The sequence below is a fragment of the Providencia sp. PROV130 genome, assembly GCF_028482225.1.
GTDB lineage: Bacteria > Pseudomonadota > Gammaproteobacteria > Enterobacterales > Enterobacteriaceae > Providencia > Providencia rettgeri.
Genome location: NZ_JAMPQC010000025.1, coordinates 1 through 109,421 on the forward strand (window position 1 = coordinate 1; position 109,421 = coordinate 109,421).

A 109,421-nucleotide genomic window follows, 5' to 3' on the forward strand; every position below is an offset into this window, starting at 1 on the left:
AGAGCCTTTATCAAAGGCTCTTTTTTTTGCCTTAAAACGCCCTCAATCTGCTGGCCTTTTAATTTCGTCAGTCAGTACCCCAGGGTTAACCTGTTTGCAATACAAGCACAGGGGGCACCATGTCCAAATTTAGAGGCAACATTACACCCGGCACCGAGTACAGCGAGTCACTCTCACGTTTCCTTGAGCAGGAAGCGAGGTCGGGTCATATCTCGCTTGAGGGTATGCGCCGTGTCACCATAAAACGTAATCTGGCAGCCACGACTGCATTGATGACGGGAATGGCGATGGTCAGCGCTGGGGCCAGTTTTATGGCTACGGGTGGCGCAATGCCATTGTTAACCCTAATAGGCGCAGCATCTGCCATGATGGTCTCTATGTCAGCATTGGCGCGTTGTCCTGGCGGGCTGTTTTACCAGATTTCCGCGATTGAAACGCCGTTCACGCACGCTGCCTTGCTTCGATTCGCCGCCTGTGGTGCGCCAGAAGATGTCACGCGTGAGCTCATTTCTCTGCTGAACAAGCAAGAACGCGTCTCTTATGCGCAAGTTCATGATGTGGCCTGGTTCTGTGGTCGCCAAGCCAGTGGAATTGCAGAAAGTCATCTTTTCCAGGACCGGTACACACTGATCCGCAATCGCCTGGCATTGGAAACGCGGAGGGTAGGGTGATGCGGAACTTGTTCATTCTCCCGTTTACGGAGCTTCAGCACATTGCGTTATGCGCGCTGCGTTATCCGCTTATCTCTCGACGCAGTCTTTTCTGTTGCCTGGGTGTGATGGCCGTTTTCTGTCTCTGCTGGTTCTCTTTGACCGGGTTTGAGGAAGCCTCGGTGACACAGTCATCACTATTGGGTGTCGGCTATATCTGTGGGGCAACATCCGCGATCGGCTGGGGTCTGAAAACCTCAGAGATGTCACGCAATGCACTGCGCATTGGCTTTGGCATTTTCGCGCTCGTTATCCTCTCGCTGAACATTTCGGATAACGGGTTTATTCGCGCCGTGCAGCTGCTTGCGGAAGGCCAGTTTCATACAGAGACCAACCGAGTTTCGATGATGATGTCGCTGCGGGATATGTTGCTGATTAACGCCGTTGCCAGCCTGTGCCCGTATGTATTCTGGATTGGGTTGATGTGGATTGAGTTTCGCAACTTTCGCCATAACCCGACCTTTCGCAAAAATGCGCTTTTTCGCATGGTTGCCAACGTTAAATTGGTGCTTTATCAGATTTTCATTGTGGCAGGGGCGTCGTTAAGTCTGCTCCTGCTGACCGCCTGGACGGCACTGCCGTTCATACTCTCGCCACTCATGACGGTCTGGGTTGCGCTGTTTGTCTTCTTATCCATCTATCGCATTGAAAACGGATCGCCTCCCGAGTTTATCTTGCACGGCATTGCCACTGTAGGGCGGGTGAACCGATGAAGCTGTCTTCGCCGTTCTGCGCGCGCCTGCGTGTTTTCCTTCAACTCGGTGAAACGATCTGCACGAAAGGAGTGCTGAATATCATGTTTGATTCTCATTCATTTTTACCAATGGCGGATGACGCCAATCCTAATCCAATTCCTGCTATAAGCGATCACTGGCATCCCGTGGGAACCCGAGGAGAAGGGTTACCTACAACCCCCGGTGTGTACCGCTTTCGTGTTCCGATGGAATCCCGACCGGAGGAAACCGTTGAATTTCTGGCACAGTTACGCTGGCGTAAACACGGTGTGCATCAGGTTTTGATGCCAACCTTTGAATACGTGCTGGACGATGAATTCATCACGTTGCCAGAAGGTACCTATTGGCGTGAGCGCGTGCCGGGTGATCCTGAAACGTTAGGTGCAACACAATTCCCGATAGCGCCGGAAATGGCACACGGCGCGACAGAGTGTCCGTTTTGCCACCAGCAACCTGTCATTAACGGAGAGAAAATCAAAGAGGATGATGGCGATCGGTATTACACCCACATTCCCTACAAATTTAACCGTTTTTGGTTCAGCTGCTGCGAGTGGATAGGTAAAGCCCCGCGACCAAGCATTTCTGCCCTAAAGCACGACTGGAGCCAACGCTAAGATGAAGTACGCCAACCTGTACCTGGATAAGCGCGTGCGCCCTCACTGGGATTCCGCCTCGCTCTCACAAAAAGCCTATCTGGCGCTTTTCATTCTATGGTTCAAAATCATGATGGCGCGCAATGGGGCGAAGCAGAAATACAAAAAACGTGCGTTCCTTCCGGTGGTACTCTGGGTCAGTGCCGTGGGATGTATTGTCCGGATCATCACCACGGATGTTGGCAGTTGGCACTCACTAGCCGCGCTGTTCCTGTCGTGCATGATGTTAAGCCTGATTGCATTCGCCACGCTCTGGACGCTGTTCACCGCTTTTATTGTTCTTTTCAATTACGCGCTCAGCTGGTGGGCAGATCAGGTTTATCCCACCAGCCATACCGAAGCCTTCACCACGGTTGCTTTGGTGGAAGACGATATCGCTCGCGCCGCTGCTCAGGCTTACATCATGGCGTTTAGCCACCGTACAGTCACCCAGGTTACGATCGCGTTATCCATGATGTTTGCGGCAGATCAGGAGACGAAAGCGCAATGAGTCACTATGCTGACCACATGATTGAACACAACCGACGTTTCGGCACGCATGATGGTGTGGAAGGTAGCTTCACCACGTACCTGCCTCACCAGCCTGAGTTCGCTTCGCCAGATAGCAACGATATGACGGAGGCGGAAATTGCCGCTTGCGTTGAGGCCTGGCTGAAGTGGTTACATTGGGAGGTCTATCCCGAAGTGCAGCTAAAACACCACAGCAAGCGTCCTGATTTTGTTGCCACTAAAGGTGCGTTAGTGCAGGTAATCGAGTGCAAAAAAGCGATTGGCTTACCGGTGCTGGAACAGGCCATGTCCTGGTTCTATCCATACCGCAGTAAAAAAGCAGGCCTTCCACATCTCATTTATGTGGCCTGTAAGAAGTCATCTGCCCGCCGTGACTTTCCGTTATTACTCATGCGTCAGTGGGGGATCGGCTTGCTGGAAGTTGAGAAGTCACCTTCACGAAAACTGCGTTATGACGGTGTCACCGAAAAGGTCAGTGAAGCCCATTACACCCTCAGGGTTCAACTCGAACCTCGCTTGGTCCCTGGATCTCGTCATCAAGGGAAGGTCTTGCGGGCTCAGCTTAACGCCGATATGCGGATCGCCGTTGCTGGTACCACAGGCACGGGGCAATTCATGACCGACTGGAAACGCACTATGATCCGCATTGAAACGTTGATGGGGGACGGTAAACAAAGGCATGTTGCTGAAATTGTTGACTGGTTAAATGTTAACGGTGGATATCACTGGGCGAGCCGGAGCAGTGCTATCAGCGGCATCAACACGTCTTTGACGCGTCAAGGCTACGAATGTGAAGCCTATGGTTTTGAAGGCCGAGGTCATCGTTGGAAATACGTCGAGGGTGTGACGAAAAAGGTTTTGAAAATTTCGTCAGCCGAATGACCCGTGGTTAACTTTACGCATACAAACAGAAACTACCGATGAGGGTATCTCATGAAATTTTGGCTGCTTACCATTGTCACGCTGCTGGTGCAATTTAGCTGGATCGGCATCTTTCCAGAGAGTTACCGTGAGTGGGCATATATTCCCTGGTGCGTGGCAGATTTTGGCATTGTGGCGGTATACTTTTTTCTTCCCCGTTCTGTGGACGTTTAATACTGAGCATCCCTCTTAATTTTTGTATTCTTCGTCCGGCTATCTGAGAGGTTTCTGTTTTGCTTACGTTCATTGCCGCATTGCTGTCCATTACTTGTTTGGTGTTTTTGGGGCTGTCTCTTATGCCTTATTTTTGCTGCCGTGCGGATGGCGCTGTCATGCTAAAGAGCGAAAAAGGATGGTCAGTTGTCTGCGGTTTGGTTGCGTTGCTATTAGGAACAGGGGCCTACAAGTTGGCTACTTGCGTCTTGATGATCGGTTAGTTCTTTTTTAAGGGGGTTATGGTGGTTTGGATTTGGGTAGGGCTGGGCGCGCTGTTCGGCATTATTGAGTTGTTCACCTCGACATTTTTTGGGTTATGGATGGCAATCGCGGCAATTATCCCTGCGGCCATCGTGCTGGTGGCACCTGGCATTGATTTGTTGTGGCAGATCGGCATCTGGTGCATCGCAACAGTGTGCTGCGCAATTCTCTGGGTGAAATACTCGCGTAACAAACCTACGCGTTACGTGGAAGAGCCGCTGATCGGTGAAGTAGGCCATCTGGCGTTTGCTTTGCCGGAAGGTGGGGAAAGTGTGATTTTGCTGTCCAAGCCGGTTCAGGGTAACCAGCAGTGGCCGTGCAAATCGCAAGAGGTGCTGCCACGCGATGCGCGCGTCAAGATCGTGAGTGTTGCTAGTGGTGTAGTTTTAGTCTCCGCAGTGACTGCGGAATAACGTGGATTGAATAGGAAAAAAACATGATTGGACTTATCGGGCTTGCTGTTGTTGTGGTCTTTCTCGGTATCACGTTGTACCAGTGCGTGCGCATCGTTCCGCAGGCTGATCAGTGGGTGGTGGAGCGTCTGGGTAAATACCACACGACGTTAAATCCCGGCCTGAACATCCTGATCCCATTTTTGGACAACATCGCCTACCGAATGTCGGCTAAAGATCAGATGATCGAAGTGAAGGGCATTGAAGCCATCACGAAAGACAACGCCATGACGCAGGTTAATGCGATTTGTTTTATTCGTGTCGCGGATCCGAAGAAAGCCGCCTACGGGGTTGATAATTTCAACACTGCCGTGCGCAACCTGGTTATGACCACGATCCGTAACGCCGTTGGCGGGATGGAGCTCGATGAGACGCTGACCAACCGCGACGAACTGGCTGCGCGCTTACGCCAAAGCATGGACGTGCAAATGGTGGATTGGGGCTTGAGCCTGCGTACTGTTGATATTCAGGACATTACGCCATCCGACTCAATGCTCAAGTCGATGGAGAAGCAGGCCGCTGCGGTTCGTGAGCGTAAAGCCACGGAAGAACTCGCTGCCGGTAATAAAAATGCAGCCATCATGGAAGCGCAAGGCAAGAAGGAAGCCATGATCCTGGATGCAGAAGCCAAGCAAGAGTCTGCTATCCGCGAAGCGACGGCGCTGGAAACGCTGGCAAATGGACAGTTCAAAGCCTCGTCCAAGCTGGCTGAAGCACTCAGCATTGAGGGTGGGCGTGAGGCCATGAGCTTCCAGTTGGCGAACAACTATATTCAGACGCTCTCTGACTTGGCGACCAGCCCTAACGCAAAAGTGGTGGCTATGCCTGCCGATCTGGCGCAAAGCGTTGGCGGTCTCATCAATGCCGGTTCCCTGATGTCGGTCGGTTCTGCTGTGTCCAAATAATCGCAATCGGCCATCGTTACGGTGGCCTTTTGTAAAATGAGAACCAGATCCGGGCTCTGAAAATTGGCAAAACGAAATCCATACTCTGGCTGTGAAAATGGCATAACCATATGAATAAATTAATTATTTTACCTCTGACGTTTTTTCTGGCAGGATGTTCGTCCTCGCTCGGGTTATTGTTGGATGAACGCTACCAAGCAGCCTATCAAGAGGTGGTTACGGATCCCAGCGCTGACAACATGACCCGTTATATGCAGCTGAGCAAAGAGGTCGCCGAGCGCGACATGCGCAAAGCAACAGAGGCTGCTGAATCAGCAACGCGTGAAAGCGATAAAGGCTTCACTGAATATTTCAAACAATACGGAAGCGAAAGCTTCAAACGACAAAAAAGATAAGGACTCCCTATGACTACACTAACCTCAACTGAATTCGCTGCTGGCGCACTGTGGGCTGCTAATATTCTGATGTCCACGACCCGCGATACCGCCAGTGCGGCGGAAATCTTATGTCGCATTCCAAACCTGCATTCCCTGGCAATGCAAACCGCCGAGAAAGATCTTGCTGCGTTGCGTGAATTTGTCCTCAACGAATTGCCTCTGGGCACAGATCACGGCTTTACTCGCATCGCATACGGTGCCGAAGGTGTCGGTAACGAAATCATTGAGCTTCCGGCGAGTGGGGATGTCGATGAGTTGGTTGCAGCGCCTGGCGATACACTGTTATGGGTGGTGTACGGTGTTAACGCTGACGGCGATAAGCATCCGCTCATTGCATCCATCGACAATCCCGATATTGCAGCAAAATATGCGACGGAATTGGCATCCCAACTAGCCTAACGATTGCGTCTCACCAGGGATTGCAATAAAGTGTGACTGATCCACTTTTAATGATAAAAAAGGTGTTTTACTTCGTTAGTCATAACGATCACCATGCCCGGTTTCCGGGCTTTTTTTTGCGTTTTCTTCCCCCGAGAATCTTTTTGGAAAAAGCACCCCATTTTGTCCACCTTAAAGGTTTGTCATCTGCCACTCATCCGTAAAATAAAGGTGGTAAGTCAATCAACCATCAATATCAAAAGGATAGTCGTATGGCGCAACGTGGCGTTAACAAAGTCATTATTGTCGGAAATCTCGGGCAAGACCCCGAAGTCCGAGCAATGCCAAACGGTGGCTCCGTTGCCACTATTTCCATCGCAACGTCTGAAACCTGGCGTGACAAGCAGACAGGTGAACAACGTGAGAAAACAGAGTGGCATCGCGTTGTCTTCTTTGGCAAATTAGCCGACGTTGTCGGTGAATACCTGCATAAAGGCTCACAAATCTATATCGAAGGACAACTCTCAACGCGTAAATGGCAAGACCAAAGCGGCGCGGATCGCCACACAACTGAAATCGTGGTCAATCCGGCCTCCGGTGGCACCATGCAAATGCTTGGTTCCGCACCCAATAACGGGCAGCAAAACTCGCGACAAGCCAACAGCCAGCAAAACAATGCATCCAGCAGCCAACAAGGCGGTTGGGGTGCTCCGCAACAAAGTTCTCAACAGCACAGCCAAGGCGGCTGGGGAGCACCCAATCACGATGATCCACCATTCTAACACCTGCTATCGTTCCGCCATGCAGCCTTAATGGCTGCATTAATGTTTCTATCTCTCGGAGTCTGACATGAACGAAATACAGGCATCATTGAATGCCATTCTCAATAACGGCAGTATCGGCCAGGCGCTCAGCTATGCAGGGATCGCGGTGGCTGGTTTCGCGGTTGCGTCATTATTGTTTCGTAGCTTGATGATGGTCATGCTGGGTGCGGTAGCGACATTTTATGTGTTTTTCCTGAATACACCTGAGACCGCACTGGATAAAGCCACTACCGCTTCCACGCAGTTGGTCACTCAGCTATCACAGGCAAGCGAATGTGCGGCCGCGAAGGTTGAACATATTCGCAACATTGGTGTGGTGATCCGTAACGGTGACGTGCTGACTATCGCCGAAGAATGTGGACTATTGCCTAAGTAACGCATTTCGTGAGCGGTAAACTCGGTGGTAGCATTCTTGTGTTACCACTTTTCACATGCAGATATCACTGATTAAGAACAAAATTCTGCCGTAAATCGGAGAGGCCAAAATTGAAAGCGTTCTTCAAAAAATTAATTTCTTCGTTTTCCTGGGGAAATAAAAACAACAACACGATGGATGCCAAGCAGCACCGCGATACCCTGTACCATATGCGTCATGGTCGCGCACCGGTGCATACACATCCCGCTGAAATGGAAAACCAGCATGATTGATCCCAAAATAACAAAAGCCTTAAACGAACTCGCAATGGGCGCACAGCACCACGAGCATACCCTCCTGTCTGAAAACAGTCATTTAATGGAGGTGTTTACCTATCTTACTCACTTGAAATCAACTTCAGATGGTATCTATTTAGGTGAGCAGCGGATCCCCTGGAGAGAGGCTTTACCAAGCTCGTTTGGTATCCCAAGTTTGGAGGCGACCAAACGAGAAGGGGAGCGCTTCTTGGCTTGCGTGAGTGAGACTTGGGCAACACGGTATAACGCCAAAGCCCAAGAAACGCTGGCAAAAAAAATCGCCGACAACAGCACGACTGAGAATGACAACCTTTATTTGCTAACAATGTTCTATGCGCTGCGTAGTCTGCTGGATAACCTTTTGCCGTTCATTGACTTACAAAACTACCAACAATTTGAGCCAGAAGGCGCATTGGCACTTAACGAAATCGTTAATGGATTTGAGGCCGTCACTAATGGTGTTATCACCACAGAAAAGGTGAAGGAAGATGTGTTCTGTGCAGGTGTTGAAAATGCCATTATGGCGTTGAATGAGCAAAAGCATATCCTTGCCAGTAAAGGGCAGGACACCAGTGGCATTGAGCAATCCATAGCGATTATCAGAGCATCACAGCGTGAGGATAGCCCGGCCATAACGCCAGGCCAGCGCATCAACTAGCCCTCAGGGCTCAATAGGTGGAGAAACGACATGAAAAACGGACAGTCTACGCACTCAATGACGACTAAAAAACTACGCCGGAAGCTGTCCGGATATGGTCTTCGTGGTCAATTACTGAACCAACGGGTTCGCGATATCGTGGCTGGGCCGCAAACTGGCCGCAATGGTGAGCGTGAGTATGCGTTTGGATGGCAGCGCGATCAAATGGACAGATACATGCGTCGGGCACTGATAGGGAAGGGTGATCGCGTAGAAGGTCAAACCGGTCCTGAAGGCCGAGTAATTACCCCGCAAGGTACTACCCATCCAGTTCGCCGCCGTAGTGTTATTTCCATTAGCCGTCGTTACTTGGGGTAACTTACATTAACACGAACGTTTCCTGAAATTATTGGTCATCTAATTATATCCGGCGGTTCTGTGCCTAAGGCGAATCTGTATAGGTTCAGAAACAACTCAATATAGCGATCAATTTACGACGACTATTTAATTAGTAATTTATAGATGTAGTTTTGAAAAATCATGGAATATATTAATTTATATACATGTTTATTTGATATAATTATCTGTATCACACAGCAACAATCGAGGGAGTTGTAAATGGCAGTACATAAAATATCTGAGCAATTTCATTGCGACCTGAATATCGACTGGCCTTGCCCCCGCTGCCATCAAAAGACTCTACAAATTATAAAAGATAGTTTTATCGTGGAAAAATCGGCCGAGACTCGCAAGTACGAAAACGAAGACTGGTTCGAGGTGGAAATGAACAGATTAGTATTCACCTGCATGGCTGAATGCACAAAACCACAGTGTAATGAAGTTGTGGCTTGCTCTGGTATTGGTGGTGCAAATACTTTCTGGGATACTGAATACGGAGAACATCAAAAAAAATGGTATCGCCCAAAATCATTCACACCAGCACTTCATCCTTTCAGGATACCTGAGCAATGTATGGAAGAGATAAGTAAACCTCTGACTGCTTCCTTCTATATTTACCTCAGCCAGCCAGGGTCCGCAGCTAATCTGATCAGAATTACCGTTGAAAGGATGCTTACGGCCATTGGCATTCCTGAGTTAAATAACAAAAGAAGAATCCCGCTTCATAATCGCATCAACGGTCTTGAAGGACAATATGTGTCCTATAAAGATTACCTGATGGCCATTAAATTCTTGGGCAATGCCGGTAGTCATACCTATGACGAAGTAGAAATTGGTGATATAGAAGTTGCATTCGAGATTATGGAATTTGTACTGAATGACCTTTTCTCTGCAAAGAAAGCGTCTATTGATGAACTCTCTAAGCATCTCCAAGAAAAGTTTGAAAAAAAGAAAATTGAATAGCTTCTTCTTTATAAATCACCACCCATTGTAAGTAATTTCTATCTTCTATTTTTCGCGGCAGATCGTGAAAGTTGGTTTTGTACTATTCACAAAACCTATAAGCTTTAGTTCGAGAAGATACAGCCGGGTTAGTATCCGGCATGATTGTTCCGGTTTTCTTTACTCTTCCTCTCGCTCTTTGCGGATGCTCTCAGCCAATTCAATTCCAGTTTCGCTTAACGTGTACGCGACTTTCAGCGTGCGTGGATCACGGTATTTAAGCAACAGCCTACGGTCCACCAGCGTGCGACATGAAATGCGCAGATTAGGGCGCTCAACCTCACGGGAGCGACCTTTGTTTAAGATCGTGAAAATGGCGGTGAAAGGAATGGGATTGCTGTTTCGGGCCCTGATCTTAAGCAACACGTACAGGACGTCTTGTTGTAACGATGAATTCCGATGTTGAGTGATGTTTTCCATGTTTGAGCCTATTCATATGCGATATGAATAAGCTATCGTTGGCCTGATTGTATGTCATCGTTTTTAGTCCTCGTTTTGTAGCCCTTTTCGGGGGAGCAGAAATCCTGTCCGTAGTAGGATCGAGTTACCCGTCGAGGTGAACATTAACAAGGTGAAAACATGTTTAAACGTATCCGTAGCGTACCATTACTGGCTGGGGCCATTGCCGCATTGTGCCTGACCAGTGCCTATGCCGAAATCCCTACCAATGCCAGTGGCCGACCCGTTGCCGGGAAGTCGGTGGCAGAATTCGAATCCTACAAAGCCAACTGCCCTGAGTGCTTACAGGTCGCTCAGGACATTATCAAAATGCGCACCCAGTATTGCCAGCAAGCCGGTAATTTGGATCAGACCATCTTGCAGGACCCGATCTATCCCTACCTCAACGGCATCCGCGTCATGCTTGCTAACCGTGGAGGCTACAACAGCCCCATGTACACCTCGGCACGCCAGGTATTCGAAGCTAACGTGAACTGTGAAAACAGCAGCGATTGGGTCGAACGCAGCCAAAAGGTTATAGAAAACACCTTTACCGGTCCTCAGTAATCCTGCCTGACCTTCAACCCGCTATACCGGCGGGTTTTCTTTGCCAAAATTTCGTGGGCAGCATCACCCACGTTACGCTACATGAAATCTTCCAGAAGGACACACCATGAAAGACCCATGCTTATTGAACCTACGGCAGTTGTTCATACAGGATTTGCAATCACGCTTAAACATCAATCACGCCACGGCCACTGAGCTAGTTGCCGCAGGCTTTGTTGATGATGATGACTCTGAGCGCATCGACCTGAACGTGGAATGGAATGCCTGGGTCCGCTGCCACCATGCGCGCCTGAAACAACCGGCATCGCAATTGCTGACACCCGAAACGCATTCTGCTATCGCCACGATGCGTGCGCTGGCTGACGAGTTTCGTGAGCACTTCGAAGAGCATGGCGAGCATCACCATACCGTCATCGCCCTGTATGACAGGGCAGACAGTGATTTCGGCTATGAGAATGTCACGCACCTAATTGCGGCGCTGGATCGTCTGGTGGAGCACATCAACCAGCCCGTCGATTTGTCTTCTGGCAGGGTCTATACCGCCCAGGTCGCGGGGGCAATCGCAGCCTATCGTCAAACCGTTATCGCCGCATTGGAAGCCGTGGGTAAACCCTGGAAAGCATAATGCTCGCGTAAATGCGTGTTCTTTAATTCAACATCAACAACCGGAGAGGTGCATCATGAACCTGAAGTCGTTATTGAACCAAACAGTAGAAACGCTGAAAGAAAAAGGGATCTGTGCTGACAATTTGCGAAAAGTTACGGCACCCTCCGAGCTCATCACTCAGCTGATCTCGGCGCTGGCTAACCTGTCCGGGGATTACAAGGGCAGCTATTCCCCGGCTTCTGACTATCAAGGCTTATTGCGTCAGTTCAATGCGCTCCAACAACTGAATGTCTCGTTCGGCAAGCAGCTGGCTATCTACCGCGAAAAAGCCAAGCAAACCGGTGACGGTCCAGCGGAAATCAAGCGCCTTCAAAATGAAGTCAACTCTGAGCGTGGGGCCAACGAGCAGCTGACCGTTGAAAACGAACGCCTTCGTGCTGAACGGCTGGAAGTGGATGCAGAAACAGAAAGGCTCAAGGCGTTGGTGCTGACACTTGGGGGTAACCCTGAGGTATGGGAAGGGAAAGCGCCATGACCGTTAACTCTGTGGCCGATCTGGCGGTCGCATTGGGTATTAATGAAGCTGAAGCAACGCAGTTTGCGGTTACAACCTGCAATTTGATGTTGCAGCACCCAGAATTGCTGGCCGGGGATATCCAGCATTTTGCGCAGCATGGAACCTGGCCGGAGATTACCGATAAGCCCCTGGTCAAAGGTGACCCCGGCACGGAAAGTGTGCTGATGGGAATGCGCGTCCTGATCTACAAATTGGGTAAGCACGAAGGGCCTAACGGTAAAGCCCGCCAGATGTACGACATGATGCGGCGGCTTGGTTATTTTACTATGACGGATTGTTTGCGTTAACTGCAATTTCTGGGGCGAACAGCCCCTTTTTTTTCATCCCCCATAAAACATAACTTATCCTAAATATTTTGCCGTTTAGCTATTCGTCAGCAGTTTGGGTCGGGGTAGTCTAATTATGACTACTTACTCAACTTTAGGGGCACGACATGACCACGACTCTGAATCAGCAAGCGGTACCGAAGAAGCGCACCTTTAAAGATCTGCCAGGCTTCGACATCTCTGCAACTGACATGCTGCGCATCATTGATGCCCCGTGCATGATCATCAAACGTGGTAACGTCCAGTTCAAGGTTTTGGAAATGCTGACCTTGACGCTGGTGGGTGACAACCTGAGCGCGCTCGGTGTTGACTACAATACTGGACAAGTGATCTCCCGTGGTGTGGTTCAAAAGTCAAACGGTGACATGGTCGCCTCTGTGCCAGCAACCCACATCAGCACCTTATTCCGTAATATGAAAGGCGAAGAAATCGTGAATGTGCGATGCGACCAAGAGCGCAATCGTCTCATCATTCGTACCGGCAAGAACGCCTACAACATCCCGCTGTGCATGGAAACCATCCCAGTCGTGGACGAGTCCGACCTGACGGCCAAATACAGCATAACATTCCCGGCAAACATGCTTAACCGTACCTTGCAACGTGTCATGCACTCTGCGGGCAAGAACGACGTGCGTCATTACATGAACGGTGTCTTCCTGAGCCTAGACAAGAATGCATTCAACGCAGTCGCCACCGATGGGCACCGGATGTCGGTTATGACTGAAGACGTCCTGTTTACGGATGAGTTACAGGACGATATCACAGCACCAGTCGCCCCCGCGTCTCTGTCTGGTACTTCATCCGGGGTTATTCTGCCTATAGAGGTGTGTCCTATTCTCATGAAGTTGCTGGCCGCAAACAAAGGCAGCTTCCGGATGGACTACAGCGAAAGCTACCTGACCTTTAACCTGGGTGATGTCACCGTTATCTCGAATCTGTTGAGCGGCAATTATCCCGATTGGCGTCGTGTGGCGGGTGTTGTTAAGCACAACACGGAGAAGTTCAGCATTAATGCCTTGATGCTTCGCGACGCATTAAGCCGCGCGCTGCCGCTCATCAATGCAGGCGCAGTCAATAAAAATGCGAACAGTACCGGCCTATTCGTATTCAAAAACAATGCGCTGATGATTAAGTCCCCAAACCAGAACCTTATCGAGTGCAAGGAAGTGCTGGAGATTGAAAAGGTGGCCGGAGAGCTGGAAGACAAGATTGAAATCGGTTTGAACTGCGAATACCTGCTGCGTTCGCTGAACAGTTTAATCGCGCATTCCGGTGAAGAAACTGACATCACTTTCGCCCTGAAAGATACTGTCACTGGGCTGGAAATTGGATTCGGTGATGACTGTTGCGACATCATCATGCCGGTACGTTTTTAATAATTCATTGTAACTGTCTGTTTTGTTGACCAAAGGCAATGGAGTGCCGAGCGTGCTCCGTCGATGATACCTCCCACTGAAAAACATCGACAAATTGCCCGCCTTTTCAAAGGGAATACGACACGTCAACAGGTATTATGGATTCACTTTCCCTGCACAGTAATGCTTGGTTTCGGCTGAAAATTTCTGTGCTCCACCAGCAATATCGAACATAAGGATTTTACGTGGAACTGAAACAATACCATGAAGAAGCCCTGCGCACCGAATCGGTGATCCCGCACGTCAGCGGCGTAAGTGCGCCTCACCTTTATCTGCTGCTGTCAGCGGCTCACTCGTTGGGTGAAATGTTGGATCAGTTTAAAAAAGGTATTTTTTACCGTAAGCCGATCGATATTAATCGCTTTAAAAAAGGCCTGGCCGACCTGCAAGACCTGGTGGGCACGCTTTCGCCTGAGTCCATCACCGCAGAAGAGCTGCACGATGATACCAAAACCATGCTGATGAACGGTTATGACGGTCAAACGCACAATATCGGACTGGCGTCCTTGGACGCTATCGACACGCGCATTCTGCACGCCTCGCTGGGCGTGTTCACTGAATCCGCTGAAATCTGTAAAGCGTTGGTGAACACGATTGAAGGTCAACCTCTGGATCTGGTGAACCTGTCTGAAGAGTTCGGCGATCTGAGCTGGTATGGCCTGGGCATTTTCCCGTCTGCCTCCGGAATCCATTATGGCCGTATTCTGGAAACCAATATCGTCAAGCTGGCCGTCCGCTACCCGGAAAAGTTTGAAGCGTTCCTGGCCCACGATGATAACCGTAATCTCGTGGAAGAGCGCAAGGCATTGGCAAACGGCATCAAGTAAGCCTTATCCATTCATGCGGGCAACGTGGGGTTGTCCGCTTTCTATGGTGCAATTATGAATACTGTTCTGAAGTGGGTTGGGGGTAAGCAGGGTGTCATGGCTCAGCTGAAGTTGGCACTGCCAAAGGGTACCCGCCTGATCGAGCCTTTCTGTGGTTCGGGTGCGGTGATGATGAACACAGCGTATTCAAGCTACGTGCTGGCCGACATCAACGCCGACGTCATCAACACCTACGACACCATCCGTAACGCGGCTGAAAACGTCATTGCTGCACTGACTGAGCTCTACGAAACGTGCCGTACTCGCGAACACTACGACGCGATCCGTAAAGAATTTAATGCCCGCACCGCTGACTCTGTCCGCATGGCTGCGATGTTCATTTACATGAACCGACACGGATATCGCGGCCTATGCCGATACAACAAGCGTAAAGGGGAATTTAACGTTCCCTGGGGGGATTACCGCAAACCGTACCTGCCTGAGAAAGAGATCCGCTACATGGCAGACCGCCTTGTGCATGCGGATTTGCTGTGTGCAGGCTTTGAAGAAACGCTGAAGCTGGCGGGTGAGGGCGATGTGGTCTACTGCGATCCGCCTTATGTCAATCCTGGTAAGTTTACGGGTTATCACGCCAGTGGTTTCACTGAAGCTCAGCAACGCGCGCTGGTGGACATTCTGAATACCCTGCCAGAGAAAGGGGTGCATGTAGTGGCCTCCAGCCACGATGCTGAAAACATCCGCCAGATGTATACCGGCTTTACGGTTAAGGGCTTCTCTGCTCCGCGTAGCGTGTACAACGGGACTGGTGAAGGGAAGCAGGCGAAAGAAATCATCGCTATCCGTCAAGCGGTCTCTTCAGGCAAGACCTCAGCATGACCGTGCCGGTGTTTGAAGTTCTACCGCTGAAGGATCCGCTAACTGAGCGATTCTGCGACGAGATTGCCGTCATTCACCGCTATGACCCAGCTGAAGCCAGTCGCCAGTACCTGGAATTTATCAAAGAGAACAATGTGGTGTATTGGGTGCAATTGGCTATTCGCGACCGCATCCAGTACCTGTCAAAACAAAAATCAAAGGGCAAGCCCCTTCTGATTAAAAATCATAGTGAGGGAGCTATGCCTCTTTTTCGTCCTAAAAGTGTCGTGGTGTACCGCATCACCCGACAAATTGACTTCAGTAACATTGAAGAGCAGATGAAGGCCTTTACGTTTAAACCCTGCGGCCCTCAAGACATGGCGCGCACCGGATGGATCAGCCCTCTTGGGGAAGAGTACGAAGAGCTGACTCACCAGGCAAATGGTCTCATCCTGCTGACGCAGCGTAACGAAAGCAAAATTATTCCTCCGGCTACGGTGAAAGAGCTCGTTCGCCAGCGCGTAACCAAGCTGGAAAAAGAGCAGAGTCGTCGCCTGAAGCGAACAGAAATTTCAGCCATTAACGATCTGGTGTTGGGGGAGTTGCTGCCTAAAGCCCTAAGTAAGTACGCCAACATGAACATGTGGATTGACCCAAAATCCCGTCTGATCATTGTGGACACCACCAGCTTTAAAAGGGCAGAAGACGCGACGGCTCTTCTGCGTAAGACGCTTGGTTCGCTGCCAATTATTCCGTTCACGCTGGAAACGCCAGTTGAGCTCAAGCTAACGGAATGGGTACGCTCTTCCGAGCTACCTCCTGGCCTGGCATTGTGCGACGAAGCGACACTTGAGGCCATTTTGGAAGACGGTGGCGTGGTGACAACCAAACGCCAAGATTTAGTTTGCGATGAAATTGCCAATCACATCGAAGCGGGCAAGTTAGTCACTAAGCTTTCGATGAACTGGATGGAGCAACTCAACTTCGTCATTAACGATAGCTTTGTCATTTCCCGATTGAACTTTGCCGACGCGCTGATTGAGCAGAACGACGATATCGATCGCGAAGATGAAGTGCAGCGGTTTGATGCGGACTTCGTTTTGTTTACCAGCGTCATTATGGAACTGCTGGATCAGTTAATTGCAGCTTTCGGCGGGGAAGCGAAATCATCTTCTGAGAGCAAAGAGGAAGGTGGGGACGCGACTGATAATGGCGGTCAGGGTGACGACGAGTAACGCGTAACCATAGCGGGTATGAATTAGGTAACCAAAAGCGAGGGTTTGGCTTAATGCTTCGTTGGACTGAAGAGCAGCAACGCGAATATGAGCAACGAATGGGGCGAAGCGCGGGGGGCAAATCAGCACCGAAAAATGACACTCAGCCTGTCACCCCCCTCCAACCAGCCATTGAGTCAGCACCTGCTGAGCTGACGGCAAAGCAACGTACCCAAGCGCTGGGGCGGTTACGAACGGGCACGATGAATAAAACCGAAGCACGCTACGCCGAACACCTGAAATGGCGTATGCATGCTGGTGAAGTCGCCTGGTTTAAGTTTGAATCCATCAAACTACGACTTGCTGACAAAACAACGTATACAGCGGACTTCTTCGTCATGCTGACCTCGGGTGATCTGGAGGTGCATGAAGTGAAGGGGCATTGGGAAGAGGATGCGCGAGTCAAAATAAAGCTTGCCGCTGAACTCTATCCCTTCCGTTTTCTGGCCGTGAAATGGCTCAAAGATGAGGGGGAGTGGAACTTTGAAGACTTCTCCCCGTGGTACAACAAGGAAAATCCATGAGCGTGACTGACAGCCTGGTAAAGCAATTTTTTGACACCTGGTTCTTATCAACGGAGCGCAAAAAGCGTAATGACGATACTTGGCGTCCCCCAGTTGAGGGGCAAGATGATCCTACGCTATATCACGTTCGTAGAGATGCAGCCTATGAAGCTTGGTTTGCCCGCAGCGATTACCCGTTGTTGAGTGCCAAAGCTATGACAATGCACGATGAGATGTACCGCTATTTGCATAACGTTCGCAAAGCGCGTGAAGCTGAAATTAACAAAGAGCGGCCGCCTGCGGTACTGCGGGATTTGGGCGTTTCTTCACTCAGGGACCTGGCAGACTATCTGATCCGTAACGATATTGCGGGCAGGCTGGTATAACAGGGGTAACTCACCAAGACAGGCACGGGGGTGCGTCATGTCTTTCAAGATGATTGGATTGGCCGTATTTATTGCGGGTGTATTGGGGCTGGCCTACTTACTGTTTTATTCTGGGAAACCGGTGAAAAAATCAAACGGCGAAAAGGTAGCGCGGAAGCCGACTCTCGACGAATTGTTTCCCATTGATGAAGAAACAGGGGAGAAAATTTATCAAAGGGAAGAGCACGATGGTGTGATAACCAGTGATAATGAACTGACTCCGGCCATTTATGTTGGGTACAAGCGGCATAAATTTATTCTCCCACGCGATGCCAGCAATCTATACTCGCGCCTGATTGAAATATTTGCCGATCAGTATGCTGTAGCACCTCAGGTCAGAGTGACTGACATCATTCAGGCAGAAGAAAAGGATATTGACAACCAGAGTCTGGACGTCAAAAGTGCCATGCAGTTTATGTCCCGAATGAACTTTAACTTTGTCCTCAGCGACATACACAGCGGTGAAATTGTGCTGGTGATGCTGACTGAAGAACGACTGGCCGACTCCGGTAACAGTGCGTTTCTGATTGGCCTGCTCAGCCACCTGAATATCCCGTTATATCGTTACGAGCGCCTGGCCGATATCAGCGATAACGATCTGGCGATTGATATTGCAGAGACGATCTCTGGCGGTCAATTCGAGTAAACAAAATGAAAGCCCGACATCGTTCGGGCTTTGTCGATTCTTAACAGCTGTTATGATGAATTTGTGAGATCACTTACAGGGGGCAAAATGTCTCATTCCAACGGGTATTGGACAGGTGATTTGTATGCGGGCTCTACGGTGTTCATCAGGCGCCAGGATGGTCACCTTTCAAAATGCAAGGTCATCAACGTTGCCAATCACTGGTTCAATGTCGCTGGCATTTCTTCTTCCTTTGATAAATTCACGGCGACCAGCCAGGAAGGCGTTGTTGCGCTACCTGATGCATATGATGTTCGGGAGCGTTATAGCATTCAGCAGCAGCGGGATTATCTGGCGCGTCTGGATATCTCGGCGCTTTCATCTCTCCAGATCAATCATCTTTATGCGGGCTTGCATCTCGCTAAACGTGCTGGTGGAGGTGCATTGCCAGGGATGCCGATCGCTGAAACCCCAGAAGGGATACGCAGCTATATACAGGAAATGAACCTGAGCACCTTGAGTGAAATTCAGGTTATGTATATGTTAACTGGCTTAAAAATTGCCACGAAAAATTAAATAGAGGTTTTTATGTCTACTACTGAGCGGTCTCCAAAAAAGGCTCCGCGCCGTAAAAAAAGCACACGCAAAAAGCAAAAACACTGGTCTTACACCATAACGTCCAGGGAATACCTGATTGCTTTTCTTTTAGTGTTACTGGTGGCCGTATTATCCGTGATTTATTACTGGCGTTCGACAACCTTGGTCACTACCTGGGATGTTGGTGCGGTTACCCAGCCGGGTATTCGATCCTCTGACGAAACCGGCGCTGACTGGAAAACGGATTTCCAAACCACGAAAGGGCAATTTACCGTTCATCTACAAATTTTCCCTAATCCTGGGCTGCCACTTGAGTTGCGCCAGTACCATCGTGGAAATTACAAGCTTTGCTACTTGATGGGGGATTACGAATATCAGACTGGAAATGCTCTGTGCTTTGACATTCCGACAAGCGATGGCCTAGCCATCAGCAGCAAATTGTAGATCTTGAAAATTCGGTCGGCGGACTAGAGCAAAGTAAAATCGGCATAACCTACATTCCTGAGGAAGTGAAAATGAGCCAACCATCAATAGGGCAACGCATTCATACCCAATTACCACCAAGCTCGGTTGAGGGGGCTATTCAGGCGCTTGAGAATACGGCTTTACTATCAGGTTCTGACGTGTTGTCGGTGAGTATCATGCGCAACACGATTTACGCGAAGCTGGAAGAATACAGCGATGTGCTATCCATTTCGCCGGAGCGGGTTCTTCAGTCTCTGGAGGACATTCGAGGTCATGAGTCGCCTGTACAGTTCTACAGCGAACAGCGCCTGCCGGAAATTTGCGATGCTTACACCTGGCCGACCGCTGAAGAATTTCGCAAGTGCCTCAATGAAGGCGGTTCAGCCCCAACGTACCTTTGCCCAAACTGCAATCAGGAGTCAGACCACGAAAGTAAATGCACCGCGCAAATCACAGATCGGCACGGTGTAAAGAAAAATTGCGGCTGGATTTTAAACCCGACCTCGGATATTCTACGTAATAGTATAAAAATACTCATTCAAGCTGAGTTTTTGAACAATCTCCAGATCCATCATCTGTTTCGCCCTAAGGGAGTCGCTCTCCCACAGCGGGTTTGTTTTGATGAGTTTGGTGAAGACCTTGAAGATGACGGTTGTTGAGAGATAAGAAAGTAGTACCTCATTTAATAGATGCCTCGTTTAGGACGGGGCTTTTTTTTTGCCTTTCTCCCTTCGTCAGCGGTTAGACCCACCGGATAATAATTCTATTTTCCAGTGAGGTACCCATGATCAATTTAGCAATCTACGAGCCCAATCGCGCAGCTGAGTTTCAACCAATACTTCCTCTGTATCAAGCTGAGGATAGTAATCATGCTGGCCTAACCCCACACGAGGGGTTTCGTATGTTCAACGCACTTACGCAGCTTCTCGCTGAATACCGTGATGCACGTAGCGAAATTGACTCATTACACCTCGCCGTTATGGGCAAGCGCCATAGTCAGGCATTTCACTATTTCACTGACGGATGCAACAATTCGATAGGGACAACACTGGCCGTTGATTGCCTGTTTGATCTCCAGCGCGCCACCTGTTCACTTGACGAGTCCTTCTGGCAAAAGGTGCTTGACCTTACAGGCGTGCGTAATTTTATGCCCACTGCGCGTAAAGACGAGTGGTACAACACACTTCGGCAGTGGCGCAAAGCTTCTCCCGATCGACTTGCCACGGTGCGGCCCGTCGCCTTCACGGAAGAGAACGTATTCGCCACGGCTAAAAGCCTAACGACCGAGAAAAAAGATTATTTCGCAGAAATGGTCGAAGGCGTATTCAAAAATCTGTCAGTGTTTCACAAAACCAACAAAGCACAGGGATTTAGTCCGAAGATGGTGATCACCAACTGCCTACCATGTCGTGACTACAAGCGAGGTTATGACAATATGGATTACCTCAGCGACCTACGTAAAATTATCGGCCTAATGCAAGGCCGTCCCGGCGCAGAGATCGTCAATAAATGGGCGCTAGAGCAATCCCTCAGTAACAATACGGGGGAGTGGATATCGGTAGACGGTGGCGCGCTGACCTGCAAAGGCTTCCTGAATGGCAATGTACATATTCAGGTATCAGAGGCTGTGTGCGATGACCTCAATACAGTATTGGCTTACCGGATGCCAGGCCTCATCCCTCAGTTCAAAGAGCGAGGGAAAAGTAGCAAAGCGACGCGCAACACGCAGTACACGGGCGATTTAATTGACTACCGGATTGCATTCCCAACCTGCACTGAACTCGCTGAAATGGCGCGCAACAACCAACATAGCGCGAAGCAATATGGTGCGGGACCATTTACTATCGTGATGCCTCGGAGATACCATTACGCTGAACTGGTGAAACAGGAGCTTGATAGCATCTTCCGTATCCTGGGCGCGGTAGAGGTTAAGCCAGAGGTCTACGAATTTGAATTCTGGCCGATGGAAGCGTTTAAAGCGATCGCCATCAGTGGCACCTTACCTGACCAAAAAACACACCAGTTCTACCCGACAACCGGCGACCTCCAAAAAGCGGCGATGGACGAATGTGACCCGAGTGAGGGCGATACCTTGCTTGAACCTAGCATCGGTTTTGGTGCGCTTCTGCGTAACTTGCCTGAGGGGGTCAAAGTGACGGGAGTCGAGACAAATCATGTTGCAGCCATCTGTTCACGCTTGCGTTGGGATACTCACCAGCAAGATTTCCTTACCACTACGGTAAAACAACTCGGTCAGTACGATCGCGTGTTAATGAACCCGCCATACTCAGACGGTCGCTGGAAGCATCACCTACAGCATGCTCGTCAATTCGTGAAACCTGGCGGCCGTATCGTTGCAGTTCTTCCCGGCAGTGCGACAGAAGAGAGTGTGCAATCTCTAATGAACGATGATTGTAGTGTCCACCAATGCGGACAATATGAAAACGCCTTTGATAAGACAAGCGTTAACGTTAAACTATTCGTCATTGATTTTTATTAATATTCTTGCCGTAGCATACTCGATATGCTACGGCGTTAACGGTAATTTCATGGGCAAAACAGACTACATACTCCGTGCGTTATCAAAAATTTCGCATAAACGCTGGGAGCACTACATTATCAATCGTGTCATCCATACGCTAGATGACCCAGATATTGAGTTCGTTTGCCAACAGTGCATTCGAAAAGAAGACAGCTTGGGGAAAATATATCTCGCTGATCTCCTGTTTCCACAGCTGAGCCTCTATCTTGAGATTGATGAGGCTCATCATGATAGTGATGACGCTAGAAAAGCTGACGCCGTGCGCCGATTAGATATCGTTGAAGCAACCGGATTCCAGGAGGAACGGATCCCTGCTAGTAACATAACCCTCAGCGAAGTAAATAAACTGGTTGATGAATTTGTCCGTTTAGTGAAAAACAAAAAAGAAGATCTCGAAAAGCAAGGCCTATTTTTTCGCTGGGACTATGACGAACGATACTCAGCAAAAAAACATATACATACTGGCTACATGGCAGTGGGCCCTAACTCGGTTTTCCGCTATCACAGAGATGCTTTGCAATGTTTTGGGTACCGCAGAGAGGGGCATCATCAATCAGGTGGCTGGACCCTGCCTGCTGAGGTCGTTCGGTCCATCGGATTAACAGGCCGCGTAATGGTTTGGTTTCCTCGTTTGTATGAGGCTGGAGAGTGGAAAAATGGACTCTCGGAAGACGGCAAGCAGATAATCGAAGAAAGCCTTAATGCAACAAGAAACTATCAGGAAACGTGGGATTACCGCATTGTTATGGCACATTCCCGTGATGAACTAAACCGCACGCTGTATCGCTTTCTAGGTGTTTTTGCTATCGACAGCAACCAATCATCCGATGAAGTCAAAGTGTTCAAGCGTACTCACACCCAAGTCAACGTTTACCCCCCTAAAATTTAGCCGACGTTTTGTCGGCTATTATCCTTCGTCACCGTATCCCGTCAGCGTAAAATAGCGACCTCAAAAAGTTTGCTAACCCTATAGCAGGTTTCATTCTGCTGTGGTTTGCATTATCAGCGAATTTATAAATTCAGGACAACAGAGTGACTCAGTTTGTTAATTTGCGCGGTAAGCGACTGGCATTTTCCGCCAAAGAATCATCCTCTATCCCCCCTGGCGCTTCAGGCCTCATCTATCCCAAAGATGCTGGATTTATCATTACCGATGAGCAAAGTGTGGAAAGACTCTTCATAGAGCATGACAAGGCCACTGGCATTTCCTGGTTTTTGAAAGTCGGTCGTCGCGGTCTCCGGCGATGGTTCGAGCCAACTAACGATGAAACGCTAAAAGCATTCGGATTAGACATCCTCGACTACAACGCCTCAATCTTACTGGCTGGGCGTATCCACCAGCAATGTAGAAAGTACCTTTCATCTGCTTCCGGACATTAAATCGTTAGTCGGGAGCCTCAGACTCACCACAAAAAAGGAGGTCATTTCGATCTCCTTTGCGTTCTTTGTCAGCAGTAGTTGCATGAGACAATTAACCCATTCGAAACCGTTTGGGAAGAGTCATGAACAACTTTAAATACTGGTTAAAGCTGATGGTTTACCGTTTTACATTGAGCAACGACGATCTGGAAAAGTGCCTGGCAGATCGTCGGAGCATGGACGAGTTTCGCCGAAAGGCCGCAGATATTAAGCAGCGTATGAAACTGCATGAGCTCGCCGGTGGCTGTTGTAATGAAGATGGCGGGGAAGGGATCCCGTTAACATTCCAGGGGGTTAGCCTGAAGGCCTATCGTCCTGCTGAAGTGGTAGATTCACTTTCCAAATCTTCTGTTTCCAATGTTGTTGACCTTTGCTCCCGTCGAAAGCGCCGTGACCTGGTCAATGTCATTTCACATCCGTCGCCCCAAAAGCATTGCGGCCAATAACCAACATTTAAATTAGGGATTTTCAATGTCTACCATGCGACATGCAAAAGTTAGCACCCATTCGATTAAGTCCATTTTCACCGAAACGTGCAAGTCATTTGTGAGCATTTATGGGGTGCTCATGCTGATAGTCCCAATCTTGGTTGGCGGAGGATTGCTTGCGTTACTGATGCAACGTCTTTCTATGGCCGATATCGGTTTTTTCATCCTGCAACCTGTTTTCATCGCCTCGCTGGTCATGATGACAATGACTCAGCAAAAAATCACAGGCAAAAGACTCCCCATAAAAAACCACATCCGAAACCTGCTTGTGGTTTTGTTTACCGGTGTTATTGCCACATTCTTGCTGGTATTTGCGCTATGGTGCTTCAGCCTTTATATGCCAACAGCCAGTGCAGCCACTGGTGCCACGCAGGTTCCCGCTCCATTAATAATGGAACCTTCTACTCAGCCGCAAGAGTTCCTGTCATTGCTCCCAATCTATTTCAACATGTACAGCCTGGTGACGTTCACTGTTTTGCTCGTTCTGCCAATGATGATCATGTTCATCGGAGCGATAGTGTGCTGTGAAGGGGCGTTATTCCGTAACTTCAAATCAGTCATCCTGGCCGTGTTCCGCAACGTCAGCATCATGATTGTCATCGCAATGCTATCCCTGGCCGTGTTTGCATTGTGGTCATACACATCACTCAATAGTGACTGGCTGGTTTATACCGCTGTCGTACCCATCGCACTGATCACCGCTGTTATCCACCGTATCGCAGTGCTGTCTTTGCCTGTCGAAATCAAACCATGAGGTTAACCATGAAACCCCTTATCGCTCTATTCATCATAGCGCTATCTCTGGGCTGCGCCTCCGCACAATCCGCGCCTTTGCCTAACGAAGCTATCGGCGAAATCGCCGGTTCCCACGGTGCTGTTATGGCCTCAGTTGCTCAATGCAGAGCGTACATAGAAAGTCCCAGTTCGCGCAGCAAAGAAGTTGCCCGCCAAATGCAAAAGGCATTACATAATGCGATCGGTGCTGAAGATGGCTCCGATGACAGAGCTCAGGCCATGACAGAGAAAATGCAGGAAACCGTTGAGCAATATACCGAACAGCTGACAGCGCAGTTTAACGATGTCGGGGCTGACCCCGATTTTCGACGTGAGAAATGTGAGCAGCTGATTGCAGGGAGTATTGCGCGAGCGAAACAAGTAGACAGCAAGTACGGGGTGGAATAATGGTGTACGCGCTGCTCGCGGTTATCTTGTTATTGGTCCGTTTTCTGTATGTTCAGGACAACAATAATCGTGCATACCAACGGAAAGTGACCAATGAAATGCTTATCATTAATGACTCTCTTCATATCGTGACATCACCAAATCATATTGGTGCGATGCCAGTATTGCTCAGAGCATTACTAAGAAGCCTTGAACATAACCGTTCAGCTGTCACCGCACTGCTACAACTCAACATTCCAAACAGTCCTGAAGCAAATACCGTCGCATCCGAACTCCGATACGCACAGGCCAGTGCCAAGCAAGCCCTGTGCCGCGTGGTGCTATTACTGGTTGAGTTGGAACAGAAAGGGCAAAAGATTCGTCGGCTGGTGGATGATTTTCGTCTCACGGATATGGATGCCGATGAAGTATTCACCGCTTTGAACGAACGTTATCCCTCAGATGGAGCGCACGCACCACTTTTACGTGTCAGCGATGTGATCCCAGGACACTGGAAAATAGGTAGACAACAATGAACAAGTTTCGCATTACCCATACTTACGCCATTCGAAAAGATGATTTTTACGCAATAGAAACGACGATGAACTTGCGCCAGGTGAATATGGCCGTTGCTTACCTTCAATTCATGTACTTCAATTTGCCGACCTTCAACTTCCTCAATGACGGATTGTGTGAACTGGACGTCGTCGTGTTAATGCACCGGATCTACGGCGCGCATATCATTACCGACCGCACAGCAATCGAGGCGGAGGTTGACCTTTATGTGAACTGGGAATATCAGTTAAGCCGCATTCAAAGAATACTCCCTGAGATACATGCGATAGCAAGGCCTGGCGTAAATGAAAGTATCCTGTTCCACCTGTGGGAAATGGGTAATCGGATCCTACCGATGCTTAAGCAGACTAACCCCGCACAGCATGACGAAGCTCAGCTTCAACTGCCACGCATTGAGAGGGTGCTCAAAGGTGCTCCAGTAGACTCCGCCTGGGGATGGGAATCATTCGATGGTGAACCTTGCTATGGTAATATCTATACCAAACAATCAACCCCTGATTTTCTCGTGAGGATTTTCTGATGAATCGACTCGGTGATCTACCCGAAGGTACTATTTGGCCGCATTTGCTTGACGCTATTCGAAATGATGTTTATGCCCAATTCGGTGCTGTATTGTCCGCGCGACGGGATGAAATCGCACGCGGTGTTTCAACGCCTGAGCTGGCCGCTACGCTATTAAGTGAGTACGCCTCAGGTCTTTGTATGTCGCTCAATATTGTCGGCGTACCACACGATTTACAGCGCATGGCGGATGAGGCTGTGCGTGGTATCGACCCAAACTTTATTATCAATATGGCTAACCGCTGGAAAGGGGCGTCCATCATTTACACGGAAAAAGAAGCGTGAACATTCAAAAACTGTTTGCCGTTAAAAAACCCTGTGCGAATTGCCCATTCAAAAAGGCGGGAGGGATCCCGCTAGCAGAAGGGCGTTTGGACAACATTAAACGGACGTTGCTTTCTTCCGATCAGGAAGTCTTCTTCTGCCACAAGACAACTTACCAGGGCGGAGCTGAAGACAAAGAGGAAGGCCAGTACCAGTCCTCTGGTCGCGAATCCTATTGCATGGGGGCAATGGCCTGGCTCTATGCGAATGGCCGACTCAATCTGGCAACCCGATTAGGCATTCTTCTAGACGGTATTGCCATTGAGGAACTAAACATAGCGACAAAGGCCATCAATACCACCGCACCATAAAAGAGTGTTGCAAAAGAAAACTACCCTGTTGTGTAGGTTAAACCTGTAAGAATAGGCTATATGCTTTGAGCGTCCTAGCCTAAACAACATCTCACAGGTTTAACGATGAATTTTTTGCATCACGCATCTTCCTCACTGCTATGTAACAGCATTCAGCATGTCTTAGACTCTCTAAATATGCATCACCGGGTTGTTCATATGAATGATTCCAACGGTGTTTCATCATTATTTAGTGGGCACCCCATATCGAAAAATATCATTTACCACTCCCTTGGGGAGTGTTCTAACCCCGAGTCTGCATACTTAAAACTTGCTGCTCAATTTCTTGAGCTTGAACGGGCTGGGAAAACCGTTCTGAGCCTTATTAAGTCGGACAATCTACCAACTGTGGCCGCAGCGCTGAAGTTAGGGCTTGTCCCCTGCGGATTGATCACGTCTAAAGATCCCGGCGGCACTGATGTAGATGTTGTTGTGCTGAATTATTCCAGCACAGAGCCTGGTCCCGTGTCGTTCACTCCATTCCCACAAAAAGGCCTCTCCGATGGTATGTTAACGCTGCGCATTTCAACCCGACCTGATGGTGCTCGTATGTTCCAAGACCACTACGATTCTGTGACTCGTTTTTGGTCTATCTATCCTGACATTCCATTCTCACAGTTCGATAAAGACTGCCGTTTGGCAAACTTATATTGGTTGCTGGGTAAAAAAATGATGCTCTCTATTTTCGAAAATAAGACGCAGGAATTAATAGGGCGGATCAGCCTTCGACCTGTGGTCCCTCCCAGAGTTGGTGATGTTGGCTACGGCGTTTTTTCAGGGTTCCGAGGGAAGGGGTATGCATCTCAGGCTCTAAAAATGCTGTCTGGTTGGCTAATGACTGATGGTGGATTCAATCGACTTGAACTAGGGGTTAAACCAGAAAACATAGCTTCTAAAAAGGTCGCGCTCAAGGCTGGCTATGTCCTTGAAGGAATCAGTAAGAGCAGACTGATTAATCAAGATGGTACTTTCAGTGATCAACTCAGTTACGTCAAAACTAATCCTTGAAACAACAACTGTTCAACATAAGAGAATGCCATGAAAGAAGATTTCCTTAGCTATATCGAATCTCGTGTAGATGGTGAGTGCGTTGTCAGAGCTAAACGCCTGCCAGATAACGTCAGTGCTTTTCGACGTAAAAAAATTAAAGGCATTCTCCGGCCGAACTCACTCATTGACCTACAGCAAATAGTGATTGGCGCAAGTGAGTTTCCTAATACCCGGCTACATCCTGTCAGTATTGGATACAACTGGGGGCTGGGTTCTAGGGAAGATATTGCAGATGGTAGCTACCTTGTTGAATTGCAGAAATTAAATGCAATACGGAAAATTGATACAGACCAAGGCTGGGCAATTATTGAGCCTGGGGTGACCCAAGGAGATCTGTCTGAGCTGTTAATTGGCACCCAAAAAATGTTGAACATAACAGCTTCTTCTGCTCATTCTAGCTTCCTCGGTAATGCGTTGGATCGAGGGGTGGGACTTCGTCATCAGCGAACTGAAGACCTTGTCGGTATTGAGGTTCTATTACCGACGGGAAAAACCATCCGTGTTGGCTGGTGGCCTAGCCATGTTGAAACGCCTATATATCCACATGGTGTAGGCCCCTCATTGGTACAATTTTTTACGCAATCTAGTTTTGGGATTGTCACGGCAGGGGTAATAAAGCTAGCTACCCGCCCTGAAAGTACAAGTGTAGTCCGGTTTAACTTCAGTCGAAAGCTACTTTCACCAGCAATACAAACATTGAAAAAATGGGTGACAAATGGTCTGAGTAGCGGTGTATTGAAAATATACGATACCACGGCCAACACAACCTATGGCGGTAGTGACGGTTTATATACTGTTCACTTATGTGTGGATGGTCTATCTGATGATGTCGCACAACGAGTCGATTTGATTAAAAAAATGTGCGAGTCTTCGCAGTTATTTACAAATGTGACATCGAATTCGGTAACTGAAGGTAATTATCCTGGGCCTGATGTGATCGCAAATTTGGTTGAAGCTGCCCACGTTGGCGATTCCTCACTAAATGACACTTTGCTTCGGAAAACGCTGGGGGTTCGGCACGATAGAGTTGATACCGGAAGCACTGGCTGGATCTTTTTCCTTCCGTTAATTCCTTTTACTGCTGATGCGTTAGAAATGGCCTATCAGCTTATTGATGAGGTTCACAATGAAACCGGGGTTCTTTGTGGGGCCACGATCAACGCCCTTAGTGGTGATGTGATTGACCTGGTTGTATCTATCGCTTTCAAAAAAAGCGAAAGAGAGTCAGCTAATGCGTTAACTGCTTTAAGTAAATTGCATGAAAAATTTACGGCAAAAGGTTTTATCCCTTACCGACTGGGCGTTGAGCATGCCAATTGGGCGCATCTCATCACTCCCGGCGAAGGAGAAAGAGGCTTTGTTCGTGAATTAAAACAATTTATTGATCCTAATAACATTATCAGTAATGACAGATACTTATAGGTGAGCGAAATGCACGTAATCTCATTCGAATCATTGTTATTTGATGCAAAAAAGCTGGCAAAAGAAGTTGCAACAGAAGGTCGATCGCTCGAAGAGCAGCGCCGATTACCTACCTATATTGTTAACAGGCTAAAGGAGATCGGCGTATTCAGGATGAATTTTCCATTGGAATGGGGAGGTCTGGAATTGACCTCACCTCAGCAAACTCAGGTTATCGAGCAACTTGCTATTGGTGATGCTGCTGTGGCTTGGTGTGCAATGATTGGCAGTGACTCTGGCATCTATTCAGGCTTTATAGATGAGCCTGTAGCGCGTGAAATGTTTACCGTTGATTCCATAACGGCAGGCTGGATTCATCCTCAGGGTAAAGCAGAAATTGTACCTGGTGGGTATCGTGTTTCCGGCCGCTGGCGGTTTGGTAGTGGCTTAAGTCATTGCGATATACTCAGTGCTGGATGTTTCGTTTATCAGGACGGTAACAAGGTCGTTGATCGCAACGGAAATCCAATTTGGCGGGTTATGATGGCGAAACCTGAAGAGTACGACTTGCAGGATAATTGGCACACGACGGGCCTTGCCGGAAGTGGAAGTCGTGATTATTGCGCCAACAACATGTTCGTTCCTTACGAGCACAGCTTTAGTTTCAATGAGCCTTATCGAAAAGGGCCTTTACACGATGTTCCTGATGCCATCCTGCGTAATATGGCAGGAATACCACTCGGTATGGCCCGTGCTGCTCTGGACTATGCGATCAGTCTTGCTGAGCATAAATACGATCGCTCACTGTCTGTTTCCTGGAAGCAAAGTCCGCGAGTGCAGGCGATTCTTGCACGGTGTGAAATTGAGCTCTATAGCGCACGATGTGCCGTTTATTCATCTCTGGGTGAGCAATGGGATGGTCTAGTAGGTAAAGAGCCTCTGACCGACATGCACCGCATTGCAGTTGCCCTGGCAAGGCAGCAAGCTTTCAAGGTTTCCCGCCAAATTATCTCAGCTATTTATGATCTAGTGGGTGGCGCGTCGATATATAAAAACGAAACTCCGTTGGATAAATGGCTACGTGATAGCTACACCATTAATCAGCACGCAGTCGCTGGCGAGTCTATTGTTCAGCAGTGCGGGCAATATCTTCTCAACAATCAATCAAGCAATTTGTTCATTTGATGCGTATAGGCTGGGTGATTCCCCAGCCTATAACGTGAGGCAAAGATGGTCATGGCTACAGTATCTAGTATGAGTTCCTTAAACTCTCATATAAGTCGAGTGGTAATACGACTCGAATCAGAGATGAATTATAGGTCAGGTCAATATGTCCAGGTCATTTTAAAATGCGGTCGATCAGGGTATTTTTCGATAGCATCTCCGGAAAAAACAGGCAGAATGATCGAGTTGCATATCGCTGACACTAGGAAGCCGAATGGTTTTCTTAAGAAATTAAAGGTCAGTGATAGCGTCGCTGTTGTTGGGCCTATGGGGGAGGCGTGGCTTCGTTCAGACAACTCTAAGTCTGTCATTGTTCTTGCCTTTGGCTCTGGTTATTCATATGCTCGTTCCATTTTGCTCACTGAAGCAAATAGAAATTCGGATAGAAGGGTGAGCTTTTATTGGGCGGTTAGGTCTGAAAATGACTTTTATGAAAGAGATATTCTGGAATCGCTTCCGAAACGCATTTCAATCAATTTACACCTATTAAATCAAGAGTCAAACTCCCTAAGTGGCATTGGTGCTTTGCTGACGAAATTATCCTATACACACACTTGTTTGGCCGATCATGACGTTTATTTGGTTGGTAAGCGAGATGTTTGCTTGTTTATTAGGCGCGAGATTTGTGAAAAGCTCGGAGCAAAATCTGAGCGAGTGTATAGTGATTCTTTCTGAACTCATTTATCCATTTAGAGAACACTCAGAAGTCTTTTCTTAACGCAACAATGGCTTGCCTCATGTTACTAGAATTCAATTTAGTTAGGATATTCTTTACGTGAAATTTGATCGTGTTCTCGGAAATTGATAGATTATGTGCGATCTCTCTATAGGTTTTTCCGCTTTCGTACAGGAACAGCACCTGTAATTCTCTAGTGCTAAGAATGTGTAATTCTGAGTCAGCCACTTTGTTTTTGTTGTTCAGCACCATCCCGTGTAGATTGATGATTTTACGATATATATCATCACTCATTGGGTGGTAAGGTTTACGGGATGAGCTGTCACTCCAGACACTGAAGGCAACTACATTATCCATGTGGTCATGTAAAGGTATCGTGTATCCATTCAGCACACCAGGGATCGTATGGTCGGATATCTGAATATTTCTGACATCTTGGTATGGTTTGCTGCCAGCATCAGCCCAGTGAAAAGGCTGCATGCTTTTTTTTGCGCAGGTCATGATTGGGTCTATGTGATGAAATGATAGCTTTTCGTATCGGGTTTGCCAGTGTTGTGGGAAGTTCGAGACGATTATAGAGTCACCTTTTTTGCTTTTAGGCTGAACGGCATAGGAAAAGCCTTTGCATCCTAGTAGTTCTGAAATTCCCTGAATTTGCTCAACAATTTCAACGTTGTCTATGCTAAGTAATCGTTTCACCGTAACCTCAGAGCTCACATTGCCATGACTCCCTTAGAATACCTGTCGTTCGTTCAAAAATCATCACGAACCATGACAATGAAATAGCCCATTACTTCTGAAAATTGATTTTATTAGAATATTCCATTCTAATAAAATGCTACTAAAAATATTTAGTTAGGTTAAAATGCTGCGAGAATTTCAAGTATGAATAAAAATAAGTTTCAACTCAGTGATATTTCAGACCAGATCCTGTCCTCATTAAACGCCAAACCTCCACGTAGAATCAGCCTAACCCAACAAGTTGAAAATCGTCTGAAGTGCGCCTTAATTCTTGGGTTTCTTGCGCCAGGGCAAAAAATGGTCACCAAAGACATTGCACTCTCTTTAAATATGAGTATTACCCCTGTAAGAGAAGCGCTGGTAAGACTTTCGTCATACGGGGCGTTAGACGTCTCTCCTTCCCACGCCTTTTTGGTGCCGGATATTCGTCCTGACCGGCTTATTGAATTGATGGGTATACGGAAATTACTGGAGTTGCCTGCCATCACTCGATCAATAAATAGCATGTCCGACGACGCACTGAATTCGCTGGTGGAATTGACTCGCGATCTCGAAGTGGCTCACTTGTCGGGGGATATTAAAACTGCCGTGCAATTACATTGGGTATTACGATTGCGGATGTTTACACATTCTGACTCCCCTGAGCTTATGGCGTTAATTACGCAACTCTGGGTCAATGTTGGGCCTAGCTTCCACTTTCTGTATGAATCCACTTCCTTGGAGGAATGGCCTAAATACTATTTCCCTTTGCGTGATGCCCTTATCAACAGAAATTCGGATCTTATCATTAAGATATTTACAAATTCCATCGACAGTGGTTTAAAATTGTATATGGATGTTCACGGGAAAGGTTGAGAGGATGCGGCTATTCGAATTCATTAGTTACTTATACCGAAGCCAACAAATTAAGTTGTTCATCGCAATATTTATTGTGGCTTTAATCGCAGTCCGGATCGTAACTGAAGGTGTTAATACAATTACACTTCTTGGCTTCCTGCTAGGCTTAGCATTTTTAATGCTGATGGATAGAGGCAAGATCATAAGAACGTTAGTTATATTGGTTGGTGTGCCGTGTATCATGCTCGCTATTATCACTGGATATCCTCCTTCGGAAGGGTATCAAAATAGCATTACAGGCTTTGTCGCTGGTGGGTGCATAATGCTTTTGTATCGTGAGTATGTTCATTATCGGAATAACATCACAAAATAGCCACTAGACAATTATTCGCCCCTGAATAATAATACTGTACATAATCACAGTATCTAAAGAAGGTGGCGTTATGCATTTTTCATTATGTGAATTACCGACGGGGATAAAACTGCCTTTTTTTGAAACGCTAATCCCCGCAGGCTTTCCATCCCCCGCGTCTGATTACGCCAAAAAAAACATAGATTTGAATGAATTATTAATAACACATCCGGCAGGAACTTATTTTTTGAGAGTGTCAGGCACATCAATGATTGATGCCAATATTAGCGATGGGGATATCGTTATCGTTGACAGTAGCCTTCAGGCTCATGACGGTAGCATTATCATCGCATCCATAGATGGTGAGTTTACAATCAAAAAACTTCAAAAAACGCCTTTTCCTGCACTTCTCCCGATGAACCCAAGTTTTTCTCCAATCCCTATATCCGATTGGGCCGAGTTCACCGTCTTTGGTGTCGTGACCTACGTTATTCACAAAACGTTATGATGTTTGCACACTGCGATATTAACAGCTTCTATTGTTCGTGCGAGTCCGCTTTTAACCCGCGCCTGCGAGGTATGCCTATTGTTGTCCTAGCAAATAACGATCATATCGTAATCTCGCGTTCAAAGGAGGCGAAGGCGCTGGGTATTAAAATGGGTGCGCTGTACTTTGAAAATGTAAATTACTTTAAAAAAAACAACGTTCAAGTCTTCTCTTCAAATTACACCTTGTACCAGGACATATCAGACAGGACTATGTCTGTGTTATCCACTTTTTCGGATGTTATAGAAATATACTCAATTGATGAGGCGTTTCTAATTATCTCTGAAATCAAAGGGTTGGGTGGATATGAGGAATTTGGTCGAACCATTCAAAAAGACATTTTACAGATAGCCCATGTCCCTATTGGTGTTGGTTTTGGACCGACAAAAACACTCGCCAAGCTGGCTAATCATGCAGCAAAGTCTTGGAGCAAAACCGGGGGTGTTGTGGAATTAAGCCAAAAATCCAGACAAAGAAAATTGATGTCATTATTACCGGTAGATGAAGTTTGGGGGATTGGGCGTCGCATTTCCGCCAAACTGCATATGATGGGCATTAACACCGCATTAGATTTGGCCGATGCCAATATCGCTACGATCCGTAAAACCTTCGGTGTTGTCGTCGAAAGAACGGTTCGCGAGCTCAACGGCGAGTCGTGTATAGAAATAGAAGAAGTGCGGAAAGTAAAAGAACAAATTATTACTTCAAAATCGTTTGGCAAAAAAGTTCAGTGCTATGACGAAATGCATCAGGCTATTTGTTCCTATGCTGAGAGGGCTAGTGAAAAGTTGAGGGCAGAGAAACAGCTATGTGGGGTTGTCAGCGTGTTTCTTGGCACAAGCCATTACTCGCCAGGCCCTTTGTATAGCAATCGGGCTACTGAGCGACTGGTGTACGCTAGTGCAGATACGAGGGATATCATCAATGCGGCAGTGAAAGCCTTGAAGGTAATTTGGCGGGAAGGGTATCAATACCATCGAGCGGGTGTGATGTTATCTGATTTCTCTAGCTCAAGTATTACTCAATTCGATCTTTTTTCTACCTCTAAACCTTTTAAAAGAAGTGAAGAGTTGATGGCACTAATGGATAACATGAATCGCTCTGGGAAATTCAATATTGGCTTTGCTGGAAAAGGATGTGACACTTCCTGGGGAATGAGGCGCAGCATGCTGTCACCGGAATATACAACAAACATCAATGACATTCCTATTGCTAAATTATAAGGATAATCATGAGATTAACTAAATTTCCTATCCAACTATTGGGCCAGGTATGCCATGTAACAACATACAGCCGATTTGAAACTATTAAGAATGTCGGTTTCATTAAGGTCAACCCAGACATACCTGACCAAGATAGAACTGGTAATGGTAAGAAGGATAAATATCCGATTGTTAGAACGATCAATGGAATTAGTGTTTTTGATTTTAGGTTTGTTACTGAAAGATTTCTAAATAATAGAAATCACCGAAATAAGTGGAATTGGGTATTTAATTGGAGGTATTTCGGACATGAAGATCTTGTATGGATATCTATCAACATTGAAGATTTTAAGGAATGCTTTTTGTCAGTTGAGGAAGTCACAAAAAAAGGTGTGGAGGGCCGTAGGAATTTTATACCTAAATTGGAGGGGGCGATTCTTTCTGATATCCCACTCCGCTCATTTAATTCGATTTCAGTATATTCACGTAAGGATGATAAGTGGTTGGACCATATTAAAATAATTGATTAAATTTGATCTTGCTGTCTCTAAGGGTTAATGACTCATAAATTTGATTGATAGCACAACTAGCCTTCATTGCAGTAAATGGCTGTTCTTTGCAATCTTGTAGAACTAATTCATTATAAGGTATATAAACGGCCATTATATTAGTCCTATCTTTAGGGGATAATTCACAAGCTAAGGATTTTGCATGCTCGAAAGCACCTATCGCTCCCATTTGACTAATGCGCAAGTTAATTTTATCTGAATCGATCATGTCATACTCCTTAATTATTTCCTCCTTTTGTTAAAGGAGGCAGAATCAAATTGTCACGTTTGGGTCTGCCTCGAATTATTGTCATATATAATTCGGGGCTTTCGTCTTTCTGGGACTTGCAAATGCTCGAACCAGAATGATTCAAGCACCCACGACAATAATACCAAAATTTCACTTCTCACAAACACCTGATTTCATTAATTATCTGTATGATGAATGTCATCCCTGCCTACATATTCACTGGAGGGGATATATAAATCTGAATTAATGATGCGGCGGTCTAATTCAGGCTCTATCTCTGGGGTTTTACTTGTAGTGGCTATGACTATATTTTCAGGTAAAAGTGGATGCTTTGTAGATATGTATCTCTTTGCAAATTCGACGATTTCAGGATGGTAATCTAGCCCAAATCCAGAGAAATTATCAGCCAAAAAATTTGCCCACGGCTTGCCTAAGCCTGGTAGTTCTTTGGATTGTTGAGAATTAAATCTACTCGAACCATCTTGAAGGGAGTAAACAAAATGGGCTGGTAAAGCAAACGAACCAACTGAGCGTGCCGGGCATTCATCATTGGTACTTGAGGTAAGGCTTACATCGTAAAGTAATATGTTAGTATAGTTTGAGTGCCATAATATCCTGTGCAATTGATTGTAGTCAAAAGCTGAGTATCCTGTAGGTTCTAATCTTTCATTTAGATACATTTTTTTTGCTTCGTAGTAAATTACCCCCTCGAGGGTCACCTCATTAGATAAGATTACATTAATAAAAAAAAGCACGTCCCCTGAATCTGTCTCAGCCTTGCCTTTTTGCTTATATGACTCCCAAACAGTAGATTGGTTTTGCGATTCCCATTTCAAATTCTTCCCTAACCTACCAATAGCATTCAATGCGTTCGTTGTTATCTGATTTTCATCCCAAGAACCATTTTTCATGTTTTGTAGTGCATTAGCTAAGACATTCTTAATAGAGTTATCAGCTTCAATGATCCAGTCGTTTTTGTTTAATTCCGTCATTTAATATCCATATAAAAGTAGGTTAAAAGTGTAAGTTCCAGCGCTATGCCTTGCTGTCCGGCGTTGCGTAATAGCCCGCACCAGGTAGTGTCTCGGAAAACTTGCGGTAATACTCTAATCTCTCTCGAAAGTATTCTCTGAGGTGTTCTGGTTGCTCTTGTTCCACCTGCACATCAAGTACCGATTTGTTCAGCCTTTCTTTATAAGCAACGCCTGAAGCGATGAGGTCAATATTAACCTTATCCATTTCTTCTTTTGATAATTCTGCCAGATTATGCCCCATGCACCATTCCTTTCACTAATACATTAATACTCCAATCATAATGTGGCTGAAGAATAAATCCATGCATATTGAAGATATTCGAGTTGTGCTGATTATTATTTTTCAGATTCGAATGCTATTTCTGCCACTTTAAGGCTCAAATGCACACGAATGAGCTAAATGTTAAATTTGTTAACGCGATACATATAATAAAGATTATGTTAAACGATGAGTTGATATCCCTTTAATATCAATATGTTAAATGGTGTGTATGCCCTTCTCTATCGTTTTCCAGTAGGTGCAAACCAAGTCCAGTCATTGTACGTCATTCCAAAAAAAGAGCACAACCGAGTGCTCTTTTTTACTGTCAAGTGGCGTTCAGGTTAATTAAACCACTCAGGATTCCTGGCGTTATCCATCTCGAAAATCTGTTCAGTGCTCTGCATGACATCGTTTGGTGTAAGCATCAACTCTTCATGGCGAATGATGAATGGACGCAGTCTCACAAGGCCGTTTTTCTGGCTATAGATATTCATGACTGCGTGCATGCGTTCGCCAGGCGAAATCAACGTGAGCCACTGCCGATAAGCGCCGGTATTTTTGATGTAATTCACTAATGCAAAGCTGAGCGCGCCAGCATGCTTTTTCGATAATGCCTTTTTGTTGCTTTTTTTAATGAGTTGAGCAATCGCCTCCACATGAGCACCAATGGGCACATCGAGGTTTGTGCGTGCTGAATTAAAGTCCTGCTGCCCAATAGTCACCAAATGCACTTGATTATCACGATAGTCTCGTAGATAAAAAACATGGGAAGTAAAAGGTGTTGAGTGAATGTGATCTCCCAACTGCCAACCGAAGGCGTTTAAGTTAGCGGCAGAAATCTGTTTATCAATTGCATTGCTCATGGTGAATTCCTTTAGTCCGATAATGAGAAAATGGTAAGCCATACCCAAAATCTGACGAAGTGACTTAACCTAAATCGCGCGTAAAAATTCAAGAAACAATGTCTGGGTTTAGAAATACCTAGTTTGCTAGGGAGGCGACCTATTCCAAAGGAGATTGCCAATTTTGGTCCAGCGATAGGATGAGGAAGCTACTATGGTTGGTGCATTATGGCGGTGTTAAATTTCAACTGAATTGTTAAAAAAAGCTCGATTTATGACCACATTTTACATAGGTAAATCGTAATGCAAAAATGCGACCCAAGGTCGTAAAAATGCAAATTATGTCGAGCAAATATATACTTGCGGTAAGCGATGGAAAAATCATGGGAATTTTACTACACTTTTTTTAATCAAATTCTCATTCGCGAATTATGCATTTTTTGACTAAAAAAAGACTTTCATCTAATTTTTAAAAATGTATGATTTAAATCAATGCATGCGAATGAAAAGCATTGTATGTCTGGGTGGGGATCCAGTGCGAGGGGTGGCTTTTAACGAGTCACCCCTTTTTTATGCTCTAAATGCCATCTCCATTCAGTCAACTTTAATGCATAATTATTCAGTTGTTAACGTAGTGTTAGCTTTGCAGAAAAGGTCAGCAATGCGAAGCCCTTTTCCGTTGACCCTGCTTTGTCAAAATCTATACCCTACAGCGATTGATAAGGACCTGATTGACCGGAAAAATAATGAGCGTGAACAACGAAGCAAAAGGTTACAAGCATATCCAATTAATGCAGCGCATTACTGGAATGTCCACGGCTGAAAACTGGGATAATGCCCGTGCCGAGTGGTCGTTGCAGCAAGTTTTTCGGGCTCAGGTAGCTGACCAGTGTTTGTGCGGACACCAGCCAATTATCAAGATTTGCGTTATTAAAAATAAAACGAACAATAAGACTGCCCGCGTCGGGAATTGCTGCGTCAATAAATTCATGTTGTTAGGTTCGGATAGTATTTTCAATGCTATAGACAGGATATCTAAAGACGGTACGAAAGCGGCTAGTCGAAAATTACTTGAAATGGCGCTGGCTCAATCCGTGATCACGCCCTGGGAATTTGAGTTTTACCTGAGCAACATCGACAAGCGGAAGTTAACCCAGAAACAGCGTCAAACGCGTGAAACTATCAATGCCAAACTAGCCGAAATGGGCGAGGAAAACCGCGCATTGGTCTACGGTGCAAGTCACATTCAAACCGCGTTCGAACAGAATGTAATCAATCAGTGGGAAAAGGACTTCGCATTGCGGACCTTTCCCATGAAAAAAATATCGGTCAAACAACACGCTATTAGAGCAAACATCCAAACAAAAATGATGAACGCTGGAATTTCCAAGTCGCTACCAGAAATCTCCGCTGAAGCGCTGGCGCTTGGAGAGGTTAGTTCTACTCGTATCTCTGTTATTTCAGACCCTGATCAGTTAGCTGTCAAATTAGCTGAGGCGCAGGAGAAGGGGTATATATCCGCCAGGGAAAAAGATATTTTTGAGCGTAAGCATAACACCAAAGGATTCAGTTCAATCACTGAACGCGCAACTATCCTGCGTGTCAGAGCTTCCATTCAACGCCTGTTGAGTGAGGGGTGATCCGTGACCCCTCACCACCTAAATATTCCTCTCGCATCACCTTCATTGGTAGAGATTGCTCGGAAAGCACGGTTCATTCTAGACGGGTTACTGGCTCGTTGCGAAGTCACTTCTACAAAGGGAACCTGCCTCTATGCCAGTTTGATGCTGGCTACAATGTTGAATCGAGGTGGCTATCCAACACGGATCCGTGGTGGGGATGGTGACACCGATGGTGGCTTGTTTACATCGTCTTCCCGACATGGTCATTATTGGTGTGAAGCAACAGCGGATAATACTGATTTTGTTGTTGACCTCACTGCTGATCAGTTTGGATTTGATGCGGTGATTATAAAACAGGCAAATGCAACTGATTGGCCGAGGTATGTTCCAGGTTGCCAAGATACCGTTGACCTGCACGTCAGCTTAAAACTGGAAAGCTAATGATGCCTGTAAATTTTAAATCAAGTTTTTTAGTCGTCATTTTATCCACAAATTCTGTACATAACTCTGTGTAAAATAGGTCGTGAAATTTCGATAATGACTTTGCCTCGGTTAAAATATCAGCACTGTAGTAATCAACTAGGATCTCAACATGACCCAAGAGAACATCGCGTGGTCGATTACTGACGAACTCAAGCTTGTGAAGGGGCTGAAGGATAACTACTCTTTTACAGCCTTATCGTCAGTTATCGGTAAGGACGTAGAAGAAATTCAACGCAAGTGTATTGCAATGGATTTGTATATTGCCGTTTGTGAAAACATTGATGACCTCAGCCAGATAACATTGGTGCCGAATCACCAGGTCGGTATTGCTTGCCTGGGAAAAACGATGACAGGCATTTATCGTAACCTGACCGAAATGGGATGGGCCCCACAGGTATGGCGTGGTGAGCAATCATTGCGGTCGCCTGAGTGGTGGACATCACGCCCTGCTCTCGCGTTTCGTTATAACGATGATGCTAACGCGCCTACCCGACGCACTGTCCACCTACTGAATAACGGTAAGCCTTGGACGCCGGAAGATGTGGGCATGATGCTGGCTGCGCTATCACAGCGGCCAAGTAAAGAAGCATTGACCCAAGTTCTCATGCGCAGTATGTCCAACATTATACAGCAACTTTCAATCATGGGGCTGGTACGCGTCGGGACCGCAGAAGACTCCGGAGAAGCCAAGGTCTGGATGTGTGCGACTATTCAGCCGCGAGTGCTGTCGAAGATGCGTTATTTTGATGTGCTGCCTATGTTGCATAATGGCTGGCTCATTGATGGTCTGCAATTAACCGCGCCAACCTGGTGGTCTGACGCAACCCAGATCACTGATCTGGTGCCAGGTTCATGGCCGCTGAAGGTTTCATCCACAGAAACGAAAGCCCCGGTCCACAGTAATGATAACTTGCTGGCCGCAGCCAGTTTGTTGAAGGCCGTTAATGCCAAACGACAGGCCATTGAGGCTGCCGAGCCGCAAGCTGCCCCTTTGGCAGAAAAACCCGTCGAGAACGCCGCTTCAACACCGCCAAACGCCAGTCAAAAACGTCAACCCGCACCTGCGCGTGAAAAAACGCGCAACGGTAAATTATGGTTCTCCGGCAACTACAAATTTTTGTTCACGTTGCTTGGGGAGCATCATTCACCAGACGTAATCGCTAAAAAGATGGATCGAACGGCAGGCGCAATCTGCTCACGCATTCAACTTATCGGCCTCTCGCGTTACATTAAAAGTGACGTTGAGGGCGAAAAAGGCAAAGTCTGCATTGTCAATGAGGTCTCCATTGACACGCTGCGCAGACAGCCTGATTTTGTCAAAGATCAACTGATCGGGGCTGGCTGGACGGAAAAAGGAAACTTCCTGCATTCACCCGATTGGTGGCTCAAATATCCTCACCCACTGGGATGACCCAAAAGAAAAGGCAACCTCTTGGTTGCCTCAGACTGCTGACAAAGTCCTCGCTTTTTATTGAGGACTTTGATCTAATAAGGTTAGTGCAAATAATGAGCTAACCGATATGCTAAAAGAACCTTCTCCTCAACAATATCAGTTCGAAACTGTCACTCTTGATGAACTCGTTCCTGAAGACCATCTCGTTCGCAAAGTCGATGCTATTATGGACTTCGAATTTATTCGTGATGCCGTTGCCCACCTTTATTGCCCGAATAATGGCCGTCCCGCGATTGATCCTGTCCGCCTGATTAAAATGATGTTGTTAGGCTATCTGTTTGGTGTCCCATCAGAGCGTAAGTTAGTGAAAGAAATCCAAGTCAACATGGCTTATCGCTGGTTTCTTCGTATGGGATTAACGGAAAAAGTCCCCGATGCGTCAACTCTTAGCCAAAATCGTATTCGTCGTTTCAATGACAGTGAGATTTTCCAACAGATTTTTGACCGTGTTGTTGAGCAGGCCATTAGTGGTGGCATGGCGAATGGACGAGTCCTTTACACCGACAGTACTCACTTAAAAGCGGATGCAAACCCGCGCAAAGCCATTAACGAAGAGCGTCCCATTGCACCAAGTGAATATATTGAACAGCTCAATGCTGCCGTCGAAAAAGACCGGAAAAACCATGCAAAAAAGCCGTTACCCGACGCAAAAAAATCCAACGGAAACAGCGCCGTCAAAAACACTAAAGTGAGCACGACGGATCCTGAAAGTGGTTTTATGCATCGGGATAACAAGCCCAAAGGCTTCTTTTACCTCGACCATCGTACCGTGGATGGCAAACATGGCATCATCATGGATACCCACGTTACAGCGGGCAATGTCCATGATAGCCAACCTTATATTGGTCGATTGCAACGACAAATTGCCCGCTTTAACCTGAATACCGTGGCAGCAGGCGTCGATGCTGGTTACTTTACCGCCCCTGTTTGTCACCTTGCGAAAGAAATGAGTATCGCTCTCGTGCCTGGTTATCGACGCCCCAATAAAGGCCAAAATACGTATCAAAAGAAACACTTCCAATATGATGCGAAGCGCGATGTGTATGTGTGTCCCGCTGGAGAACAGCTCACTTACTGTACAACCGACCGAAATGGCTATAAGCATTACAAATCAAACCGTCAGCAATGCCAAGGCTGTGAACATCGTTCATCCTGTACGCAAAATCAGAAGGCCGAAAAAACCGTGACCCGACATGTCTGGGAGGAAGCGAAGGAATGGTCAAATGCGTTAAGACTGACTAAATGGGGAAAAAAAGTGTATGCAAGGCGAAAAGAGACGGTAGAAAGAAGCTTTGCGGATGCCAAACAACATCATGGTCACCGCTATGCGCGGTTCCGTGGGCTGAGTAAAGTTCAAATGCAGTGCTTATTAGCGGCCACAGCGCAAAATATCAAGAAGATGGCGCTGCTGGCGCTTCTTTTTTATATTTTTGGACACATGAAAGGTCAATTAGCCTTATATAGAACGAAATATAGGCCAAGACAAATATCGCCGATGGAATTTTAGAAAAATATCGCGATCGCGACCTTCGGTCGCTAAAACAATAAACCCCATGCTAAAAACATGGGGTTCGTCATCAATCTGAGGCAACCTCTTGGTTGCCTTTTTATTGCTGCCAGTTAACGTCTCGTCAGTAGTGCTCCCCTGCGGTTAACAACAACACATCACCGACGATCGGCCCTTCCAGGCAAATAAGTTCCTCCAGCAGCGTAGTGGCTCGTTCATTCAGCTCCAGGTCGCTGTGTTTGGCGTCTTCATTTATGAGGACGCGATCGAAAATCACGCCATTCAACGTGATCCCTTTGCTCAGCTGAGAAAACTCAGGGTACCCCTTCAGCACGCTTTGAACGAATGCAGGGTCAAGAAGACCTTGCTCATTGCACTCAGTGACTACGACGTCGCTTTCGCCGGTTCCGGCTCGGATAATCAAGGCCATAAAAACCTCTACGTTGATGAGAGTCTCAATTATCTCATGACCCTATAGGGTACCAGGTGTTTTTCCCCCTCGTTTCGTCCCCCTTTTTCATGTTTTTGTTACTGTGCCCGTGGTTAAATTGGGGGCTGCCTACGCTGCCCGAAATCGTTAAATGCCAGCTGGGAGTGTGCCCCTTTTGACTGGAGAAGATAGATGCGCGAGCTCGATTTGTTTGATGTGCTTATGATTGGTGGTGGAGTGGCCTTGCTGGCTGGTCACTACATTTGGTCAAAATTCTTTAAGAAGCCCGATGATGACGGAAAGGATTACGCAGAACCTCCGGCTATCATGTCAGCGGCCTCTCAATCCGAAGAGGAAAGCGAACCCAATAAGCGCTACTATTAAAAGCAACCCCGGACTTGCCGGGGTTGTTCATTTAGGCAGTGCATCAAGCTTCCATTTTGAGTTTTTTTATCACGCGTAGATTCCGATTAGAAAAACCCGCCAACGCGATGAGTATCACTGACATCATCAGGAAAACACCTTTCAGTGTACGTAAAATGCCTTCCATTTTAGCTGACTCCTGATACTTCAATTCAATCGCTGGCTTAGCTTCATTCGCAATGCTTGGATCAAGTCGCTGTGCAAGTTCATACAAACGATATGCCAGCTCCTTTTCTACCAGATCAAATCCTCTCAAAACACGGACACTGAGAGCCGCAATGCGGCTAGCCTTGTCCAGAAGATCCTTCCGCTCATCTTCGCTTGAGGTATTCTCCGCTGCCACTACCAGTGCCTGAGCCAGTGCCACACTCATGCTCATGGCCTTGCGAGCATTTCCAAATACATAGCCTTGTCGCATTTCTTCTTGTAATGCGGTAACTGCGTTGTTGCCGGTAACTCCCTTCTCCATCGCGTCCTTAAAGATCGCGCCAGCGCCTGGGTATTCTGTTGTTATCGCCCTCAGCAATGCATTGGCTTCACCCGCAGGAATAAGAACCACAGTCCGAGCTGAGGGCGCGCTGGGGAGCGTTTTAGGTTCGTCATTACTAAAAATGGTTACTGAAAAAATGAAGCCTATGATGGGAAGCAAAACTATAAGGATTGAAGCCTCTGACCGAACAATAGCAACCCCTCCCACAACAAGCATCAGTGCAACTAAAAATGGCACAATATAAGTGAGATAGCCGGAAACAACGTTACCTAGCGTATCGAATCGCCCTTCTATCGCAGAATCATCGGTGTGAAAAGACATAGCGACAGGATTGGTCTCGGCCATTGTATAGAGACTGTCCACATCATAATGTTGCATCATACTGAAGAGCCACAAAACCACGGATATAAGCAGCAGAATGCCCCCCGAGACAAATAACCGATCCCGTTTATATTTAATCCGCTTTGTCGTTGCGATGAAATCCGGCTCTGTCATAACCATTACCCCTCCGGTAATTTGACAATAAAAATGAGAAGGCCGGATAACCGGCCTGTTCGTCTGAGAAATTAATCCGCCAGTTCCAATAGCAGCTCACGGCGTTGCTTTTGCCAATTACCGGTACGTTCCGACAGACGAGCATAGTGCCCTTCGCTTTCACGTTGGATCCGTTTAATCTCGCGTGCAGCACCGCCGATAGAGTTCGAAATGTGCTCAAGTGTAGATTCGTCGTACACCGGGCGATGTCCTTGCCGAGCAATACGAATAGAGCTCTCGCTGACCAAATCCGCCTGGTGTCTCGCCTGCGCATTCACAACGTCACCCACGGCCTGCACCAGCTTAGAGCGGTTATTACTTTGCGTGGCCTGATCCACCAGCAAATGGCCGCGTTTCGCAGACGGGAGTGTCACGCGCTTGATAGTTTCAAACTGATCAAGCATGTTGAGGTTATTTCGCTGCATCATGCGGATCATGGTCAAATCCTCAAAGCATTTTTGCTGCGACATGATAATGTCTACTTTGCGCTTTTTCAGAACCGTCAATTGGTGGTCAATATTGCTGACTTCCAACGCGAGTAAATTATTTTCCGGGTCAGTCTTCAGTGCTTTACGGCGTTCCTTCAACACGGTTTCAATTTGCTCTATCGCAAAACCTGCGGCCACGATGTTAATACCCGACTCATGCACTTCAGCCAGAACTTCCTCATACAAGATATCGAGGTTATTGTTTTGACCAATGAGATCTGCCGAGATACTGGTGATGTCTTCCGTCAGTAAACCGACTTGATTTTTGACGTTGTCAAAACGGTCATTCGCTCGTGAAGCCAGCCGAAGCGCTCGCGTAACGTAATAACCGACAACAGGAATTTTGAGTAGCAACTTTTGCACCTTGCCAGGCTGTGCAGACGTGCTGATGTCACGAGCCAGCTCAACGATTTCATTCAAACGCTTGCCGTCCTCCCCTTGGTTCTGGACATAAACATTTTCCAACAACTTGTCCAGATAGGCACCATTGACTGATTTACTGCGGCCAAAGTTGTGCGCGCTTTTAGGATCTCCCAGCACAAGGGTGTTAGCGACGGCAACGACCTGATCACGTTGGTCGGGGGTGACAGCAAACTTCTCAGTATCTTTGTTCAGAATGATCTGGTCTGCGGTGATAGTAATTGTATTACTCATATCAGCTACCCTTTTTAACGTTGTCATTGAGTTTGTTTACCAGCGCCTTAAAGCGCGCTTCAACTTCTGGATCTATCTCGATATTGGCAGCACCACTTCGCAACTGCTTAATTTGGTGGTGCCAAATAGGAATGGCGCTTTTTACAATCGACTCCAGGAGATCGATATCAGTAGCGGCAGTATGCAGCAACATACCCACCTGAACTTTATTCATCTCCGAAGAGGCTTTGGTGACTTCCAAATTAAGGATGCGTTGAGCTAAGCGGGTTAGCCCGTACTCCTGCTGTTCGGTCAGCTCATTCCCACTACCGCGGCACTCTACCAGAAACGCCCGTCCCGCTTTGATGTAGTCGTCCAACGCTTCAATATCCCGCGTGTAGATTTGTTCTAGCGCCATTAAAATAGACACGCCTTTGTGCGCCTGCTCCAGTATCAAAGGAGCCTGTGCCACCAGCCTATCCACGCGACGGCAATTCATGGTAAATTCAATCATGCGTGTTTCATTTGAACCCGTCAGCGCATCCCAGACGCGGGACAAAAATCCCGTCTTACGTTTGAAGTACACTTTTGGGTCACAGGCCTCAAGATGTTTAACTAGACGTGAGGCGGATTCGCTTACTTTCGTATCCTCAGCACCCACTTTCATCGCTTCTTCCAGAGACATCTTGTTACCGTTGAAATCCATGATGTCATCGGTGTGGGACAGTAATTTGGGGCCAAAGCTAACCGTGCCTATCGCGTCATTCACGAACGCGGGTATTTGCCGGGCAATCAAGCTGGTGGACATGCGCACTCCTGCTTTTCAATAGAATCTACATCCACGCTATCACAGCAATTCTGCTGACGAAGAAATGAAGTCGATTTTCCCCTAAAAAATAACCTTTTTTCGTCATCGTTTTGTCGATGAAAAAACTCAGTCGTCGAGAAGGTGTTCGGTATCCTGTACGCATCCATAAACAAGGGGGGTTTATGCTCCGATTCGTACCAATGATGATCTTGTCAGGCCGCTTACGGCTCAACCGTATATTCACATTACTGGCCGACGGTGCAGTCTCTGTTGCCTTTTGGTTCAGTCTTTCAGGAAATCTAACCTGGGTTGTTCCGGTGGGTTTGCTGGGGCTCTTCTTATTGGCGTTTGCGGTGATCGGGTATCGCAGTTATTACCGGCCTGTCAGAACATATCAGGTGACTCGTGTGCGCTTTGGGCGTGATGACCTATTCGTTAATCTCTCCCTCATAATCATGCATGACGGTGAAGAAACCGAACATCCTTTGGCCGTCAAGATGGTGCGAGGTGGTGCGTATCACTTCTACCTGTTATCTATTTACATGCGCCTGGCTGATTCACTGACCCGTTACGCTCGGTCTCTGAAGGAGGCCCGTTCATGAATGGGCTCGGTATTTTATTTATCCTGTTAGTGGCCGTCTTGGGTCGAGATATCATCAAGCGCCGGAAACCGCAGCCCTGGCTTGTTATCGCTCTTACCTTGTCCGTGACATTATTTGTCAGTGAGCGATGGGTTGGTGCAGTCTACAGCGTTCCCACGGGGTCAATGCAACCAACTTATAAGATTGGTGACTACGTCACAGCGGTCAGGTTGGGCGGGTTGCTGGACGATGGCCGGTTAATGCGCGGTGATGTTGCTGTGTTCAAGGCTCCGTCCGTACCTCGAACGCTATATACCAAACGCGTTATCGGCATCCCCGGTGATCTGGTTGAGTTTGGCGCAGACAAAATGTACCGGATTAATGGAAAGGTTCTGGGCAAGCAAATCGCCGAAAAAGATGGTTTTCAGGTGTTCACGGCCGACGATGAACGCTCCGGTAAGCCATACAGGTTTGTTATCGACACGCGCGCTGCTTACGTCCCGACGAAAGGTCGCTGGGTTATTCCAGAAGGTTATTACTTCATGGCCGGGGACAACCGAGACCATTCATGGGACAGTCGCTACTGGGAAAATCCACCCGGCACACCAAAGCCCTTGCGTGGGTTGGTATCAATTGAACGGATCGATGCGCGCGTCACGCACAAGCTGTTCAATTTTAACCCATTCAACACTTACGATGCACTCGATGCTCAAATGGCAGTGATCCGCAAGGATGTAGATGGTGCCCGCAATGATGATTGAAACCTTCTATCAGACAAAGTCGCCAGAGATGGTGGCTGAATTCGCGCGTTGCGTTGAAACCTATAACGAGTGGCGGGCCCAAACTCTGGCAGTCTGTGAACGACTTGGATTTGTCAATTTTTCGGGACCGGATTTTTGCGTGCCAGATTACTTTTTCCGCTCTCGCTATGAGCATATCCAGAAGGTGACCGGCTTTAAGTTGGCCGGGGATGATTCCCTTTTAGCGGAGCCGGACTATATTCCCTATGCACTGCGCCATGACAACCCTGTAGGTGAGGCCATCTCTCGTGAGCTCATGCAATTGGCCGAGAGTGCTTTGTCAGCACTGGGTGTTGACAGCGAGCTCTACGGTGAGCCAGGCGCTATGGGGTATCAGCGGGCTATCTGCATGATGCTGGGTATTAACCGACGTGTTACCGCTGGGGCTGTTGTGGGCTTCTCTCAAATATGGGCGATATCCGACGATAAAGGTGACTTCTCTCTCGTGTGCTCCATCCCCGTGAATGCTCGCGAGGATACCATGACCTATGAACTTCCTGATATGCCTGAGGGTTGGGAGGATGTCTCGGCTCAACAGGTGGTCCACCTTTTCAATTACCACAATTCCATCGTCATAAAGGAGTGACGCAATGAAATACCTGTCAGTTTTAATGGTTCTTATTCTTGGGGGGTGCGCTAACGTCGGTCCGGGAAAGCCGATGCCTGTGAAACCTCTGTCAGCGCCAGTGCAACAGCGAACGCAGGACAAGCCGTTGACACCAGGTCCGATGATGGAGCCGGATGCGTTACAAGTCTTATTTAATGAAGGGCTAGCAGAGGATGCTCAGTATGAAAACGCCCGATTCATTGATGGGAGCAACCGGACGATGATCATCGCGTCTGTACTAAATGTTCCCTGCCAAATGGTCTTTCGGTTTGTTGAAGCGACGAACGGGAGTTTCTGGATCCCCAATCAAATCGCATGCGATAACCAGGAGGCGATGGCCGGGTACGTACCAGCAGCCGATACTGAGGTGATTTCGTCAGCGAATATACCGATGATAAACTCGGAATATTCAAATGACTGATCTACTTTGTTGAGGTTTTTATGATTTTGCGCGTCGTAAACTACGTTTTGATGTTAATGATAGCGGGTATTTATGCCCTGGCGGTATACGCCAGTAAGAATGAGACTGAGCTATTCCGCATCATCGGTGTTGGAAATATGGCTCTGTTCTGCGCCGCAGTGTTTTTGCTGGCTCGCAAAGAGATTTACTATATCTGGGCAGCGTATGCCTTATCGCTGGTGGTTTACTACGCGGTGATTTCGCCGTACCTACCCTTAATCCCTGAACTTATCGTTTACGGCACGCCGTCCATTGTGGGTCTGATTGCTGTCTACGATATCGTGGTTCTTAACTCCAATGAGCTGGCGGTGAGAGCGAAGACTCGCCGGGCTTGGCCTAAAAATCGAAAATAGGTGCAGTAAATGTCGAAAGGAAAGAAACGTCAGGTTACACCCGAAAAGGCAATGCGGATCCGCTTCTATGGTGTATCGGGCCTGATTATTGTGCTCAATACGGTATTTGTGGGAAGTGCAAAAATTCAGCTAATTTCCTTGTTGCTGACATTGTCCATTTTTCTGTTATTTACACTCTCTGGTAGGGTTGTTGTCGGAACGTGGTTCAGAAAAGAAAACTGGCGCACCTTAAATGCCCCTCAGTCCACGTTGCTATTTCGTGTCTATGTCGGGCTCCCTGTCGCGGCTATCGCTATGCTGCTCTACGGTTATGGGTATCAAAGTGCTATCAGTCAAGCAATGGTCGATGTATTGTTCCCGCCTGGCGAAAAGGTTGAAGACAAAATGGTCTCTGTCATGAACCTGCTCCATGCCAAACTCCCATTGCTGGTTGGCGCTTTCCTATTTTATATCGGCTTGTGTTTCTTCGTTGGGACTGTCGTTAAGTATCTACAGTTATCGGCTTCTGGCCGAGCGCTGAGCAAGCTTAAAGGGGTTGTCAATGCACGTCAGGTCTTAGAGCGGATGACCTGGGATCAGTTCGAAAAAGTGGTTTGCAAGTTCTTTGAAACGAAAGGCTATCGCGCTCGTGTTACTCAAGCTGGTGCGGACGGCGGTGTGGATATTGAGCTTATGGGTTTCGGCCACAGGGAAATGGTTCAATGCAAACACTGGAAAACTAACCGTGTTGGTGTGGCGATTGTCCGTGAAATATTCGGTGTTGTGCTAGCCGACGGTTTTCGCCGTGGATTCATTATCACGTCTGGCCTATTCACCGATGAGGCATGGAAGTTCGTTCAGCGCGAGAATGTGAAAGGAAAGGTTGTTTTACTCGACGGCACACAGCTGATCGAAATGATTAAAGGGAATGGAGAATTGGAGCAAAACCCTTCCATGCCACCTGCAACCACTCAATCCATTGATGCGAAAGAGCCGTTGTGTCCGGTATGTGGTGGAAAGATGGTGCTTCGAAAATCAGCTAAGTCAGCTTTCTTTGGTTGCTCTCTATTCCCAGACTGTCGCGGTACTCGCGAATTGTAGTTGTTCAACCTTCCCTCCGTTCATAGAGCGCCGATAATCGGCGTTCTTTTTTTATCCCCATCCCCGTGCGAAAAGGAGAACAAAACGCAGACGTTTTCGGCCTTCTGAATTTCGGCAGCGGAAACAATGCCGCTATAATCACCGGGCAATCCAATCTGGCAGTGAGGGTAACACTGCTGATCATGGACTCCGTTCTGCGGGGTTTGTTAAAGAGGCTGAACTGCGACGGGGTAAACATAACGAACGTTGCGGCTATCGGTAATGTGTATGAATAAATTCGAGGGGAAACAGATGACTGATAAACGCGGCACTGGCGCTGAATACGGTCAGGAAATTTTGCGTGAACGCTCTGCGGAAGCGGCCGCGCCTGAGACAACGAAGAAAGTATCGAAGAAAACGGTACTTTCGGTGATCGTCGCAGCCATTATCGCAGGGGGTGCGATGACGGCAGTGATTTTGACCAGTGATAAAACTCCTGCTGAGAAAGTCGAAGCGTTGTCGGTCGATATCAGTAATGACGGTATCGCGCTGACCGACAAAGTCAAAGCGGACATCGAAAACAGCGGCGCTCAAGCCACTGAACCTGCACAGCCTGATTCTGACCCGGTGACGACGGCAAGCGAAAACGTGCCGGAAACACCTGCTCTGGAAATTGCGCAGCTGAAGAAAAACAATCAGGCTGAAACCGAAGTGCCAGTTAACGTCGAAGAGGTTACTCCGGCTACCCCTACAACTGAAGTTATCCCAGCTGAAGAGATCGTTAAAGAGGCTCAAGCGGTAACCGAAACGGCCAGCGAAAAGCGAGAATATGACCCAGCCAAGTTTGGGATTACTGAAGAAAAACCTCAGGGCGCTGATGTCGCTCCTGTGGCAGAATCAGTCCCTGAGCCGACCAAAACTGTACCTGCACCTGCCGTAACGCCAGCACCAGTGCCAGCGCCTGAGCCCATCCGTCTGGAGCGTGTTGAGCTCCCTGCGAAAAATCAATTCGCTCAGACCCAGGACATGACGGGCTCTGATTTGAACTATACTGGGTCGGCGCTGAAGGTTGAGTACAAATCTCAACAACAGGATACGGTCTACCTCTATAGCACCTTCGCGGCAAAAATCTTCCTGCTGCCAACGAATAAAGGTGAAGACATTAGCGCCTACCTGTCTGACGAGAAAGGTTGGCAATTAAAGTTGCTGCCAGGCGGCATTCTCCGTGTCCAACGCAGTGACAATAAGGCCACCTGGTCGCAAGCAACGGATCTGTTTATCGTTGCTGGCAAGCGTACTTACTCACTCATTCTGCAAGGTGTCGGTGAGCCTAGCCTGCGTACTGATTCCCTTCGTTACACCTCGGCGGAGCCGGAACTGAAGTCGAAGTCGAAAAAGTAATATATATGGGACAGGCGTATCCTTGATGCGCCTTTTTTATCGGAGTCTATATGATAAGCCCTCTTATTGACGGGGTCCGTCTCATCGCGACGGGCTACTGTATCAGTATTCCTCACGCCCAGTGGACACCTCAACATTCATACCTGATATGCCGAGCGCTTCTTCAACGAGGTATATTCGGTGGTAAGGCAATGTTGGGTACTCGGCTAACACGACATAAAGACGCTGTAAACGAAGGTGACCACGGCGTTTTTTCAGTAGCTCATACGCAATATGGTTGGTTAGTCCTGGAGGATGGCACCATTCTTGACCCCGTCGGATGTTTGCAAAACACCGATGACAGTGGTGAGCCACAATACCGAATTGAGAATGATACGGCCTGCTATATTGACGGTATTGATCCTACAACCTGTGCTCGCAGCGAGTTACCGAAGCACTTCCCTGAAGATGAAATCTATCGGGTTAAGCGCGGCGTGATGCGTGAAATCTGTTCTCGCGCGCTGGGCTATACGTTGCAGGTTGAAGGCTTGACGATGGCTGAGGCTGTATATCTTCTCAATCAGCCACTAAACGTTTTTGGTGGACATTCCCGCATGCTATATGAGCATTTTATGGGGCTGGGATTGAGTCGTGTAATGCCTATTTCCAAAGTGAGTATCGTCAATCCAACTTTAGCGAAAAAGCTATGGGAGATGTTCTTTGTGGATACAAACGAAGACGAGCTCCATGCCATTCTGCGTTGAACAAAAAAAACCACTCAAAATATTGAGTGGTTTTCAGTGCTCTAATTTGTAACTTCTAATTTAATACCGCATATCCGGCTCAATTCCGCCAGCCCAACGACGTTCCCAGTGTTCCAGGTAAACCTCAGCGACTTCCGGCAGATTGTATAACACGATCGCATTTTCACTGTTTCGCTTGTGCGCGCTATCACTATAGTTGAAAGATCCAGTTTCAACCGTTTGGCGGTCTACCACGATGAACTTGTCATGCATGATGGCGTATCGGCCATTGGTTCGGATTGGGATCTTAGCCAGTTTCACCGTATTCATCGCTGATATCGAGTGCTTGCTCTTATTGCCTTTCTCATCCACCACAATCTTAACATCAATGCCGCGCTTCTTTGCTGCCACCAGCTCTTTCACGATATCTCGCGATGTAAAGGAGTAGGCAGCCAGGCGAATCTCTGACTTTGCCGAACGGATAGCATTAATGATTGCCTTTTGGGCGGAGCCTTCTGGTGAGAAACCAATAACGATTTGCGTCTGGTTATTGATCTGCCCGCCCTTCTCTGCACGCGGTGGAGTTTGCTGGCTTTGTTCTTGGCTGCTACCCAGGCCATTAAGTAGATCATCAATCTTAAACGCGAATGCGTTCGGTGCTGATAGCGAGAGAGAGAAAACCAAAGAACTGACCAAAAGCCTTTTTTTGAGATCCATTAAGTCACCATTTTAGAAGTTTGTAATTGCACTAACCATTACAACACATGGGAAACAGGCGACAAAACGTATAGCCATGCGATTTGTTAACCTTTTTTTCTTTAATATAAACCCAATAAATTCGACTTTTAGCCATTACATACAACTATTTTCATTTTTGCATCAAAAAGTCACCTTATTTTGTATGTTTGAGGGTGTTTATGTCCGGCTTTTTTAATGATTCAGCCATTCGGTATCTGTATATTTATCTGCGTTCCCTGCTGAAAACCGTTAAATAGTCAGGCGAACATCCAAAAACTGAACTTTAACTCAAGAAAGGATGTAAACGATGAAAACTATCTCCGCCCGCAACCTGAAATCTGTTCTGGCCGCTTCTGCTGTTCTGGCTCTGGGCGTGACCGCCGTTTATGCGAAGGGTACTGAGCAAACTGGTTTTAGCGAAGTGTGGACCACCATTACTTCCTACATGCAGGGTTCCCTGGGTCGCGTGCTGGTAGGTCTGATCGTCATCGTCGGTGTTGCTGCTGCGGTTGTCCGCCAGTCTCTGATGACCTTCGCCGTTGCGGTCGGCGCTGCGATTGGCCTGTACTACGCGCCGGACATCATCGACGGCATGATGACCTCCACCAGCGCTGTTGCTACCGCCCTGCCAGTCGGCATTTAATCGGCCATTTCGGCAAGCGTCCAAAAACCCGACTTCGGTCGGGTTTTTGTATTTCTGAGGTTCGGGCTATAGGGAGCTGTGAAGGTCAGCATGATATGGTTTTATTTCAGCCTCAAACACTTCTGAAATTACTTCAGATACTGCTTTTACTCTGGCGAGCTCAGAAGCATCCTTATGGATAACCTTCCAGACTTCGTATTTTTTCTTTCTTGCCTTATCCGGCCAAATTCGAATTAACTCTGGATAACGTAACCCTTGGTAGCACGGCAATTCCCCTAACGCTAATCCTGAACGCACAAACGTGGTGAGTAAGAAACTGGATGTTAGCTTCGCGACGACCCGTGCATCTCTTCGTGATTCACCGACCATCGTTTCAGGTACAGGGGAGCTGAAAACATTGCCGTATAAGGCAATATCATGGTTGGCTAAATGCTGACCAGGTTCTGGCATTCCAAACTTATCAAGATATACCTGAGTTGCAAATAGGCCGACATCCCAACAACCAAGCCTTTTTGCAATAAGTTCTGGGGCCTCAGGTCTTTTGATTCTTACTGCAATATCCGCTTCACCACGAGACATATCTGCTAATTGTGCGCTAATCTTCATGCTGACATTAATATTGGGGTGGCGATCTCTCAGTATCTTCACTGCTGACATTAGGAACTCGACAGCTAGCCTGTCAGTGGTCGCAATCGAAACATCACCGGATAATTCACCATTAGTTCCCTCGCTCAACCTATAAAATGAAACTGAGTTACGCTCCATTTCCTGGGCGGCACCCAGTACCCTTTCAGCCACTTCAGTGGGAATTAATCCATCTGGTGTACGATAAAACAGTTTGGCGTTGAGCTGTTTTTCTAAATTTGCCAGCCTTCTGCTTACTGTGGACTGATCCATAGATAAACGGACCGATGCTCCCCGTAAGGAATTAGTCCGATACGCAGCAAGAAAAACTTTAACATCGTCCCACCCGTTTAAATACATAAGTCCTCCCCCTCTGCAAAATTGCAGCCTAGGGTCGTATTTTTGCAATTTCCCTTTTTAATGTAAACAAAAAGGGAGGTGCATTAAAAATGCAACCTCCCTTTTGGGGAAAAATGTTGGGGTTTAGATGATTTGGCCTACCCACAAAAAATACCACAAAGAAGCGTAGCCAAGTACCCAGGCACCAACCAAAGCACGAAAGCGTCGCTGATATGCACTACGCGTTTTATGCTTGAACATCTGCTGGGCAATAATACAGCCCGGCCAGCCACCGAGAAAAGCCAGCGCATCAAGCGTTAATTCCTCTACTCGCGGGCCTCTGTCGATGGCTTGTTGCTTATCCTTACGATACACGTAAATCGAAATGAGGCTCCAGGCAATCATCCACAGCACCGTGTATGCGTAAAACATCATTTATTCCTCTCATCAATATTGGTGGTGAGATAATCCCGAAGGTTTGTCAGTGCCTGCGTTGTGCGATCTTCCACGTCTTCAGCCGTATCAAAGAACTTCGCCAGTTTGCGGTTGGCCTTTCTTAGGGCTTTTGTTGCCCTGTCCTGCTGTGCCAAAAATTCTGCGCTATGTTGCCCATCAAGGCTTTGAATGGTCAGTTCGTTCAGCTGCATTGTGGCATCCTGCACGGCCTTTTGCAGTTGTTTTTTCTTTTGGATCTGCCTGCCTGCTTCACGAAGGGCGCGGGTACTCTTCATATACAACGTGCGTAACGATTTGACGAGACTGTCAGGGCTAATAGGCTCTGTACTTAAGGGTTCTTCGTCGGGATTTTTCATGAGTTTATGGCCTGTTGTTATGGGGAATTCCAAACCGGTAACCACTACCGCGCTTTACGATAAAACACCCCCAAATTTATCTTCTTTATGAAACACCGAATAAGCCCAATAGTCAGCCTTTTTTGTCCCCGTTCCGCCCCCCTTTTTTGTGCCAACTCGGTTGTAAAAATCGTACCATTTATGCCTATTTCAACCGATAGGAAAGCTCATGGCCGCAACTGACGAGCAACAGAGGATTATCGACTATAAGGCTGAGCCTGGATCGATGGTTTGTGTGCAAGCCTATGCGGGATCTGGCAAGACTTTCACACTGAAGGTCTATGCAGAAACCCATAAAGACAAAAAGATGCTTTATTTGGTTTTCAATAAGTCTATTCGTGAAGAAGCAGAGAAAAAATTTCCCAAAAACGTGGAATGCAAAACCTCGCATGCGCTGGCAGCGGCACGCTTTAAACATTATCGTCATAAGACAAAACTGAACATTCAGGTGAAAGAGTACCGAGATCTGATGGGTGAAGAGGATTGGCGTGTGGTCAAGCTGGCTATTAATGGGCTTACACATTTCATGAACTCAGCTGACTATGAAATTAACACGTCCCACGTTTTAAAAGACATCGGTAACATAGATAAAATTCCGCCTTCCCGCGTGGACTCTGCGTTACGTGCCGCGCGCCGAATTTGGAAGCTGCAAATCGATCCGGAATCTGATGTGCCCTGCACGAATAACACGTTGCTGAAGCTGTATCAGATGTCTAACCCGGCACTGGATTCAGTCTATGACATTATCCTGTTTGATGAAGCGCAGGATGCTAACCCCGTGACGCTTGATATCGTCCTCAATAACAAGTGTGCGAAGTTGTTTGTCGGCGATAAGCACCAAATGATTAACCGTTGGCGTGGTGCCGAGAATGCCCTGGGCGTTGTGGAAGAGAAAGGCGCGTCCGTTCTCAGACTGACAAAATCTTTTCGCTTTGGTCCGATGGTTGCGGCACTTGCTAATGTGGTGCTGTCCATGATTGGTGAAACCCACCCACTTGTAGGGCTGGGGAAATTGGATGAGGTTTGTCAGCCTCATGAGATAGCCCAGCGGGGTTTTCATGCTGTTATCTCACGAACATATATGGGGGTCATTTCTTCCGCCTATGAGGCTATCCTGATGGGTAAGCGCGTCATGTGGAATGGTGGCATTGGTAAGTACAATCTGGGGGAGTTACTTGACTTACATGCCATGAAAACCAGCAATTACGAGGCTATTAAAAATCCACGAATACTGACAGACTATGGCAACTGGGCCAACTTCCAAGAGATCGCGGAAACGACCAAAGACACGAACATGACCCGAGCCATCAGGTTGATGGATAACTATGTTGATATCCCTGGCATGGTCGATACGATGCGTCTGAATGAGGCTCGCACCCACAAAGATGCAGATCTCATCATCACTACCGCTCATACATCCAAAGGCATGGAGTGGGATAACGTTATTTTAAACGATGATTTTCCCAGTATTATTGAAGCACTGATGATGAAAAAATCGAAGCAAAGTATTATTGATGAGATGAACTTGCTGTACGTTGCGATCACGCGGACACAAAGTCGCATCAACATCAACAGCTCAATGATGGAATTGCTGGAACAATATAACCATCTACGTGAACGGAACGAATCTATCGTCATTGTGTAAATAAAAGGCCCGAAGCGGGCCTTTTCTATATTCGATTCAATGATATTATTGTCTAAATAACTTATGAAAGGATGCGGTGTATGGCTGACTGGGATGAAATATTTAATCTAACAAAATCTCTTTTTGGAATAAAAGATAATACCTTCTCGGATTATTCATCCAGATCACGAGATAAGAACAAACTTGATAGCTTTAAGTCCGAACTACTTTTTGCGTATATATTTAAAACGCTACAAGAAATAGAGCCTTCGAGAGTGAAGTTGATATGCCAGTCAGGCGAAAATCATCCAGACCTTAAATTAACCATTGATGGGTTAATGGCACACGTAGAGATCACTAAGATAACAAAACCAGAAAATAGGTTCAGGGATGAGCATTACTGTTCCCTTGTTCCTGAAGATGTACTTATACAAGATGAACCCAAACTTCACATAACCTCAAAAATTACCGATAAATCAAAGCAGTATGGGAAATGGTTAGCCAAAGGGATTGTGGACTCGAACGATTCAAAAATTATTGCGATAGACATGGGAGATTTATTCCCGGGAACGGTATCTGGTCCATTGCTATTCGCAGCCTATGCCTTCTTCAAAGAAGAATTAGAATTAGTGTTTGATAAAAAAACAGGGAGGCAAATCGGTGGTGGCCTCCCTATAGCTCGAAACGAAATGAAAAAAAAGAAAAATACTGATGAAGGTGAAAAGTTAGTGCCTATAAAACATGATGATTTGTTGGATGGTATTATATCGAGTAGCATTAATGGAATTATCGCTTATCATAGAGGTACGCCAGCTTCACTTCACATAATTAACATTAACAACGATCCATTAATGGAGCTGCTTTATCAGAAGGTCTCAGGTTTCCCTGGTTGGAAAACAGAAATAATAAGGCATGGGATATTATCTTAAAAAAACAGCGCATCGCTCGCCAGGCTATTCAATACCTGAATTTGTTCCGAATCTGTGTTCTCCACAGTAGCCTGAGTGATCGAGAAAATGCTAAGAACAAACAATAATACCGGGATTAATAATATATTTTTAAACATGAAAGCCTTTGTTCAATATAGTTGGAGAGCCCGGACGAACCGGGCACCCGAATTTATTTTTTAGCCGGTGCCGCAGCAGGAGCTTTCTCAGACTCGCCTTTCACCATTCGCTCAATAACTTCAACGAAGCCCGCGAACGGTCGTGCGCCGACAATGCTTTCACGCTCACCGGTTTTGTTGTCAATCACGATGGTCGTTGGCGTCCCGTTGACACCGTCTTTGGTACCGGCATCCATATCCCGCTTGATACGCTGGATGATGTTCGGATCCTGCATGCAGGTATCAAATGCTGTTTTGTCGAGTTCAAACAATGCCGGAATACTGGCGATGTCTTCGAAGCCTTTGCCATTGCCCTGCGTGTGCTCAAACCAGTAGTTGGTCGCCCCCCAGAAGCCCTTCGGTCCTTTTTGCTCGGCCACACATTCCGCTGTCATTGCCGCTTTTGTTGCCATTGGCTCATGAAAAGCCAGGTTGAAGTGACGCCATTCCCAGTTCACCGCGCCGTTGTTGGCCGTATCAACCAGATATTTCGGCGTCTTATGGAACTGCTTACAGAACGGGCATTCCAGATCTTCGTAGTTCACCAGCGTAAAGCGAGCGTCCGGATTACCGTAGATGTAGCGCCCGTCTTTGTTGACGCTAACCTGCTCCCAGCCTTTGTACAACTCAGCGCGTTTCTCAGCCAGTTTGTCTTCTTCCAAGCCAGCCAATGCGGCTTGTACCGCTGACTTCACATCACCGTCTGTACCCGCAATGCCACCGCCGGATTTAGCCAGCTGCGCAAAGTGCCCCTCAACACTTCCGTACAGGCTTTTACCGTTGTTTTCGACCTCAACCACCTGCGCTTGAAGCGCGTTAAGTTTGGTCTTGATACCGCTCGTTTGTACGGCGGTGTAAAGGCTCGCGCCCATTGAAACGGCGATCATCACGCCAATAGCGATTGGCCCGATGACTTGAATTTTATTGATTTGCTTGGACATCGTTTTCTTACCCCACTTAAGAATTAATCTGTCACTTAAAATTTGGTGAATTGGTTATCGACATACATCTTCAGTCGATACTGACGCAGATCTTCTGGCTCACCTCGGGTCAGCACGTCAATTTCATGCTGGCTCAGGCGGTAACCTGGCGTTGAGCAATAACGCTCTTTAATTTGCAGGTACTCACCACGTTTGGCGGTCTGCTTACTGTTCGGCAGCATGAATGAATTTTCATCGCAGAATCTGGGTGACTGAGTAAACGTCCCGCGCGGACCGTTGGCATAGGCAGTGTTAGATATGCTGGTCAGCAAGATCTGGGTATCGAGATCACGAGCAACATAACGCTTGCCCGTTTGGTCATGAACGGCATACGGGCTCACAAGCGTGTGCTCGTAGCCTGGATGGCGAAGTGCGGCACCGCCGCGCTCAGTGCTGTAGTAGGACTCTGAAAACTCATAGCCCTCAGGGTAAGTTGCCTTGACCACCGTCACCTGCGTTTCATCAACGTAGGTACGCTCTGGGGCCTTTGGTTTTTCCGCTGCACACCCAGTCAAGGTGGCAATGATTAGGGTTGCCAGCAAAGGCAATGCGAAACGTTTACGGGTTTTCATCACTTCTTCTCCGGTTAGAAAGCACTGTCATTATCCTTTTTTTTAAAATTGCCAGTTACCGTTTTAGCCGACAAAACGAGGGCCTTTTCATTCCTGCCCGCACCCGGTCATGGGTTATCGTACTTGCACTACAACGGAGAGTTTTAAATGCTGAAGATCATCAAAACGCTGTTTGGCAAAAAAAATGAGGTACAGGAAGAGATTAACATTCCCCTGGAGACCCTCGAAGAAATCGACTCTATGCGCGACGGTGTGGATTCAATGGTTGTGCGCGGTGATATTTTGCGTTACCCGCCTGCCGAAATCGGTTTCCCTGCGTTGATTCCGGGGAGCTACATATTGCGTGAAAAGCAGACCGACATGATCCAGGCCATAAAGCGCGAACTGAATATTCGGGATAGTGAATTCGAACAGCTGATGATGCCGATGCTTGATAGCTTTGCGAACTTCGTGCAACTGTTCCCCGCATCCGAACACCACCACCATCGAGCGCAGAGTGGCCTGATGCGTCATTCGCTTGAAGTGTGTTTCCAGTGCATTCGTAAAGCCAAAAACATTGAATTCGATTCGATGGAAATGCCCGTGGTGAAATCCAGCCGCATGTTGGCCTGGCGTCTTGCGATTGCGACTGCTGGCCTTCTGCATGACATTGGCAAGCCGTTTACCGATTACGAAGTCTGGGACAAGTCCGGTACCCATCACTGGCCTCCGGGGCGCACCCCTATCCATGAATGGGCAAAAGCCAATAATATTGAACGTTATTATCTGGTCTGGAAGAGTTCACGCCACCAACAGCACCACTCCAGCACTACCGCCATGATGATGATGATCATGCCGCAAATCCTGCATGAGTTCCTGCTGAGCGAAGGTAACGACATCTATAACGAACTGACTCGTGCAATGGCCGTAAGCACCGTTCGCCTGGATGCCACCGAAGAAAACGCACCTGAAATGAAAAACAAGATCCTGAAGATTGTGAAGGAGTCTGACGTCATTTCTGTCCGCCATGACCTACAACGCTATGGCGGTGATGCTGTTCGTGCAACGCAATCTGGCGTGCCTGCGGTTCAACGCATTGTCGATGCCATGCGCCACCTGCTAAAGAAAGGAGTATGGCAACCCAACAAACCCGGCAACCCGATTTGGGTCACTACTTATGGCGTGTTTATCGTTTGGGGCACGGCAGTCAAAGATATCACCAACACAGTGAAAAAATCGGGCGCAGTGATCCCGCAATCGGCCAACAGCCTGGCGGATCTGATGATGAGCTATAAATTGTGCATTCCAAATGTAAACAAAAACGAAGATACCGCATATTGGCGCATAGCCCCGCACATCATGAATGATAAGGATTCACGCAACAGCAAAGAGCCCAAAGTGGCTCTAAGCTGCCTGCGTCTTATCTCTCCGGACGTCCTGTTTGTAGATACAATGGAGCCGCTACCTATTTCCTCTCGCATCCGAATTGAGAGTGAATGGCGTGAATTCAAAACCAGTAAAGGGAAGAATATCCCCGTGCTGAAAGAAAGTCGTCCTTATGTAGGCAATAAAGAACCCCGTGAAAACAGCATTCCGGCTGATGTCGATCCGGAAATTCTCAAGGGTGGCACGCTGCTGCCGGATGAGAATGACAGTCCGCTGGAAAATATGTTTGGTGCCTCGAATCCAGTAACGCCGGATAACGCCCACCAACTGCTGCATCACCTGAATCTGCTGTCTGATGCCGACTACGAAAAGGTAAATGCCCGTCAGGAAGCGAAAGCGAAAGCCCAGGCTGAGTTGGCTAATCAAAAGCCTGGTGAAGCCTTCCAGTCGCTTCCACCACAGGTTGAAGAGAGTCATCCTGTTAAAGTGTCTGCACGCGAGCAGAAAAAAACCACCATTGCGCCGCAACAGTTGAGCCTCAAAGACGTATTGAGTAAACAAGGCTCTGATGACGAAATGCCTCTCCCAATCACGTCGATGGACCATTATCAGGAGCCCGAGTTTGACCGCGAAACACTGTCACTTTGGGAGACGCTGAAGCAGAGCGCTGTCGCTGATGAATATCAAAATGACGAGCGCAATCTGGTTGAGGCAAAGCCCGTCACCGACCCGATGACTGAAGCGCGAGCCCAAATCCAGCGTGTGCAAGATGAAGTGGATAACGGTAATTTTGAACCGGTGACACAGGATAACGATTTTGGTTACAACAAAAACAACATGGCCGCTTTCGGTGGTGAACAACTGACCGCGTTGCACCAAGATCAGAGCCCTCTATTTCGCAACGCCTCAGACCTTGCTAAAGAAAAATTAGCATCTTACGTTGCTGCAAACCAGTCTGGCCTTTTCCACGAGAGCGGCCACTGCTGCATCATCCTTGAAAATGGGGTTGAAGATTCACTCTTTGAACCGATGCGGGATGCGGATTGGATTTGGTATCCGTTTATGGAAGCCCCTTGCGAGTATTACACCCATCGTTCGCAAATGTGTTTTTACCTGCGAAAAGAGCTCAACGATGACATCGATCAGCTTTCCGGTCACCGTTATCGTGCCAGCCTGAGCCCGTTTGACCTGACTGACGTCAGTGTGGATATGACCGAAGTTTATCGCGCCATTGCAACCAAAGGGGCCAGCAAAACCGCGTTCAATGGTGACCCAGTGATTGCACTGTCTTCACTGCAAAAGCGCCGTATCGCACAGGACCTAAATATTAACGCCAATCAGTTCCAACAAGTGCTGATTGACAACTTCGACTATGTAACCCGTACCGGTGTCGATTACATCCTTGTTAACAGCAATATTCAGAACTTCATGGTGAACGATAATGAGTGAATGGAGTTATAACATGCGCTGGCGTCCCAACTTTGAGGCGCTTGAAATCGCGGGTTGGGGTGTGGGGATTGCGGCCTCACTTGCGGTCAACGCCGCATTCAACATGCCTGCGGTGCCGTGCTACCTGGCTGTTGCTGTACAGGCGGCCTATGCGGCTCGCTCTGTTCCTTCTGCATGGGACATTTACAAGCACAAAAGCAGGTTGAAACGTAAGCCCAGCGTCCTGAAAATGGAGTTGGAATCCGTCATCGACATCATGATGAAATATCCCGACAGCTACCTGCTGGGGTATGGTTATGAGTGGGGGCAGCCGGAAGGTCAATTAGCGTCTGAACTCATCAAGCGCGACATCAAAAAGTTCATCAGTAAAGTGCCGGAAAACTTCATGGGTCTGGGTTGGATCCATGCGTTGGGTGAAAAACAAGAATGGATACGCGTTGCTGAAGACCTGCTGTCGCTACATACACTGGTTACGGGGACAACCGGTTCGGGAAAAACGACTTACTACAAACTGCTCATCCTTCAGGCTGCACTCAAGAAGCAGCCTCTCATCCTCATCGACCCTAAAAATGATGAAGAGCTAGCCGACTGGATGAACATGTGCCTGCGGCTGGTGAACCGTGAAGATAAGTTCAACTACATGTCGCTGGCACACCCAGAGAAGTCCGCTCGAATTTCACCGATCACCAACTACACACGGGCCGGAGAGGTAGCTAACCGAATTACTTCTGTTATTCAGCGCGCAGATGCAACCAGTGACCCGTTCGTTTCGTTCGGGATCATGTCCTTAACCACGGTTGTTGAGCTCATGAAAGTCTGCGAATTGAAGCCGACCCTCAAAAACGTGAAAACCCAGCTGGGTTCTGACGTTACGTCTCTTGCTGAGCTCATTATCAAGTCAGTGACCAAAATTGGTCGTCAAGTGCTGGGTGAGGATGACTTTGACCGTATCTTCGCCATGCGCATGGATCGCTACGCTAACAAGGCTAAAGGCCCAAAAGAGATCGCAGATATCTGCGCAGAAATCTATCGCAACGACATCAAAGCAAACCGTAGCTTCCCAAGTATTGAAGCCGGTCTGGATATGCTCGGCCATCAGCGTGAACACTTCCAGAAGATGATCTTAAACGTGATGCCAATCCTCAGCCAGCTGACTCAAGGCTTTATGGCTGAACTGCTATCCCCTGACAGCGACGATGAATCGCAGCTGAATGACTTCCGCCCTATTTCTAACGTGCGCGATATCATCACAACGGGTGGCATGCTGTACATGGGACTAGACTCATTGGCTGACGGTGAAACTGGTTCGGCTGTTGGGTCTATCTTCTTGTCTGACATCACCAGCGTGTCGGCGGACGTGTATAACTTCATGAAGCCACGCGGGGATGATCTGGCTCCTGTCATGGTTCTGATCGACGAAGCCGCTGAGGTCATTAACGACCAGGTGATCAAGATGCTGAACAAAACCCGTGGCGCAGGCTTCCGCCTGTTCATTTCTTCACAGTCAACCAGCGACTTTGAAGCACGCCTGGGCTCTGAGGCTAAGATGAAACAAATCATCACCAACACCAACCATTTTACTGCGTTGCGCACCCCGGATCCCGATGCGCAAGAGGCGGTGATGAAACGTGTGCCAATGACAAAGTTCAAATACGTGATGCGTGGTCATGGCTCCAGTGCAGGCGCTGACCCTGAAATGATCTCCGGTTCAGTCAGTGAGCGCATCATGGAAGAAGAAGGCGAATTGTTCCCTTCTCCGTTGTTGGGCTGGCTACCGAATCTGGAGTTCATGGCAATCAACCAAGCGAACAAAATCGTCAAAGGTAAGGTACCCATCATTATGTCTCCGAAGGGGGATAAGGCGTTCAACCAAGCCAGCAAGAAGGCCTTGAAATTCCTCAAGCTGTACGAGAAGAAAGTTCGGGGTGAGAAGTCGCGTATTCGTGTTGGGGGCAAAAAATCATGATCAAAATGAAAAACTATTTTTTACGTAAAGAAGATTGCAATGCATATGACAGCCTAACGCTGGTGTGGCCGTGTGTTGAACCTATCACGCAGTCACTCATCTCATTGCTGCCGACCACTCTGACAAAAGGGCTGGTGGCCGATGCTGTGCAATCCTCGGTGATGGCCTATAACCAGCAGGCAGATTGCTCTCTGAATGACTGGGAGCGCTTAGCGGTTTACTTCATTACGTTGGCAAATTTCGTCAGCGAACATGTTGATAGGGAAATGGATTTCACCGAACTGGCAACCATCAGCCAGCTACCCCGCAGGCTGAATAGCGAGCTCATTAATGCGGTGGCGGAAAAACTCGCATTAAGGATTTCATATGCTTGACCAATTAACTGAAGAGAAGTGGCCCCAGACGATAAAGATGATCATCATCTTCAGCACCGCTGTGCTTTTCGTCATTTCCATGTTTTTCCCAGCCTCGTATTTTTACGAGAACGTGAAGAAGGAAGTCGCCTGGGGCCAGCGATTGATCGGTGATGCGGATTTCACACCTGTGATCTCGGACGTCAACAAGAACTACCGTTCATTATTTGTCAATACCGGAGTGGATGGTTTTTTACGTGACTTCTATGAGCTTGATGCATCCGACATGGCGAATCAGGGCGGACCTCTTTTCCTGCTCGCCTCTATCTTCCGGAACATGGCTGAGAACCTGAATTACTGGTTTTATATGATCGTGTATCGTTTGACCCTGAACGTATATTGGCTGCCCTACATGCTGGTGGTCACGCTGCCGTCCCTCTTTGCGGGGATCATGCGATGGAACGCCAAGCGTTACACGTTTGCCTATTCATCACCGTTTCTTAACCGCCGCAGTATGGTGCTGATTGGTTGGGGGGTTTACAGTATTTTGTTGTCACTGTTCGTCCCTCTTCCTGTACCGCCTATGATTGGGGCTCTCATCATGATTGTAATGATCCCAATAGGCAGTTCGCTTCTCATCAGTAACCTGCCTAAACGCATCTAAATCTCCCCCCCGAAAAGCGCCGCGTTTTGCGGTGCTTTTCATTATCCGCACCAAAACCGGAATGGTAAATTATCCCCCGAGGTGAACTATGAATGAACTTAAGCACGTTTATTTGTCCGGGCTCTTGTGCATTGCCTTTTCGGCCTGTCTGGGTGCAGGTGTCCTACTGACTGACAAATCTGAGCAGATCAGTGAGTTAAATACGTTGCTCCGCAAGTCCAACTATTTAACTTCCCGAGACAATATGGACCATGAAATGGCTGAGATCTTGTTGCCACGGCTGCAAGCTCAGCACGAAGAAATAAAAAAACGCGGGGCAATTAAGAAGCCTGACATGGTTTTTGTCCCCGAACAATTACAGCAATCCCGAGGGTATTAATGGCTAAGCGTACAGTTTTGAAAGGGGTCATTTACGGCATTCCATTGGCTGTCATGATCGCTGCATCGGGTTTCGCCGCTTACACGCTGGATAAACAAACACGCCTGCTTAACGACTTGGCCGTGGTTGCCGACATGCAACGCAATGTCATCAGCAATCGTGGTGATTTGGAAATAGCGTTCGATCGCTATATTGCAGCCTCAGGGCTGAAAGTCAGCACGCAGCCAAAAGCGCAAAACAAAGTCGGCTTTAGCACCGGAGATAAACCCTCTGAGTCCTATGTGCCCTCCACGGATAGTGAACGTATCTATGGTAACCCTGACGCACAGTTTTACGTCATTGAGTATTCCGATTTTGAATGCCCGTATTGCAAAACCCATTTCCCGCAAATGATGGATCTGGTGGATTCTTCGTCCGGCAATATTGCGATGGTGTTCAAGCACGTCCCTGTTCACGGACAGGCATCGCGCACTGAATCTCTCGCTGCTGAATGTGCAGCTGAGCAAGGTGGTAATCCTGCGTTTTATAAGATGGCACGGGCTATTTTTGCGGATACTCGCTCCGACGGCCACGGTATGGCAACTCCATTGGATAAATTGGCGGAGAACAACGGCCTAGATGGGCAGCGCATTATTGAGTGCGTCAACGCCGCTCGCCCTAGCGCCAAAATTGCGGAAGACGTGAAAGAAGCCGCACGTCTCAATATTCAGCAAACGCCTGCAAACATCGTGGTGTACGGCGATAAATCGGCAATGGTGCAGGGCTCCGTCAACGGGACAGGTCTGATGCAGATGATGGCGCAATTAGCCCAGGAGGGAGGAAAGTAAAAGAGTCCGCGCGTTGTATTAAAGCGCCCGAAGGGGTTCGGGTATTTAGTTTCTTAATTGGGGGTAAGCATGAGTGAACCAGTCCACATTTCGCATTCTGTCGATGATCCGCCGAAGTTTTTCTTCTGGAGCGTTGATGAAGCGATGCCATTTTTTGTTTTTCTGGGTATCGGGGTCTTCACTGGCCGAATCTTTACGATGTCGCTTATCGGCATCGTGATCACACGGTTCTACGGCAGCTTCCTGCAAAAGGCGTCAGAAAAATATTTTCTGCACCTATGTTACTGGAAGTTCGGTGTTTCATTCGGGAAAAGCACCATTGTACCTAACGCATTTGACCGGGAATTTATTGTATGAGAAGCCAAGACTTTAAAAAGGGTTTGCTGAACATGAAGGGCGAAAACACCACCCTGAAGCTGGTGTTGGTTGTTTCGATTATCTGTATCGGCATTCTGTCCACCACGCTGATGAACCGTTCACAAATAGTCACCATCGTGCCACCGAACCTGACTGAGACCACCTGGTTAGACGAAAAGACGGCCGGGCAGCCTTACATGCAGGCGTGGGCCATCTATTTGGCTAACTCTATGGGTAACGCTACACCTGAGTCAGTGGACATGCTGAAAAAGTCTATCGGGCCATTCCTGGACGCGGGCATTTACACGCAGGTTATGAAGCGTATTGACGACCAGATTGACCAGATCAAACGTGACCGTATCAGCCTGAGCTTTACACCGACCCGCGTATACCACGACCCAAAAGCGCCAGGCACTTACTTTGTAGAGGGTAGCCAAGGCCTTGAAGGGATCGCCGGTAACCCTATCGTTAAGTCCGTTACGTTCCAAATGTCGATTGATGTGAAAGGTTATCGCCCGGTACTTACCTTCATCAACATCAAGCAAGGTAAAGCTGAATTGCCGAGCGATAAAAAAGGCGACAAATAAATCCTGGGAACACTATCCCGTAAATTTCGTCACCCGCCTCGTGCGGGTTATAAACACATTGAGCGCTTTTACGATGGTGTAAAAGCTAGGTAAACAAAGTGAACAGCATTAACAAAACTGTCGCGGTAACTTCCTGTGTATTGCGTCTGTCACTGTTCGGGGGAACAAATGTTGAATAGTAAACACGTTAAAATATTGGCGCTTTTGATTGCGTCGATCACTGCCGGGCCAGCCATTGCGAATGGCCTTAACGTTAATAGCAATACACTGTCGGTCGATAACGGCGTTGTGCTTCAACGCTCTGGAGATTCAGCATCTGAAGAGCCTGTTGTCGTTGCATCTAAAAAAGGTAATCACACTGCAACAGCAGGTGCATCAGTCAACGCCAGTTCCAGTGATAACCCTGCCGTAGACGGTATTAACGTCCAACCCGTCCCTAACGCCATCGTTCAGCCAGTGCGTTTAACCGATGATGTCATCCCTTCTCGTCAGGATCTGGTCGTTGAGCCCGGCGTGAATACCCTGATCCCGATTTCAATCGGCCAGCTTAACCGCATCGTCACGCCGTTCGAACGCCCTACCGTTCAGCGTTTGCAACTGTCTGATGTCAAAGTCAGCGTGCAAGGTAATGTGATCTATGTGTCCACGAGCTCCACCAACCCGGTCGCGCTGTATGTCAGCGAAAAAGGCGACGAAAGTGTCGCCCTGTCTTTGTCTCTGGTTCCGCAAAAGATTGCACCAGTCCAGGCCTCGTTAATGCTTTCTCGCAAGGTGGGTAACGCTCCGACTGCGTCAGGTTATGCGCAGAATGTGATGTACGGCGGTAGCGAAGCCAAAGCCCGTAAATGGGAGCAGAAAGACAGCTACGTCGAAACGATCCGTAACATCTTACGCGCCGTTGCGCTGGGCGATATTCCACCAGGCTATGCAATGGGCAGTTTAGGCCGTGGTCATAGCATCCCGAACTGTAATTTCAGTACAGGCACTGCACAAGATAATATCAAATACAGCTTTGCTGGCGGTCAGTATATTCAAGGCAGTCAGTTCAGTGTCATCGTTGGGGTTGCACAAAATACCGGCGCTTCGACTATCACGGTAGACGAGTCGCTTTGCACTCACCCAAATCTCGCAGCTCGCGCCCTATGGAGCCGGAATACCCTCCAGCCGGGCCAGAAGACTGAAGCCTACTTTGTCATTCGCAATCAGTCTCAGCAGGCGCAAGTCGATGATTCTGTCCGTCCTAAATTAGCGGAGTAATACAAAGATGAGTATATTGAAAGAACGCTGGGACACCCTGGACGCTAAGAAAAAACGTATTTTTGTCTTAGGGGGGACATTTGTCGTATTGATCCCGATTATCCTTTTGCTTATGCCTGAATCGCGCAAACCTGCGTTGCGCGGGCCATCCGAGCAAGTCATTTCCAGCGTGTTAACTGACACCGACACCCAAGGAGTTAGCCAGAACGCAATCGCCGCACGCCTGCGCTCTTTGGGCGAAGCGATTGAAAAACAAAACAGCAACATCACGGATTTGAAAAAGTCCCTGAACGTAGATGAAATCAACAAGCGCCTGGTCGCTATTGAGCAACAGCAGCGCACCGATCGCATTGAACAGGAGAAGCTGAAAAAACGTGTTGCTGAAGGCACTACCGTGTTGCCTTACTCCAAATCAGTGCGTTCGAAAGACGTCTACAGTGGGGATAATAAAGCAAAACAAGGCGTTGAAAAGTTAACGTCCGACAGTGTTCACGAAAACCTGAATAACGACGATACGCTCCAGCGTGTGTATGAAAATACCCAGCAGCCTAACCCAGCGGACTTCGCGTTAGATAAAAACGCCAAAGGCAAAGACGGCAAGGCGGTAGCTCCCTCAACGCCAGATATCATCTCTGTACATGAGGACGTTAAAGAGATCGCTGCCGCCGACCCGGATGATGACCCTGCCTTCCAAACCTACCTCCCAGCGACTTCAATCCTGAGTGGTGTCTTTATTTCAGGTATGGATGCACCCACATCACAAAACGCGCGCAAAGACCCTTACCCGGCGCTTATTCGCATCAAGAAAGATGCCATCTTGCCAAACCGCTTCCGTGCTGACGTGCGTGAGTGTGGCCTGTTGGCTGCGGGTTTTGGCGAGCTATCGTCTGAACGTGGCTACTTCCGCTCTGAGGTGATCACCTGTATTCGTGATGACGGTGCCGTATTTGAATCTCCACTGGATGCGTATGCCGTAGGTGAGGATGGTAAAGCAGGTGTCCGTGGTCGCCTGGTGACCAAACAAGGTCAATACCTGGCTAAGGCACTGACCGCAGGTTTCTTACAGGCTGCTTCATCATTGTTCAGTGTCCAAAGTATTCCGACCATCAACGTTACCCGTGATAACAACGGCAGCAAGAAAAACAACACACCTTATGAGCAGGTGATGAGCAGTGAGGCACTTCAAGGGGCTGCCATCGCGGGCGTGGGTGGGGCATTAGATCGCCTGGCTGACTTCTACATGAACATGGCCGGTGACTTGTTCCCTGTTATCGAAATTGATCCGGGTCGTAGTGTCGATTTTATCGTTCAAAAAGGTGTGACGCTGAAATTTACCCGCGTTAAACCGAATGGCAAAACAACGCCTACCACTTTTAATTCCAACGGGACTCACTAATTATGTGGAAAAAACGTCTTTTAACAATCTGTGTCGCGGCGGCTGGTCTGGCTGCATTGTCCGGCTGTACGCTGGTGGATGGTAATTCAGAATATGGCTGTAAAGGGATGCCCAATGCCGTAACCTGTATGAACATCCGTGATATCCACCAGCTGACCGATGGGGACGACTACCAAGAGCGTATTGATGCTGTCTCTGAGCAACAGTTATCGGGAAAGCCTGTAGATCTTAAGCGCGGTAATATTGCAAGTAACGCTGGTGCTGGTGGTGTCGCAACCGGTGGTCGATATGTGCCTGTTCCTGCCGCAACGGCCAACCCTCAGCCGATCCGTACTCAGGCACAAGTAATGCGAGTGCTGGTTGACCCCTACGAATCCGCAGACGGTGACCTGAACGTTCCTGGCTATGTGTACACCGAGATTGAACCACGTCGCTGGGAAGTGGGAGCTTCACATGCGGCGACCCGCAGCGCCGTGATTCGCCCAATGAATTCGGCTCCAGTGGCGGCGGCACCGAACCCGCAAACACCGGCCAAATAATGCCTCAATTGAAATTAATGCAAACTGAATGATTTGACATTCCCCCTCAAAAACAATCAGTTGCATTATAAAAGCCGCCTAGCGCGGCTTTCTTTCATTCTGGGTGTCGTTGCTATTTATATTAAATGAGACTAAAATTATCAATGCATGGCAACCATACCGCAATTTTACCAATGCTGACATTCAATGTGTGACTTACCCCTCGCGTTGGATAAACCCCACTCAGACAATTTGGTAAATGGATTCATGCGCAAGGCCGTTCTCCCTCGAACGGCCTTACCCTTTTCTTTGACACTCCCTCCCAAAAGAAACAAAACAACCACCCGTTTTCGGCCTCGTTTTGCTGCCCTTTTCGCTGTCAATCCGTCTTTGCACCATTGAAAATGTAGCCTCATTCACAGGAGCACTCCAATGACGCTACGCAAAAAAGTATTATCCCTGATTTTTTCCGCCAGCTTCGCCACATCCGCTTTTGCCAGTGTAGATGTGAACGCGGATACTGTGTTTAACAACAAAGCCTTTATGAACGCACCGAAGGACAGCAAAGACGTTAAGCGTTTCGTTGTGCCAACCAACGGCATAATTGCGCTGGAAGTTGACGGCAAAGTCAACCTGTTGTCGTCAAATGGCCGGTACCTGTTCAAAGGCACGATGTACGATACCTGGGCGAAGAAAGACTTGACCACGCTTGACGATATCACCAAATACGCAAGCATCATTCCGATCAAAGAGTTGAAGCTGAACATCGCTGACTTACAACCTGCCGTCTGGGGCGACGGACCGAAAAAAGCCATTTTATTCACTGATCCGAACTGTGCGTATTGTGCCGCAGCCCTGAATCAGCTGGCTGATCTCGATCCGCACGAATATACCGTTAACGTACTGTCTCTGGGAGCCCTCGGCGAACCAAGCCAAATCCGCAATAAAGAATTGTTCTGTGCATCCGATCGCTATCGTGCCGACCGCGCCATCATCGCGCATGAAAAAACCAAATTTGACCAGGTCAAAGACTGTGACTTACAGGCATTGGCCCGCCGCACGATCACAGCTCAGGTATTAGGTGTCAGTATGGTGCCATTCATCATTCGTGATGACGGTGTCTTCAGTATTGGCGCACCTAAGCAGGGTCTGAAAGCTTTCCTGGCTGGTCAATAAGTTCTTCTTTCTGTGGGGTTAGAATGAGCGAATCAATCATCATACAGCGTTTGAAGTCTATCAAACGCTTCTCGGATGTGTGCCCTGTCCGGGCATACGATGAGAAAAACCATATTTTCCTCTGCGACAATAAATATATCGGATTCGGCTTCCTTTGCCGTCCGCTGTCCGGTACCAGTGGGAAAGAAATGCAGCAATTACAAACATTGCTGTCGTCCAACTTCCCAGCGAAGACCATTGTGCAGTTCGATCTGGTTGCCAGCCCGAACATCGTTGGCAAAATTAATCAGATGGACGTTCTGCGCATGGACTGCGATGACGAAGTATTGCGGGATGCCATTTACAACCGTTCTAAGTTCCTGCTTCACAGCACCGACTATCCAATGAAGGGGACAGGTACCCGTGTGCGCAACTGTTTGTTGCTGATCACGGTGAAGGTGCCAGTGAAAAACGAATACGATATGCGGGAAGAAGAATTCAACTTGATTTCTGAGTTCCGTAACACGTTCGACACTACGTTGGGGATCATGGGGTTGTGCCCTGCTACACTGACGCGAGACCGTTACATCGACGTGCTGTCTGCCATTTTGAATCAGGGGGAAACGGCGTCGTGGCGTGACCGTAATCCGCTGCAAGTGCAAGACGATTTGATGATCTCGGAACAGCTGGTTGACCCTGATCGCGAGTTTTTCATTCGCAATAAATACTGTGCTTTCGGCAGTCCTGAAGACGAAAACCAGCGTGGTGAACGTCACACTGGTACGACGTTTGTGCGCACACTGAGCGCCAAAAAACTGCCTAAGCGGTTCTTCCCAGGGCAGGCGCAATACTTCCTCGGCGATATGATGAGTGGTGCAACCGGCATTAAGTCGTCCTGCATTATCTCCATGAGCATGATCTTCTTTGACCAGCAAAACGCAAAGACCAAGTTCACGCAAAAGCGTAACTGGATTGTGCAGCAAACCGACGGGCCGATGGTGAAGTGGATCCCATCTTTGAAGACCATTCGTGAAGGTTACGACCTGCTGAGCGACAAGCTGGACAACGGCGAACCGATCTGCAAAGCCAAATTCACGGTGACTATCTTCTCCAACTCTAAAGACGGAGTATTCCGAGCGAGCCAAGAAGCGGCCAGCTACCTCAACACCTATCAGTTCAAAATGATTCCGGACAGCTACTTTGTTGCGCCGATTTTCCTTTCGTCCCTGCCAATGTTCAACGAGGCTGGCGCAGAGAAGTCGATGGGTCGTTACCGCACGCTGGCACTGAGTGAAGCATTGGTTATTTCCCCGCTTTATGCTGACTGGCAAGGGACCAGTAATCCGGCGTTAATGCTGACTTCCCGGTCGGGCCAGGTGCAGATGCTTGACTTGTTCGACTCAGATACCAACTACAACGCCTGTATTGCGGCAGAGTCCGGTTCTGGTAAGTCGTTCTTAACCAACTACATCATTACCGCTTATCGCAGCTTGGGGGCGAAGGTCTGGTGTATCGACGTCGGTGATTCTTACAAAAATATTTGTGAGACCTATAACGGAGACTATCTGGATTTCCATCCCGATAAGAAACCGTGCCTCAACTTCTTTGAACTGATTGAAGACTACTTCGGCGAAAACCCCGATAACGAAGACGGCGGTGAAGAAGACTTGATCATCGGGCTTCTGTCTGTGATGGCTGCGCCTAAGGCTGGCCTGAACGACTTCGAAGAAGCCCGTATGAAAGAGCACGTTGCCAACCTCGTCCGCAAACATGGCAAAGAAACTACCGTGGATATGGTCGCGGAATCGCTGCTGTCGGATGAAGAGAACGATATCAAGCGTTTGGGCCACCAGTTGTACCCATTCACCAGCCGGGGTCAGTACGGCAAATTCTTCGTGGGCAAAAACAACATCGACTTCCGTAACCCGTTTACGGTTCTGGAACTGTCACGCCTGGAAAGTTCTGAGCACCTGAAGCAGGTTGTACTGTTGCAACTTATTTACCAAATCCAGCAAGACATGTTCATGGGCGATCGCGGCCAGATGAAAATCGTGGTTATCGACGAAGCTTGGGCATTGCTCAAAGGGAACATCGGCGCGTTCATTGAGAAAGGTTATCGCCGCTTCCGTAAATACAACGGCGCGGCCATTACGATCACTCAGTCCATTAACGATATTTACAAAGACAGCGTCGGAAAATCTATCGCCGATAACTCTGCGTTTATGCTGTTACTGGGTCAGAGTGAATCTGCGGTCAATGAAGCGCAACACCACCAGCGTCTGGCTCTGGATGACGCGGGGTATCGCTTCTTGAAGACGGTACGTTCGAGCCGAGGGGTTTACTCAGAAATTTACGTGATTTCCAAATCCGGCCAAGGAATTAGTCGGCTTATAGTGGATCCGTTCTCCATGCTGTTGTACTCGACGGCACCGGACGACGTAGCCGCTATCCGAAAACGTAAAGCACAAGGCATGTCAACTCAGGATGCCATCAACTCCATTCTTGAAGAGCGACAACGAGGTAAAGCCGCATGATTAAGACCGCAGTTGTTTCATTACTCTGCGGGTTTCTGGGAGCCGCCCTGTATGGGCGGTTTGTTCCTCCCGCTGCACCGACTGACTACATTGCCGTTGTCAGTTATACCGGGGCAAATGGAAAGGTTCTCAGCGACCCTCAAATCAAACTGGTTCATGCGCACGCCGAAGCAATGGCGAAGGCAGGTTACATGATCCTTAATGAGTCCGCGTTATACAAATACCCTGCCTACATGCAGATCCCGCAAACCGTTTCTTCGTCAGGCAACTAACCGGGGGTATCGTGGTTAAGGACACAGTGAATTCGCTTTGGAAGAAGATTTATAAGCAGAAGCGCCCGTGGAAAAAACATGCTTTGCTGATGTTGCTGGTGGGGGCGGTCTCCGCCCCATCCAGTTATTACGTGTTGCATCGCTTCGAAATTGGTATTGATCCTCAGAACAACCAATGTTTACCACCTTATCGAATTTATCTGGTCGATAAGGGCGATACCAAGCCCGTCAAAGGCACTACCTTTGCTTTCAGTTCGAAATACATGGGTAAGACAGGGAAAGGTATCAAAATGGTGGATGGGGTGGCTGGGGATGCCATCACTGTGAATGATGAGGAAACCACTGTTAACGGCTCAATGGTCGGTGAAGGCCTCGCGCTTGCCAATGAATCAGGTCACACCCCTCAGGAACTCACTCGTAAAGGTGTTATCCCAGAAGGTCGGGTCTGGTTGATGGGCCGAACAAAACTCAGCTTCGACTCTCGCTATTGGGGGACGGTGCCGGAAACACAAATCATAGGAAGGGCCTACCCAATATGGTAATTCAACAAAAAATCGCGACGTTTCACAAAACGCTTATCTCATTGGCTGTGCTTAGTAGCATGGCCTTTTCTGTCAATGCCGCGCCGCAGTCTGTGACAGATTTGCCCTCTCGGCCAGCCAGCGGATTCCAGGGAAAAGATCTGCCCTCTCGCCCAGTGGAAGTTACGAATAATGAAAAGGCCGATATTGAAAACCTTATCCGCGTGGCAAGAGAGCAACAAAAACAAGAAGAAGCAAATGCAAAGTTGGCGCGTGAAAATAACCGTGAAATGCTGCGTAAAATGCCTGAAACGCGTTCAGATAACGAAATGATAAGTGACGCTGTCACAGGTGCGATTGCTGATGCGGATATCGCTGATGGTAAACAAAATAAAATGGCGGGCGATTTTTACTATGTGTTGGTTTCTGCCTCTCTGTCTGATAAAGAAATTAAAGACATGATGACCGACTACAATGGCCGCAGAGATATTGCATTGGTCATTCGTGGCGTTACAGATAAAGCAAAATTAATGGACGAGCTTACTCGCTGGCAACAACTGGTGCTCGACTCAGGGGCAGAAGTAACAGTTAATCTGGATCCGGTCATTTTCAAAGATAATGCCGTTACGGCGGTGCCGACCATCATCCATGAGAAAGACGGCGAATTTGTTGCCAGTGTTTCCGGTATCTCGAATATCGACTTCCTAAAGGGTAAAACCGGTAAGCTGGGTACCGCAGGTCCAACCAAAGAGGTCGTAGAGCGCAGTCTACTGGATATGATTGAGGAAGGCGTGAAAAACCTCGATTTTGATCAGATGAAAAAAGATGCTTTAAATAATTATTGGCCTCGCCAACGCCAAGAGCTTGAAGCTTTCCCAACCGTTATGAGGCGTGCGACCCACACGATTGACCCGACGGTGATCATTCCGCAGGACATTGTCACGCCGGAAGGGGTTGTCGTCGCGAAAAAAGGGAAGGTCAACCCATTGGATGTGATACCTTTCGGCCAAAAGCTGATTGTGTTTGATGCCAGCGTGCCGTGGCAACGTGACTTTGCTCGCCAGGAATATGAAAACACGGAGCCGGGCATCAACCCTATACTGATCACAACCAACGTTTACGGTGATGGCTGGGATACCTTCAAAGATGCTGCACAACATTATGGTAAAAAAGCCCGCCTTTACATGATCCAGCCTGGTATGTCTGAACGCTTTGGGATTGAAGCGGTGCCCAGTGTCGTAACTGCTGACAGAAAGGTCTTCATTATCAACGAATACCCTGAAGCCAACTACGCACAAAAGGTGGCAAAATGAAATCCCTACACACGAAATTGAAATTATTCAGCTTGCACCTGATGGCGGCCACCGCAGTTTCCTTATGTTTTGCGGGCAATGCACTGGCTGACAAAACGGCGGAGACAGCACCTGCGGTCAACGAAGTTTGTCGTGATAACCAGCTTCTTTCTTTCAAGCTTTTTACCGACGTATGCTGGGGGTGTATCTTCCCAATCAAGGTGGCCGGAATTACAATGGGCCCCTCTGGTAAAGTGCCGGATAATGCGGCTGGTGGCATGGCCTGTGCCTGCCAAGACGGGCTTGGGGTATATCACCCCGGTGTGCTGACAGCAATGTGGGAACCCCGAAAAGTCATCGAACTGACGCGCACGCCGGGCTGCATGTCATCGTTGGGTGGGGTTAACTTAAACCTCGGAAACAACCTTCAGTACGGGATCCAAACCGATGGCGCTGATGAAGAACGCCGTAATAAATTTTCGATCAGTTTCTATAACGCACACATGTATGCCCTGCCACTTCTGCGCATGCTTGACCTGTATTTGCCAGGGCAATGTACTGCCGACCCATACAGTGACTTTGACGTGGTCAGTTTCTCCGAGATAGACCCAACCTGGAACAATACAGCCTTAGCCTTCTTCCAGAATCCAGAATCGGCTGCGGTGGCTAACGTTGTCGCACAGCAAGCTTGCGCCCTTGAGGCTGCGGCTCAATTTGCAGGTAAGCAGCCAATGGATTCGTTGTGGTGGTGTGCGGGCTCTTGGGGTGGACAATATCCATTAACGGGATCGGTACGAAGCATGGACACGCCACGGACAACCAGCCTGGCTGGTATTCGCGAACTTGCAGTTGAGCATCGTCGTGGTTTGGCGTATCGAACGATGGGGAATGACACTGTTTGCCGCTCGAAGATCTACCCAACTCTACCGAAGCAACAATACAAACTGAATATGTTCAGCCCGACACCGGAAACCAAAGAAGGCCACGAAGTCGGTGAATCCCCCTATCAGTGGCAAGGTGGCATGTACAGGTACCCAACGGGGAAAGGTCAGGATTCGACGTACATGATCTTCCAATGGATGGATTGCTGTCGGACGATTTAACACATTGTTTTATTGAATCAGACCCTTGTATCACTACAAGGGTTTTTTATTACCATGTTATTAGAGGGGATTCCGTCCTTTCACATGCTTTAGAATGACTCTGCCTGCATGATTCTTTCAGTTTTTCAAAAGCTATTATGTATTCTTCTGCCGGTTTATACCCTTTAATCCTAGCTTTATTAATCAGATAAATACCGAAATCGACATCTTTTGGAAATCCATCACCGTCTATATACATAGCCCCTAATGTGAATTCCGCGCGGGCGGATCCCTGACTTGCAGCCTGGTGAAACCAATACCCCGCTAAGCGGTAATTGACCTTACCACTTTTACCGAAGTAATAGTGTAACGCTAGAGACTCTTGGGATTTAAGATGGTTTTGCTTGGCTGCTTTAAGAAACGATTGCTCTGCAAGGTCGAATTTCCCCTCATTAGAATACCGCCAACCTGCCTTAAACAGATATTCCGGGTCGTTAATGAGTTGATTAGAGGCCGGATGATTTGTGTTTTTTTGCTGTGTATTTGCCCCAAAGGCTGGAAGGCACAGAGAGACAGTAAGATAAGCAATGGCTATCTTCTTCATAGAAACCTATTTATTATTTTTAATAAAATCAAACAACGAATAGGTTAAACGTTAACAAATTTTTATCAAATTGCAATTAGCCATTGAAAAAGGCAGGTGGGTGGCCTGCCTTTGTGAGGGGGTCGAACAGAGAGGGAGTTACTACTGGGTCGGACTATCGTCTTTTTGTTCGATGACTTCGGCTTGTTCGCTAGTTGCACCGTCCTCCGCTACTGCATTTTTGCCATTGTTGTCGTTCAGCTCTTTAACAGTGGCCGATGCGTGTCGGTCAAGGAGGTTAACCATATCGCGAATACTGTCGCGCAGACGGGTTTTGTAGTCGTCCACTTCATCCTGGTTGAACAGGTTGTTCAGCCACAGGCGGTCGAGCAAAGTGATCAGCTCGTCAAAACCACGGAACATTCGGACGACACGCATGGCGTCCGGCGTGCGCACGCGGATGTTATAGTCGCGCGGGGCTGTATAGGAAACTTCTTCGATACGGGACTTACCTGAAGATTTGGCTTGGTCTAGCACTTTGTTAAGCGCCGCAATGCCAGAGCTAATCTCTTTCTCAGGTCCCGCCAACACTTCGCCTACGGCCTTTTTGGTGCGTTCAATCGCGCCTTTTACGCCTAGACGCTCCAGGCTGGTGCTGTTGATGGTCAGGTTAAACAGCGCCTTTGACATTGGATTGTAGTGGCGTTGCTGCATGCGAATGCCTTCTTGCGTTTGCAGCTGGAACGGTACCGTGATCTCTGGGTTGGAGTATTCGCGGCGTTCGCGCGCAGCCCCTTGCCCTTTGCTCTGTCCGGTCTCGGTGTTACGGGGGCGGTTGCCACGGTTGTTACGTTTGTTTTGATCCTGCTTAACGTTATCAGTCACTTTAGCCTTCTCTGTCGTTGCCATGATTTGTCCTCACATTTAGTCGCATTTAAGCCTGGCTATTTAGTCATATGAAAACGGCCAAGTCATGGGAAAAGGCCAGCGTTTCGCGGAAGAAAAACAGTTCTTGATTTGGGCGATTATCTGAAGTAGGCTTTTGTAACAGCCTAGCTGATGGCTAACTCCTTCTCAGCATAACTTCCAACGTGAACCCGTAACTTTGGCGCGAAGACACCGCCACCTCCTGGTAGCCGAAAAGGCTTTCCTCACGGGTTTCGCACGCCTCAATCAGGCCAGAGCATCTCTGACGTGTTCTTGTTCTTCGAACAAAACATGTCACCTTGCCGCCCTACCAAAGGGTATTTTTGGATCTCAATCCAAACCAAAAAAATTGTTAACTTCCTCTTTTTTTAAATCCCGCGTTTTGTCTGTGCTCAGACGTCGTTTTTAACGACGTCTTCCGCTTTGTTTACATCTATTGAATCTTCACGTTTCAGGGTGTTTCTCTGTGGCCGGACTTCGCATATAAATTTATGGTGAATATTATGACTTCTTTCGAATTGCAAGGTTTTGTTTATATTAGCATGTTCCTCTCGTTGTTCTGGCGTCCTAAAAACGCATCGTTCGTAGTGCCAGCTGGTATTGCTTTTTATATTTACACAACCGGATTTGTGCAATCCACTATTCCTTTAATCATTGCCTGTGGCTGTCTGACTCTGTCAGCTGTTGTTCTGGCTGTTCAAATCATGTCTCGTTTCTCTTCTAAAGATGACGAACTTGATGAGTCTGACGATTCTGATGATTCCTCTGCTTCAAACGCCAAACGCCCTTCTCGTACTGTTATCACAGAGCACGAGGGTAAGTTGGTTTCTTTTGGTATGGCTCATTGGAAAAATGACCGCTCAAACGATATGTCCTTCTATGTTGAACTTGAAGGGCAAAATAAAGTTTGGGCTATTGGGCTTAAAAAAGCCGTTGAGAATTCTGGTGCTAAAATTGGTGACACGGTTGTTTTCTGGAAAGACTCCGAAGTGCGTACCAATAAAGCTCAGGTTCTTGATCGTAAAGGTAATGTGACTGGTTATCGCGACCTTGAAACAGACAAGCGTCGTGGGCTCTGGATCATGGAAGTTGTTAGCTAATATTCACTTATCTCTCCTAAACAAGCCCAGTTCTCTGGGCTTTTAACTCTTTTAAATCTATTAATTTCAAGGTGATTTATGAATATCGTTAAAGCTTCTACGTTTGAAACCTGTATTCGTTGCGGCAGTCGTTGTCAGTTGGAAGGTTTTGATGCTTCCCGCTGTACCTATACCCTCAATTGCAGAGATTGTGGTTGGCATTGCTGCAACCATGAAGGTGCTGATGATTGTCCGCTTTGCATCAGTCAAAACGATGACATTGCGCTTCGCGAATACGGTGTTAAAAACAGGGCTGAGGCCTTCAAGTTGATGGCTAAAGTTAAACAAATGCTGTCTTCCGTTGCATGCAACATTGATAAGAACCGATTGAGGAAAAAAGACCGAAACCGTCTTGAAGACGCGTTTATGGTCTGTGTCCACCTCGATGGTACGAGCTATTGCAAAGGTTTTACGTACCGAGCCTCTCTGGATTTCATTTATCGTCGATACATGCAGTTAGCTGCTGCTTATCATTGATTTTCGTGCGGCCTTTCGCCATTTATCATCTTAACTTCCCAAGAAACCCAGCCTATGCTGGGTTTTTTTTTGCCTATTGATTGACCCAGTGGCTACTATCGCTTACTCTGTTCTGGCGATTTACTCGCATAACTTCCGGCAATAGCCCTTAACCAAAACACCTAATTTCGGCCACCAGCGCCTCAACGAATGGATCCTGTATTCATTCTCACGGCTTTCCCTTGCCTACAAAACAGAATTCGACGGCCCGGTGCCCTTTGGCTTCGGGCTTTTTGCTGTGCGTCGAACCGGTGTTTTTCCTCACGCTGAGGAATATCAATGCGGCCAGTCATCCTACTGGTCAATGCTTTACCCTTAACTTCCTTGTATCTCAAACTTTCTAACTTCTACCTGCCTATTGGTTTTCCAATCAAGGTGGTTGGCATTTTTTTGCCAAAAATATTCTTAATTTTTTAAATATTTTAAATCTATTAATGAGGTATTAATTATGTTCTCTAAAGCTAAAGGTACTGTTGCTATTGACCCTCGTTACACTCCTGCCCGTAACGGTAAAGATTCAGTTATCTTTTTCCGCTTAGGCTGTGAAATGACGATCAATAAACAGAAAGTTACTGAGTTCTACTCTATGAAGGCTTTCGGTAACGTTGCGGACTTCCTCAACAATACCATCAAGAAAGACTCTGAGATCTCTATCGAAGCCATTGCTCGCTCTGTTCGCTTTGTAAAAGATGGCGTTGATACTCACCGTACTGAGTTTCATGTTTTCTATGTCCACGATATTGCCACTAATTTGGTTGTCGATACTCGTGTCAATGAAGCTAAACCTCAGTCCTACATTGAGCCAGTAACACCCGCAACGCAGCCTCAGCAACCGACTCGTTCTCCAGAAATGAAGAAACGTGAAGAAGCTGAGTTGATTTGGCAGAAAATGACCGATGAAGAGGTTAAATCTGTTGGTAATAAATTCCGCGAAGTCTATCAAGCTGCAATTGCATCAGCCAATGCTAAAAGAGCCGTAAATAGCCGACCTGTGGATGTTGCAGCTACCGTTTCGAAAGAAACGACTACTGCACCTAAACCACGTTCGTTTGTCTCTCCTGCAAGTCCTACGCATCACATTCTTGCTGCAAGAGCTGCGGTCGTAAATGGTAGCTATACCGATATGCGTGGTTAATCGGTGGCATTTTCATATCTGCCTTACGGAAAACATTCTATTTAAATCTATTAAAGAGGTATTACCATGTCTTATTCGAACAACAGCCGTCGCGTTTATGACAACAATAACGCGAAAAGAGCCAACACTGACATCACTGTCAGGGTTGATACTGTGACCCGTCACATGATGACTCTAGGTAGTCAGTTTGAAAAGGCTGCAATGCACCCAAATATCTCCTTCCAGAGAGAGTGTGTGTTTGCTAAGCACATCATTAACAACAGTGACTACCTCACTGGAATTGCGTTGACTAACCCGCGTTCTTTCGAGACCGCGTTTTTACAGTTAGCGAGTTCCGGTTTGACGCTCGACCCTTCGCAGAAACTGGCTTATCTGGTTCCGCGAAATAATCGAGTGATCTTGGATGTTTCTTATCTCGGCCTCATTAAAATGGCTACAGATGAAGGGCTCTGCCAGGATATTGTTGCTGAATTGGTGTTTGAGAAAGATGCAGTATTTAAACCACAAGGTCGTCGTCAAAGTCCGATTCATGAGTTTGACCCCTTTGCTAGCAAAGGAGATTTAATTCTGACGGTAACGGATAAAGGCACCTTAGGCGCTCGTGGTAACTTCCGTGGTGTCTATGTGGATTTTCTCATGCGTGATGGCCGCAACCTCGTTTACTTCGTAACTGTAGAAGATTTAGCTGCTGCTCGTGCAGTGTCTGAATCCTGGAAAAAAGTGGATAAAAGAGCGTCTTCCCCGTGGACAACCTTCCCGTGGAAAATGGTTCTTAAATCCGCCCTTAAACAAACCGTTCATTTAATCCCAGGCAATCGAACTCGGATCAGCGCAGTGATTGATTATCTCAATACCTACGGTGAAGAAGGGTTCAAATCTTCCGCTCATGTCCCTGTTGAAGCTGCTGCTGCTGAAATGGCTCAACGTCAAGCTGCTCAGGCTGCTAACAATGACGTTGCTTCATCTCAGGCTAATGCTGCCGATGACAGTGTTATTGAGGGTGAAGTTGTTGCTCATAATGACGTCACTACTCCTGAACAGGAGTCACAGCCTGTTATGCAGGAACCTCAGTCTGCTTCCGTTGATGTTCAAACGGAATCAACTGCTGGTGATTCTCAGCCAGAAGAACTTCAAGTTCCGATGTCTGATATTCCTGGTGTTCGTCAAAGCAGTTTCAAACGTATTGCAAAACTCGTGACTCGCGCTGAAAAAACGCTGGCTTACGAAACCATGATCGCAGAACTGAAAGATGCTTTTTCCTTCAATGACAGCGAATTGGTTTACGCAAAACGTCAACTGGAACAATCGCGCCGTGATCTGCTCAGTGCAAAAGTTTCTGAGTCCATTCACCAGTGTGATTTTGGGATCGCAAATGACTTTGTTAATCGTCTCGCTGACGGTGAGTTTAAAGCCAGTGCAACACAGTGGGTTTCTTCTGTTGAGGTCGAAACTAACTCAATGCAAGTGCTTTACTCCCAAGCTCTTCAGTCCGGTCAATTCGACGAACTTGAGTCAGCCTTAAATTCAGTCAAACACAAGGGTCTCAAAGAGATGCTGTGCGAACTGATTTCTACGGCTAAAGCGGCATAAAACATAACCGGCATTTTTTGCCGGTTTTTTTAATTTTATAAATTTTTATGGTGATCGTATGTCTGATTCAATCTGTGAAATTGTCGATATTGAACAAGGAACTCCTGAGTGGCACAAATGGCGTAGAACCGGTGTTACCGCAACATGCTCCCCTATTCTTATGGGTGCGCCTGGTGCAATGAAAACGCCCTATCAGTTGTACCTTCAGTATGCAGGCTTGCTTGCATCTGAAGATTTATCTGCTATCAAGCAGGTAGATGCCGGTAACAAACTCGAAGCGCTTGCGCGGTCATACTGTGAAAATGAGTTGGGGCAAATTGCTTCACCTTTTTGCGTTCGACATGCCAAGTATCCGTTCATGATAGCTTCGCTTGATGGACAGCTCGATGACCGTTCCGTACTGGAAATCAAGAATCTCTCTGAGAAAAAACATTTAGCCATCCTTGAACAAGGTTCAGCTTCGCCGGAATTTAAATATTACTTCTGGCAGGTTCAGCACCAACTATTCGTAACAGGTGCCCCACAAGCTTATCTCGTTTTTTGGTCCGCTAAAGATCAGCCGAAGATTTTCCTCATCAAACCAAACCAAACTGCTTTCAACCGCTTATTTGCTGCATGCAAAGAATTTTGGGAACGTTTAGAGGAAAAGGTCGCTCCGGCTTTTGATAAACAGCAAGACATCCTGCTGATTTCTGATGCTGAAATTTTGGCTCAGACCAGTGAATTTACTGCTCCCGATGACCTCTCTGCTCGTATTGCTGATATCCGCCGTCAAGTTGCGAATGTCCGCGCCAAAGAAGTTGAGTTTGAGGCCGTAAAAGCCCAGCTGTCTGATCTCGAAGAAACGCTTAAGGCGTCTATTCAAGGTCTGGCAATAGGTCTTGGGTTTAATAGTAATGACCCTATTCGCATTGACGGATTTGGTTTTCGCTATCTGGAAAGTAAAGTCAAAGGTCGTACAAACTGGAAAATGATCTCAGAGCGTCTTAATGCTACTGCTGAACAGTATCCTGATTGTGTCACCCAGGAATCGTTACGCTCCACTTTGTCAGTGTATGAATATGACGCCTCCCCTGAGGATAGCGTTTATGTTCCACCTGAAGCCTTCAAACCTATTGTTGCTGAAGGTGATGCACTGCCTGATGTTGCTGATACCGCCTTGTTGTTGTTTTAACTCATACACACCCGACTTCGGTCGGGTTTTTTCTTGTTGACCTTGTGCGCGCAATTGATTATTGTAGCGGTGCGGTACACACCGCCTAACTTCTGGCATCTCGCCCCTAAACACCTAATTTCGGCCATATCGCCCTTCTGAATGCGTTTAATCTCATTCACACGGCACACGCATATCTGTACCAAATTCGATAGCCCGTTGCTTTTTAAGCTGCGGGTTTTTTTATGCGTCGAAAACGGTGTTTCGTTCTCATGCTGAGAACTACAAGTGCCTCCAGTCACTCTACTGGAACTTTGCAATACATTAAATCTCGCCTCTTTCCTGAGGCCTTAAACCTTTTAAATCTATTAATTTCAGGAGTCTCTCCATGTTTATCGTTAATCTGACTGCATATAAAGCATCCGACGCACAACGCGAAATGGGTGTGATTGATGTTGAACGTAACATTTCACAAGTTATTCGTGAAAAGCTCTCGTTCAATGACTGCCCTACTGTTTCGTTAATGCAACAACGTGCCGACGACCTTGCGGATATCGCTTTGCTGCTTTGTTCTCGTCACCAAGCTGAAGGTGTTTTGGTTTATGCCAAAACCTACTTTATGCCTACCCTGATCTCTTCGCTTTCTGAGCGTGGAATCAAGGCGTATGCCACCTATGCACCTAAGTCGATTGTCTGTGAACAAGGACAAATGAGTAGCCGGTACACGCATTCCAATCTGGTTTGCTGTTCTCCTGCCGCTTAATACAACGACTCTTCACTTTTTAAACTCCCTAAATTTTTTAAATCTATCTAAATTAATGAGGTTACTTTCATGACTACTTTTAACACTACTTTATCTGCTGATGCCCTGGTTCGTAACGTTGCTATCTCTCCGGAGCTATTCGGCGTTGTCATTCCAAAGGATTCGACAGTAAAAGTTAAACCGTATGCAGGTTTCGCTCCGGATAACGCATTCAGTGCGGCCATTCCTACCCGAAACAATAACTACGTGTTTGAGCCCTCCCTGCGTGCTTCTGTCTTGATGTGGATTAACTACCCCCAAGGTCAGTCGCTTTGGATTTCTGGTCCAACAGGTTGCGGTAAAACCAGTATTGTCGAGCAAGTTGCTGCACGACTGAACTGGCCTTTGATGAAAACAACGGCTTCACAGGATTTGGACATTAATAGTCTTGTCGGTGGTCTTCGTCTCGTTTGTGACAAAATGACCGGTGATACCCGTACAGACTTCCTTTATGGTCCTCTGGCACTGGCTTACAAGTTTGGCCTTATTTTTCTTTTAGACGAATATGACCAACTAGACCCAAGCTGTGCTAACGCTTTTAACGCTATTTTGGAGGGTGGGAATCTTGTTATTCCTGAAACCAATGAAGTGATCAAAAAGCATCCTAACTTCCGATTTGTCGCTACTGCCAACTCTATCGGCCAGGGTGACTTAACGGGTGTCTACGGTGGTGTAAAGGTATTGAACGTAGCGAACCTTGATCGCTACATGTTCATCAACGCCAACTACATGCCGAAAGACGTTGAAACCTCGTTAATTCAAAAGTTTATTTCTGAAAAGGTTCTTGCCGCTAAGTTAGTTGACGTGGCTAACACCATTCGTAAGTTGTTTGTCGGCAGTGATATCGCTGGTGATTTTAACCAGCCCGCTGATGGCTCTGCTATCAACGTCCCCACTGTTTCGCCAGACACGCGTTTGTCTGTTACTTGCTCTACACGCTCTCTGATTGCTTGGGTTGAACGTTTCTCGCTGATGCAGCAGGCTAAAATGCCTAATGCTCTGCAATTTTCTTTCGACCTGCAAATCGGTAACCGCGCTGGTGCTGATGATAAACGTGCTCTGCACGCCATCCTCAAAGCCATTTTCGGTTAAGCCTCGCTAAAGCCTCTCTGAATATAACTCTCTAAATATCGGCCCATCTTCGGGCCTTTTTAATTTCTTAAATCTATTAAATAAGGTAATTATTATGTCTATCAACACTCCAACTCAAGCTAACAACCAAGTCCTTGAACAACTGATCCTGGTCTCTCTTTCTGATATTTCGGGTATTAGCGGTCGTAAGAAACTGAAGAAAGAAGATTTTGGTGTTGGTGCCGATTTGCCACCGGATGTTATGGTGTCTCTCGGTTCCAAAAAAGTCATTGACCCGAAACTCATTAACCCGTTTGAACGTTTAAAGACTAAAGCTCATAGCTTATGTCAGGGTGTCGGGATTCGCTTTATGGGTGGCTATGCTATCCCTACCGACAAGGTTAATGAACTTATCAGTAGTTTGAATGACGTTAAGCAAGAGTTTTATGCCTACAAAAAAGAGTTTTTGAAAGCCGATTTTAATGGCTGGATCAACTCTTTCGAGGAAAAGTATCGTGCAATCTTATTGCGTGATGCGGCGATTGATATCGGCTATATGGAAGCTCAAATTCAATTTGGGTTTACTGCGATTCATATCACCCCTTACGGCAATGCCATCATTGAAGATGGTTTTGCAGGCCAAGTGAAAAGTTTAGCGGACGAAATCTACGAAGAAGTTTCGTCTATTGCAGAAGGGTATTTGAAGAATTTGAATCCCAATGCAATTTCGCAACACACGTTGAATCCTCTTCGTGTTGCTGTAGGAAAGTTTCGCACGTTATCCTTTATAGACTCCAGTGTTGAAGGTTTGTGTGAGTACATGTCTCAAGTCCTCGATAACTTACCTTTGACAGGTAAAATTACCGGTAAAGACTACAACGATGCATTGTCTCTTCTTAATAACCTGCGTGACCCGCATGCTGCTAAGTCCTTCGTTTCGTTGTTTTCAAATCCGCAAGCTGCTTCTGGTTTGGATGCCTCATTGGTTGCTGTCGATTCTTTTGAATTGCCATCTACCGATTTGGTTTCTCCACCAGCGCAAACGGTTTTGGAACAAGCCCCTGCTCCTGCTGAAGTGGTTACACACACTAACGCATTTGCAGTCGCTGAAACGATTGATGATAACTTCCTGGCTGATCTGCCAACTGACCTGCCACCGGCTGGCCCTGTTGCTGATCCCATTGTTTCAGAGGCTAATACACCGGCTTCTGTTGAAGTTGCCCCGGCTGCTGAGTCAATCGAAGTTGTTGATGACAGCGCGATGCTTGGCTCGTTTATCGACCCAACTGCTGAGCCTGTAAATCTGAACGCTCCGGCTTCCGAAACACTCGATACTGTGGTGTTTGCTGATGTCGATTCAGATGATGACGGTATTATGTTGTTCTAAATTCTAAGGCCCCTTCGAGGGCCTTTTTTAATTCCTTAATTCTGGACAGTTTCTAGTCCCTTTAAATCTATTAAATCTATTGTGAGGTAAGTATGGGTATTTATAACTCGCTGCCTATCGTTGCACGCGCCCTGAGTGATCAGTTTGGTGTAAAAGTTACGGTTGGTGGTTCTACGGCTTATGCCTCTCAGCAAGGTACTTCATTCACTATCAACATTCCTTTTTATAAAGATGCTGAAGAGTTGTCTGACGTCCTTCTGGGTTATTTGGTTCACGAAGCAGCTCATGTCAAATACACAGAGTTTCCTATTCTGGTAGAAGGCATTCCTGCTCGCGCCAAACAAGGCTACAACCCAAGTGTGCTTCATCAGCTGGTAAACATAACCGAAGACCTTCGTATTGAACGTGCGATTGGACGTCGTTTCCCTGGTGTACCTTCATATCTCAAAGCGTTAAATCACTTTGTTTTTAATGAAGATGCGCAACCAACTGATGATCCTGCTGTAGCGTTTCTCAACGGTTTGCTGCTATGTGGTTTCAAACGTTATCACGCGCTGAACATTCCTGTTGAGCAAGCCCAAGCAGACTTCATTCGCTTGTTCGGACAAAACATGTTTGACACCGCGATGGACCTTCTCGGTTTGGCGATTAACGCGCCATCAATTGCTGACTGTCTGGATATTTCCTGTCGTCTGTACGATCTCGCAGTAGATGCTTTTAACGAAAATCAACAAGACCAACAAGATCAGCCTTCTGGAACTGATGACGACTCTTCGTCTGAACCAAGCAGTGATAACTCACAGCCTGGCGATGACAATGGGAGTCCAGATTCCGAAGCTGATGCTGACGGTAATTCTTCAGGCGACCAATCGTCTCAAGGATCAGCTGATCAGCCTGGTGATGAACCTGATAATGATGACAACTCGGCTTCTGGCGGAGATGATTCCTCAGGTGATTCAACCAGCTCTTCATCTTCTAAAACAGCCAACTCAGACCCTTTTGCCAATATCACTGACGATGACCTCCAAGTGGTTATTAAAGGTGCTGGTGAGCGTTTGAATGACTGTGTTGAAGATACTGTTCCTCCAAGTGAGCGCACTCCTGCCGCCACCCCGTTCGGCATTGCTCCTGCTAAGCGTCATGCAACGTCTGAAGCTTCGGTTCTCCGAGGTGTTCAGGCTGCGTCTGGCCTTCGTCAGTCAATGCATGGGCTTCTTCAGGGTATGCAGCAAATTCGTCGTACACATAAAGAAACTGGTCGTGTTTTGGATACGCGTCGGCTGACTTCGGCTCTTCTAGGAGAAAACAAGTTATTCCGTCATAAATCCAAAGCTGTTGAGTTCAACTCTGCCTTTACTGTTCTGCTTGATTCAAGTAGTTCCTTGGGTTCTGACATGGTTGAAGCGGAAGCTGCTGTTGTCTCCTTGCTCTTTGCATTGGATGGCATCAAAGGTGTTTCGACTTCGGCCTATCATTTCCCGCATGCAACCACAAACAATGTTGGCTTGCTAAAAGCGCGTGAACAAAGCTTCCGGGCTGCGGTTAACGCAAAACAATTCGGTATTAGCGCAAATGGTTGCACGCCACTGGAACAAGCTTTATGGCCTGCGTTCAGTGATTTGCTAAACGCGCGTGCTGATCGCCATGTCATGGTTGTGGTCACTGATGGCAAGCCCGATAACTCGGGACCTGTTGTTCAGATGGTCAAGGACGCGAAAAAAGAAGGTGTGATTGTAATTGGTATTGGCTTCGGCGGTGCCAATGAAAACGTTATGACTTCTCTATTCGATGACACTGGTGTTGCTGTTGGTTCTGTCTCTGCCCTTCGCGGAAAACTTCTTGAGGTCTCCCGCAAAGCTTTAACTCGTTAATTTTATAACTTTCCTAAACCAACCCTAAGCCTCCTGCCTTGCATGGGGCCGGGTTTTTAATTCCTAAATTTATTTTAAATCTATTAAAGGTGATCGAAATGACTATGTCCAAAAAAGCAATTGCTCATGAAAATCAGTTGTCCTTCAACGACCTGTTTGAAGCTGACGACCGGACTTATGAAGCTATTTGCGCTGCCAAAGATGACAGTTATCAACTGCGTTATTCGCAACAGATGGCTTACGAAATTATCCGTGATTCTCTGTACATAATGACTGCTCCCAGAAGTAACATCGAACAGCGTATTGATGAAATTCTCTGGTTCTTTTCTGATAAAAATCAGTCAGACCTTTGCTCTTTCACAAGCTGCTGTTTCTTTGCCAAACTGGATCCCTATGAGACTCGTATGAGTGTTCTGCACCGCTGGAAGCATGATTTGGCTGAACAAGATCGTTTGATTCAGTCCAACCATTACGATGCGCCATCCAATATGGATTTCGTTGATTCACAGCGTCGCGGTTTCGAAAAATACAAGAAAGCGTTCTATCACTACTACCCTGCTGAAGCTGCTCGGAAGTGTGCATAACTGCTTAAAGAATAACGCTGACATTTGTCAGCGTTTTACTTTCTCTTGGAGATATTCATCATGGCTAAATATATTAATTTTGATACTTCTGTCGTGGAGCCACAAAACGGCTTTACCGTTAAAATGATTGATGACCTCATTGGTTACGTGCATGACAATTCACCAAGGCGTAGTGTTAGTCTGTTTGAAACCCTGCCTGTTTTTGAAGAGTCTTTCGTGATCAATACGTACCATCCAATGGCCCCAGATTCATTGGAAATACACTTTTTCCGTGATGAAGCGGGTAATTGGTGGCCGTACATGACCGTTGACGCACTGTGTTTAGTAAATACGTTAACAAATTACGGCTATAGTTTGATGGACTCCGAGGGTTAAGCCATGCTGATACCTTACGTGTCTTTCACGTCAAACAAACGGTCATTTTTAATCCGTGAAACCTCAATAGCTCAGTCCTGGCCTGATAGTCGCCACGCTGACGTTGAGACATTTGTGCTCTCTACTGGCAAAGTGCTTCGCGCCACCGACATTAAACGTTTTAACTTCATAGATATCGCTGCACATGAGGAACCTATTCCCGTCGCAGTAAACGATAATATTAACTTCTGAAAAGCAAAGGCCCCTTCGTGGGTCTTTCGTTTTGGTGAACTGTATGAGTGCTTGTGCATTGATTGAATACAATAACGCCTCCGCAAAACTGCGTGGCGTTGTCGTTCCCGGTGATGAGGCTTGTGTTAAATATGCTTTATCACGTTGGGCTGTGATTGCATTTCGTATCCGCAATACAGACGACAAATTCACCCGCATACCGGTTGAGGATTGGATTGAAGGTATTCAGGCAACTGTTAGCCCTTCCCCTGCTCGCGAACGCATCTTGGCCGCTTTGGCCCGTTGCAAACCCGGTATTTTTTAACTTCCTAAATTCATAAATCTATTAAAGAGGTACGTATGTCTCATTCTGTTGAATTGAGCATTTACGGTTTCGTATCTGAGAATATGCCCCTTTGGCCTACTTCTGATGTTCAAGAACAAGCTGATTTGGCGTTAATTCATTCCGATATGCTGACTGTGAAGCTGCTTAATGATCGTGGACTTGGCATTGCCAATACTGCGTTTGGTGTTAACCAAAACGAATCCCAGGTGTTAAAGCTGGCGACGCGTTTTGCGTATTGTTGTGCATGTGGCCGTTTCTCCGACCAAAGCCTTGACCTTCTCAAAAAAGAGATAGTCATGCTTGGCCGAGAATTGTGTTCCAAGTTCTTCGACTCAACGATGGCTGAGGCTATTCGTTTCGTGGCACATGAGCCCGAGTTCATGAAAGAACAAAGTGTTTGGTGATCATAACTATCATTTTTATCTACAGGAGTATTACTCATGCGTTACGTTACCTCTGATAATCGCTACACCACTACCTTCCCAATCGCTGTTCGCAACATCCTGCTGGAAATTGTGCCCGTTGATGAAGAAGATTATTCGCGCGGTTCTGATTTGCGCGATTATCAAGGAGTGGTTATTAATGAAGAAACCTATATCGACATCAATCATCGCTTTGCTGATTTAGAAGGCGAAGTTCGGACGTTGCTTGCGATGAACCGAATTGGTGTGGGTACGCAATCTTACAATGACCCTGACTGTCCGTCTCTGAGTATTAATCAAGCATTATTGATTAACCTGGCGTTGGATTTGAACGGTGTCATACATACTAGCCTGTACCTGGAATTGTTTAAGAAAAACATATTCTGCGCACAGATGTTGGTGAGTATTGTGGAGATGGCTGAAGCTGTTTTATCTGATGATGAAGAGCAGAACGTTTTCAAAGACACGCTCTTTGGTGGTGTCTACTCTCGTTTCAGTAATGGATTAAAAGCACGCCTGTTTCAGTGATTGCTTTTTTATGCCCTCAAACTCCCTTCTTGGTGATGTATGAAAAATTTACTTAAATTCCTTCCGCTGATTCCTGCGTTTATCATTGCTGCTGCAACTGTGTTTTTCGGTTTTGATGTTATGACAATGGTGGTTGTTCTTGTCACCTTGTCTGTCATTGCTGCTGGTTGTGTTGCTCTGGCCGTATATTTCATCGTTCTCATCCTTCAAGATGTTTACGGTAAAATCATGAAACAGCGTCAGGCTGTATAACTTTATTTAACTTCCCCTCCGCGCAGTCTCCTGGCTGTGCTTAACTTCCCTCAGTGAGCCTTAAAATGAAACTTAATACCCTTCGCTTCTTCTCTCTTGTTTTCACTGTTGCAATTGCCGTTATTGTGATTGTCTTCGGTGGACATTTTGGACTCAAGATAACAGAGGACTTTGTTATCAAAGTTCTTCTGATTGTCTCGATGCCTATCGCGTTTACACGCGACAAGAGCAAAACGTAATCTCAGCCTAGGGTAACTACCCTAAAACCCTGTCTTCGGACAGGGTTTTTTTTTGCTTTTTTTTACCCTCTATAACCTGTGTTGCATTAATGGACAATGCAAGCTAAGTAAACAAAACGAACATATCAGTCAATTTCAATCAAACCCAGTACCCATGCCGTTTTTGGCCTCGTTTTGCTGCCCTTTTTTGCCGTTTTCCTTATCTGTCTATGACAAAATGACCGCTCATTGATTCATCAGATGAGGGATTTGATGAAACTTCTCGTATGTGCTCACAGCCGCTCGATGCTCATGCCTGTTTTTAAGCTGCCAGCCCTACTTTGCACTGATTCCAATCGACTCAGCTTGCAACGTGAACTTGAACGAAAGTACGGTGGACGCATGACACTCGATGAGGCTTGTAGAGAAATTGGCATTAAGCCCGAAAGCATCATTAAAAAGATCGGGCAACAAAGGTATCGACACTATCAACTGTGCCAACAGCTGGAAAAAGCCAGGGTTTTCAAGGGGAAAAACTCTTTTTTCTGGACTGACAGGATAGCGGCAATTCTTACCAAAGGTAATGAAGATGAAATTCCAAAGTTTCAGTAAAACAGTCATCGCTACCCTGGTATTTGGGGTGCTCTCTGCTCATGCGGTAGCAGAAAGTGGCAAAGATAAACAAAAGGCCACCAGCGGACAGGTAACTGCTGGTGGCACCTCGTTTCTGGATGGGAAAGAGGAAGGTTGGTTCTGGAAAAAGACGCCTCCTGAACCGCCGGAAGAAATGGAACCAGAGCCTACGGTTGCTAAAACGGACAAAGCCGAAGATCAGGACAAGCAAATGCCTGTTCCCGAACCTTCCGTTACGGTTGCTGCTGAAGAGGGACCGGAAGCCTTCACCGTGGCCTGGTACCGGGAAAATGTACAAAAACTGCGTGACCGCGCGATCGACGACCCAACTCAGGAAAATGTTCGCGCCTATTATCTTGCTCAGCGCATCATGTTGGACAAGGCTAGCAGGTTTACTGATATGGCGCGCTTAGTGACGTCTACAGACCCGCTGATTGATGAAAGCAGTCGTCGCTCCACGTCAACCTTCGGCGCTATGGATCAGTCTGCTGAGGCTGAGAAAAACTCGCGGCTGGTCATCAAGGACATTGCCACCCGTGCGGGTGTTTTCTTCTTCTTCCGAGGCGATGATTGCTCCATCTGTGTGAAACAAGCAGCGGTCATGAATACGTTCACTTACATGACAGGCATGAAAGTCATTCCTATCTCGATTGATGGCAAGCCAATGCCTGGAAACATCATGGAAAACTGGCGTGCGGATACTGGTCAAGCTGCTAAGTTGCAGATCACCAATACACCCGCTCTTGCACTGGCTATTCCACCAGAAGCGACACGCATTCTTTCATTCGGCCCTCTCAGTGCCGATCAGTTGATATCCCGCACTATTATGATTGCGCATGACTCGGGGCTTATCACCGACGAGCAGTACAAAAGCACGCTTCCGTACAACGACAATGGGTATATCGACTCAAACATCCTTAAAGACATGCCGGAAGAGTACCTGGAAAACTCGGACGACTTCATCAAATACATTCAGAAAAAATCTGGGTACGCAGTGTCAACCAAGCCGAACAACGGTAGCGGGGGTAAGTAAATTATGGGTACAACGAAAGCGAAAGCTACGGGATTTAAACGCACTATTCTGGCCGTTTCGGTGGCACTTTCAGGGCTGTTCGCATCATCAGCAAACGCTGCGGATATTAGCTCTCAGCTGGACAGTATGTTTGGCTCTATGTCAAACACAACCAGTGCTGGTGACTATCACAGCATCACGCGCGATGGCTATACAGGGGGGGGATTTGTGCTACGCAACAAACTGCGAACACTTACGCCTGTAGCGATTGATCTTCCTTCTGCTTCAGGTGGTTGTGGTGGTATCGACCTTTTCGGTGGTTCTTTTTCATTTATTAACGCCGAGCAGTTTGTTCAGATGCTGCGTAACATCGCTGCTAACGCGGCGGGGCTGGCTTTCCAACTGGCACTGAACGCGATGGACGCCGTTCTGGATAACGCTATTTCAAAAATGCAGGCGGTAATCCAACAGATGAATGATCTGACTGTTAACTCTTGTCAGCTCGCTAAAGGATTATTGGTTGATACTGCTTCAGCGTTTGGTGAAAGCGCGAAAATGTCCGTTTCTTCGCAATTGTCTTCAGACGGTATCACAGACCAGTTCAAAGCCATGTGGGGTAGCGCTGGTGGTGGCGAAGCTCCAGAAAGAACGCAGGATGACGCTGGAAAGCGCAAGCCTTGCGGGGACTATGGTAATTTGATGTGGTGTCTACTTCAAAATGGACAATTTTCATCTCAGTTTGAGGGCTCAGAGCAACAGCAAAAAGAACTCGTGATGTCGCTGACCGGTACTATCATCATAGGTCAAGGTCTGGGCAGAGATAAAGATGGTTCTGCGACTAAATCTGTTATTCGACTGGCCCCTCTAGCTACCTCAACCGTACTCAATTCAGTGATTAATGGTGATCCTGAATTCCAAATGTGGAGTTGTGTAGGTCAAACTGAAACCTGTGAGGGTCCTGTCCAACAGACTATTGGCCTGAATGGCGTGGCAAATACGATCAATAATTTCTTCGTTTACGGTGGGTATCTGTTATCGGCAAATGAAGGGGGGGCGGTCAGCGAAGAGCGTCTTCGCCAAGCGGTTTACTATAACGTGGGAGGGGCTGCAAACAAGGCGACTACCCTTGCGCGCCGTGATCTGAACGCAAGTTATTCGTATGTACGTGATATTGCCCCGGTACTTTCATATTCAGCTGCGTATCAATACCTTAATGATTTGCTAACCGCAGCAGCGACGGGCGCTCGTTATGCTCAGTCAAATGACAATTCAGCTTCGGCATATTATGAAGATGTTTTGAAAATGATTGAGGACGCACGCAAAAATCTGGACATGTCATATTCCACGATGGCCTCACGGTATGGTGGTGAAGTGAAGATCCAAGAATACTTCCAACATTACATGCAATCGCTGCCGCTCACTGAGTTCCAGAGTGAAGGTTCGGTTGATGGCGCTCTCTAAGGGGATAGGAACAAATGACTGAGTGGAACGTCTATACCGTCGGTGATATCGAATTCATGCATAATGTATTCAATGCCATCGCTATGCTCATGAACAGCGGCATGTTTTCTGATTTGTTCCGTATCGCAGCGTTGTTGGGCGTGATCGGAATTGTTATTTCCTCAGCTATTTCAGCGGGGAAAACAATTTCATTCCAGAACATGGCAGTTTGTATCGTCATGTATATGGTGTTTTTCCAGGTCTCTGCCCGCGTCAATATTGAGGATGTGACCTCGGGTCGTTTCCGGGCAGTCGATAATGTTCCTGCTGGACTAGCTGCTTCGGCTTCGATTATTTCAACAGTGGGTTATTCCATCACGGAGAAAATGGAACAGGCATTTTCAACGCCATCCATGACGGAGTACGGTGCGCTTGATCCTCTGGTAGCTTTATCCACTTACTATGATTCTATGAAGAACCCAATGCGTTGGTTTATGGCAAACGAAAAACCGCGTGTGGATTTTGCGCGTAGTGTTCAGAACTACATGAAAACCTGTGTTATGAATGACATTGCGCGCGGGGCAAAGACCTATTCAACACTCTATCGTAGCGCGGAGGGCGTTCAAGGGCTTCGGTCTAATGATGCATTTCAACGGGTTGTTTTGTTTGATGGGCAGATGGTAGGTTGGGACCCTAATACCCCCGATATCAAAGACACTTCGTCCCAGTACACCTGCGCTGAAGCCTATGACAAGTTGAATATGATGCATTCTACTTCTAGTAAAATGCTTTCCGCGGCTTTCCAACGTTCATACAACGCATTAGGACGCGATTGCCAACCAGGTCATGCCTGTACCCAGAACTCAAAAGTACAAGAGGTTATGAACTTTTATAACATCAGTGGTACAACCATGCGTGATTTCCAAATGACCATGATCATGTACCCGTACCTTCGTGACGTGCCTAAATACGGCTATGAAGCCGCCTTCCGTGGTGCGGCAGCGGTCACTCGCGCTCAAACCCAAACCCAACAGGCTTTCCAGTGGGCTTCTTCAGGAGCGTCTTTCCTCTCCTGGATGGCTGCATTTATGCCTATATTCCAAGGATTAATCTACGCGCTCACCCCTTTCATGGCTTTCTTATTCGGGTTAGGGATTATGGGAGTTCGATTGGTCATGAAATACTTCCTTGTGATTATTTGGACTCAGACATGGATGCCACTTGCTGCAATCGTCAATATGTACATACTGGTGCATACCCAGACTAACTTGTCAGTTATCTTCAGAGATCCTGGGCAAGTGTCGTTTGATAAGCTTTATATCATGCTCTATGAAACGCAAAAGAGTATCGGTCTGGCAGGTAACCTCTATGCAATGATCCCTGCTTTAGGGGGGTTCATCGTCTGGGGTAGCTCTGTGGCCTTTAACTCATTAGCAAATTCTGCGGCCGCACCGCATGCGGCAGATACCAAACAGATGGCTCCGGACATTTCAAATGCGCCAGCCATCAGCAACCGAAGCGCCGATGTGAACTATGACCGCTCCAGCGGTACTGTCATGGGTGGGGCATCTTCTGCATTGCCTAAGTTTGACATGAAGCAATCTGCCTCAACCAACCTTGCCAGCGCTAAGCAGAACGTTGAATCAGCCTCTGTAGAACGGTCAGCATCTGAAGGGAGAATGTTCCAAGAAGTTGCATCAAGTATGAGAAACGGCACCCAATCTCAGCAAAGTCAAGATGCGATGCAGGCAGCATTAGGTTCACTAACCTCATCCCAACGTTCATTTGTTCAAGACGTTGCTTCGCGTAACGGGACATCCGAAGCTGAGGCTTTAACAGCCTTAAATATGGGCTCAGTGCAAGGGACTGCTCAAGCTAAAGCGGGTCTGGAGTTTGCAGGATCAGGCGCATCCGTTTCTGGTTCTGCTTCCTTACAGCGTAATGAGTCGGCCACGAAAGGTAAAACCCACACTGCCGACGCCAGTTATTCAAGCAGCGATAACGCCTCAAGCAGTGACGCAATGAGTTCTCAACTTAGCCAAATCAGGTCTCAGTCTTCAATGGCCTATTACAGCAGCATGCAAGCGGCTGGGCAAAGCACTGCGGCAACACAACAATACGCTGAAGCTTATAAAAAGCAGGAATCGGCTCAAAAATCCTATTCTGAAGCGCAGCAGTATTCGATGAGTAGCTCACTGGGCCAGAGTATGAACTCTGCACAGATAGCTCAAGCTATCGGTGGAAACTACGAGGCTCAAGCTGCATTGACTCAAGTGTTGGCAGGTCGCGAAGACTTATCTCAGCGGATTAATGAGGATACTGCACGCCTCTCTTCATTAGGGATGACGCAGGAAGATGCGCATACATTCGCCCAGTTCAGTGCGGCAGCATCAATCGGCCAAGCTGGCGAGGTTGCTAAGTTATCAGGCTTCGTGAGTGGAGGTTCACAACAACCAGAGGTGAGTGCAGAAGCAGCCAGGGCAAATCAGGGGATTGCGAGTAAGGCCGAGCAAGCAGAAGGTCATATTAACAACATTGCAGGCGGTGTTGATGGTAGCTCAAGTTCGACCCAAGGTCAGGCAGCTGCTGGTATCGCCGGTAACTACGCAGAATCTGCCCCTGGTACGGCTCAAGGGCGCGTCATTGATAAACACTTCGATAACAGAAAAATGGTGGATAACCATGAAGCTCGTTCAACTCAAGAGATGAACACCATGAGAGGCAACGCGGCGCGTTACGAGTTGGTGAACAAATCAAACTATGGGATGACCGGGGATGCAATGCCTAAGGTTCAGAGCGCCTTAGACAAGGTCTCAAATGGTATTAAGCCGGGTGGTTTCTCTTATCAGGAAGGTTACGGTCAGGCGCAAGAAATGGCCTCTCAAGTGACTGGTGTTAGCGGTGAAAGAGGCGAAAACGCTAAAAATGCCATTTCTCACTTGTATGGGACAGTCAAAGACAAAGACAATACACCGGAGCAAATGGAATACGCTCGCATTCAAGCCTTCCACGCAGTCACCCTCGCAACAGGTGGTGAATACGTGAACGGCAGACTTGAAGGCGGCGACCAGCAGTTGGCGATGGCGATTATTGGCAAGGTAGAATCCACGAAAAGCAACATGCATCGCACTGATGCTCATGTTGTTAAAGAATCTGTCGAGTCAATCATGTCAGATCACACTAAGAAATAAAGCTAGCAGGTCAATACACAAAAGCCTCCAAATGGAGGCTTTTTTTGTCTGAATCACGTTAGCCGGTAATCAACATGTAGGCGGCTGGGATACTCAGCACCAGCCAGAACATACAAAGTGCAATGTCTCGTTGAACACCGGGCGGTTTTGGTGGTGATTTTTTCGTTCTTACTGGTGTGTTATCGATCACAATGGGAGGTAGATAATCTACGCCGTGCGCGCCGAATGTACTCATTTTCAACTCCAAAATATCAGTTAAAGAAAAGCACCTCGTTTTGCTGCCCTTCTTTCTTGCCCGTATACACCATTGATTTATGCTTGCTCAATGGCGTCTCTATGTGTTGATTCTCTCACACTTCTTTCCAGCGACGAAATTTTCAGTGAAGCGCCTACTACCAATGCCTGCCATCTCTACAAGGTGATTACGAATGATAACCCTTTTTAGGAAAAATTGGTTTTCAAAAGCGGTCTGCACGCTGTTCACGATGAGCCACTTGGGTGTCGCAATGTATGCCCCCTATGCTTACTCGTCGAACTCAACTTCCAGTGCTCAGTCCGCAGTTGAATTCTATAAGTCTCTACCGGGCCTTTCTGCGAATAGCAACGGCACCGTTCAATACGGAAACGGCGAAGCTGTTAATTTAAATAGTGTTTATCCCAGTGAAGGTTCATCCACCTCACTCGATCAACTCAAATCTGTTTACGGGAATGATGGGGAGACTCAGAAGCTTGGTTTTGATACTGGCTCAGCACTGGCGTCAGAATCATCTCTTCGTGGTGAAGCCTATCGTGCGGTTGCAGGCTCAACGAAGACCACGGCTAAAATCAAGATCACAGACTCCATCTTCGACAAGCACAAGGACTTTCTGGCGAACCAAGATAAGTACATGCAGGATCTTGATGACTGCTCGATGACCTCTGAGCTCAATACCGATGGTGTCAAGCAGCACATTCCTGACATGAAAGAATGCACCCGCACCACCAGCGTAAGCGGGACGTATCGCCTAACGCATCCTTACGTCGCAGGGTTCCTGAGTCATAGCTCAGGCTCTGCAAACATCGAAGGCTGCGGTGAGGCCTGCGTCACTCTCTGGGTAGGTCGTGTCGGTGACAACTACTGGGATGGTCGCTGCAAAATATATGAAGAGTACACTGGGGTTCGAGTATATAACCCGCAAGCTATTTCAAGTGCAAAACTGACCTACGCAACTTGGGATGACTACATGCAAATCTACCTGGGTGATAAAAAGGTATTTGCTGGACCCGTTGCTGGCATGAAAGACGCTGGGACTGATGGAAAATATCGTCCTTGGAACTATAAAAAAGGGGAGCTATTCCCGCCGGAAACCGATGGACCTTGTGAGTTGGACACAAGTTGGCGTGTAGATCCGCAAGCAGATGTAACTCAAAACTTCCAAGAAGTCCAAAATGGCGACGAGTTGATCTTCAAAACCCGTGTTTCAGTGTATGGCAATGGTGAGGGTTACGCAAAACTGGAAGTACGTTATGACCCTTCCAAGGCTGTCAGCAAAGATGAATGGATTGCTGATAATCAGGACGGTTTTAATACCTTTTTGGATGCCGTAAATCAAGGTTATTGCCAAAACTACTCGGTGACCTGTAACGAAACAGTCACGCCGGATGCCAACGGCTGCGCGTATATCAATGGGGTTACCGTCTGTGAAAAAGACCTCAAGACGCCCCCTATCGGAGGGCTTTCGCCGTTCTGCCGTAGCGCAACTGTTGTCTCGAACTGTGGTACCGACGCCGGGGTTAACAACTCCTGTAAAGATTTTGATAGCAACAATGCCTGTAACTTCATCAAATCCACCTGTATCACAGGGGCGGCTGGTGGGCAAAGTGGCTGCTGGCAAGCCACAGAAACTTGGGACTGCGGCCAAGATGTCACAGTGCCAAGCACTACACAAACCGAGACGTACCAATGTGCAGGCGCAGTGCAGTGCATTAACGGCACCTGCTTAACGCCTGAATCAGAACCTAGCGGTGACTTCCAAACGGCTGTGGCAATGCTTCAGGCAGCGACTTATGCAGTGAACGAAATGACCTGCGGTGACGAAACCATCAACGTTGACCGTGCCTGTTCGTTGTTTAAAGGCGAAGCGGCCACATGTAAATCAGCGTTAGGTGGTTGGGTCGATTGCTGTAATCAACCGGTTGATGTTAGCTGGATTGAATACCTTCAGCTAACCTACTACACCCTCAAGGTTTCCGATGCCCTTGCAGTTAAAGCCGGTATGTTTGAGCAAGGTAAAGGCTTGTTCGACATGGGATCTGAATTGGCTAATAGTGCAATTGACGCAATCACTAAACCAGCAATGTCAGCATTGGATAGCTTAACTGGTAATGCTGGCTCGGCAGTTGCAGATAAAGTTGCTGACCTTGGTATCGGTCAGGTAATGGATCAGGCTATAGGCACACTGACTAAGCAAGTGGCCCAATGGACCCTTGATACTTTTGGGGCAAGTGTTACCAATGCTATATTCCAGGCTGGGGGCACTGCTGGTGGAACCGCTGTATCGGATGGTGTTTTGGCTTCTTCCGTTGAACTTTCATCTACCATTACTTCTGCTATTTCAGTGGTGGGATATGCATACATGGCTTACCAGATAGCAAATATCCTCGTGAACATTATCTGGGCATGCACGGCTGATGAATTCAAACTGGCAGTGAAAAAGGAAACCAAACTCGCCACCTTCATAGACAGTTGGTGCCAGAGTAAGCTCCTTGGTCAATGTATTGAAAAACGGTCCAGTTACTGCACCTTCAACTCACAGATTGGCCGCATCTTCCAAGAGCAGGGGCGAGCTCAATTGGGGATCGGATGGGGGGATAACAAAAATCCTGATTGTCGCGGTTTGACCCTAGAAGAGTTTGGCCGTATCGACTTCTCCAAAGTAGATCTCTCTGAGTGGATTGGTTCCCTCTACTCCGCTGATTTGCTCCCCACTCCAGAGTCTGTAAACCTTGACAGCATTACGGGAAAAGGTAGCATTCTGAACGTTGATGGAACGCGTAAGAACAGTCTCGAACGATTCCAGAGTGGTGTTGATAGTATCGACGTTTACGATCTGAAGGAGAAAGCAGGTGACTCTATTCAAGTAAGGTAGGGACTCTGTAGGTAATAAAAAACCCCGCTGGAATTTTCCTCGCGGGGTTTCTTTTTTTGGCGGAAACGAACTTATTTTTTAAATTCTAATGCCCGGCCATTATGGAATACGTATGGCGCGTGCTCTTGCGAGCCCGGCACAAACAATGCACGCTTAGCACCTAGAGCTACGGAAATCTCCTTCATTAACGCCAGGTTCTCTTTTTTAGCAGCAAGATAGAAGAAGCAAGACGACGCATATCCGGAACGATACTCGCTAGGATTCACTACCGTCGGTGGTTTGGGTAAATACCCGGTGTCTTTAGCTTTGCTCAATGAGAACCATTTCCAGCTTTTATCCTTACCACAAAGTTCGTAATCTTCGAAACCTTCCATCTTTGGAGCAAAAGATTTAAAGACTTTATGCATTTCGGCCTGATCAATTTCTCGATCGCCCCCAGCCCAGGAGCCGAATAAAACAACCCCATCAACATAAGGCTGAGGTCGTTTAGCAGTTAAAAAACCAGTTAATGCAATGAACGGGTCCTTAATAGCAAGCCCCCCAACGAGCTCAGCTGTACCCGCACCAGAGCGTTGGATCTTAGCTACCTCACCAGCTCGTACAGGGGTTTCGAGAGGGAGAATGTTACCGCCATCAACCAGCTTATTATAAATAACGTAATTATCACCAGCATCGTTAATCAAACGCATTTCCATAGAGCGCGCGAACTGCAATGCTTCAGACGGATTCACATCAACCGGCATCGGTTCAGGTTTGGATGCGCAACCGGTCATTACCATCGCCAGGGTGATCAGTGATGCGGTCAAAATCTTTTTCATGTCGAGTACCTTTGGTTTGTAGGATTGCAGGTAAGTAGTTTTTCGTGTTGAGATCATAGTAACCCCGCCTTAACCGCTGACGAAGAAATCTGAGCAAAAAAAATCCCCTATTTTTAAATAAGGGATCTATCGCTATGAATTTGATTTAAATTGAATCTTTCCAAGCGGTTAGCACTTGCTGATGGCTGCATGACGCATCTTTCGTGCAAGGTACTTTAATGGCGGGTTCGAAATTGCCCGGAATAAAATCCCCTGATTGAGGGTAAATCTCTGTCTTCAGTTCTGGGTCGTAGAAAACAAAAGGTGCATACACTTTGTTTACCCCCCATCCCCAGCCAACAGAATCTGGAATGATGTACCCCGCCGTGGAGGAAATGTCTTTCACGATCAGCCGTTTCTTAAACTCGCCAAACTTTGACTTGCAAAGCTCAGGTGAGTCCAGTTTCTGGCACAGATTCACGCGCATATAACCAGGTGCGACCAACTGGCTACCCGGCAACGTTTTAAAAGCACATCCCTGCAAAGCTAATACTGCCAATACCCCAACTAAAATACGCATTTGCATTAATGAGCCTTATCTTCGCAGAACGGGCACTTCTGCTTTTTATTCGAACGATCACCGTCAAAAGGAGTGATGAAGGACATTTTGCAATGTACGCATTTCACCATTCGGATCTCATCAGAACGGAAGTCACGCGCCAGTGTCCAGGCCTCATTTGGATGAAGCATAACATCTGCCGCAATTGTCGGTCTGAAGCGCATATTCAGTTCGCGATAGACTTCAAATGAATCGACGACTTCACTGATATCATCCTGATTGCTAGGGTCTTTGGCGCGACGAAGATAGATGCTCATAAAGTTGGTAGCTTCCAATTTTTTAGGCTGTGAAGCCAAGAAAGTTTCCGAGAGTTTCAAGCGTCCAATTGCCACTTCTTCCTGACCGAACTGTTTTTTCAAATGGTCAATGAGTCGGTCACTGGCATTCAACGACGTGGTGATGATGCGACGTCGGAATCCCAGTTTGACCATCCGCTGTGCCAAAGCAAAAATGTCTTCATCTTTTACGAGTGCGGCTTTCATAGATCTGTGCTCCAATGTTCATAACGTAATTGTAAATAGGCTGGCAAAGTCATGTGCGGGTTATCACTGCCAAAGACTGAGCTCCACTCTCCAGAAGCGAGCTCACGCAGCGAACGAACTGGTTTGATATACAGCTCACCTTTTATGATGGCGTCAATTGTTTGACTGTCATCGAGCCGCTCAATGAAGTTCAACGCTTCATCGGAGCCTAACCAATAAAATGACTCGGCCAGCGTGCCGTTTAGAATTTTCACCCGGATGCTGAACACGAGAAGTGCGAGCCGGAGAATATAGGAGTCATGCCGGACGAAGTTATCCACTTCAGTGAGTTTACGACCAGGCATGTAGTCAACGATGAATACAGGTACGTTGTAAGATTTAACAGATTTTGTCAGCTGAGCTAAAAGGTCTTTGTCTTTTAACACGGAGCGGTCATCTTCAGACAGGACAAACGGACTGCGGAAAAAAGATTGCGCGCGTGTTTCCAGTGAAGCGGCACAGCTTAATAAAGAGATATTTTCATTAACCATTTTCAATCAGCCTCTTCCAGATCCTGAGCACATTCGTACCGTACCAACGCGCTTTTTCACGCAGTGCCGGGTTCGGAGTGTGATAACTACCTATTGCTAAAACGATGTCATCTGGGGAGTTTTTGATAGCGTTGCATAACACTTTCGCACCAACCCGAATGTTAGTGTCTACATCCAGAAGTTCTTCTGGATTGCTGACGTACTTCCCGTTCCAGCGATAGTTGACCTGGGCGATACCGATATCGGTTACTTTAGATGCGGCCATATAGCGCTTAAGCGCACGTTTCGCATCTTCGTAGTTTTTTGGATAGTAGGCACCGTAAACTGCATTATTCAGTGCCCACGGACTTGGGGCGACATAACCGCCGCCACCGGCACGCTGTTTGCTTTCCCATAAAGCAACGGCGTATAAGAGATGTGGATCAAGACCGCATTCTTTCTTGGCATGTTTTTCCCATGCCGTTCCTCGCAAATCAACCACACCAGCTTGTGCTGGAAGTATTTGAGATGAGAGGATTACTGCTGCCACACTGGCGCTTAACAGTAATTTACCCATTTTGTTTACCCCTAACCCAACAGAGTGGCTTAGCCTAAGCGGAACCGTTTACGCGGTAACGCGGGCTCTGTTTGGATCGATTTTTCAGCGTTTACATCGGTATCCCTCACAGTGGATTGAGCGCCCACTGATACCGACAATGTATTTTCGCTTCCTGCCTCGCTCTTCATCAGCACCGCCCCACACGGCTCCGAAGACTCAATAATGCTTCCTGGTATATTGGATACTGCTTTTACTGCTTGTGATACCAACGGCTGAGCTACTTGCTGTTTTGCTAACTCAGGTTGGTTTTCAGAATAAGACGATTGTAGACCGGTCCCCACCGGCGACGAAATATTCTGCCCTTTTTCTTCTCCTTTTTCCAATTTTTGTGAGCGCGGCTTCTCGCTAACCTTTCCTTTCTTGTAGATTTTGGGCGCAGCTTCGCGCCCTAACCCTTCAAGATAAGCCCTGTTCGCCAGGGCTACCAGTGCGCTACTTCTTTTGCCCGGCGGACAGGAGTCAAGGTACGCAGCGAGCTCAGGACAAAGAATGTCATTAATCGTCACCCGTAACTGCATGGCGCATCCTTATCCTTTATTCGTCACCGTAAATGACAGTGTCAACGCCGTAGTTCCAGAAGCCAATTGCGTTGCTGGCTACCGGATTGGGGCTTGTAACAACGCGGGCATTCTGGAAGGCTTCCCGCACAGCCAATTCATAATAAGGAGCGCCACCCCCGGCTGTGACAATGATGTGAATTGCGCCCAACGAGCGGACATTTTTGCGTAGCTCTTTCACCACGCCACCCGCGATCTGCGGAATAACTTTGCTTAGCAGTGGCTTGATTTCAATGTGGCGCGCCCCATTAAAGAATGTTGGCGCATCTTTACGCAGTGCGATTTCGACCATTTCCGGCAGGTCATCCCGACGCTCATGCGGGTTTTCTTCATTGAGCGTGCGCACAATCCCTTCAATGATCGTACTGGTCGCTTTCAGTGAAGAACCACTGGAGCTCATCACACGGCTACCGTTGCTGAAAGCCACATAATCCATAGAGAAAAAACCAGGGTCGATGACCAAAATATTGGACTCAGACAGTTCATCCTCACTGATAAAGCCTTCGCGATTAGCAACATCGTTAATAACACCAACGCCTTGTGGGATCACCATCACTTGCTTGACGGTTACTTTCGTGGTCGGATTAATCGCGAACGTTCCCGTTAATCTGGCGACCAACTTGGAGCGTTCGTTATCATCACTGGCGAGCCTTACTGGCAAACCGGTTACCAACAGGTCAATGGTATTCCCAACTTGTTCGGCAATTTTCGCCAGCGCGCCAAAGTACAGCGCCAAGTACATTTCCGTGGTGTGATAACTGTCATGCAGTTCACGCCCGTCCGGACGATCTGTGAATGCACGCCACATGTTCCCGTTCGGGTAGACGGTGACTTCATGATCACGGTTGCGCTTCACCAAATTCACGTCTTCCTCTTCCTCCGTGGTGGCATATGCCGGGAAAATTGAGACGTCTGGCACAGAAGCAAAAGCATCGCCAGTCGCAATTTTGACGTTGCTGTAACCAATATCCACACCACATACGACCGCGTTTTTCTTACTCATTTGTTAACCTTTTATTAACATAACAACAATTTGCGACACCCTTCTGTCCCCCCTCATCCTTGCCCTTTCATTCTGTAGGCAAGGTGAAACAGTTGTGATGTCACCCCGAAAAATTCGTTCGCCCCGAGACAATCGGAGCACATCATAGCCATTCAAAAAATACAAAACACCCTTTTTTATCGACAAAACGGGGACAAAAAAGGCCATAATTCACGGCTATTTTTGGCCGTGATTAATGGCTAGATTTAGCCCTCATTTAAGGCCTGATTTGTCCCTGATTTGTGGCTAGATATAGCCGTAAATCAGGGCTGTCGATTCATGATGAAACCTTGTTTTTAATGCACATTACCCTTTGGTTTTATCATGAGCATCTCCGCTGACGAAATTACCTAACCCAAATAAAGGTCATAATTTCACCAATTAGACCAAAATATTTTTAACAGCCAACTCTGACTATCCCACCTCTTTTATGTCGATTTTCTGACCATTTAGAGGATGGGCTGGGTGGGATTAATTTGGTTGCAAATCAGAAAAGCACCCCATTTTGAGGACAAAAAAACTTGATGGGAAGTGTTGTTTTGGTGCTTAGTGTGCCTGGTGATTAGAAAACGGAACGACTTTTAAACTCTGATGCCTTTCTTTTCGCCATGAGAGTGCTAATCACGGGAAATGCCACAAGATAACTCTGATGCCATATTATATACGGGGTTGACTCAAAGGCAGTGAACAGGTCTCTTCAGAGCCCGAAATGACGTCTATTTGCAAAAAGGTATTTTCATGCGTCAACTCGACAACTCTGATGCCTTTCTTTTCGCCATGAGAGTGCAAAAAAAGAGAAAGAGTCCATGAGATCACTAAGGCGGCGTAATAATATTACTGCTTTTTTGGTAAAACTGACTTTTTGAGTCGATTTTGGGTGTTTTTGCTTTAGCCGGAAGAGATCTCATGTGGGGTAATAATAGGGGTTCCGTTTTTTTGAACCTTTTTGAATTTTTAATGTGAGGGTAACTCGATGGATGTGGAAAGCTACATCAAGCATCTGGAGGAAAGCGTCAAAGCCCTGGACAGATCGGCGGATGTTTTGACTGCCGAAGCTACAACGCTGAGAGAAGATTTTTGGAAGCTGGCGACCGCTGGTGGTGAAAAAGCGCATTACTCATTCAACGTTGTTAAGCAGGGGCCATCTGTTCGGATCCGCTGGGCAAGGATGACTCCATTGCGAAAAGCAGGTGGGGAAGTTGCAAGGGTGGTTCCGAAATATTTGAAGGTGAACAAGGGGGAAAGTTATCCTGCGAAAGTTTTCACGGATGCAACACCCCGTGAATTGACCCTCATTGTGACCTACGAACCGCAGCTTAGTTTGATCCGTTCTGAGATGAAAAAGAACCGAGCAATTAGGCAGCTGTTATCTCGACGGATAACGGAGAGCAGGAAGCAGCTTTAGCGTGGGGCTTTAGTTGTGTAAACAAAACGACCGGTATGGTTTAATTTAACTTTAGAGGGCTATTGAGAATGTCTCACGAAAACGTTAACAAGAATGCAACAACAGCAATCGGTGAGGTCTGTGCAAATTTCACCCGTAACCTGGGCACTAAGCACGAAGAGTTGCTTTGGGGGGTTAAGGCGTCTCGTGACATTCTAACCGGTACTGTGGAAACCGTTAATGCTATCGCGGGTCACAAGAAAGTCGCGGCAGTGAAAGTTCTTGCTCAGGCAGATAACGATCTGGCTGCACTGGAAGTCTTTGCGAAGGGGTTACAGCGCAACACTCTGGTATATATCCCTCATGCTGATGATTGGGATCAGGATGTGCTCTTGAAGGTGATGGCACTATTCGGGGCGCGTCAGTCGAAATGCATGCTGGGTTTCTCTGAGCCTTCACGCTTGTGCTTCGGGATCTACATGTTCCTGGTCAGTTATCAGGTTGATGCTGAGTACAACGTCTCGCGCTGGTCTCTCAATATGAGTGCGCCAATTCACGAGCTTGCTTCCCTGAGCTGATTTAACACATCGCCTTAGTCAATCTGAAACCGGGCAACGTCCCGGTTTTTTTGCACCCAAATATAACCACGTCACCTTCTGTTAAGTGAGCCTTCAGGCGATCAGTTAGTGAGCCTTTAGGCGACCCTCGGGCTTTCAGTGGGCACTTTGGTATCAGGAAGGATTTCGGGATAACAGGGTTTGTTTTTTGCGGGGAGTGTTAGCGATCGGGATAGGTGGGAAGGTAAACGAAACGAGAAGGCACGTATTTGTTTTGGTTTTGTATCACGGATGGTGGGTGTGATGGGTAAACAAAGGGAGAATGCGGTCATGATTTGTTGTTTTGTTTTTGTTGTTTTGTGTGTGGATATTGAGGTCGATAGATTGGGTGGGAAAGATTACAGGGCTTGAGTCAAACACTTCGCGGGTCGCGGATGGT

The 109,421-nt window shown here is 47.4% G+C and carries 132 protein-coding genes; 104 read left to right on the forward strand and 28 right to left on the reverse strand.

What is annotated here, in order from left to right:
• Positions 1-119 precede the first annotated feature (119 nt).
• The 16 genes from PSF28_RS16990 (at position 120) to PSF28_RS17065 (ending at position 9,672) form a co-directional block, all read left to right on the forward strand.
• Positions 120-671, forward strand: a complete 552-nt coding sequence (locus PSF28_RS16990) for a hypothetical protein (RefSeq protein WP_136135303.1) — start codon at positions 120-122, stop codon at positions 669-671.
• A gap of 161 nt (positions 672-832) precedes the next feature.
• On the forward strand, positions 833-1,423 hold the full coding sequence (locus PSF28_RS16995; protein ID WP_131680306.1) for a hypothetical protein: 591 nt from the start codon (positions 833-835) through the stop codon (positions 1,421-1,423).
• A complete protein-coding gene (locus PSF28_RS17000; protein WP_136135302.1) occupies positions 1,420-2,058 on the forward strand; it encodes a hypothetical protein in 639 nt (212 codons plus the stop codon). Before PSF28_RS16995 ends, PSF28_RS17000 begins: the two co-directional genes overlap by 4 nt.
• 1 nt (position 2,059) lies before the next feature.
• Positions 2,060-2,587, forward strand: a complete 528-nt coding sequence (locus tag PSF28_RS17005) for a hypothetical protein (RefSeq protein ID WP_094962283.1) — start codon at positions 2,060-2,062, stop codon at positions 2,585-2,587.
• Positions 2,584-3,489: a hypothetical protein gene (locus PSF28_RS17010; protein WP_131680308.1), complete on the forward strand. Its 906-nt coding sequence runs from the start codon at positions 2,584-2,586 to the stop codon at positions 3,487-3,489. The genes PSF28_RS17005 and PSF28_RS17010 overlap by 4 nt, the downstream gene beginning before the upstream one ends.
• A 51-nt stretch (positions 3,490-3,540) precedes the next feature.
• On the forward strand, positions 3,541-3,702 hold the full coding sequence (locus tag PSF28_RS17015; protein ID WP_163768278.1) for a hypothetical protein: 162 nt from the start codon (positions 3,541-3,543) through the stop codon (positions 3,700-3,702).
• 284 nt (positions 3,703-3,986) lie between these two features.
• Positions 3,987-4,418 carry an NfeD family protein gene (locus PSF28_RS17020; protein WP_221078145.1) on the forward strand — a complete coding sequence of 144 codons (432 nt, stop codon included), beginning with the start codon at positions 3,987-3,989 and terminating at the stop codon, positions 4,416-4,418.
• Between the two features lie 23 nt (positions 4,419-4,441).
• On the forward strand, positions 4,442-5,362 hold the full coding sequence (locus PSF28_RS17025; RefSeq protein WP_131680309.1) for an SPFH domain-containing protein: 921 nt from the start codon (positions 4,442-4,444) through the stop codon (positions 5,360-5,362).
• 110 nt (positions 5,363-5,472) lie between these two features.
• Complete coding sequence (locus tag PSF28_RS17030; RefSeq protein ID WP_136135301.1) at positions 5,473-5,757, forward strand: hypothetical protein; 285 nt, start codon at positions 5,473-5,475, stop codon at positions 5,755-5,757.
• A gap of 9 nt (positions 5,758-5,766) precedes the next feature.
• On the forward strand, positions 5,767-6,198 hold the full coding sequence (locus tag PSF28_RS17035; protein ID WP_131680311.1) for a hypothetical protein: 432 nt from the start codon (positions 5,767-5,769) through the stop codon (positions 6,196-6,198).
• A gap of 251 nt (positions 6,199-6,449) precedes the next feature.
• Positions 6,450-6,959 carry a single-stranded DNA-binding protein gene (ssb, locus tag PSF28_RS17040; RefSeq protein ID WP_131680312.1) on the forward strand — a complete coding sequence of 170 codons (510 nt, stop codon included), beginning with the start codon at positions 6,450-6,452 and terminating at the stop codon, positions 6,957-6,959.
• Between the two features lie 148 nt (positions 6,960-7,107).
• Positions 7,108-7,377 (forward strand): hypothetical protein, encoded by a 270-nt coding sequence (locus tag PSF28_RS17045; RefSeq protein ID WP_131680313.1) that lies wholly within the window; start codon positions 7,108-7,110, stop codon positions 7,375-7,377.
• Between the two features lie 110 nt (positions 7,378-7,487).
• On the forward strand, positions 7,488-7,649 hold the full coding sequence (locus PSF28_RS17050; protein WP_163768281.1) for a hypothetical protein: 162 nt from the start codon (positions 7,488-7,490) through the stop codon (positions 7,647-7,649).
• Entirely contained in the window at positions 7,642-8,331 is a 690-nt protein-coding gene (locus tag PSF28_RS17055; RefSeq protein WP_163768283.1) for a hypothetical protein, read from the forward strand. Before PSF28_RS17050 ends, PSF28_RS17055 begins: the two co-directional genes overlap by 8 nt.
• A 30-nt stretch (positions 8,332-8,361) precedes the next feature.
• On the forward strand, positions 8,362-8,688 hold the full coding sequence (locus PSF28_RS17060; RefSeq protein WP_131680315.1) for a hypothetical protein: 327 nt from the start codon (positions 8,362-8,364) through the stop codon (positions 8,686-8,688).
• Positions 8,689-8,928: 240 nt separating this feature from the next.
• The gene (locus PSF28_RS17065; RefSeq protein WP_131680316.1) at positions 8,929-9,672 is read left to right on the forward strand and encodes a DUF4145 domain-containing protein; all 744 of its coding nucleotides are present in this window, start codon (positions 8,929-8,931) and stop codon (positions 9,670-9,672) included.
• A 159-nt stretch (positions 9,673-9,831) separates the two neighbouring features.
• Here the strand turns inward: PSF28_RS17065 and PSF28_RS17070 are convergent, their stop codons facing one another.
• Positions 9,832-10,131 (reverse strand): chromosome segregation protein ParM, encoded by a 300-nt coding sequence (locus tag PSF28_RS17070; RefSeq protein ID WP_131680317.1) that lies wholly within the window; start codon positions 10,129-10,131, stop codon positions 9,832-9,834.
• A 159-nt stretch (positions 10,132-10,290) separates the two neighbouring features.
• Here PSF28_RS17070 and PSF28_RS17075 point away from each other — a divergent pair, with 159 nt between their 5' ends.
• From PSF28_RS17075 to PSF28_RS17210, 28 genes are all read left to right on the forward strand, one after another.
• Positions 10,291-10,716: a hypothetical protein gene (locus tag PSF28_RS17075; RefSeq protein ID WP_131680318.1), complete on the forward strand. Its 426-nt coding sequence runs from the start codon at positions 10,291-10,293 to the stop codon at positions 10,714-10,716.
• Between the two features lie 106 nt (positions 10,717-10,822).
• Complete coding sequence (locus PSF28_RS17080) at positions 10,823-11,341, forward strand: hypothetical protein (protein WP_131680319.1); 519 nt, start codon at positions 10,823-10,825, stop codon at positions 11,339-11,341.
• 55 nt (positions 11,342-11,396) lie between these two features.
• Complete coding sequence (locus PSF28_RS17085) at positions 11,397-11,858, forward strand: hypothetical protein (RefSeq protein WP_131680320.1); 462 nt, start codon at positions 11,397-11,399, stop codon at positions 11,856-11,858.
• Positions 11,855-12,187 carry a hypothetical protein gene (locus PSF28_RS17090; protein WP_131680321.1) on the forward strand — a complete coding sequence of 111 codons (333 nt, stop codon included), beginning with the start codon at positions 11,855-11,857 and terminating at the stop codon, positions 12,185-12,187. The genes PSF28_RS17085 and PSF28_RS17090 overlap by 4 nt, the downstream gene beginning before the upstream one ends.
• A 146-nt stretch (positions 12,188-12,333) precedes the next feature.
• Positions 12,334-13,602: a DNA polymerase III subunit beta gene (locus PSF28_RS17095; RefSeq protein WP_239509701.1), complete on the forward strand. Its 1,269-nt coding sequence runs from the start codon at positions 12,334-12,336 to the stop codon at positions 13,600-13,602.
• Between the two features lie 224 nt (positions 13,603-13,826).
• Complete coding sequence (locus PSF28_RS17100; RefSeq protein ID WP_094962267.1) at positions 13,827-14,468, forward strand: nucleoside triphosphate pyrophosphohydrolase family protein; 642 nt, start codon at positions 13,827-13,829, stop codon at positions 14,466-14,468.
• Positions 14,469-14,522: 54 nt separating this feature from the next.
• Positions 14,523-15,344, forward strand: a complete 822-nt coding sequence (locus PSF28_RS17105) for a DNA adenine methylase (RefSeq protein WP_094962266.1) — start codon at positions 14,523-14,525, stop codon at positions 15,342-15,344.
• 239 nt (positions 15,345-15,583) lie between these two features.
• Positions 15,584-16,558, forward strand: coding sequence for a recombination-associated protein RdgC (gene rdgC, locus PSF28_RS17110; RefSeq protein ID WP_272685420.1), 975 nt, complete (start codon positions 15,584-15,586; stop codon positions 16,556-16,558).
• A gap of 242 nt (positions 16,559-16,800) precedes the next feature.
• Positions 16,801-17,121: a DUF1064 domain-containing protein gene (locus tag PSF28_RS17115; protein ID WP_131680431.1), complete on the forward strand. Its 321-nt coding sequence runs from the start codon at positions 16,801-16,803 to the stop codon at positions 17,119-17,121.
• Positions 17,118-17,486, forward strand: coding sequence for a hypothetical protein (locus tag PSF28_RS17120; protein WP_094962265.1), 369 nt, complete (start codon positions 17,118-17,120; stop codon positions 17,484-17,486). Before PSF28_RS17115 ends, PSF28_RS17120 begins: the two co-directional genes overlap by 4 nt.
• A 37-nt stretch (positions 17,487-17,523) precedes the next feature.
• A complete protein-coding gene (locus PSF28_RS17125; RefSeq protein WP_131680322.1) occupies positions 17,524-18,171 on the forward strand; it encodes a DUF2726 domain-containing protein in 648 nt (215 codons plus the stop codon).
• Positions 18,172-18,258: 87 nt separating this feature from the next.
• The gene (locus tag PSF28_RS17130; protein ID WP_094962263.1) at positions 18,259-18,726 is read left to right on the forward strand and encodes a hypothetical protein; all 468 of its coding nucleotides are present in this window, start codon (positions 18,259-18,261) and stop codon (positions 18,724-18,726) included.
• 141 nt (positions 18,727-18,867) lie between these two features.
• Positions 18,868-19,191, forward strand: a complete 324-nt coding sequence (locus PSF28_RS17135; RefSeq protein ID WP_163768288.1) for a hypothetical protein — start codon at positions 18,868-18,870, stop codon at positions 19,189-19,191.
• A 71-nt stretch (positions 19,192-19,262) separates the two neighbouring features.
• Entirely contained in the window at positions 19,263-19,871 is a 609-nt protein-coding gene (locus tag PSF28_RS17140) for a hypothetical protein (protein ID WP_131680324.1), read from the forward strand.
• A gap of 242 nt (positions 19,872-20,113) precedes the next feature.
• Positions 20,114-21,712, forward strand: a complete 1,599-nt coding sequence (locus tag PSF28_RS17145; protein ID WP_163768291.1) for a class I SAM-dependent methyltransferase — start codon at positions 20,114-20,116, stop codon at positions 21,710-21,712.
• 49 nt (positions 21,713-21,761) lie between these two features.
• The gene (locus tag PSF28_RS17150) at positions 21,762-22,643 is read left to right on the forward strand and encodes an AbaSI family restriction endonuclease (RefSeq protein WP_131680326.1); all 882 of its coding nucleotides are present in this window, start codon (positions 21,762-21,764) and stop codon (positions 22,641-22,643) included.
• A gap of 143 nt (positions 22,644-22,786) precedes the next feature.
• Positions 22,787-23,134, forward strand: coding sequence for a hypothetical protein (locus PSF28_RS17155; protein ID WP_131680327.1), 348 nt, complete (start codon positions 22,787-22,789; stop codon positions 23,132-23,134).
• A gap of 122 nt (positions 23,135-23,256) precedes the next feature.
• Positions 23,257-23,619 carry a hypothetical protein gene (locus tag PSF28_RS17160; RefSeq protein ID WP_131680328.1) on the forward strand — a complete coding sequence of 121 codons (363 nt, stop codon included), beginning with the start codon at positions 23,257-23,259 and terminating at the stop codon, positions 23,617-23,619.
• A 121-nt stretch (positions 23,620-23,740) separates the two neighbouring features.
• A complete protein-coding gene (locus PSF28_RS17165) occupies positions 23,741-24,415 on the forward strand; it encodes a hypothetical protein (RefSeq protein ID WP_131680329.1) in 675 nt (224 codons plus the stop codon).
• 8 nt (positions 24,416-24,423) lie between these two features.
• Positions 24,424-24,843: a hypothetical protein gene (locus tag PSF28_RS17170; protein WP_131680330.1), complete on the forward strand. Its 420-nt coding sequence runs from the start codon at positions 24,424-24,426 to the stop codon at positions 24,841-24,843.
• Entirely contained in the window at positions 24,843-25,358 is a 516-nt protein-coding gene (locus PSF28_RS17175; protein WP_131680331.1) for a hypothetical protein, read from the forward strand. Before PSF28_RS17170 ends, PSF28_RS17175 begins: the two co-directional genes overlap by 1 nt.
• Positions 25,355-25,918, forward strand: a complete 564-nt coding sequence (locus PSF28_RS17180) for a hypothetical protein (protein WP_131680332.1) — start codon at positions 25,355-25,357, stop codon at positions 25,916-25,918. Before PSF28_RS17175 ends, PSF28_RS17180 begins: the two co-directional genes overlap by 4 nt.
• Positions 25,918-26,244: a hypothetical protein gene (locus tag PSF28_RS17185; protein ID WP_131680333.1), complete on the forward strand. Its 327-nt coding sequence runs from the start codon at positions 25,918-25,920 to the stop codon at positions 26,242-26,244. The genes PSF28_RS17180 and PSF28_RS17185 overlap by 1 nt, the downstream gene beginning before the upstream one ends.
• Positions 26,241-26,594, forward strand: a complete 354-nt coding sequence (locus tag PSF28_RS17190; RefSeq protein ID WP_165568265.1) for a hypothetical protein — start codon at positions 26,241-26,243, stop codon at positions 26,592-26,594. The genes PSF28_RS17185 and PSF28_RS17190 overlap by 4 nt, the downstream gene beginning before the upstream one ends.
• A 198-nt stretch (positions 26,595-26,792) precedes the next feature.
• Complete coding sequence (locus PSF28_RS17195) at positions 26,793-27,641, forward strand: GNAT family N-acetyltransferase (RefSeq protein ID WP_163768294.1); 849 nt, start codon at positions 26,793-26,795, stop codon at positions 27,639-27,641.
• A gap of 30 nt (positions 27,642-27,671) precedes the next feature.
• A complete protein-coding gene (locus PSF28_RS17200) occupies positions 27,672-29,105 on the forward strand; it encodes an FAD-binding oxidoreductase (protein WP_131680336.1) in 1,434 nt (477 codons plus the stop codon).
• A 9-nt stretch (positions 29,106-29,114) separates the two neighbouring features.
• A complete protein-coding gene (locus PSF28_RS17205) occupies positions 29,115-30,269 on the forward strand; it encodes an acyl-CoA dehydrogenase family protein (protein WP_131680337.1) in 1,155 nt (384 codons plus the stop codon).
• Between the two features lie 216 nt (positions 30,270-30,485).
• Positions 30,486-30,983 carry a hypothetical protein gene (locus PSF28_RS17210; RefSeq protein WP_163768297.1) on the forward strand — a complete coding sequence of 166 codons (498 nt, stop codon included), beginning with the start codon at positions 30,486-30,488 and terminating at the stop codon, positions 30,981-30,983.
• A gap of 25 nt (positions 30,984-31,008) precedes the next feature.
• Here the strand turns inward: PSF28_RS17210 and PSF28_RS17215 are convergent, their stop codons facing one another.
• The gene (locus PSF28_RS17215) at positions 31,009-31,683 is read right to left on the reverse strand and encodes a helix-turn-helix transcriptional regulator (RefSeq protein WP_165568266.1); all 675 of its coding nucleotides are present in this window, start codon (positions 31,681-31,683) and stop codon (positions 31,009-31,011) included.
• Between the two features lie 186 nt (positions 31,684-31,869).
• Here PSF28_RS17215 and PSF28_RS17220 point away from each other — a divergent pair, with 186 nt between their 5' ends.
• The 5 genes from PSF28_RS17220 to PSF28_RS17240 all read left to right on the forward strand — a co-directional run bounded on the left by PSF28_RS17220 (position 31,870) and on the right by PSF28_RS17240 (position 35,193).
• On the forward strand, positions 31,870-32,580 hold the full coding sequence (locus tag PSF28_RS17220; protein WP_131680340.1) for a GntR family transcriptional regulator: 711 nt from the start codon (positions 31,870-31,872) through the stop codon (positions 32,578-32,580).
• Between the two features lie 4 nt (positions 32,581-32,584).
• On the forward strand, positions 32,585-32,935 hold the full coding sequence (locus PSF28_RS17225) for a hypothetical protein (protein WP_131680341.1): 351 nt from the start codon (positions 32,585-32,587) through the stop codon (positions 32,933-32,935).
• Positions 32,936-33,005: 70 nt separating this feature from the next.
• Positions 33,006-33,422 carry a translesion error-prone DNA polymerase V autoproteolytic subunit gene (gene umuD / locus PSF28_RS17230; RefSeq protein WP_131680342.1) on the forward strand — a complete coding sequence of 139 codons (417 nt, stop codon included), beginning with the start codon at positions 33,006-33,008 and terminating at the stop codon, positions 33,420-33,422.
• On the forward strand, positions 33,422-34,684 hold the full coding sequence (gene umuC, locus PSF28_RS17235; RefSeq protein WP_131680432.1) for a translesion error-prone DNA polymerase V subunit UmuC: 1,263 nt from the start codon (positions 33,422-33,424) through the stop codon (positions 34,682-34,684). The genes umuD and umuC overlap by 1 nt, the downstream gene beginning before the upstream one ends.
• Before the next feature lie 8 nt (positions 34,685-34,692).
• Entirely contained in the window at positions 34,693-35,193 is a 501-nt protein-coding gene (locus PSF28_RS17240) for a hypothetical protein (RefSeq protein WP_131680343.1), read from the forward strand.
• Here PSF28_RS17240 and PSF28_RS17245 read toward each other — a convergent pair.
• From PSF28_RS17245 to PSF28_RS17260, 4 genes are all read right to left on the reverse strand, one after another.
• A complete protein-coding gene (locus PSF28_RS17245) occupies positions 35,177-35,440 on the reverse strand; it encodes a hypothetical protein (protein WP_131680344.1) in 264 nt (87 codons plus the stop codon). The genes PSF28_RS17240 and PSF28_RS17245 overlap by 17 nt on opposite strands.
• Before the next feature lie 197 nt (positions 35,441-35,637).
• A complete protein-coding gene (locus tag PSF28_RS17250; protein WP_136135299.1) occupies positions 35,638-36,453 on the reverse strand; it encodes a hypothetical protein in 816 nt (271 codons plus the stop codon).
• Positions 36,454-36,496: 43 nt separating this feature from the next.
• Positions 36,497-36,736, reverse strand: a complete 240-nt coding sequence (locus PSF28_RS17255; RefSeq protein WP_131680346.1) for a DNA polymerase III subunit theta — start codon at positions 36,734-36,736, stop codon at positions 36,497-36,499.
• 362 nt (positions 36,737-37,098) lie between these two features.
• Complete coding sequence (locus tag PSF28_RS17260) at positions 37,099-37,620, reverse strand: hypothetical protein (RefSeq protein WP_094962241.1); 522 nt, start codon at positions 37,618-37,620, stop codon at positions 37,099-37,101.
• 725 nt (positions 37,621-38,345) lie between these two features.
• Here PSF28_RS17260 and PSF28_RS17265 point away from each other — a divergent pair.
• From PSF28_RS17265 to PSF28_RS17280, 4 genes are all read left to right on the forward strand, one after another.
• On the forward strand, positions 38,346-39,239 hold the full coding sequence (locus PSF28_RS17265) for a hypothetical protein (protein WP_136135298.1): 894 nt from the start codon (positions 38,346-38,348) through the stop codon (positions 39,237-39,239).
• Between the two features lie 3 nt (positions 39,240-39,242).
• Positions 39,243-39,662 carry a hypothetical protein gene (locus PSF28_RS17270; RefSeq protein WP_239509702.1) on the forward strand — a complete coding sequence of 140 codons (420 nt, stop codon included), beginning with the start codon at positions 39,243-39,245 and terminating at the stop codon, positions 39,660-39,662.
• 151 nt (positions 39,663-39,813) lie between these two features.
• Positions 39,814-41,115 carry a hypothetical protein gene (locus PSF28_RS17275; protein ID WP_131680348.1) on the forward strand — a complete coding sequence of 434 codons (1,302 nt, stop codon included), beginning with the start codon at positions 39,814-39,816 and terminating at the stop codon, positions 41,113-41,115.
• Between the two features lie 109 nt (positions 41,116-41,224).
• A complete protein-coding gene (locus PSF28_RS17280) occupies positions 41,225-42,664 on the forward strand; it encodes an IS1182 family transposase (RefSeq protein ID WP_136135613.1) in 1,440 nt (479 codons plus the stop codon).
• Positions 42,665-42,788: 124 nt separating this feature from the next.
• Here the strand turns inward: PSF28_RS17280 and PSF28_RS17285 are convergent, their stop codons facing one another.
• Positions 42,789-43,094, reverse strand: coding sequence for a hypothetical protein (locus tag PSF28_RS17285; protein WP_094962238.1), 306 nt, complete (start codon positions 43,092-43,094; stop codon positions 42,789-42,791).
• Between the two features lie 192 nt (positions 43,095-43,286).
• Between PSF28_RS17285 and PSF28_RS17290 the strand changes: the two genes are divergently transcribed.
• Positions 43,287-43,478, forward strand: a complete 192-nt coding sequence (locus PSF28_RS17290) for a hypothetical protein (protein WP_094962237.1) — start codon at positions 43,287-43,289, stop codon at positions 43,476-43,478.
• 43 nt (positions 43,479-43,521) lie between these two features.
• On the opposite strand, the gene PSF28_RS17295 is transcribed toward PSF28_RS17290, so the two are convergent.
• The 3 genes from PSF28_RS17295 to PSF28_RS17305 form a co-directional block, all read right to left on the reverse strand.
• The gene (locus PSF28_RS17295) at positions 43,522-44,502 is read right to left on the reverse strand and encodes a hypothetical protein (RefSeq protein ID WP_131680349.1); all 981 of its coding nucleotides are present in this window, start codon (positions 44,500-44,502) and stop codon (positions 43,522-43,524) included.
• Positions 44,503-44,573: 71 nt separating this feature from the next.
• Positions 44,574-45,683 carry a toxic anion resistance protein gene (locus PSF28_RS17300; protein WP_163768302.1) on the reverse strand — a complete coding sequence of 370 codons (1,110 nt, stop codon included), beginning with the start codon at positions 45,681-45,683 and terminating at the stop codon, positions 44,574-44,576.
• A 1-nt stretch (position 45,684) separates the two neighbouring features.
• Positions 45,685-46,470 carry a hypothetical protein gene (locus tag PSF28_RS17305; protein ID WP_131680350.1) on the reverse strand — a complete coding sequence of 262 codons (786 nt, stop codon included), beginning with the start codon at positions 46,468-46,470 and terminating at the stop codon, positions 45,685-45,687.
• A 182-nt stretch (positions 46,471-46,652) separates the two neighbouring features.
• Here PSF28_RS17305 and PSF28_RS17310 point away from each other — a divergent pair, with 182 nt between their 5' ends.
• From PSF28_RS17310 to PSF28_RS17345, 8 genes are all read left to right on the forward strand, one after another.
• Entirely contained in the window at positions 46,653-47,072 is a 420-nt protein-coding gene (locus tag PSF28_RS17310; RefSeq protein ID WP_136135145.1) for a hypothetical protein, read from the forward strand.
• Entirely contained in the window at positions 47,069-47,812 is a 744-nt protein-coding gene (gene lepB, locus PSF28_RS17315; RefSeq protein WP_094962232.1) for a signal peptidase I, read from the forward strand. Before PSF28_RS17310 ends, lepB (PSF28_RS17315) begins: the two co-directional genes overlap by 4 nt.
• Positions 47,802-48,437 carry a hypothetical protein gene (locus tag PSF28_RS17320; RefSeq protein WP_131680352.1) on the forward strand — a complete coding sequence of 212 codons (636 nt, stop codon included), beginning with the start codon at positions 47,802-47,804 and terminating at the stop codon, positions 48,435-48,437. The genes lepB (PSF28_RS17315) and PSF28_RS17320 overlap by 11 nt, the downstream gene beginning before the upstream one ends.
• A 4-nt stretch (positions 48,438-48,441) precedes the next feature.
• Positions 48,442-48,879: a hypothetical protein gene (locus tag PSF28_RS17325; protein ID WP_131680353.1), complete on the forward strand. Its 438-nt coding sequence runs from the start codon at positions 48,442-48,444 to the stop codon at positions 48,877-48,879.
• A 20-nt stretch (positions 48,880-48,899) separates the two neighbouring features.
• Complete coding sequence (locus PSF28_RS17330) at positions 48,900-49,271, forward strand: hypothetical protein (RefSeq protein ID WP_094962229.1); 372 nt, start codon at positions 48,900-48,902, stop codon at positions 49,269-49,271.
• 9 nt (positions 49,272-49,280) lie between these two features.
• Positions 49,281-50,351, forward strand: coding sequence for a restriction endonuclease (locus tag PSF28_RS17335; RefSeq protein ID WP_131680354.1), 1,071 nt, complete (start codon positions 49,281-49,283; stop codon positions 50,349-50,351).
• A 291-nt stretch (positions 50,352-50,642) separates the two neighbouring features.
• Positions 50,643-51,731: a hypothetical protein gene (locus PSF28_RS17340; protein WP_094962228.1), complete on the forward strand. Its 1,089-nt coding sequence runs from the start codon at positions 50,643-50,645 to the stop codon at positions 51,729-51,731.
• A 191-nt stretch (positions 51,732-51,922) separates the two neighbouring features.
• On the forward strand, positions 51,923-52,474 hold the full coding sequence (locus PSF28_RS17345; RefSeq protein ID WP_131680355.1) for a hypothetical protein: 552 nt from the start codon (positions 51,923-51,925) through the stop codon (positions 52,472-52,474).
• A gap of 60 nt (positions 52,475-52,534) precedes the next feature.
• On the opposite strand, the gene PSF28_RS17350 is transcribed toward PSF28_RS17345, so the two are convergent.
• A complete protein-coding gene (locus PSF28_RS17350; RefSeq protein WP_094962226.1) occupies positions 52,535-53,170 on the reverse strand; it encodes a phospholipase D family nuclease in 636 nt (211 codons plus the stop codon).
• 328 nt (positions 53,171-53,498) lie between these two features.
• Here PSF28_RS17350 and traA point away from each other — a divergent pair, with 328 nt between their 5' ends.
• On the forward strand, positions 53,499-53,834 hold the full coding sequence (traA, locus tag PSF28_RS17355) for a TraA family conjugative transfer protein (RefSeq protein WP_094962225.1): 336 nt from the start codon (positions 53,499-53,501) through the stop codon (positions 53,832-53,834).
• A 66-nt stretch (positions 53,835-53,900) separates the two neighbouring features.
• Here the strand turns inward: traA and PSF28_RS17360 are convergent, their stop codons facing one another.
• From PSF28_RS17360 to PSF28_RS17370, 3 genes are all read right to left on the reverse strand, one after another.
• A complete protein-coding gene (locus PSF28_RS17360; RefSeq protein ID WP_094962224.1) occupies positions 53,901-54,818 on the reverse strand; it encodes a LysR family transcriptional regulator in 918 nt (305 codons plus the stop codon).
• Between the two features lie 123 nt (positions 54,819-54,941).
• Positions 54,942-55,232 (reverse strand): DUF1294 domain-containing protein, encoded by a 291-nt coding sequence (locus PSF28_RS17365; RefSeq protein WP_240704986.1) that lies wholly within the window; start codon positions 55,230-55,232, stop codon positions 54,942-54,944.
• Entirely contained in the window at positions 55,229-55,609 is a 381-nt protein-coding gene (locus PSF28_RS17370) for a hypothetical protein (protein WP_131680356.1), read from the reverse strand. The genes PSF28_RS17365 and PSF28_RS17370 overlap by 4 nt, the downstream gene beginning before the upstream one ends.
• 208 nt (positions 55,610-55,817) lie before the next feature.
• Between PSF28_RS17370 and PSF28_RS17375 the strand changes: the two genes are divergently transcribed.
• Together PSF28_RS17375 and PSF28_RS17380 are read left to right on the forward strand one after the other, a co-directional pair.
• Positions 55,818-57,293 carry a 3'-5' exonuclease gene (locus tag PSF28_RS17375; RefSeq protein WP_131680357.1) on the forward strand — a complete coding sequence of 492 codons (1,476 nt, stop codon included), beginning with the start codon at positions 55,818-55,820 and terminating at the stop codon, positions 57,291-57,293.
• Between the two features lie 80 nt (positions 57,294-57,373).
• Positions 57,374-58,201, forward strand: a complete 828-nt coding sequence (locus PSF28_RS17380) for a hypothetical protein (RefSeq protein ID WP_131680358.1) — start codon at positions 57,374-57,376, stop codon at positions 58,199-58,201.
• Positions 58,202-58,391: 190 nt separating this feature from the next.
• Here PSF28_RS17380 and PSF28_RS17385 read toward each other — a convergent pair whose 3' ends face one another.
• Together PSF28_RS17385 and PSF28_RS17390 are read right to left on the reverse strand one after the other, a co-directional pair.
• Positions 58,392-59,318 carry a DsbA family protein gene (locus PSF28_RS17385; protein WP_239509714.1) on the reverse strand — a complete coding sequence of 309 codons (927 nt, stop codon included), beginning with the start codon at positions 59,316-59,318 and terminating at the stop codon, positions 58,392-58,394.
• Positions 59,319-59,353: 35 nt separating this feature from the next.
• Complete coding sequence (locus PSF28_RS17390; RefSeq protein WP_094962218.1) at positions 59,354-59,929, reverse strand: hypothetical protein; 576 nt, start codon at positions 59,927-59,929, stop codon at positions 59,354-59,356.
• A gap of 147 nt (positions 59,930-60,076) precedes the next feature.
• Here PSF28_RS17390 and mobH point away from each other — a divergent pair, with 147 nt between their 5' ends.
• The 17 genes from mobH (at position 60,077) to PSF28_RS17475 (ending at position 77,924) form a co-directional block, all read left to right on the forward strand.
• Positions 60,077-62,743, forward strand: coding sequence for a MobH family relaxase (gene mobH / locus PSF28_RS17395; protein ID WP_131680359.1), 2,667 nt, complete (start codon positions 60,077-60,079; stop codon positions 62,741-62,743).
• Complete coding sequence (traD, locus tag PSF28_RS17400) at positions 62,736-64,709, forward strand: conjugative transfer system coupling protein TraD (protein WP_131680360.1); 1,974 nt, start codon at positions 62,736-62,738, stop codon at positions 64,707-64,709. Before mobH ends, traD begins: the two co-directional genes overlap by 8 nt.
• On the forward strand, positions 64,706-65,083 hold the full coding sequence (locus PSF28_RS17405) for a hypothetical protein (RefSeq protein WP_094962215.1): 378 nt from the start codon (positions 64,706-64,708) through the stop codon (positions 65,081-65,083). Before traD ends, PSF28_RS17405 begins: the two co-directional genes overlap by 4 nt.
• A complete protein-coding gene (locus PSF28_RS17410; protein ID WP_094962214.1) occupies positions 65,076-65,726 on the forward strand; it encodes a DUF4400 domain-containing protein in 651 nt (216 codons plus the stop codon). The genes PSF28_RS17405 and PSF28_RS17410 overlap by 8 nt, the downstream gene beginning before the upstream one ends.
• An 88-nt stretch (positions 65,727-65,814) precedes the next feature.
• A complete protein-coding gene (locus PSF28_RS17415; RefSeq protein WP_131680361.1) occupies positions 65,815-66,105 on the forward strand; it encodes a hypothetical protein in 291 nt (96 codons plus the stop codon).
• Positions 66,105-66,932 carry a DsbA family protein gene (locus PSF28_RS17420; protein ID WP_094962212.1) on the forward strand — a complete coding sequence of 276 codons (828 nt, stop codon included), beginning with the start codon at positions 66,105-66,107 and terminating at the stop codon, positions 66,930-66,932. Before PSF28_RS17415 ends, PSF28_RS17420 begins: the two co-directional genes overlap by 1 nt.
• Positions 66,933-67,001: 69 nt before the next feature.
• Positions 67,002-67,289 (forward strand): type IV conjugative transfer system protein TraL, encoded by a 288-nt coding sequence (gene traL / locus PSF28_RS17425; protein WP_042847251.1) that lies wholly within the window; start codon positions 67,002-67,004, stop codon positions 67,287-67,289.
• Entirely contained in the window at positions 67,286-67,876 is a 591-nt protein-coding gene (locus PSF28_RS17430) for a TraE/TraK family type IV conjugative transfer system protein (protein WP_094962211.1), read from the forward strand. The genes traL and PSF28_RS17430 overlap by 4 nt, the downstream gene beginning before the upstream one ends.
• A 168-nt stretch (positions 67,877-68,044) precedes the next feature.
• Positions 68,045-69,133, forward strand: a complete 1,089-nt coding sequence (locus PSF28_RS17435; protein WP_094962210.1) for a TraK domain-containing protein — start codon at positions 68,045-68,047, stop codon at positions 69,131-69,133.
• A 394-nt stretch (positions 69,134-69,527) separates the two neighbouring features.
• Positions 69,528-70,529 (forward strand): TraB/VirB10 family protein, encoded by a 1,002-nt coding sequence (locus PSF28_RS17440; protein ID WP_272685416.1) that lies wholly within the window; start codon positions 69,528-69,530, stop codon positions 70,527-70,529.
• 2 nt (positions 70,530-70,531) lie between these two features.
• A complete protein-coding gene (gene traV, locus PSF28_RS17445; RefSeq protein WP_239509712.1) occupies positions 70,532-71,068 on the forward strand; it encodes a type IV conjugative transfer system lipoprotein TraV in 537 nt (178 codons plus the stop codon).
• Between the two features lie 411 nt (positions 71,069-71,479).
• Positions 71,480-72,223 carry a DsbC family protein gene (locus PSF28_RS17450; RefSeq protein ID WP_094962206.1) on the forward strand — a complete coding sequence of 248 codons (744 nt, stop codon included), beginning with the start codon at positions 71,480-71,482 and terminating at the stop codon, positions 72,221-72,223.
• Positions 72,224-72,246: 23 nt separating this feature from the next.
• Positions 72,247-74,736 (forward strand): type IV secretion system protein TraC, encoded by a 2,490-nt coding sequence (traC, locus tag PSF28_RS17455; protein WP_094962205.1) that lies wholly within the window; start codon positions 72,247-72,249, stop codon positions 74,734-74,736.
• Positions 74,733-75,008: a hypothetical protein gene (locus PSF28_RS17460; protein WP_272685417.1), complete on the forward strand. Its 276-nt coding sequence runs from the start codon at positions 74,733-74,735 to the stop codon at positions 75,006-75,008. The genes traC and PSF28_RS17460 overlap by 4 nt, the downstream gene beginning before the upstream one ends.
• Before the next feature lie 89 nt (positions 75,009-75,097).
• Positions 75,098-75,550, forward strand: coding sequence for a signal peptidase I (gene lepB / locus PSF28_RS17465; RefSeq protein WP_131680434.1), 453 nt, complete (start codon positions 75,098-75,100; stop codon positions 75,548-75,550).
• Positions 75,544-76,842 (forward strand): TrbC family F-type conjugative pilus assembly protein, encoded by a 1,299-nt coding sequence (locus PSF28_RS17470; RefSeq protein WP_239509711.1) that lies wholly within the window; start codon positions 75,544-75,546, stop codon positions 76,840-76,842. Before lepB (PSF28_RS17465) ends, PSF28_RS17470 begins: the two co-directional genes overlap by 7 nt.
• Before the next feature lie 41 nt (positions 76,843-76,883).
• Positions 76,884-77,924, forward strand: a complete 1,041-nt coding sequence (locus PSF28_RS17475; protein ID WP_131680436.1) for a TraU family protein — start codon at positions 76,884-76,886, stop codon at positions 77,922-77,924.
• Positions 77,925-77,973: 49 nt separating this feature from the next.
• Here PSF28_RS17475 and PSF28_RS17480 read toward each other — a convergent pair whose 3' ends face one another.
• Together PSF28_RS17480 and PSF28_RS17485 are read right to left on the reverse strand one after the other, a co-directional pair.
• Positions 77,974-78,507 carry a tetratricopeptide repeat protein gene (locus PSF28_RS17480; RefSeq protein WP_094962202.1) on the reverse strand — a complete coding sequence of 178 codons (534 nt, stop codon included), beginning with the start codon at positions 78,505-78,507 and terminating at the stop codon, positions 77,974-77,976.
• A gap of 141 nt (positions 78,508-78,648) precedes the next feature.
• A complete protein-coding gene (locus tag PSF28_RS17485; protein ID WP_131680365.1) occupies positions 78,649-79,395 on the reverse strand; it encodes an AcaB family transcriptional regulator in 747 nt (248 codons plus the stop codon).
• A gap of 521 nt (positions 79,396-79,916) precedes the next feature.
• Between PSF28_RS17485 and PSF28_RS17490 the strand changes: the two genes are divergently transcribed.
• Entirely contained in the window at positions 79,917-80,513 is a 597-nt protein-coding gene (locus PSF28_RS17490; protein WP_094962200.1) for a hypothetical protein, read from the forward strand.
• 66 nt (positions 80,514-80,579) lie between these two features.
• On the opposite strand, the gene PSF28_RS17495 is transcribed toward PSF28_RS17490, so the two are convergent.
• Together PSF28_RS17495 and PSF28_RS17500 are read right to left on the reverse strand one after the other, a co-directional pair.
• Entirely contained in the window at positions 80,580-80,840 is a 261-nt protein-coding gene (locus tag PSF28_RS17495; protein ID WP_094962199.1) for a hypothetical protein, read from the reverse strand.
• 371 nt (positions 80,841-81,211) lie between these two features.
• Entirely contained in the window at positions 81,212-81,373 is a 162-nt protein-coding gene (locus tag PSF28_RS17500; protein WP_165568267.1) for a hypothetical protein, read from the reverse strand.
• A gap of 143 nt (positions 81,374-81,516) precedes the next feature.
• On the opposite strand from PSF28_RS17500, the gene PSF28_RS17505 reads away from it, so the two are divergent.
• The 18 genes from PSF28_RS17505 (at position 81,517) to PSF28_RS17590 (ending at position 99,288) form a co-directional block, all read left to right on the forward strand.
• On the forward strand, positions 81,517-82,203 hold the full coding sequence (locus tag PSF28_RS17505; protein ID WP_094962198.1) for a single-stranded DNA-binding protein: 687 nt from the start codon (positions 81,517-81,519) through the stop codon (positions 82,201-82,203).
• Between the two features lie 66 nt (positions 82,204-82,269).
• Positions 82,270-83,793: a recombinase RecT gene (locus tag PSF28_RS17510; protein WP_094962197.1), complete on the forward strand. Its 1,524-nt coding sequence runs from the start codon at positions 82,270-82,272 to the stop codon at positions 83,791-83,793.
• 58 nt (positions 83,794-83,851) lie between these two features.
• Complete coding sequence (locus tag PSF28_RS17515; protein WP_136135147.1) at positions 83,852-84,967, forward strand: lambda-exonuclease family protein; 1,116 nt, start codon at positions 83,852-83,854, stop codon at positions 84,965-84,967.
• A 367-nt stretch (positions 84,968-85,334) separates the two neighbouring features.
• Positions 85,335-85,709 (forward strand): hypothetical protein, encoded by a 375-nt coding sequence (locus PSF28_RS17520; RefSeq protein WP_094962195.1) that lies wholly within the window; start codon positions 85,335-85,337, stop codon positions 85,707-85,709.
• Between the two features lie 246 nt (positions 85,710-85,955).
• Entirely contained in the window at positions 85,956-86,840 is an 885-nt protein-coding gene (locus PSF28_RS17525; protein ID WP_272671830.1) for an AAA family ATPase, read from the forward strand.
• Positions 86,841-86,934: 94 nt separating this feature from the next.
• Positions 86,935-88,206 (forward strand): DUF3150 domain-containing protein, encoded by a 1,272-nt coding sequence (locus PSF28_RS17530; protein WP_094962193.1) that lies wholly within the window; start codon positions 86,935-86,937, stop codon positions 88,204-88,206.
• Between the two features lie 626 nt (positions 88,207-88,832).
• Complete coding sequence (locus tag PSF28_RS17535) at positions 88,833-90,077, forward strand: VWA domain-containing protein (protein WP_240704988.1); 1,245 nt, start codon at positions 88,833-88,835, stop codon at positions 90,075-90,077.
• Positions 90,078-90,175: 98 nt separating this feature from the next.
• Positions 90,176-90,661, forward strand: coding sequence for a hypothetical protein (locus tag PSF28_RS17540; RefSeq protein WP_094962191.1), 486 nt, complete (start codon positions 90,176-90,178; stop codon positions 90,659-90,661).
• A gap of 60 nt (positions 90,662-90,721) precedes the next feature.
• Complete coding sequence (locus tag PSF28_RS17545; protein WP_094962190.1) at positions 90,722-91,036, forward strand: hypothetical protein; 315 nt, start codon at positions 90,722-90,724, stop codon at positions 91,034-91,036.
• 3 nt (positions 91,037-91,039) lie between these two features.
• Complete coding sequence (locus PSF28_RS17550; RefSeq protein WP_094962189.1) at positions 91,040-91,267, forward strand: hypothetical protein; 228 nt, start codon at positions 91,040-91,042, stop codon at positions 91,265-91,267.
• A gap of 43 nt (positions 91,268-91,310) precedes the next feature.
• The gene (locus PSF28_RS17555; RefSeq protein ID WP_094962188.1) at positions 91,311-91,571 is read left to right on the forward strand and encodes a hypothetical protein; all 261 of its coding nucleotides are present in this window, start codon (positions 91,311-91,313) and stop codon (positions 91,569-91,571) included.
• A 35-nt stretch (positions 91,572-91,606) separates the two neighbouring features.
• Complete coding sequence (locus PSF28_RS17560) at positions 91,607-91,996, forward strand: hypothetical protein (RefSeq protein ID WP_094962187.1); 390 nt, start codon at positions 91,607-91,609, stop codon at positions 91,994-91,996.
• Positions 91,997-92,032: 36 nt separating this feature from the next.
• Entirely contained in the window at positions 92,033-92,542 is a 510-nt protein-coding gene (locus PSF28_RS17565) for a hypothetical protein (protein WP_094962186.1), read from the forward strand.
• A 39-nt stretch (positions 92,543-92,581) separates the two neighbouring features.
• Complete coding sequence (locus PSF28_RS17570; RefSeq protein ID WP_094962185.1) at positions 92,582-92,794, forward strand: hypothetical protein; 213 nt, start codon at positions 92,582-92,584, stop codon at positions 92,792-92,794.
• Between the two features lie 491 nt (positions 92,795-93,285).
• Entirely contained in the window at positions 93,286-93,624 is a 339-nt protein-coding gene (locus PSF28_RS17575; protein ID WP_165568268.1) for a hypothetical protein, read from the forward strand.
• A complete protein-coding gene (traF, locus tag PSF28_RS17580) occupies positions 93,602-94,678 on the forward strand; it encodes a conjugal transfer protein TraF (protein ID WP_094962572.1) in 1,077 nt (358 codons plus the stop codon). The genes PSF28_RS17575 and traF overlap by 23 nt, the downstream gene beginning before the upstream one ends.
• A 3-nt stretch (positions 94,679-94,681) precedes the next feature.
• Positions 94,682-96,118, forward strand: a complete 1,437-nt coding sequence (locus tag PSF28_RS17585) for a conjugal transfer protein TraH (protein WP_131680368.1) — start codon at positions 94,682-94,684, stop codon at positions 96,116-96,118.
• Between the two features lie 14 nt (positions 96,119-96,132).
• Entirely contained in the window at positions 96,133-99,288 is a 3,156-nt protein-coding gene (locus PSF28_RS17590; protein ID WP_140172836.1) for a conjugal transfer protein TraG N-terminal domain-containing protein, read from the forward strand.
• Between the two features lie 58 nt (positions 99,289-99,346).
• Here PSF28_RS17590 and PSF28_RS17595 read toward each other — a convergent pair whose 3' ends face one another.
• Complete coding sequence (locus PSF28_RS17595; protein WP_163768397.1) at positions 99,347-99,523, reverse strand: hypothetical protein; 177 nt, start codon at positions 99,521-99,523, stop codon at positions 99,347-99,349.
• Positions 99,524-99,716: 193 nt separating this feature from the next.
• Here PSF28_RS17595 and traN point away from each other — a divergent pair, with 193 nt between their 5' ends.
• Complete coding sequence (traN, locus tag PSF28_RS17600) at positions 99,717-102,416, forward strand: conjugal transfer mating pair stabilization protein TraN (protein WP_136135411.1); 2,700 nt, start codon at positions 99,717-99,719, stop codon at positions 102,414-102,416.
• Between the two features lie 71 nt (positions 102,417-102,487).
• Here the strand turns inward: traN and PSF28_RS17605 are convergent, their stop codons facing one another.
• The 7 genes from PSF28_RS17605 to PSF28_RS17635 form a co-directional block, all read right to left on the reverse strand.
• Positions 102,488-103,234, reverse strand: coding sequence for a hypothetical protein (locus PSF28_RS17605; RefSeq protein ID WP_131680371.1), 747 nt, complete (start codon positions 103,232-103,234; stop codon positions 102,488-102,490).
• A 145-nt stretch (positions 103,235-103,379) separates the two neighbouring features.
• Complete coding sequence (locus PSF28_RS17610) at positions 103,380-103,799, reverse strand: hypothetical protein (RefSeq protein WP_094962577.1); 420 nt, start codon at positions 103,797-103,799, stop codon at positions 103,380-103,382.
• Complete coding sequence (locus PSF28_RS17615) at positions 103,799-104,314, reverse strand: FlhC family transcriptional regulator (protein ID WP_094962578.1); 516 nt, start codon at positions 104,312-104,314, stop codon at positions 103,799-103,801. The genes PSF28_RS17610 and PSF28_RS17615 overlap by 1 nt, the downstream gene beginning before the upstream one ends.
• Positions 104,311-104,844, reverse strand: a complete 534-nt coding sequence (locus PSF28_RS17620; RefSeq protein WP_131680373.1) for a hypothetical protein — start codon at positions 104,842-104,844, stop codon at positions 104,311-104,313. The genes PSF28_RS17615 and PSF28_RS17620 overlap by 4 nt, the downstream gene beginning before the upstream one ends.
• The gene (locus PSF28_RS17625; protein ID WP_131680374.1) at positions 104,837-105,400 is read right to left on the reverse strand and encodes a transglycosylase SLT domain-containing protein; all 564 of its coding nucleotides are present in this window, start codon (positions 105,398-105,400) and stop codon (positions 104,837-104,839) included. The genes PSF28_RS17620 and PSF28_RS17625 overlap by 8 nt, the downstream gene beginning before the upstream one ends.
• 29 nt (positions 105,401-105,429) lie before the next feature.
• Positions 105,430-105,960, reverse strand: coding sequence for a hypothetical protein (locus PSF28_RS17630; protein WP_131680375.1), 531 nt, complete (start codon positions 105,958-105,960; stop codon positions 105,430-105,432).
• A gap of 16 nt (positions 105,961-105,976) precedes the next feature.
• Positions 105,977-107,002 (reverse strand): ParM/StbA family protein, encoded by a 1,026-nt coding sequence (locus PSF28_RS17635; protein WP_136135409.1) that lies wholly within the window; start codon positions 107,000-107,002, stop codon positions 105,977-105,979.
• A gap of 1,012 nt (positions 107,003-108,014) precedes the next feature.
• Here PSF28_RS17635 and mobI point away from each other — a divergent pair.
• Together mobI and PSF28_RS17645 are read left to right on the forward strand one after the other, a co-directional pair.
• Entirely contained in the window at positions 108,015-108,446 is a 432-nt protein-coding gene (mobI, locus tag PSF28_RS17640) for a conjugative transfer protein MobI(A/C) (RefSeq protein WP_094962583.1), read from the forward strand.
• A 68-nt stretch (positions 108,447-108,514) separates the two neighbouring features.
• Positions 108,515-109,003, forward strand: a complete 489-nt coding sequence (locus PSF28_RS17645; RefSeq protein ID WP_094962584.1) for a hypothetical protein — start codon at positions 108,515-108,517, stop codon at positions 109,001-109,003.
• Positions 109,004-109,421: the final 418 nt, after the last annotated feature.

Excerpts from the sequence above, each read along its gene's own strand:
- PSF28_RS16990 (WP_136135303.1), top strand. The coding sequence starts at position 120 with ATGTCCAAATTTAGAGGCAACATTACACCCGGCACCGAGTACAGCGAG.
- PSF28_RS17000 (WP_136135302.1), top strand. The coding sequence starts at position 1,420 with ATGAAGCTGTCTTCGCCGTTCTGCGCGCGCCTGCGTGTTTTCCTTCAA.
- PSF28_RS17005 (WP_094962283.1), top strand. The coding sequence starts at position 2,060 with ATGAAGTACGCCAACCTGTACCTGGATAAGCGCGTGCGCCCTCACTGG.
- PSF28_RS17010 (WP_131680308.1), top strand. The coding sequence starts at position 2,584 with ATGAGTCACTATGCTGACCACATGATTGAACACAACCGACGTTTCGGC.
- PSF28_RS17015 (WP_163768278.1), top strand. The coding sequence starts at position 3,541 with ATGAAATTTTGGCTGCTTACCATTGTCACGCTGCTGGTGCAATTTAGC.
- PSF28_RS17025 (WP_131680309.1), top strand. The coding sequence starts at position 4,442 with ATGATTGGACTTATCGGGCTTGCTGTTGTTGTGGTCTTTCTCGGTATC.
- PSF28_RS17030 (WP_136135301.1), top strand. The coding sequence starts at position 5,473 with ATGAATAAATTAATTATTTTACCTCTGACGTTTTTTCTGGCAGGATGT.
- PSF28_RS17035 (WP_131680311.1), top strand. The coding sequence starts at position 5,767 with ATGACTACACTAACCTCAACTGAATTCGCTGCTGGCGCACTGTGGGCT.
- ssb (WP_131680312.1), top strand. The coding sequence starts at position 6,450 with ATGGCGCAACGTGGCGTTAACAAAGTCATTATTGTCGGAAATCTCGGG.
- PSF28_RS17055 (WP_163768283.1), top strand. The coding sequence starts at position 7,642 with ATGATTGATCCCAAAATAACAAAAGCCTTAAACGAACTCGCAATGGGC.
- PSF28_RS17060 (WP_131680315.1), top strand. The coding sequence starts at position 8,362 with ATGAAAAACGGACAGTCTACGCACTCAATGACGACTAAAAAACTACGC.
- PSF28_RS17065 (WP_131680316.1), top strand. The coding sequence starts at position 8,929 with ATGGCAGTACATAAAATATCTGAGCAATTTCATTGCGACCTGAATATC.
- PSF28_RS17070 (WP_131680317.1), bottom strand. The coding sequence starts at position 10,131 with ATGGAAAACATCACTCAACATCGGAATTCATCGTTACAACAAGACGTC.
- PSF28_RS17075 (WP_131680318.1), top strand. The coding sequence starts at position 10,291 with ATGTTTAAACGTATCCGTAGCGTACCATTACTGGCTGGGGCCATTGCC.
- PSF28_RS17080 (WP_131680319.1), top strand. The coding sequence starts at position 10,823 with ATGAAAGACCCATGCTTATTGAACCTACGGCAGTTGTTCATACAGGAT.
- PSF28_RS17085 (WP_131680320.1), top strand. The coding sequence starts at position 11,397 with ATGAACCTGAAGTCGTTATTGAACCAAACAGTAGAAACGCTGAAAGAA.
- PSF28_RS17090 (WP_131680321.1), top strand. The coding sequence starts at position 11,855 with ATGACCGTTAACTCTGTGGCCGATCTGGCGGTCGCATTGGGTATTAAT.
- PSF28_RS17095 (WP_239509701.1), top strand. The coding sequence starts at position 12,334 with ATGACCACGACTCTGAATCAGCAAGCGGTACCGAAGAAGCGCACCTTT.
- PSF28_RS17105 (WP_094962266.1), top strand. The coding sequence starts at position 14,523 with ATGAATACTGTTCTGAAGTGGGTTGGGGGTAAGCAGGGTGTCATGGCT.
- rdgC (WP_272685420.1), top strand. The coding sequence starts at position 15,584 with ATGCCTCTTTTTCGTCCTAAAAGTGTCGTGGTGTACCGCATCACCCGA.
- PSF28_RS17115 (WP_131680431.1), top strand. The coding sequence starts at position 16,801 with ATGAATAAAACCGAAGCACGCTACGCCGAACACCTGAAATGGCGTATG.
- PSF28_RS17120 (WP_094962265.1), top strand. The coding sequence starts at position 17,118 with ATGAGCGTGACTGACAGCCTGGTAAAGCAATTTTTTGACACCTGGTTC.
- PSF28_RS17125 (WP_131680322.1), top strand. The coding sequence starts at position 17,524 with ATGTCTTTCAAGATGATTGGATTGGCCGTATTTATTGCGGGTGTATTG.
- PSF28_RS17130 (WP_094962263.1), top strand. The coding sequence starts at position 18,259 with ATGTCTCATTCCAACGGGTATTGGACAGGTGATTTGTATGCGGGCTCT.
- PSF28_RS17140 (WP_131680324.1), top strand. The coding sequence starts at position 19,263 with ATGAGCCAACCATCAATAGGGCAACGCATTCATACCCAATTACCACCA.
- PSF28_RS17145 (WP_163768291.1), top strand. The coding sequence starts at position 20,114 with ATGTTCAACGCACTTACGCAGCTTCTCGCTGAATACCGTGATGCACGT.
- PSF28_RS17150 (WP_131680326.1), top strand. The coding sequence starts at position 21,762 with ATGGGCAAAACAGACTACATACTCCGTGCGTTATCAAAAATTTCGCAT.
- PSF28_RS17160 (WP_131680328.1), top strand. The coding sequence starts at position 23,257 with ATGAACAACTTTAAATACTGGTTAAAGCTGATGGTTTACCGTTTTACA.
- PSF28_RS17165 (WP_131680329.1), top strand. The coding sequence starts at position 23,741 with ATGCTGATAGTCCCAATCTTGGTTGGCGGAGGATTGCTTGCGTTACTG.
- PSF28_RS17170 (WP_131680330.1), top strand. The coding sequence starts at position 24,424 with ATGAAACCCCTTATCGCTCTATTCATCATAGCGCTATCTCTGGGCTGC.
- PSF28_RS17175 (WP_131680331.1), top strand. The coding sequence starts at position 24,843 with ATGGTGTACGCGCTGCTCGCGGTTATCTTGTTATTGGTCCGTTTTCTG.
- PSF28_RS17180 (WP_131680332.1), top strand. The coding sequence starts at position 25,355 with ATGAACAAGTTTCGCATTACCCATACTTACGCCATTCGAAAAGATGAT.
- PSF28_RS17185 (WP_131680333.1), top strand. The coding sequence starts at position 25,918 with ATGAATCGACTCGGTGATCTACCCGAAGGTACTATTTGGCCGCATTTG.
- PSF28_RS17195 (WP_163768294.1), top strand. The coding sequence starts at position 26,793 with ATGAATGATTCCAACGGTGTTTCATCATTATTTAGTGGGCACCCCATA.
- PSF28_RS17200 (WP_131680336.1), top strand. The coding sequence starts at position 27,672 with ATGAAAGAAGATTTCCTTAGCTATATCGAATCTCGTGTAGATGGTGAG.
- PSF28_RS17205 (WP_131680337.1), top strand. The coding sequence starts at position 29,115 with ATGCACGTAATCTCATTCGAATCATTGTTATTTGATGCAAAAAAGCTG.
- PSF28_RS17210 (WP_163768297.1), top strand. The coding sequence starts at position 30,486 with ATGATCGAGTTGCATATCGCTGACACTAGGAAGCCGAATGGTTTTCTT.
- PSF28_RS17220 (WP_131680340.1), top strand. The coding sequence starts at position 31,870 with ATGAATAAAAATAAGTTTCAACTCAGTGATATTTCAGACCAGATCCTG.
- PSF28_RS17225 (WP_131680341.1), top strand. The coding sequence starts at position 32,585 with ATGCGGCTATTCGAATTCATTAGTTACTTATACCGAAGCCAACAAATT.
- umuD (WP_131680342.1), top strand. The coding sequence starts at position 33,006 with ATGCATTTTTCATTATGTGAATTACCGACGGGGATAAAACTGCCTTTT.
- umuC (WP_131680432.1), top strand. The coding sequence starts at position 33,422 with ATGTTTGCACACTGCGATATTAACAGCTTCTATTGTTCGTGCGAGTCC.
- PSF28_RS17240 (WP_131680343.1), top strand. The coding sequence starts at position 34,693 with ATGAGATTAACTAAATTTCCTATCCAACTATTGGGCCAGGTATGCCAT.
- PSF28_RS17245 (WP_131680344.1), bottom strand. The coding sequence starts at position 35,440 with ATGATCGATTCAGATAAAATTAACTTGCGCATTAGTCAAATGGGAGCG.
- PSF28_RS17250 (WP_136135299.1), bottom strand. The coding sequence starts at position 36,453 with ATGACGGAATTAAACAAAAACGACTGGATCATTGAAGCTGATAACTCT.
- PSF28_RS17255 (WP_131680346.1), bottom strand. The coding sequence starts at position 36,736 with ATGGGGCATAATCTGGCAGAATTATCAAAAGAAGAAATGGATAAGGTT.
- PSF28_RS17260 (WP_094962241.1), bottom strand. The coding sequence starts at position 37,620 with ATGAGCAATGCAATTGATAAACAGATTTCTGCCGCTAACTTAAACGCC.
- PSF28_RS17265 (WP_136135298.1), top strand. The coding sequence starts at position 38,346 with ATGAGCGTGAACAACGAAGCAAAAGGTTACAAGCATATCCAATTAATG.
- PSF28_RS17275 (WP_131680348.1), top strand. The coding sequence starts at position 39,814 with ATGACCCAAGAGAACATCGCGTGGTCGATTACTGACGAACTCAAGCTT.
- PSF28_RS17280 (WP_136135613.1), top strand. The coding sequence starts at position 41,225 with ATGCTAAAAGAACCTTCTCCTCAACAATATCAGTTCGAAACTGTCACT.
- PSF28_RS17285 (WP_094962238.1), bottom strand. The coding sequence starts at position 43,094 with ATGGCCTTGATTATCCGAGCCGGAACCGGCGAAAGCGACGTCGTAGTC.
- PSF28_RS17290 (WP_094962237.1), top strand. The coding sequence starts at position 43,287 with ATGCGCGAGCTCGATTTGTTTGATGTGCTTATGATTGGTGGTGGAGTG.
- PSF28_RS17295 (WP_131680349.1), bottom strand. The coding sequence starts at position 44,502 with ATGACAGAGCCGGATTTCATCGCAACGACAAAGCGGATTAAATATAAA.
- PSF28_RS17300 (WP_163768302.1), bottom strand. The coding sequence starts at position 45,683 with ATGAGTAATACAATTACTATCACCGCAGACCAGATCATTCTGAACAAA.
- PSF28_RS17305 (WP_131680350.1), bottom strand. The coding sequence starts at position 46,470 with ATGTCCACCAGCTTGATTGCCCGGCAAATACCCGCGTTCGTGAATGAC.
- PSF28_RS17310 (WP_136135145.1), top strand. The coding sequence starts at position 46,653 with ATGCTCCGATTCGTACCAATGATGATCTTGTCAGGCCGCTTACGGCTC.
- lepB (WP_094962232.1), top strand. The coding sequence starts at position 47,069 with ATGAATGGGCTCGGTATTTTATTTATCCTGTTAGTGGCCGTCTTGGGT.
- PSF28_RS17320 (WP_131680352.1), top strand. The coding sequence starts at position 47,802 with ATGATGATTGAAACCTTCTATCAGACAAAGTCGCCAGAGATGGTGGCT.
- PSF28_RS17325 (WP_131680353.1), top strand. The coding sequence starts at position 48,442 with ATGAAATACCTGTCAGTTTTAATGGTTCTTATTCTTGGGGGGTGCGCT.
- PSF28_RS17330 (WP_094962229.1), top strand. The coding sequence starts at position 48,900 with ATGATTTTGCGCGTCGTAAACTACGTTTTGATGTTAATGATAGCGGGT.
- PSF28_RS17335 (WP_131680354.1), top strand. The coding sequence starts at position 49,281 with ATGTCGAAAGGAAAGAAACGTCAGGTTACACCCGAAAAGGCAATGCGG.
- PSF28_RS17340 (WP_094962228.1), top strand. The coding sequence starts at position 50,643 with ATGACTGATAAACGCGGCACTGGCGCTGAATACGGTCAGGAAATTTTG.
- PSF28_RS17345 (WP_131680355.1), top strand. The coding sequence starts at position 51,923 with ATGTTGGGTACTCGGCTAACACGACATAAAGACGCTGTAAACGAAGGT.
- PSF28_RS17350 (WP_094962226.1), bottom strand. The coding sequence starts at position 53,170 with ATGGATCTCAAAAAAAGGCTTTTGGTCAGTTCTTTGGTTTTCTCTCTC.
- traA (WP_094962225.1), top strand. The coding sequence starts at position 53,499 with ATGAAAACTATCTCCGCCCGCAACCTGAAATCTGTTCTGGCCGCTTCT.
- PSF28_RS17360 (WP_094962224.1), bottom strand. The coding sequence starts at position 54,818 with ATGTATTTAAACGGGTGGGACGATGTTAAAGTTTTTCTTGCTGCGTAT.
- PSF28_RS17365 (WP_240704986.1), bottom strand. The coding sequence starts at position 55,232 with ATGATGTTTTACGCATACACGGTGCTGTGGATGATTGCCTGGAGCCTC.
- PSF28_RS17370 (WP_131680356.1), bottom strand. The coding sequence starts at position 55,609 with ATGAAAAATCCCGACGAAGAACCCTTAAGTACAGAGCCTATTAGCCCT.
- PSF28_RS17375 (WP_131680357.1), top strand. The coding sequence starts at position 55,818 with ATGGCCGCAACTGACGAGCAACAGAGGATTATCGACTATAAGGCTGAG.
- PSF28_RS17380 (WP_131680358.1), top strand. The coding sequence starts at position 57,374 with ATGGCTGACTGGGATGAAATATTTAATCTAACAAAATCTCTTTTTGGA.
- PSF28_RS17385 (WP_239509714.1), bottom strand. The coding sequence starts at position 59,318 with ATGTCCAAGCAAATCAATAAAATTCAAGTCATCGGGCCAATCGCTATT.
- PSF28_RS17390 (WP_094962218.1), bottom strand. The coding sequence starts at position 59,929 with ATGAAAACCCGTAAACGTTTCGCATTGCCTTTGCTGGCAACCCTAATC.
- mobH (WP_131680359.1), top strand. The coding sequence starts at position 60,077 with ATGCTGAAGATCATCAAAACGCTGTTTGGCAAAAAAAATGAGGTACAG.
- traD (WP_131680360.1), top strand. The coding sequence starts at position 62,736 with ATGAGTGAATGGAGTTATAACATGCGCTGGCGTCCCAACTTTGAGGCG.
- PSF28_RS17405 (WP_094962215.1), top strand. The coding sequence starts at position 64,706 with ATGATCAAAATGAAAAACTATTTTTTACGTAAAGAAGATTGCAATGCA.
- PSF28_RS17410 (WP_094962214.1), top strand. The coding sequence starts at position 65,076 with ATGCTTGACCAATTAACTGAAGAGAAGTGGCCCCAGACGATAAAGATG.
- PSF28_RS17415 (WP_131680361.1), top strand. The coding sequence starts at position 65,815 with ATGAATGAACTTAAGCACGTTTATTTGTCCGGGCTCTTGTGCATTGCC.
- PSF28_RS17420 (WP_094962212.1), top strand. The coding sequence starts at position 66,105 with ATGGCTAAGCGTACAGTTTTGAAAGGGGTCATTTACGGCATTCCATTG.
- traL (WP_042847251.1), top strand. The coding sequence starts at position 67,002 with ATGAGTGAACCAGTCCACATTTCGCATTCTGTCGATGATCCGCCGAAG.
- PSF28_RS17430 (WP_094962211.1), top strand. The coding sequence starts at position 67,286 with ATGAGAAGCCAAGACTTTAAAAAGGGTTTGCTGAACATGAAGGGCGAA.
- PSF28_RS17435 (WP_094962210.1), top strand. The coding sequence starts at position 68,045 with ATGTTGAATAGTAAACACGTTAAAATATTGGCGCTTTTGATTGCGTCG.
- traV (WP_239509712.1), top strand. The coding sequence starts at position 70,532 with ATGTGGAAAAAACGTCTTTTAACAATCTGTGTCGCGGCGGCTGGTCTG.
- PSF28_RS17450 (WP_094962206.1), top strand. The coding sequence starts at position 71,480 with ATGACGCTACGCAAAAAAGTATTATCCCTGATTTTTTCCGCCAGCTTC.
- traC (WP_094962205.1), top strand. The coding sequence starts at position 72,247 with ATGAGCGAATCAATCATCATACAGCGTTTGAAGTCTATCAAACGCTTC.
- PSF28_RS17460 (WP_272685417.1), top strand. The coding sequence starts at position 74,733 with ATGATTAAGACCGCAGTTGTTTCATTACTCTGCGGGTTTCTGGGAGCC.
- lepB (WP_131680434.1), top strand. The coding sequence starts at position 75,098 with ATGTTGCTGGTGGGGGCGGTCTCCGCCCCATCCAGTTATTACGTGTTG.
- PSF28_RS17470 (WP_239509711.1), top strand. The coding sequence starts at position 75,544 with ATGGTAATTCAACAAAAAATCGCGACGTTTCACAAAACGCTTATCTCA.
- PSF28_RS17475 (WP_131680436.1), top strand. The coding sequence starts at position 76,884 with ATGGCGGCCACCGCAGTTTCCTTATGTTTTGCGGGCAATGCACTGGCT.
- PSF28_RS17480 (WP_094962202.1), bottom strand. The coding sequence starts at position 78,507 with ATGAAGAAGATAGCCATTGCTTATCTTACTGTCTCTCTGTGCCTTCCA.
- PSF28_RS17485 (WP_131680365.1), bottom strand. The coding sequence starts at position 79,395 with ATGGCAACGACAGAGAAGGCTAAAGTGACTGATAACGTTAAGCAGGAT.
- PSF28_RS17490 (WP_094962200.1), top strand. The coding sequence starts at position 79,917 with ATGACTTCTTTCGAATTGCAAGGTTTTGTTTATATTAGCATGTTCCTC.
- PSF28_RS17505 (WP_094962198.1), top strand. The coding sequence starts at position 81,517 with ATGTTCTCTAAAGCTAAAGGTACTGTTGCTATTGACCCTCGTTACACT.
- PSF28_RS17510 (WP_094962197.1), top strand. The coding sequence starts at position 82,270 with ATGTCTTATTCGAACAACAGCCGTCGCGTTTATGACAACAATAACGCG.
- PSF28_RS17515 (WP_136135147.1), top strand. The coding sequence starts at position 83,852 with ATGTCTGATTCAATCTGTGAAATTGTCGATATTGAACAAGGAACTCCT.
- PSF28_RS17520 (WP_094962195.1), top strand. The coding sequence starts at position 85,335 with ATGTTTATCGTTAATCTGACTGCATATAAAGCATCCGACGCACAACGC.
- PSF28_RS17530 (WP_094962193.1), top strand. The coding sequence starts at position 86,935 with ATGTCTATCAACACTCCAACTCAAGCTAACAACCAAGTCCTTGAACAA.
- PSF28_RS17535 (WP_240704988.1), top strand. The coding sequence starts at position 88,833 with ATGGACCTTCTCGGTTTGGCGATTAACGCGCCATCAATTGCTGACTGT.
- PSF28_RS17540 (WP_094962191.1), top strand. The coding sequence starts at position 90,176 with ATGACTATGTCCAAAAAAGCAATTGCTCATGAAAATCAGTTGTCCTTC.
- PSF28_RS17545 (WP_094962190.1), top strand. The coding sequence starts at position 90,722 with ATGGCTAAATATATTAATTTTGATACTTCTGTCGTGGAGCCACAAAAC.
- PSF28_RS17550 (WP_094962189.1), top strand. The coding sequence starts at position 91,040 with ATGCTGATACCTTACGTGTCTTTCACGTCAAACAAACGGTCATTTTTA.
- PSF28_RS17555 (WP_094962188.1), top strand. The coding sequence starts at position 91,311 with ATGAGTGCTTGTGCATTGATTGAATACAATAACGCCTCCGCAAAACTG.
- PSF28_RS17560 (WP_094962187.1), top strand. The coding sequence starts at position 91,607 with ATGTCTCATTCTGTTGAATTGAGCATTTACGGTTTCGTATCTGAGAAT.
- PSF28_RS17565 (WP_094962186.1), top strand. The coding sequence starts at position 92,033 with ATGCGTTACGTTACCTCTGATAATCGCTACACCACTACCTTCCCAATC.
- PSF28_RS17570 (WP_094962185.1), top strand. The coding sequence starts at position 92,582 with ATGAAAAATTTACTTAAATTCCTTCCGCTGATTCCTGCGTTTATCATT.
- PSF28_RS17575 (WP_165568268.1), top strand. The coding sequence starts at position 93,286 with ATGAAACTTCTCGTATGTGCTCACAGCCGCTCGATGCTCATGCCTGTT.
- traF (WP_094962572.1), top strand. The coding sequence starts at position 93,602 with ATGAAATTCCAAAGTTTCAGTAAAACAGTCATCGCTACCCTGGTATTT.
- PSF28_RS17585 (WP_131680368.1), top strand. The coding sequence starts at position 94,682 with ATGGGTACAACGAAAGCGAAAGCTACGGGATTTAAACGCACTATTCTG.
- PSF28_RS17590 (WP_140172836.1), top strand. The coding sequence starts at position 96,133 with ATGACTGAGTGGAACGTCTATACCGTCGGTGATATCGAATTCATGCAT.
- PSF28_RS17595 (WP_163768397.1), bottom strand. The coding sequence starts at position 99,523 with ATGAGTACATTCGGCGCGCACGGCGTAGATTATCTACCTCCCATTGTG.
- traN (WP_136135411.1), top strand. The coding sequence starts at position 99,717 with ATGATAACCCTTTTTAGGAAAAATTGGTTTTCAAAAGCGGTCTGCACG.
- PSF28_RS17605 (WP_131680371.1), bottom strand. The coding sequence starts at position 103,234 with ATGAAAAAGATTTTGACCGCATCACTGATCACCCTGGCGATGGTAATG.
- PSF28_RS17610 (WP_094962577.1), bottom strand. The coding sequence starts at position 103,799 with ATGCAAATGCGTATTTTAGTTGGGGTATTGGCAGTATTAGCTTTGCAG.
- PSF28_RS17615 (WP_094962578.1), bottom strand. The coding sequence starts at position 104,314 with ATGAAAGCCGCACTCGTAAAAGATGAAGACATTTTTGCTTTGGCACAG.
- PSF28_RS17620 (WP_131680373.1), bottom strand. The coding sequence starts at position 104,844 with ATGGTTAATGAAAATATCTCTTTATTAAGCTGTGCCGCTTCACTGGAA.
- PSF28_RS17625 (WP_131680374.1), bottom strand. The coding sequence starts at position 105,400 with ATGGGTAAATTACTGTTAAGCGCCAGTGTGGCAGCAGTAATCCTCTCA.
- PSF28_RS17630 (WP_131680375.1), bottom strand. The coding sequence starts at position 105,960 with ATGCAGTTACGGGTGACGATTAATGACATTCTTTGTCCTGAGCTCGCT.
- PSF28_RS17635 (WP_136135409.1), bottom strand. The coding sequence starts at position 107,002 with ATGAGTAAGAAAAACGCGGTCGTATGTGGTGTGGATATTGGTTACAGC.
- mobI (WP_094962583.1), top strand. The coding sequence starts at position 108,015 with ATGGATGTGGAAAGCTACATCAAGCATCTGGAGGAAAGCGTCAAAGCC.
- PSF28_RS17645 (WP_094962584.1), top strand. The coding sequence starts at position 108,515 with ATGTCTCACGAAAACGTTAACAAGAATGCAACAACAGCAATCGGTGAG.